At 62.3% G+C, this 115,343-nt stretch carries 95 protein-coding genes, 2 tRNA genes and 1 pseudogene (2 of these 98 cut by a window edge); 51 read left to right on the top strand and 47 right to left on the bottom strand.

Features of this window, described 5'->3' with window-relative positions:
- From BLO80_RS17725 to BLO80_RS30685, 11 genes and pseudogenes are all read left to right on the top strand, one after another.
- A protein-coding gene (locus tag BLO80_RS17725; protein WP_092176170.1) for an N-acetylmuramoyl-L-alanine amidase crosses the window boundary here: on the top strand, positions 1-760 show its 3' portion. 671 nt of this gene lie to the left of the window's left edge; the window shows 760 of its 1,431 coding nt (coding positions 672-1,431); its start codon lies off the left edge, out of view; the stop codon is at positions 758-760.
- Entirely contained in the window at positions 757-2,670 is a 1,914-nt protein-coding gene (mutL, locus tag BLO80_RS17720; protein WP_092333230.1) for a DNA mismatch repair endonuclease MutL, read from the top strand. Before BLO80_RS17725 ends, mutL begins: the two co-directional genes overlap by 4 nt.
- Complete coding sequence (miaA, locus tag BLO80_RS17715) at positions 2,670-3,641, top strand: tRNA (adenosine(37)-N6)-dimethylallyltransferase MiaA (protein ID WP_092333228.1); 972 nt, start codon at positions 2,670-2,672, stop codon at positions 3,639-3,641. The genes mutL and miaA overlap by 1 nt, the downstream gene beginning before the upstream one ends.
- Positions 3,642-3,732: 91 nt before the next feature.
- Positions 3,733-3,993, top strand: coding sequence for an RNA chaperone Hfq (gene hfq, locus BLO80_RS17710; RefSeq protein WP_003186419.1), 261 nt, complete (start codon positions 3,733-3,735; stop codon positions 3,991-3,993).
- 12 nt (positions 3,994-4,005) lie between these two features.
- Complete coding sequence (gene hflX / locus BLO80_RS17705; RefSeq protein WP_092176183.1) at positions 4,006-5,307, top strand: ribosome rescue GTPase HflX; 1,302 nt, start codon at positions 4,006-4,008, stop codon at positions 5,305-5,307.
- Between the two features lie 85 nt (positions 5,308-5,392).
- The gene (gene hflK, locus BLO80_RS17700; RefSeq protein WP_092333226.1) at positions 5,393-6,565 is read left to right on the top strand and encodes an FtsH protease activity modulator HflK; all 1,173 of its coding nucleotides are present in this window, start codon (positions 5,393-5,395) and stop codon (positions 6,563-6,565) included.
- Positions 6,565-7,434 (top strand): protease modulator HflC, encoded by an 870-nt coding sequence (gene hflC, locus BLO80_RS17695; RefSeq protein ID WP_092333224.1) that lies wholly within the window; start codon positions 6,565-6,567, stop codon positions 7,432-7,434. Before hflK ends, hflC begins: the two co-directional genes overlap by 1 nt.
- 313 nt (positions 7,435-7,747) lie before the next feature.
- Complete coding sequence (locus tag BLO80_RS17690) at positions 7,748-8,935, top strand: ATP phosphoribosyltransferase regulatory subunit (RefSeq protein WP_079301645.1); 1,188 nt, start codon at positions 7,748-7,750, stop codon at positions 8,933-8,935.
- A 54-nt stretch (positions 8,936-8,989) separates the two neighbouring features.
- Positions 8,990-10,282, top strand: coding sequence for an adenylosuccinate synthase (locus tag BLO80_RS17685; RefSeq protein ID WP_039592540.1), 1,293 nt, complete (start codon positions 8,990-8,992; stop codon positions 10,280-10,282).
- 486 nt (positions 10,283-10,768) lie between these two features.
- Positions 10,769-11,461, top strand: a pseudogene (locus tag BLO80_RS30690) (methyl-accepting chemotaxis protein); the annotation flags it as partial.
- Positions 11,462-11,482: 21 nt separating this feature from the next.
- Positions 11,483-12,367 carry a methyl-accepting chemotaxis protein gene (locus tag BLO80_RS30685; RefSeq protein ID WP_371914581.1) on the top strand — a complete coding sequence of 295 codons (885 nt, stop codon included), beginning with the start codon at positions 11,483-11,485 and terminating at the stop codon, positions 12,365-12,367.
- A gap of 214 nt (positions 12,368-12,581) precedes the next feature.
- Here the strand turns inward: BLO80_RS30685 and BLO80_RS17675 are convergent.
- Positions 12,582-12,668: transfer RNA gene (locus tag BLO80_RS17675), tRNA-Leu, on the bottom strand.
- Between the two features lie 176 nt (positions 12,669-12,844).
- A tRNA-Leu gene (locus tag BLO80_RS17670) sits at positions 12,845-12,931 on the bottom strand.
- Positions 12,932-13,158: 227 nt separating this feature from the next.
- On the opposite strand from BLO80_RS17670, the gene rnr reads away from it, so the two are divergent.
- The 14 genes from rnr to BLO80_RS17600 all read left to right on the top strand — a co-directional run bounded on the left by rnr (position 13,159) and on the right by BLO80_RS17600 (position 32,296).
- Entirely contained in the window at positions 13,159-15,795 is a 2,637-nt protein-coding gene (gene rnr, locus BLO80_RS17665; protein WP_092333220.1) for a ribonuclease R, read from the top strand.
- Positions 15,792-16,550, top strand: coding sequence for a 23S rRNA (guanosine(2251)-2'-O)-methyltransferase RlmB (rlmB, locus tag BLO80_RS17660; protein WP_077506233.1), 759 nt, complete (start codon positions 15,792-15,794; stop codon positions 16,548-16,550). The genes rnr and rlmB overlap by 4 nt, the downstream gene beginning before the upstream one ends.
- Before the next feature lie 305 nt (positions 16,551-16,855).
- A complete protein-coding gene (rpsF, locus tag BLO80_RS17655) occupies positions 16,856-17,284 on the top strand; it encodes a 30S ribosomal protein S6 (RefSeq protein WP_003186395.1) in 429 nt (142 codons plus the stop codon).
- A 28-nt stretch (positions 17,285-17,312) separates the two neighbouring features.
- Positions 17,313-17,543, top strand: coding sequence for a 30S ribosomal protein S18 (gene rpsR / locus BLO80_RS17650; RefSeq protein ID WP_002551829.1), 231 nt, complete (start codon positions 17,313-17,315; stop codon positions 17,541-17,543).
- Positions 17,544-17,579: 36 nt separating this feature from the next.
- Entirely contained in the window at positions 17,580-18,470 is an 891-nt protein-coding gene (locus BLO80_RS17645; protein ID WP_092333218.1) for a YybS family protein, read from the top strand.
- An 18-nt stretch (positions 18,471-18,488) separates the two neighbouring features.
- A complete protein-coding gene (gene rplI, locus BLO80_RS17640) occupies positions 18,489-18,935 on the top strand; it encodes a 50S ribosomal protein L9 (protein WP_003186385.1) in 447 nt (148 codons plus the stop codon).
- 117 nt (positions 18,936-19,052) lie between these two features.
- Positions 19,053-20,450: a replicative DNA helicase gene (dnaB, locus tag BLO80_RS17635; RefSeq protein ID WP_027911801.1), complete on the top strand. Its 1,398-nt coding sequence runs from the start codon at positions 19,053-19,055 to the stop codon at positions 20,448-20,450.
- A 291-nt stretch (positions 20,451-20,741) separates the two neighbouring features.
- On the top strand, positions 20,742-23,042 hold the full coding sequence (locus BLO80_RS17630) for a YgiQ family radical SAM protein (RefSeq protein ID WP_092333216.1): 2,301 nt from the start codon (positions 20,742-20,744) through the stop codon (positions 23,040-23,042).
- Between the two features lie 313 nt (positions 23,043-23,355).
- Entirely contained in the window at positions 23,356-24,282 is a 927-nt protein-coding gene (locus tag BLO80_RS17625) for an Ssp4 family T6SS effector (protein ID WP_092255573.1), read from the top strand.
- Positions 24,279-24,740 carry a hypothetical protein gene (locus tag BLO80_RS17620; RefSeq protein ID WP_092333214.1) on the top strand — a complete coding sequence of 154 codons (462 nt, stop codon included), beginning with the start codon at positions 24,279-24,281 and terminating at the stop codon, positions 24,738-24,740. The genes BLO80_RS17625 and BLO80_RS17620 overlap by 4 nt, the downstream gene beginning before the upstream one ends.
- A 165-nt stretch (positions 24,741-24,905) precedes the next feature.
- Positions 24,906-28,199: a transglutaminase family protein gene (locus BLO80_RS17615; protein ID WP_092333212.1), complete on the top strand. Its 3,294-nt coding sequence runs from the start codon at positions 24,906-24,908 to the stop codon at positions 28,197-28,199.
- Positions 28,200-28,407: 208 nt separating this feature from the next.
- Positions 28,408-30,894: a circularly permuted type 2 ATP-grasp protein gene (locus BLO80_RS17610; protein ID WP_092333210.1), complete on the top strand. Its 2,487-nt coding sequence runs from the start codon at positions 28,408-28,410 to the stop codon at positions 30,892-30,894.
- On the top strand, positions 30,894-31,787 hold the full coding sequence (locus BLO80_RS17605; protein WP_092333208.1) for a transglutaminase family protein: 894 nt from the start codon (positions 30,894-30,896) through the stop codon (positions 31,785-31,787). Before BLO80_RS17610 ends, BLO80_RS17605 begins: the two co-directional genes overlap by 1 nt.
- Before the next feature lie 131 nt (positions 31,788-31,918).
- Positions 31,919-32,296 (top strand): NUDIX hydrolase, encoded by a 378-nt coding sequence (locus BLO80_RS17600; RefSeq protein ID WP_092333206.1) that lies wholly within the window; start codon positions 31,919-31,921, stop codon positions 32,294-32,296.
- A gap of 73 nt (positions 32,297-32,369) precedes the next feature.
- Here the strand turns inward: BLO80_RS17600 and BLO80_RS17595 are convergent, their stop codons facing one another.
- Positions 32,370-32,558, bottom strand: coding sequence for a hypothetical protein (locus tag BLO80_RS17595; protein ID WP_060739407.1), 189 nt, complete (start codon positions 32,556-32,558; stop codon positions 32,370-32,372).
- Positions 32,559-32,626: 68 nt separating this feature from the next.
- Complete coding sequence (locus tag BLO80_RS17590; protein ID WP_092333204.1) at positions 32,627-33,214, bottom strand: LOG family protein; 588 nt, start codon at positions 33,212-33,214, stop codon at positions 32,627-32,629.
- A 342-nt stretch (positions 33,215-33,556) separates the two neighbouring features.
- Between BLO80_RS17590 and azu the strand changes: the two genes are divergently transcribed.
- Positions 33,557-34,003: an azurin gene (gene azu, locus BLO80_RS17585; RefSeq protein WP_092333202.1), complete on the top strand. Its 447-nt coding sequence runs from the start codon at positions 33,557-33,559 to the stop codon at positions 34,001-34,003.
- Positions 34,004-34,171: 168 nt separating this feature from the next.
- On the opposite strand, the gene nadE is transcribed toward azu, so the two are convergent.
- From nadE to BLO80_RS17570, 3 genes are all read right to left on the bottom strand, one after another.
- Positions 34,172-34,999, bottom strand: coding sequence for an ammonia-dependent NAD(+) synthetase (gene nadE / locus BLO80_RS17580; RefSeq protein WP_092333200.1), 828 nt, complete (start codon positions 34,997-34,999; stop codon positions 34,172-34,174).
- Positions 35,000-35,017: 18 nt separating this feature from the next.
- Positions 35,018-36,223: a nicotinate phosphoribosyltransferase gene (pncB, locus tag BLO80_RS17575; RefSeq protein ID WP_092175865.1), complete on the bottom strand. Its 1,206-nt coding sequence runs from the start codon at positions 36,221-36,223 to the stop codon at positions 35,018-35,020.
- Positions 36,224-36,436: 213 nt separating this feature from the next.
- Positions 36,437-37,345: a LysR family transcriptional regulator gene (locus tag BLO80_RS17570; protein ID WP_092333198.1), complete on the bottom strand. Its 909-nt coding sequence runs from the start codon at positions 37,343-37,345 to the stop codon at positions 36,437-36,439.
- A 180-nt stretch (positions 37,346-37,525) separates the two neighbouring features.
- Between BLO80_RS17570 and BLO80_RS17565 the strand changes: the two genes are divergently transcribed.
- From BLO80_RS17565 to BLO80_RS17525, 8 genes are all read left to right on the top strand, one after another.
- Positions 37,526-39,016, top strand: coding sequence for an L-piperidine-6-carboxylate dehydrogenase (locus BLO80_RS17565; protein ID WP_092333196.1), 1,491 nt, complete (start codon positions 37,526-37,528; stop codon positions 39,014-39,016).
- Between the two features lie 156 nt (positions 39,017-39,172).
- On the top strand, positions 39,173-40,456 hold the full coding sequence (locus BLO80_RS17560) for an L-pipecolate oxidase (protein ID WP_092333194.1): 1,284 nt from the start codon (positions 39,173-39,175) through the stop codon (positions 40,454-40,456).
- Between the two features lie 370 nt (positions 40,457-40,826).
- Positions 40,827-41,960 (top strand): branched-chain amino acid ABC transporter substrate-binding protein, encoded by a 1,134-nt coding sequence (locus tag BLO80_RS17555; protein WP_092175876.1) that lies wholly within the window; start codon positions 40,827-40,829, stop codon positions 41,958-41,960.
- Between the two features lie 224 nt (positions 41,961-42,184).
- Positions 42,185-43,099: an ABC transporter permease subunit gene (locus tag BLO80_RS17550; RefSeq protein WP_092333192.1), complete on the top strand. Its 915-nt coding sequence runs from the start codon at positions 42,185-42,187 to the stop codon at positions 43,097-43,099.
- A gap of 3 nt (positions 43,100-43,102) precedes the next feature.
- Positions 43,103-44,386 (top strand): high-affinity branched-chain amino acid ABC transporter permease LivM, encoded by a 1,284-nt coding sequence (livM, locus tag BLO80_RS17545; RefSeq protein WP_092333190.1) that lies wholly within the window; start codon positions 43,103-43,105, stop codon positions 44,384-44,386.
- Positions 44,383-45,255 carry an ABC transporter ATP-binding protein gene (locus tag BLO80_RS17540; protein WP_092333188.1) on the top strand — a complete coding sequence of 291 codons (873 nt, stop codon included), beginning with the start codon at positions 44,383-44,385 and terminating at the stop codon, positions 45,253-45,255. Before livM ends, BLO80_RS17540 begins: the two co-directional genes overlap by 4 nt.
- Positions 45,252-45,968 (top strand): ABC transporter ATP-binding protein, encoded by a 717-nt coding sequence (locus BLO80_RS17535; RefSeq protein WP_018606262.1) that lies wholly within the window; start codon positions 45,252-45,254, stop codon positions 45,966-45,968. Before BLO80_RS17540 ends, BLO80_RS17535 begins: the two co-directional genes overlap by 4 nt.
- A gap of 850 nt (positions 45,969-46,818) precedes the next feature.
- Positions 46,819-47,583 (top strand): SDR family oxidoreductase, encoded by a 765-nt coding sequence (locus tag BLO80_RS17525; RefSeq protein ID WP_092333186.1) that lies wholly within the window; start codon positions 46,819-46,821, stop codon positions 47,581-47,583.
- A 112-nt stretch (positions 47,584-47,695) separates the two neighbouring features.
- Here BLO80_RS17525 and BLO80_RS17520 read toward each other — a convergent pair whose 3' ends face one another.
- The 7 genes from BLO80_RS17520 to BLO80_RS17490 all read right to left on the bottom strand — a co-directional run bounded on the left by BLO80_RS17520 (position 47,696) and on the right by BLO80_RS17490 (position 52,900).
- Positions 47,696-48,829: an AGE family epimerase/isomerase gene (locus tag BLO80_RS17520; protein WP_092333184.1), complete on the bottom strand. Its 1,134-nt coding sequence runs from the start codon at positions 48,827-48,829 to the stop codon at positions 47,696-47,698.
- Positions 48,830-49,013: 184 nt separating this feature from the next.
- Entirely contained in the window at positions 49,014-49,586 is a 573-nt protein-coding gene (locus BLO80_RS17515) for a HupE/UreJ family protein (RefSeq protein ID WP_092333182.1), read from the bottom strand.
- Between the two features lie 30 nt (positions 49,587-49,616).
- Positions 49,617-50,231 (bottom strand): urease accessory protein UreG, encoded by a 615-nt coding sequence (ureG, locus tag BLO80_RS17510; protein WP_060739393.1) that lies wholly within the window; start codon positions 50,229-50,231, stop codon positions 49,617-49,619.
- A gap of 9 nt (positions 50,232-50,240) precedes the next feature.
- Positions 50,241-50,915, bottom strand: coding sequence for an urease accessory protein UreF (locus tag BLO80_RS17505; protein WP_092205335.1), 675 nt, complete (start codon positions 50,913-50,915; stop codon positions 50,241-50,243).
- Complete coding sequence (ureE, locus tag BLO80_RS17500; RefSeq protein WP_092205336.1) at positions 50,912-51,412, bottom strand: urease accessory protein UreE; 501 nt, start codon at positions 51,410-51,412, stop codon at positions 50,912-50,914. Before ureE ends, BLO80_RS17505 begins: the two co-directional genes overlap by 4 nt.
- A gap of 273 nt (positions 51,413-51,685) precedes the next feature.
- Complete coding sequence (locus BLO80_RS17495; RefSeq protein WP_092333180.1) at positions 51,686-52,318, bottom strand: TetR family transcriptional regulator; 633 nt, start codon at positions 52,316-52,318, stop codon at positions 51,686-51,688.
- A 156-nt stretch (positions 52,319-52,474) separates the two neighbouring features.
- Positions 52,475-52,900 (bottom strand): hypothetical protein, encoded by a 426-nt coding sequence (locus BLO80_RS17490; protein ID WP_092340948.1) that lies wholly within the window; start codon positions 52,898-52,900, stop codon positions 52,475-52,477.
- Positions 52,901-53,278: 378 nt separating this feature from the next.
- On the opposite strand from BLO80_RS17490, the gene BLO80_RS17485 reads away from it, so the two are divergent.
- Complete coding sequence (locus BLO80_RS17485; RefSeq protein ID WP_092330992.1) at positions 53,279-55,354, top strand: AsmA family protein; 2,076 nt, start codon at positions 53,279-53,281, stop codon at positions 55,352-55,354.
- 131 nt (positions 55,355-55,485) lie between these two features.
- On the opposite strand, the gene BLO80_RS17480 is transcribed toward BLO80_RS17485, so the two are convergent.
- Both BLO80_RS17480 and BLO80_RS17475 read right to left on the bottom strand, forming a co-directional pair.
- Positions 55,486-56,016, bottom strand: coding sequence for a ferritin-like domain-containing protein (locus BLO80_RS17480; protein ID WP_092171445.1), 531 nt, complete (start codon positions 56,014-56,016; stop codon positions 55,486-55,488).
- A gap of 143 nt (positions 56,017-56,159) precedes the next feature.
- The gene (locus tag BLO80_RS17475; protein WP_092330995.1) at positions 56,160-57,080 is read right to left on the bottom strand and encodes a LysR substrate-binding domain-containing protein; all 921 of its coding nucleotides are present in this window, start codon (positions 57,078-57,080) and stop codon (positions 56,160-56,162) included.
- 137 nt (positions 57,081-57,217) lie between these two features.
- Between BLO80_RS17475 and BLO80_RS17470 the strand changes: the two genes are divergently transcribed.
- The 4 genes from BLO80_RS17470 (at position 57,218) to BLO80_RS17455 (ending at position 60,591) form a co-directional block, all read left to right on the top strand.
- The gene (locus BLO80_RS17470) at positions 57,218-57,856 is read left to right on the top strand and encodes an FMN-dependent NADH-azoreductase (RefSeq protein ID WP_092330998.1); all 639 of its coding nucleotides are present in this window, start codon (positions 57,218-57,220) and stop codon (positions 57,854-57,856) included.
- A 124-nt stretch (positions 57,857-57,980) separates the two neighbouring features.
- Positions 57,981-58,871, top strand: coding sequence for an esterase/lipase family protein (locus BLO80_RS17465; protein ID WP_092331000.1), 891 nt, complete (start codon positions 57,981-57,983; stop codon positions 58,869-58,871).
- 196 nt (positions 58,872-59,067) lie between these two features.
- Entirely contained in the window at positions 59,068-59,349 is a 282-nt protein-coding gene (locus BLO80_RS17460) for a PsiF family protein (protein ID WP_092331003.1), read from the top strand.
- Positions 59,350-59,577: 228 nt separating this feature from the next.
- Positions 59,578-60,591: an AI-2E family transporter gene (locus BLO80_RS17455; RefSeq protein WP_092204820.1), complete on the top strand. Its 1,014-nt coding sequence runs from the start codon at positions 59,578-59,580 to the stop codon at positions 60,589-60,591.
- Positions 60,592-60,715: 124 nt separating this feature from the next.
- Here BLO80_RS17455 and BLO80_RS17450 read toward each other — a convergent pair whose 3' ends face one another.
- Positions 60,716-61,990: an Hsp70 family protein gene (locus BLO80_RS17450; RefSeq protein ID WP_092331005.1), complete on the bottom strand. Its 1,275-nt coding sequence runs from the start codon at positions 61,988-61,990 to the stop codon at positions 60,716-60,718.
- A 294-nt stretch (positions 61,991-62,284) separates the two neighbouring features.
- On the opposite strand from BLO80_RS17450, the gene BLO80_RS17445 reads away from it, so the two are divergent.
- The 3 genes from BLO80_RS17445 (at position 62,285) to BLO80_RS17435 (ending at position 68,870) form a co-directional block, all read left to right on the top strand.
- Positions 62,285-63,223 (top strand): DnaJ C-terminal domain-containing protein, encoded by a 939-nt coding sequence (locus BLO80_RS17445; protein WP_092331008.1) that lies wholly within the window; start codon positions 62,285-62,287, stop codon positions 63,221-63,223.
- A gap of 210 nt (positions 63,224-63,433) precedes the next feature.
- Complete coding sequence (locus BLO80_RS17440; RefSeq protein WP_092331010.1) at positions 63,434-63,733, top strand: chaperone modulator CbpM; 300 nt, start codon at positions 63,434-63,436, stop codon at positions 63,731-63,733.
- Positions 63,734-63,845: 112 nt separating this feature from the next.
- Positions 63,846-68,870, top strand: coding sequence for an NEL-type E3 ubiquitin ligase domain-containing protein (locus BLO80_RS17435; RefSeq protein WP_092331013.1), 5,025 nt, complete (start codon positions 63,846-63,848; stop codon positions 68,868-68,870).
- 80 nt (positions 68,871-68,950) lie between these two features.
- Here the strand turns inward: BLO80_RS17435 and ureC are convergent, their stop codons facing one another.
- The 22 genes from ureC to BLO80_RS17320 all read right to left on the bottom strand — a co-directional run bounded on the left by ureC (position 68,951) and on the right by BLO80_RS17320 (position 89,820).
- Positions 68,951-70,651 carry an urease subunit alpha gene (gene ureC / locus BLO80_RS17430; RefSeq protein ID WP_060743085.1) on the bottom strand — a complete coding sequence of 567 codons (1,701 nt, stop codon included), beginning with the start codon at positions 70,649-70,651 and terminating at the stop codon, positions 68,951-68,953.
- A gap of 141 nt (positions 70,652-70,792) precedes the next feature.
- Positions 70,793-71,098, bottom strand: a complete 306-nt coding sequence (locus BLO80_RS17425) for an urease subunit beta (RefSeq protein ID WP_014336352.1) — start codon at positions 71,096-71,098, stop codon at positions 70,793-70,795.
- Complete coding sequence (locus BLO80_RS17420) at positions 71,095-71,628, bottom strand: GNAT family N-acetyltransferase (protein WP_060739380.1); 534 nt, start codon at positions 71,626-71,628, stop codon at positions 71,095-71,097. The genes BLO80_RS17425 and BLO80_RS17420 overlap by 4 nt, the downstream gene beginning before the upstream one ends.
- A 7-nt stretch (positions 71,629-71,635) precedes the next feature.
- On the bottom strand, positions 71,636-72,169 hold the full coding sequence (locus tag BLO80_RS17415; protein WP_092331016.1) for a GNAT family N-acetyltransferase: 534 nt from the start codon (positions 72,167-72,169) through the stop codon (positions 71,636-71,638).
- 9 nt (positions 72,170-72,178) lie between these two features.
- Complete coding sequence (gene ureA / locus BLO80_RS17410) at positions 72,179-72,481, bottom strand: urease subunit gamma (protein WP_003197350.1); 303 nt, start codon at positions 72,479-72,481, stop codon at positions 72,179-72,181.
- 150 nt (positions 72,482-72,631) lie between these two features.
- A complete protein-coding gene (locus tag BLO80_RS17405; RefSeq protein WP_092331018.1) occupies positions 72,632-73,483 on the bottom strand; it encodes an urease accessory protein UreD in 852 nt (283 codons plus the stop codon).
- A 30-nt stretch (positions 73,484-73,513) separates the two neighbouring features.
- Positions 73,514-74,212: an urea ABC transporter ATP-binding subunit UrtE gene (gene urtE, locus BLO80_RS17400; RefSeq protein ID WP_092331021.1), complete on the bottom strand. Its 699-nt coding sequence runs from the start codon at positions 74,210-74,212 to the stop codon at positions 73,514-73,516.
- Between the two features lie 133 nt (positions 74,213-74,345).
- Positions 74,346-75,206 (bottom strand): urea ABC transporter ATP-binding protein UrtD, encoded by an 861-nt coding sequence (urtD, locus tag BLO80_RS17390; RefSeq protein ID WP_092204811.1) that lies wholly within the window; start codon positions 75,204-75,206, stop codon positions 74,346-74,348.
- The gene (gene urtC, locus BLO80_RS17385) at positions 75,206-76,282 is read right to left on the bottom strand and encodes an urea ABC transporter permease subunit UrtC (RefSeq protein WP_092204810.1); all 1,077 of its coding nucleotides are present in this window, start codon (positions 76,280-76,282) and stop codon (positions 75,206-75,208) included. The genes urtD and urtC overlap by 1 nt, the downstream gene beginning before the upstream one ends.
- Complete coding sequence (gene urtB / locus BLO80_RS17380; RefSeq protein WP_092171379.1) at positions 76,282-77,784, bottom strand: urea ABC transporter permease subunit UrtB; 1,503 nt, start codon at positions 77,782-77,784, stop codon at positions 76,282-76,284. Before urtB ends, urtC begins: the two co-directional genes overlap by 1 nt.
- A gap of 160 nt (positions 77,785-77,944) precedes the next feature.
- Entirely contained in the window at positions 77,945-79,210 is a 1,266-nt protein-coding gene (gene urtA, locus BLO80_RS17375) for an urea ABC transporter substrate-binding protein (protein WP_025211599.1), read from the bottom strand.
- 380 nt (positions 79,211-79,590) lie between these two features.
- Entirely contained in the window at positions 79,591-80,970 is a 1,380-nt protein-coding gene (locus tag BLO80_RS17370) for a PepSY-associated TM helix domain-containing protein (RefSeq protein ID WP_092331026.1), read from the bottom strand.
- Between the two features lie 191 nt (positions 80,971-81,161).
- Positions 81,162-83,288 (bottom strand): TonB-dependent copper receptor, encoded by a 2,127-nt coding sequence (locus tag BLO80_RS17365; protein ID WP_092331029.1) that lies wholly within the window; start codon positions 83,286-83,288, stop codon positions 81,162-81,164.
- Positions 83,289-83,370: 82 nt separating this feature from the next.
- Entirely contained in the window at positions 83,371-83,766 is a 396-nt protein-coding gene (locus tag BLO80_RS17360) for a DUF2946 domain-containing protein (RefSeq protein WP_092331031.1), read from the bottom strand.
- 57 nt (positions 83,767-83,823) lie between these two features.
- Positions 83,824-84,303, bottom strand: coding sequence for a copper chaperone PCu(A)C (locus BLO80_RS17355; RefSeq protein WP_092331033.1), 480 nt, complete (start codon positions 84,301-84,303; stop codon positions 83,824-83,826).
- 46 nt (positions 84,304-84,349) lie between these two features.
- Complete coding sequence (locus tag BLO80_RS17350; RefSeq protein WP_092331036.1) at positions 84,350-84,748, bottom strand: DUF2946 domain-containing protein; 399 nt, start codon at positions 84,746-84,748, stop codon at positions 84,350-84,352.
- A gap of 171 nt (positions 84,749-84,919) precedes the next feature.
- The gene (locus BLO80_RS17345) at positions 84,920-85,243 is read right to left on the bottom strand and encodes a helix-turn-helix domain-containing transcriptional regulator (RefSeq protein ID WP_055136704.1); all 324 of its coding nucleotides are present in this window, start codon (positions 85,241-85,243) and stop codon (positions 84,920-84,922) included.
- A gap of 4 nt (positions 85,244-85,247) precedes the next feature.
- Positions 85,248-85,583, bottom strand: coding sequence for a type II toxin-antitoxin system RelE/ParE family toxin (locus BLO80_RS17340; protein ID WP_092331039.1), 336 nt, complete (start codon positions 85,581-85,583; stop codon positions 85,248-85,250).
- A 59-nt stretch (positions 85,584-85,642) separates the two neighbouring features.
- Positions 85,643-86,365 (bottom strand): cobalt-precorrin-6A reductase, encoded by a 723-nt coding sequence (locus BLO80_RS17335; RefSeq protein ID WP_092331041.1) that lies wholly within the window; start codon positions 86,363-86,365, stop codon positions 85,643-85,645.
- Entirely contained in the window at positions 86,362-87,459 is a 1,098-nt protein-coding gene (locus tag BLO80_RS17330; RefSeq protein WP_092331044.1) for a cobalt-precorrin-5B (C(1))-methyltransferase, read from the bottom strand. Before BLO80_RS17330 ends, BLO80_RS17335 begins: the two co-directional genes overlap by 4 nt.
- The gene (cbiE, locus tag BLO80_RS17325) at positions 87,452-88,663 is read right to left on the bottom strand and encodes a precorrin-6y C5,15-methyltransferase (decarboxylating) subunit CbiE (RefSeq protein ID WP_092331046.1); all 1,212 of its coding nucleotides are present in this window, start codon (positions 88,661-88,663) and stop codon (positions 87,452-87,454) included. The genes BLO80_RS17330 and cbiE overlap by 8 nt, the downstream gene beginning before the upstream one ends.
- Positions 88,664-88,914: 251 nt before the next feature.
- Positions 88,915-89,820, bottom strand: a complete 906-nt coding sequence (locus BLO80_RS17320; protein ID WP_092331049.1) for a zeta toxin family protein — start codon at positions 89,818-89,820, stop codon at positions 88,915-88,917.
- 336 nt (positions 89,821-90,156) lie between these two features.
- Between BLO80_RS17320 and cobG the strand changes: the two genes are divergently transcribed.
- The 5 genes from cobG to BLO80_RS17295 all read left to right on the top strand — a co-directional run bounded on the left by cobG (position 90,157) and on the right by BLO80_RS17295 (position 101,966).
- A complete protein-coding gene (gene cobG, locus BLO80_RS17315) occupies positions 90,157-91,476 on the top strand; it encodes a precorrin-3B synthase (RefSeq protein ID WP_305882515.1) in 1,320 nt (439 codons plus the stop codon).
- Entirely contained in the window at positions 91,469-92,095 is a 627-nt protein-coding gene (locus tag BLO80_RS17310; RefSeq protein WP_092331054.1) for a precorrin-8X methylmutase, read from the top strand. Before cobG ends, BLO80_RS17310 begins: the two co-directional genes overlap by 8 nt.
- Positions 92,095-92,826, top strand: coding sequence for a precorrin-2 C(20)-methyltransferase (locus BLO80_RS17305; RefSeq protein WP_092331057.1), 732 nt, complete (start codon positions 92,095-92,097; stop codon positions 92,824-92,826). Before BLO80_RS17310 ends, BLO80_RS17305 begins: the two co-directional genes overlap by 1 nt.
- Entirely contained in the window at positions 92,826-94,523 is a 1,698-nt protein-coding gene (gene cobJ, locus BLO80_RS17300) for a precorrin-3B C(17)-methyltransferase (RefSeq protein WP_092331060.1), read from the top strand. The genes BLO80_RS17305 and cobJ overlap by 1 nt, the downstream gene beginning before the upstream one ends.
- Before the next feature lie 387 nt (positions 94,524-94,910).
- Positions 94,911-101,966, top strand: coding sequence for a TcdA/TcdB pore-forming domain-containing protein (locus BLO80_RS17295; RefSeq protein WP_092331062.1), 7,056 nt, complete (start codon positions 94,911-94,913; stop codon positions 101,964-101,966).
- Positions 101,967-101,978: 12 nt separating this feature from the next.
- Here the strand turns inward: BLO80_RS17295 and BLO80_RS17290 are convergent, their stop codons facing one another.
- The gene (locus tag BLO80_RS17290) at positions 101,979-102,575 is read right to left on the bottom strand and encodes a MarC family protein (protein ID WP_060739358.1); all 597 of its coding nucleotides are present in this window, start codon (positions 102,573-102,575) and stop codon (positions 101,979-101,981) included.
- A gap of 242 nt (positions 102,576-102,817) precedes the next feature.
- Here BLO80_RS17290 and BLO80_RS17285 point away from each other — a divergent pair, with 242 nt between their 5' ends.
- The 3 genes from BLO80_RS17285 to BLO80_RS17275 all read left to right on the top strand — a co-directional run bounded on the left by BLO80_RS17285 (position 102,818) and on the right by BLO80_RS17275 (position 105,093).
- Positions 102,818-103,627 (top strand): hypothetical protein, encoded by an 810-nt coding sequence (locus BLO80_RS17285; protein WP_092331065.1) that lies wholly within the window; start codon positions 102,818-102,820, stop codon positions 103,625-103,627.
- Between the two features lie 63 nt (positions 103,628-103,690).
- A complete protein-coding gene (locus BLO80_RS17280; RefSeq protein ID WP_092331066.1) occupies positions 103,691-104,416 on the top strand; it encodes a hypothetical protein in 726 nt (241 codons plus the stop codon).
- Positions 104,413-105,093, top strand: a complete 681-nt coding sequence (locus tag BLO80_RS17275) for a hypothetical protein (RefSeq protein ID WP_256574218.1) — start codon at positions 104,413-104,415, stop codon at positions 105,091-105,093. Before BLO80_RS17280 ends, BLO80_RS17275 begins: the two co-directional genes overlap by 4 nt.
- Before the next feature lie 38 nt (positions 105,094-105,131).
- Here BLO80_RS17275 and BLO80_RS17270 read toward each other — a convergent pair whose 3' ends face one another.
- From BLO80_RS17270 to prmA, 7 genes are all read right to left on the bottom strand, one after another.
- Positions 105,132-107,906, bottom strand: coding sequence for a hybrid sensor histidine kinase/response regulator (locus tag BLO80_RS17270; RefSeq protein ID WP_092331068.1), 2,775 nt, complete (start codon positions 107,904-107,906; stop codon positions 105,132-105,134).
- 99 nt (positions 107,907-108,005) lie between these two features.
- Positions 108,006-109,301, bottom strand: a complete 1,296-nt coding sequence (gene purD, locus BLO80_RS17265) for a phosphoribosylamine--glycine ligase (RefSeq protein ID WP_092331069.1) — start codon at positions 109,299-109,301, stop codon at positions 108,006-108,008.
- Between the two features lie 156 nt (positions 109,302-109,457).
- The gene (gene purH / locus BLO80_RS17260) at positions 109,458-111,065 is read right to left on the bottom strand and encodes a bifunctional phosphoribosylaminoimidazolecarboxamide formyltransferase/IMP cyclohydrolase (protein ID WP_092331073.1); all 1,608 of its coding nucleotides are present in this window, start codon (positions 111,063-111,065) and stop codon (positions 109,458-109,460) included.
- An 83-nt stretch (positions 111,066-111,148) separates the two neighbouring features.
- Positions 111,149-111,469: a DNA-binding transcriptional regulator Fis gene (fis, locus tag BLO80_RS17255; RefSeq protein WP_007921650.1), complete on the bottom strand. Its 321-nt coding sequence runs from the start codon at positions 111,467-111,469 to the stop codon at positions 111,149-111,151.
- Entirely contained in the window at positions 111,466-112,473 is a 1,008-nt protein-coding gene (dusB, locus tag BLO80_RS17250; RefSeq protein WP_053181619.1) for a tRNA dihydrouridine synthase DusB, read from the bottom strand. The genes fis and dusB overlap by 4 nt, the downstream gene beginning before the upstream one ends.
- A 185-nt stretch (positions 112,474-112,658) precedes the next feature.
- A complete protein-coding gene (locus BLO80_RS17245; protein WP_092331075.1) occupies positions 112,659-113,891 on the bottom strand; it encodes a DUF3426 domain-containing protein in 1,233 nt (410 codons plus the stop codon).
- A 30-nt stretch (positions 113,892-113,921) separates the two neighbouring features.
- On the bottom strand, positions 113,922-114,800 hold the full coding sequence (prmA, locus tag BLO80_RS17240) for a 50S ribosomal protein L11 methyltransferase (protein WP_092331078.1): 879 nt from the start codon (positions 114,798-114,800) through the stop codon (positions 113,922-113,924).
- 192 nt (positions 114,801-114,992) lie between these two features.
- Between prmA and BLO80_RS17235 the strand changes: the two genes are divergently transcribed.
- Positions 114,993-115,343, top strand: the start of a protein-coding gene (locus BLO80_RS17235) for a dermonecrotic toxin domain-containing protein (RefSeq protein ID WP_092331081.1). 3,621 nt of this gene lie beyond the right edge of the window; the window shows 351 of its 3,972 coding nt (coding positions 1-351); it begins with the start codon at positions 114,993-114,995; its stop codon lies off the right edge, out of view.

Here is a 115,343-nt window from a genome sequence, read left to right as displayed (position 1 = left end):
ACTGACCCGCACCGGCGACTATTTCATTCCCTTGCGCGGACGCACCGAAATCGCCCGCAAGAAAGGCGCCGACCTGTTCGTCTCCATTCACGCCGACGCCGCACCTTCGGCGGCAGCGTTCGGGGCCTCGGTGTTTGCCCTGTCCGACCGTGGCGCGACGTCCGAGACCGCCCGTTGGCTGGCCGACACTGAAAACCGCTCCGACCTGATCGGCGGTGCCGGCAACGTCAGCCTCGACGACAAGGACCGGATGCTCGCCGGTGTCTTGCTCGACTTGTCGATGACCGCTTCGTTGACCTCCAGCCTGAACGTCGGCCAGAAGGTCTTGAGCAACATCGGTCGCGTCACGCCGCTGCACAAGCAGCGCGTCGAACAGGCCGGGTTCATGGTGCTCAAGTCGCCGGACATCCCGTCGATCCTGGTGGAAACCGGGTTCATTTCCAACGCCAACGAAGCCTCGAAACTGTCGACGTCGAGCCATCAGCAGGCCCTGGCCCGCTCCATCAGCAGCGGCGTACGGCAGTTCTTCCAGCAGAACCCACCGCCGGGCACCTACATCGCCTGGCTGCGGGACTCCGGCAAGATCGCCCAGGGGCCACGGGATCACCGCGTCAATCCGGGCGAAACCCTGGCGATGATTGCCGTGCGCTACCAGGTGTCGCCCGCCACCTTGCGCAGCGCCAACAATCTCAAGAGCGATGAGCTCAAGATTGGCCAGACCCTCACCATTCCGGGCAATGAAGTGGCGGCCAAGCAATGAGTGACGAAGTGATTGGCAACACCGCCCGCATCGAGCTGCTCAGCCCTCGGTTGGCGAACCAGATCGCCGCCGGTGAAGTGGTCGAGCGTCCGGCGTCGGTCATCAAGGAACTGCTGGAAAACAGTCTGGACTCCGGGGCCCGGCGCATCGATGTGGATGTCGAGCAGGGCGGCGTCAAGCTGCTGCGGGTGCGCGATGACGGTGGCGGGATTCCCTCTGACGACCTGCCGCTGGCCCTGGCGCGTCATGCCACCAGCAAGATCCGCGACCTGGAAGACCTCGAACGGGTCATGAGCCTGGGCTTCCGGGGCGAGGCGCTGGCGTCAATCAGTTCGGTGTCGCGCCTGACCCTCACCTCCCGCACCCGCGATGCCGAGCAGGCCTGGCAGGTCGAGACCGAAGGCCGCGACATGGCCTCTCGCGTCCAGCCCGCGGCCCATCCGGTGGGCACCTCGGTGGAAGTGCGCGACTTGTTCTTCAACACCCCGGCCCGACGCAAGTTTCTCAAGGCCGAGAAGACTGAATTCGATCACCTGCAAGAAGTCATCAAGCGCCTGGCCCTGGCGCGTTTTGACGTGGCGTTCCATTTACGCCACAACGGCAAGACCATCCTCAGCCTGCACGAGGCCCACGACGATGCCGCCCGCGCCCGGCGCGTGGGCGCGGTGTGCGGTGCGGGGTTCCTGGAACAGGCCTTGCCCATCGAGGTGGAGCGCAACGGCCTGCACCTGTGGGGGTGGGTCGGCTTGCCAACGTTCTCCCGCAGCCAGGCGGACTTGCAGTACTTCTATGTGAACGGCCGGGCGGTGCGCGACAAGCTGGTGGCCCACGCGGTGCGCCAGGCCTATCGCGATGTGCTGTTCAATGGCCGGCATCCGACTTTCGTGCTGTTTTTCGAGGTCGATCCGGCGGTGGTGGACGTCAACGTGCACCCGACCAAGCATGAGGTGCGTTTCCGTGACGGGCGCATGGTCCACGATTTCCTCTACGGCACCTTGCACCGCGCCTTGGGCGATGTGCGGCCGGAAGACCAACTGGCGGCCCCGGCAGCGGTGGCCGGCATGGTCCGGCCAACGGGCCTGGAAGCCGGCGAATTCGGACCCCAGGGCGAGATGCGCCTGGCGGCCAATGCCTTGCTGGAGCAACCCCAGCCGCAGCCGAGCTACAACACGGCCGGTAGCGGTGCTGGCAGCGGCTATCAGTATCAATACACCCCGCGCCCGCAATCCAACGTGCCGGCCGCCGAGGCCCAGGCGGCGTATCGCGAGTTCTTCAAGCCCTTGCCGGAAGCCGGTGCGGCGGCGCTGCCCGACGGCCAGGGCGATATCCCGCCGCTGGGCTATGCCCTGGCGCAACTCAAAGGCATTTATATCCTCTCGGAAAATGCCCAGGGCCTGGTGCTGGTGGACATGCATGCCGCCCATGAGCGGATCATGTACGAACGGCTGAAAATCGCCATGGCCAGCGAAGGCCTGAGCGGCCAGCCGCTGTTGGTGCCCGAGTCCCTGGCCGTCAGCCAACGCGAAGCCGATTGCGCCGAAGAGCATGTGGCCTGGTTCCAGCGCCTGGGCTTCGAATTGCAGCGCCTGGGCCCGGAAACCCTGGCGATCCGCCAGATCCCGGCCTTGTTGAAGCAGGCCGAGGCCAATCGCCTGGTCAGCGACGTGCTGGCGGACCTGATGGAATACGGCACCAGCGACCGGATCCAGGCGCACCTGAACGAACTGCTCGGCACCATGGCCTGCCACGGCGCGATCCGCGCCAACCGGCGCCTGGCCCTGCCGGAAATGAACGGCCTGCTGCGGGACATGGAAAACACCGAACGCAGCGGTCAATGCAACCATGGCCGGCCGACCTGGACCCAACTGGGCCTGGACGACCTGGACAAACTGTTCCTGCGCGGTCGTTGATGAGCCCGTTGCCACCCGCGATTTTCCTGATGGGGCCGACCGCCGCCGGCAAGACCGACCTGGCCATCGAATTGACCAAGGTCCTGCCCTGCGAGTTGATCAGTGTCGATTCAGCCCTGGTCTATCGGGGCATGGACATCGGCACCGCCAAGCCGTCAAAAGAACTGCTGGCCGAATTTCCCCACCGCCTGATCGACATCCTGGACCCGGCCGAGGCTTATTCGGCGGCCGATTTCCGGCGTGACGCGCTCCAGGCCATGGCCGAAATCACCGCGCGGGGCAAGATCCCGCTGCTGGTGGGCGGAACGATGCTGTATTACAAGGCCTTGGTCGACGGGCTGGCGGACATGCCGGCGGCCGATCCCGAGGTGCGCGCGCAGATCGAAGAAGAGGCCGCGCGCCTGGGCTGGCAGGCCCTGCACGAGCAACTGGCGGTCATCGATCCGGAGTCGGCGGCGCGTATTCACCCCAATGACCCGCAGCGGCTCAGTCGGGCCCTGGAGGTTTATCGGGTCAGCGGCCAGAGCATGACCGCCCTGCGCCAGCGACAATCTGCGCAAAGTACTGAAGCAGCCGCTTCGGGACTGCAACAATTGCCCTATACTGTCGCGAATCTGGCCATCGCTCCGGCGAACCGGCAAGTGCTCCATCGGCGAATTGAACAAAGATTCACACTAATGTTGGAACAGGGGTTCATAGACGAGGTCGTAGCCCTGCGTGCGCGAAGTGACCTGCATGCCGGGTTGCCGTCTATACGTGCGGTAGGTTATCGACAAGTCTGGGATTACCTGGACGGCAAGCTGACGTCAGCCGAGATGCGGGAGCGTGGGATCATTGCCACGCGCCAATTGGCGAAACGCCAGTTCACCTGGCTGCGCAGCTGGACTGACCTGCATTGGCTCGACAGTCTCGATTGCGACAATCTGCCACGCGCCTTGAAATACCTCGGGACCATCTCCATATTGAGCTGAGTCCTTGCAATTGCCGTCTATCCTTGGGGGTGTGACGGCCCAAGCCATCTGATTCCGATTTTTATAATTGATCCTTAAAGGAGTGCGGCACATGTCAAAAGGGCATTCGCTACAAGACCCTTACTTGAACACTTTACGTAAAGAGAAAGTTGGGGTGTCCATCTATCTGGTCAACGGGATCAAACTGCAAGGCACGATCGAGTCTTTCGACCAGTTCGTCATCCTTCTGAAAAACACCGTCAGCCAGATGGTCTACAAGCACGCGATCTCGACAGTGGTGCCAGTTCGTCCAATTCGTCTGCCTAGCGCAACCGAATCCGAAGGCGGTGACGCTGAACCGGGTAACGCCTGATAGGAGCCTCCTTTGTTCTTTGAGCGCCACGGTGGTGGTGAACGGGCCATTCTCGTTCACTTGGATGGACAGGACCCTGAGGCGCGCGAAGATCCGCAGGAGTTTCAGGAATTGGCACTTTCGGCCGGCGCCGAGACCGTCGCGTTTTTCAACGTGCCGCGTCATCGGCCAACCGCCAAGTTCCTGATCGGCAGTGGCAAGGTCGAGGAGTTGCGCGACCTGGTCAAGGCCGAGCAGGTCGATCTGGTGATTTTCAATCACATCCTCACGCCCAGTCAGGAACGTAACCTCGAACGTGTCTTCGAGTGTCGCGTGATCGACCGCACGGGGCTGATCCTCGATATCTTCGCCCAGCGCGCCCGCACCCATGAAGGCAAGCTCCAGGTCGAACTGGCCCAGCTTGAGCACATGAGTACGCGGCTGGTCCGCGGCTGGACTCACCTCGAGCGGCAGAAAGGCGGTATCGGCCTGCGCGGCCCGGGTGAAACCCAGCTGGAAACCGACCGACGTCTGTTGCGGGTTCGCCTGCGCCAGATCAAGGGGCGGCTGGAAAAGGTCCGCAGCCAGCGCGAGCAGTCGCGACGTGGTCGCAAGCGCGCGGATATCCCGACGGTTTCACTGGTGGGCTATACCAACGCCGGCAAATCGACCCTGTTCAACAATGTCACCCAATCCGACGTCTACGCCGCCGACCAGTTGTTTGCCACGCTCGACCCGACCCTGCGCCGGCTCGACCTGGACGACCTCGGGCCGATCGTGCTGGCCGACACCGTGGGCTTTATCCGTCACCTGCCGCATAAACTGGTCGAGGCTTTCCGGGCTACGCTCGAAGAGTCGAGCAACTCCGACCTGCTGCTGCACGTGATCGATGCCGCCGAGCCGGACCGGATGCTGCAGATCGAGCAGGTGATGGTGGTGCTGGGCGAGATCGGGGCCCAGGACTTGCCGATCCTCGAGGTATACAACAAACTCGATTTGCTCGAAGGCGTGGAGCCGCAGATCCAGCGCGATGCCGATGGCAAGCCGCAACGGGTCTGGCTGTCGGCCCGTGATGGCACCGGCCTGGACCTGCTCAAGCAGGCCGTGGCCGAGCTGTTGGGCAGCGATCTGTTTGTCGGCACCCTGAAGTTGCCGCAACGTTTCGCCCGGTTGCGTGCGCAGTTTTTCGAGCTGGGGGCCGTGCAAAAAGAAGAACACGACGAAGAAGGTGTCTGCCTGCTGGCTGTTCGCCTGCCTCGGGCGGAGCTCAACCGACTGGTCAGTCGCGAAGGGCTGCAACCGATGGAATTCATCGAGCAACACACTTTGCAATAAAAGCCTGAGAAAGCGGTGTCAGGCATTCTGTAGCATTGGTCGGCGCGCCGTGGGTGCGTCTTTGCTTTATCAGATGGAGAGCGCTATGGCTTGGAATGAGCCGGGTGGCAACTCGAATAATCAGGATCCTTGGGGTGGCAAGCGTCGTAACAACGGCGACCGCAAGGGGCCGCCGGATCTCGACGAGGCCTTCCGAAAGCTGCAGGAAAGCCTGAACGGTTTGTTCGGTGGTGGTAAAAAACGCGGTGACGAGGGGGGCGGTCGTTCGGGCAAGGGCGGTGGTTTCGGCCTGCTCGGCATCGGTCTCGTCGTGCTGGCGGCTGTCTGGCTGTACAGCGCGGTCTATGTCGTGGACGAGCAGGAGCAAGCCGTGGTGCTGCGCTTCGGCAAGTACTACGAGACGGTGGGTCCGGGCCTGAACATCTATTTCCCGCCGATCGACCAGAAGTTCATGGAGAACGTCACGCGTGAGCGGGCGTACACCAAGCAGGGCCAGATGCTGACCGAAGACGAGAATATCGTCGAGGTGCCGCTGACCGTGCAGTACAAGATCACCAACCTGCAGGACTTCGTGCTGAACGTCGACCAGCCGGAAACCAGCCTGCAGCACGCGACCGAAAGTGCCTTGCGCCATGTGGTGGGTTCCACCGCCATGGACCAGGTGCTGACCGAAGGTCGTGAACTGATGGCCAGCGAAATCAAGGAGCGCCTGCAGCGGTTCCTCGATACCTATCGCACCGGTATCACCGTCACCCAGGTCAACGTCCAGAGCGCAGCGGCACCGCGTGAGGTCCAGGAAGCCTTCGACGACGTGATCCGTGCCCGTGAAGACGAGCAGCGTTCGCGCAACCAGGCTGAAACCTATGCCAACGGCGTCGTGCCGGAAGCGCGTGGCCAGGCCCAGCGCATCATCGAGGATGCCAACGGTTACCGCGATGAGGTGGTCTCCCGCGCCAAGGGTGAGGCCGATCGCTTCACCAAGCTGGTGGCCGAGTATCGCAAGGCCCCTGAAGTCACCCGCGAACGTCTGTACCTGGACACCATGCAGGAAGTCTTCAGCAACACCAGCAAGGTCCTCGTGACCGGCAACAAGAACGGCCAGAGCAATCTGCTGTACCTGCCGCTGGACAAGATGGTCGAGAGCGGTCGCAACACCAGCACGCCACCGGCCAGTTCGGCGGCGGCCAGCAATGAGGTCGGCACCCGCGCGGCGGCGGACCTGCAACAACAGCAAGCACGTACCAGGGAGAGTCGCTGATGAGCAATAAATCGCTGATCGCCCTTATTGTCGGTGTCGTCGTGGCGATCGCTGCCTGGAACTGCTTCTACATCGTGGCTCAGACCGAGCGCGCGGTGTTGCTGCAATTCGGTCGCGTGGTCCAGGCTGATGTCCAGCCGGGGCTGCATGTGAAGGTGCCGTACGTCAACAAGGTGCGCAAGTTCGACGCCCGCCTGATGACGCTGGATGCGCCGACGCAACGCTTCCTGACGCTGGAAAAGAAAGCCGTGATGGTGGATGCCTATGCCAAGTGGCGCGTGAAGGATGCCGAGCGCTTCTACACCGCGACCTCGGGCCTGAAGCAGATCGCCGACGAGCGTCTGTCCCGTCGTCTGGAATCGGGCCTGCGTGACCAGTTCGGTAAGCGCACGTTGCATGAAGTGGTGTCCGGTGAGCGTGATGCGCTCATGGCCGACATCACCCGTTCGCTGAATACGATGGCGGAAAAAGAGCTGGGTATCGAAGTGGTCGATGTCCGGGTCAAGGCCATCGATTTGCCGAAGGAAGTGAACCGCAGCGTGTTCGAGCGGATGAGCACCGAGCGCGAGCGTGAAGCCCGCGAGCACCGCGCCAAGGGTAACGAGCTGGCCGAAGGCATCCGTGCCGACGCCGATCGCCAACGTCGGGTGCTGCTGGCCGAAGCCTATCGTGAATCGGAAGAGGTCCGGGGTGATGGTGATGCCCAGGCCGCTGCGATCTACTCCAAGGCCTATGGCCAGGATCAGGAGTTCTACGCGTTCTACCGTAGCCTGCGTGCCTATCGTGAAAGTTTCGCGAACAAATCCGACGTCATGGTCCTGGACCCAAGCAGTGACTTCTTCCGCTACCTGGAAAAGGCCAAGCCTTGATGCGACGTTGACCTGAAGCATTCCGCCCGGCGGCTAAAGCGTCGGGCGGGGTGATCCTTTGGGAAAACGTGTGTATGATGCGGCAGCCGGGAAATTCCCGGCTTTTTTGCGTCTGCACGTTTGATTGTGGTTTTGGTTGCAGGCGTCGGGTTGAACGACTCGACAGGTTTTTCGAGGAAAGTGCTGGGCGAGGCCGATTGCTGGCCATTCGTCACGTCGCTCATGCGCGTGTTTTGTGCGTAGGCCAAGTATTTTCTGCTTCACTCAAGGCTTGCCCGAGGGCTGGCCGCCCGGACCATAGGGGAATGGCGTAATGGCAACGGTAGACCGCTGGCTGCTGCCAGATGGCATCGAAGAAGTACTGCCACCGGAAGCTGCGCGTATCGAAGTGGCGCGTCGGCAGGTGTTGGATCTGTTCCAGAGCTGGGGTTACGAGTTCGTCGTCACCCCGCATATCGAGTACCTGGAATCCCTGCTCACCGGCGCGGGCCAGGACCTGGATCTGCGCACCTTCAAGGTGATCGACCCGCAGTCGGGCCGGCAGATGGGTTTTCGTGCCGACATCACGCCGCAAGTGGCGCGCATCGACGCCCATACCCTGCGCCGTGAAGGTCCGAGCCGCCTGTGCTACGCCGGCAGCGTGCTGCATGCCCAGCCGCGTGCCTTGTCATCCTCGCGCAGCCCGATCCAGCTGGGCGCCGAGTTGTATGGCGATGCCAGCCCGAGCAGCGACGTGGAAGTCATCAGCCTGATGTTGGCCATGCTGCAACTGGCTGACGTGCCTGATGTCCACATGGACCTGGGGCATGTCGGCATCTATCGCGGCCTGGCCCGTGCGGCCGGTTTGTCTGGCGAAGTGGAGCAACAGCTGTTCGATGCCCTGCAACGCAAGGCCATCGACGAAGTCATCAGCCTGACCGAGGGCCTGCCGGCCGATCTGTCGGGCATGCTGCGGGCACTGGTGGGCCTGTGCGGCGGACGTGAAGTATTGGCCGCTGCCCGTGAACGCCTGGCCCATGCGCCGGCACCGGTGTTGGCCGCGCTGGACGATTTGCTGGCGATTGCCGAGCGTCTGTCGGTGCGCTTCCCCGAGTTGCCGCTGTATTTCGACCTGGGCGAGTTGCGCGGTTATCACTATCACACCGGCGTCGTGTTCGCCGTGTTCGTGCCGGGCGTGGGCCAGTCCATCGCCCAGGGCGGCCGTTATGACGACATCGGTGCCGACTTCGGTCGCGCCCGTCCGGCGACCGGTTTCTCTACCGATTTGAAAACCCTGGTGACCCTGGGGCGTGCTGAAGTCGAGCTACCGTCTGGCGGTATCTGGATGCCTGACAGTACGGATGCGGCACTCTGGCAGGCAGTCTGTCAGTTGCGCAGTGAGGGTCAGCGTGTGGTCCAGGCCTTGCCTGGGCAGCCTTTGGCGGCCGCCCGTGAAGCGGACTGCGACCGGCAATTGATTCAGCAGAACGGGCTTTGGCAAGTATTGCCGCTGGCTTCTTGAGTTTTCCCGCCGGCTGCGGCCGGCACCAAGTTTGCGCGAATGAGGACAAGTGTTATGGGTAAGAATGTCGTAGTCCTGGGCACCCAGTGGGGTGATGAGGGCAAAGGCAAGATCGTTGATCTGCTGACCGAACATGCTGCCGCCGTAGTGCGCTACCAGGGTGGCCACAACGCAGGCCACACCTTGGTGATCGACGGTGAAAAAACCGTCCTGCACCTGATTCCGTCGGGCGTGCTGCGCGAAGGCGTCCAGTGCCTGATCGGCAACGGTGTGGTGGTTGCGCCCGATGCCTTGCTGCGGGAAATCATCAAGCTGGAAGAAAAAGGCGTACCGGTGCGCGAGCGCCTGCGTATCAGCCCGTCCTGCCCGCTGATCCTGTCCTATCACGTGGCGCTGGACCAGGCCCGTGAAAAGGCCCGTGGCGAGCTGAAGATCGGCACCACCGGTCGTGGCATCGGCCCGGCCTACGAAGACAAGGTGGCCCGTCGTGGCCTGCGCATCGGTGACCTGTTCCACCGTGAGCGTTTCGCCGCCAAGCTGGGCGAGTTGCTGGACTACCACAACTTCGTCCTGGTCAATTACTACAAAGAACCGGCCATCGACTTCCAGAAGACCCTGGACGAGTGCATGGAATACGCCGAGCTGCTCAAGCCGATGATGCTCGACGTCACCGCCGAGCTGCACGAGCTGCGTCGCGCCGGCAAGGACATCATGTTCGAAGGTGCCCAGGGTTCGCTGCTGGACATCGACCACGGTACCTACCCGTACGTCACCAGCTCCAACACCACTGCCGGCGGCATCGCCACCGGTTCGGGGTTCGGCCCGATGTACCTGGACTATATCCTGGGCATCACCAAGGCCTACACCACTCGCGTCGGTTCGGGTCCATTCCCGACTGAGCTGTTCGACGACGTCGGTGCCTTCCTGGCCAAGCGTGGCCACGAATTCGGTGCCACCACCGGCCGTGCCCGTCGTTGCGGTTGGTTCGATGCCGTCATCCTGCGTCGCGCCATCGACGTCAACAGCATCTCGGGCCTGTGCCTGACCAAGCTGGACGTGCTGGACGGCCTGGAAACCATCAACATCTGCGTGGGCTACAAGAACCAGGACGGCGCTGTCATCGACGCACCGACCGACGCCGACAGCTACATCGGCCTGGAACCCGTGTACGAGCAGATGCCAGGTTGGACCGAGTCGACCGTCGGCGCCAAGACCCTGGAAGAACTGCCTGTGGCCGCGCGCAACTACATCAAGCGCGTCGAAGAGTTGGTCGGTGCGCCGATTGACATTATTTCGACGGGGCCGGACCGCAACGAAACCATCGTTCTGCGTCATCCGTTCGGCTGATAAGTCTTTGATGTAAAACACAAAGGGCCCTCGCTGGGGCCCTTTGTCGTTTCTGCTTGCCGGACGGCACGACACTTGCTATGCAACTCTATTAAGGCACCGCTTTCCCGAGTGCCATCAAATTAATGGCGTTTGGTAGAGGGATTTCACGTGTCGGCCGTTCTCTCACTGTTACAAAGCCGTTTGCTGCGGCCTGTGTTCGTTACCCTGGGGGTCGCCCTTTTGGTGCAGGTGCTGGTAGCCGTTGCGCTGACCCGAAGCACCGTCACGGCGTTGGAAGCCGATCTGGGCGCGCGGTTGGGGGTGGACAGCCAGAAGCTTTCCGCTGAGCTGGAGCAGGCCGGGCGAGAGGTCACGTCGAGCCTGGACAGCCTGTCCGCCAATACCCGCCAGCGGCTCAATGCCGGCTTGTCTGCTCGCCTGAAGGACGAGCAGACGCAGTTGCGTGGGACCTTGGAGAAGGACTTGAGGGATTCCGCCAATGATATGGCGCAACTCCTGGCTTCCGTTGCACCGCGTGCCATGTGGGATAACGACGTGCCCACCCTCTCTGAATTCGCCCGTCGGGCCCAGCGCAATCCCAACGTGCTGTTCGTCATCTATGACGACGCCGCGGGTGAGCACCTGACGCGCTACCTGAACCGGGAAAACCCGATCAATAAGGCGCTGCTGGAAAAAGGCAAGGGCGAGCGGGCGTTGGATAAGGTGCTGGACGCGGCGAAGAACGATCCGTCGGTGTATTACCTCGAAGCCTCGATCAACCCCAATGGCGTCGAGATCGGCAAGGTCTTGATGGGGGTTTCCACGGCGGCCGTTGAAACCGACCTGAAGGCGCTGGACCAACGCTTCTCGGCCTTGATCGCCAGTAGCGATCAATTGGTCGGCGACAGCCTCAAGGGCGCGGCGGCCGACAGCGCCACTGCCATGCGCGGTCGTCTGGAGTCGGCTCAAGCCACGGCCACGCAGATGCAGACCAACACCGCCAGTACTGTGCAGGACGCTGCGGGCACCTTGCGCTGGCGCATCGGCCTGGGCCTGGCGCTGGTGGGCTTCGGCGTGCTGGTGTTGCTGGCCGTGGTGCTGGGGCGTCGGGTGGTCAATCGCTTGAAACTGCTGATCGCGGCCATGAACGACCTGGCGGCGGGCGAGGGCGACCTGACCAAGCGCGTGCAAATCAACAGCAAGGACGAAATCGGCGACATGGCCTCGGCGGTCAATCGCTTTGTGGATAAGTTGCAGCCCATCGTGCGTGAGGCGGGCGATGTGGCCCAGCGCACCGGTGTGGAAATCGGTGCGATGACCTTGCGCAACTCCGGCGCCGATGCGGCGGCCGGGATGCAGCGTGATGAAGTGGCCGAGAGCCTGCGCGCGCTGTCGCAAATGGCGGACGAGGCTCAATCGGAAAGCCAGGCGATGCAGGCGGCCCTGCAGCAAGTGGTGGAGATCCGCCAGGCCACCGATGAAAACACGCGCACCTCGGCCAAGGTCAGCGGCTTGATCGAAGCCCTGGCCGGCCAGGTCGATACCGGGGCGAAAGTGATCGAGCGGTTGGCGCAGCAGAGCGAGCAGATTGAAGTGGTGCTGACTGTGATTCACGGCATCGCCGAGCAGACCAACTTGCTGGCCTTGAACGCGGCCATCGAGGCGGCGCGGGCCGGGGAAACCGGGCGCGGTTTTGCGGTGGTGGCGGATGAGGTGCGGGCGTTGGCGAGCAAGACCCAGAGTTCCACGGGCGATATCCAGGCGCATATCGTGGCCTTGCAACAGGGGGCTCGCGAGGCGGTGGCCGCCATCGGCCAGGCCGGGCGCCAGGCCAGCGAAGGCTTGCTGGTGCTGCGTGACAGCGCGCGGTTGCAGCAGTCGGTGCAGGCGTCCGTCGAGCAGGTGCATGCGGCCATCGGCCTGGCGACCCAGGCGGCGGCTCATCAGGCCCAGGGCGCGCAAGCGGTGCGTGGGCGAGTGGAAACCATCCATGCCCAGGCTGAGAAAGCGGCCCAGGCCGTGGTCGAGACCACCGCCAGCGGCAAGGTGCTGGACAGCCTGGCGGCGCAACTGAAGGCAAGTCTGGGGCAGTTCAGGGCCTGATCGGGTGGTTGGGCTGGACCCATCACGAGCAAGCTCGCTCCCACATGGATTGCAGTGAACACAAAATCTGTGTGCGCTTGAGATCCACTGTGGGAGCGAGCTTGCTCGCGATAGCGATTTCAGCGACTCAGATATATTTCCAGAACCCAGAAATGCAAAAACCCGCTTTCGCGGGTTTCTGTGAGGTTCAAGGCCGTGACCTTGAAGCTTGAATTGGTGCCCAGAAGAAGACTCGAACTTCCACGACCTTGCGGTCACCAGCACCTGAAGCTGGCGTGTCTACCAATTTCACCATCTGGGCAGCATCTTCAGCGTTGCCGCTGTTGATGTGGCGCACTATACGGAGCGCGTTTTGATCTGTAAACCCCTGTTTTTGTTTTAGTAATTGCCCAGTGCAATTCCAGGGGGCGGAAATGCAAAAACCCGCTTTCGCGGGTTTTTGTTGAGCTGCCAGGTCATTGACCTGCTGCTCGAAATTGGTGCCCAGAAGAAGACTCGAACTTCCACGACCTTGCGGTCACCAGCACCTGAAGCTGGCGTGTCTACCAATTTCACCATCTGGGCAGTATCGGCAACGTGTGTACGTCGTCGATGGCGCGCACTATACGGAGCGTGTTTTTAACTGTAAACCCCTGTGGAGAAAAAAACCGCTAAATTTCACGAGCGGTGCTTTCCGGGGGCTTCGAAGGCAGGTCAAATGATCCTGGAAACGCTATCGGATGCTTGAAATTTCCCGTTTCATTAAGCCTATGCCAAACTAACCCGCATATAGACAAGGTGAAAACTCTCTAATGGCCGATTGGCAGTCCCTCGATCCCGAGGCCGCTCGTGAAGCGGAAAAATATGAAAACCCTATTCCTAGCCGTGAACTGATCCTGGCGCATCTCGCCGATCGGGGTTCGCCTGCTAGCCGCGAGCAGTTGGTCGAAGAGTTCGGTCTGACCACCGAGGACCAGCTCGAAGCCCTGCGCCGCCGTCTGCGCGCCATGGAGCGCGACGCTCAACTGATCTACACCCGGCGCGGCACCTATGCACCGGTGGATAAGCTCGACCTGATCCTGGGCCGCATCGCCGGTCACCGTGACGGCTTCGGTTTCCTGATCCCGGACGACGGCAGCGACGATCTGTTCATGAGCCCGGCGCAAATGCGTCTGGTGTTCGACGGTGACCGGGCCCTGGCCCGCGTGTCCGGCCTGGATCGTCGTGGCCGCCGTGAAGGCGTGATCGTCGAAGTGGTGTCCCGTGCCCATGAAAGCATCGTCGGTCGTTACTTCGAAGAAGGCGGTATCGGTTTTGTCGTGCCGGATAACCCGAAGGTTCAGCAGGAAGTGCTGATTACCCCGGGCCGTAATGGCGCCGCCAAGGTGGGGCAGTTCGTCGAGGTGAGGATCACCCATTGGCCAACCGCGCGCTTCCAGCCACAGGGCGATATCGTTGAAGTGGTCGGCAACTACATGGCGCCGGGCATGGAAATCGACGTTGCGCTGCGCACCTACGACATTCCTCACGTCTGGCCCGACGCTGTGCTCAAGGAAGCCGCCAAGCTCAAGCCGGAAGTCGAAGAGAAAGATAAAGAAAAACGCATCGACCTGCGCCATCTGCCGTTCGTTACCATCGACGGTGAAGATGCCCGCGACTTCGACGATGCGGTCTATTGCGAAGCCAAGCCCGGCAAGCTGCGCCTGTTCTCCGGCGGCTGGAAGTTGTTCGTCGCGATCGCCGACGTGTCCAGCTACGTGAAGATCGGTTCGGCCCTGGATAACGAAGCCCAGGTGCGCGGCAACTCCGTGTATTTCCCTGAGCGCGTGATTCCGATGCTGCCTGAGCAGTTGTCCAACGGCCTGTGCTCGCTGAACCCGAAAGTCGACCGTTTGGCCATGGTGTGCGAGATGACCATCTCCAAAACCGGCGAAATGACCGACTACCAGTTCTACGAAGCGGTGATCCACTCCCAGGCGCGCCTGACCTACAACAAGGTCAGCACCATCCTGGAAACGCCGAAGAGCAGTGAAGCCAAGGCCCTGCGTACCGAATACGCTGGCGTGGTGCCGCACCTCAAGCAGCTGTACTCGCTGTACAAGGTGTTGCTGGGTGCCCGTCACGTGCGTGGCGCGATCGATTTCGAGACCCAGGAAACTCGGATTGTCTTCGGTTCCGAGCGCAAGATCGCCGCGATCACCCCGACGACCCGTAACGATGCGCACAAGCTGATCGAAGAGTGCATGCTGGCGGCCAACGTGGCCACCGCCGAGTTCCTCAAGAAGCACGAGATCCCTGCGTTGTACCGCGTGCACGACGGCCCGCCGCCGGAGCGTCTGGAAAAACTGCGCGCCTTCCTCGGCGAGCTCGGCCTGTCCCTGCACAAAGGCAAGGACGGCCCGACGCCGAAGGACTATCAGGCACTGCTGGCGAGCATCAAGGACCGCCCGGATTACCATGTGATCCAGACAGTGATGCTGCGCTCCCTGAGCCAGGCGGTGTACAGCGCTGACAACCAGGGCCACTTCGGTCTGAATTACGAGGCGTACACCCACTTCACCTCGCCGATCCGCCGTTACCCGGACCTGCTCACGCATCGCGCGATCCGCAGCGTGATCCATTCCAAGCAGAACACCCCGCATGTCAAGCGCGCCGGTGCCATGACCATTCCGAAGGCACGGATCTATCCGTACGACGAAGCGGCCCTGGAACAGTTGGGCGAGCAGTGCTCCATGAGCGAACGCCGCGCCGACGAAGCGACTCGCGACGTGGTGAACTGGCTCAAGTGCGAGTTCATGAAAGATCGCGTGGGCGAGTCGTTCCCAGGCGTGATCACGGCAGTGACCGGCTTTGGTTTGTTTGTCGAACTGACCGACATCTACGTCGAGGGCTTGGTGCACGTCACCGCCTTGCCGGGTGATTACTACCACTTCGATCCTGTGCACCACCGCCTGGCGGGCGAGCGCACCGGTCGCAGCTTCCGCCTGGGCGACACCGTGGAAGTGCAGGTCATGCGCGTCGACCTCGATGAGCGCAAGATCGACTTCGGAATGCCTGACAAGCCCGCCGAAGCACCGACTGGCCGTAAAAAGCGTGGCAGCGAGACCGCAGCGCCTGCGACCAGGGGGAAAGGTAAAGGTGCTCCTGCAAAAAACGCAGAGCCTGAGCCAGCCAAGGCCGGTCGCCGTTCGTCTGTCAAGGACAAGGCTCCTGAAGCCTACCGCCCCAGCGACGCGGCGGCGAAAAATGCCGAGCTGCGCAAGAGCCGCGAATTGAAGCAGCAGTTGCTCAACGAAGCCAAAAGCGGTGGTAAAGCGGCGTCTGGGGGAAAGTCCCACGGGGCGGAAAAGCCGTCGAGCAAGCCGAGTAAACACCGTAAAGGCCCGCCAAAGGCGGGGTCGGCTCCCGCGAAAAGCGGCGGGTCGCGCAAACCTAAGGCCAAGTCATGAGTCTGGAAAAAATCTACGGCGTGCATGCCGTAGAGGCACTGCTGCGTCACCACCCCAAACGTGTCAAGCAAGTGTGGTTGGCGGAAGGTCGCAGCGAGCCGCGTGTGCAAGCGCTGGTCGAACTGGCCACCCAGAACAAGGTTGCCATCGGCCAGGCCGAGCGGCGCGAAATGGACGTGTGGGTCGAAGGCGTCCACCAGGGTGTGGTGGCGGACGTAAGCCCGAGCCAGGTCTGGGGCGAGGCGATGCTCGACGAACTGCTCGATCGCACCGAAGGCGCCCCCCTGCTGCTGGTGCTGGACGGCGTGACCGACCCGCATAACCTCGGCGCCTGTCTGCGTTCGGCGGATGCCGCCGGTGCGTTGGCGGTGATCGTGCCCAAGGACAAGTCGGCCACCCTGACGCCAGTGGTGCGCAAGGTGGCCTGCGGCGCGGCGGAAGTGATCCCGTTGGTGGCGGTGACCAACCTGGCGCGCACCCTGGAAAAACTCCAGCAGCGCGGCCTGTGGGTGGTCGGCACGGCGGGCGAGGCCGAGGTCAGTATCTATGACCAGGACCTGACGGGTCCGACGATCCTGATCATGGGCGCCGAAGGCAAGGGCATGCGTCGTCTGACCCGCGAGCATTGCGACTACCTGGTCAAGCTGCCGATGGCGGGCAGCGTCAGCAGCCTCAACGTCTCGGTGGCCACCGGCGTATGCCTGTTCGAGGCGCTGCGCCAGCGTAGCGTCAAGGCTGTCGCCAAAAAGCCCTGATCCAGACGCTTATCGAATGTGGGAGCGAGCTTGCTCGCGATGACGGTGCCGCCGTGACGCAAAAGTCGACTGGCACGCCGCTATCGCGAGCAAGCTCGCTCCCACAGTGTTTTGTGCAAGGTGAGGATCGGCGGTTGTTCAAATAATCGCCAATTGCCTTGCGCCGCCCTCGGCCCTTCTCTACAATTGCGCCCCTTGCTGTGATGGCAGGCACTTATGTGTCTAGCGTCCACAAGTCCATAAGTGTCATTCACTCCTTGTCTGACCGTTTTTGAGCGGCAGGCTACAACCCGTAAGGAGCATTCATGCGTCATTACGAAATCATCTTTTTGGTCCACCCGGATCAAAGCGAGCAAGTCGGCGGCATGGTTGAGCGTTACACCAAGCTGATCGAAGAAGACGGCGGCAAAATCCACCGTCTGGAAGATTGGGGCCGTCGTCAACTGGCCTACGCAATCAACAATGTTCACAAGGCTCACTACGTGATGCTGAACGTTGAGTGCACTGGCAAGGCCCTGGCCGAGCTGGAAGACAACTTCCGCTACAACGATGCAGTGATCCGTAACCTGGTCATCCGTCGCGAAGAAGCCGTCACCGGCCAATCCGAGATGCTCAAGGCTGAAGAAAACCGCAGTGAGCGCCGTGAGCGTCGCGACCGTCCTGAGCACTCTGACAGCGCCGATGGCGATGACAGCGATAGCGACAGCGACAACAGCGATAACGCTGACGAGTAATCCACGGACCTTTTAAGGAGCCAATCACATGGCACGTTTCTTCCGTCGTCGTAAATTCTGCCGCTTCACCGCTGAAGACGTGAAAGAGATCGATTACAAAGATCTCAACACTCTGAAAGCCTACGTATCCGAGACCGGCAAAATCGTTCCAAGCCGTATCACCGGTACCAAAGCTCGTTATCAGCGTCAGCTGGCCACCGCTATCAAGCGCGCCCGCTTCCTGGCCCTGCTGGCCTACACCGACAGCCACGGCCGCTGAGACCGGGCAGTCGACGAGTAGTAAGGGATTGAATGCATGCGCGCCTTAGCTGACTTCATCATGCGGGGACGTGTGCAGGCCACGTTGGTTGTGGCCGGATCCGCGGCATTGCCGCTGTTGTTCTGGTTGAGTGCCGCCGCTGGGTGCCTTGTGCTCCTGCGGCGCGGTTCGGACGCCTTGAGTGTCCTGGGTATCGGGTTGCTGTCAGCGTTGGTGAGCTGGTACTTCCTGAGGGACCCGACAACACTTCTGGTGTTGCTCGGGGCTGGTGGCCTGGCGTTGGTTTTGCGCGCCGGCCATACCTGGAACCGCGTGCTGCTGTGCAGCGTGGCCGTGGGGTTGTTGTGTGCGGTGAGCCTGGGAACTGTATTCAGTTCCTTCATCGAGTCACTGGCGCAGACGTTCGAACACGTCCTGCCGCTGGCGATGGGTGAGGTCTACGAGACATTCTCGGCAGATCAGAAGGCATTTCTCACCGCCCTGAGCGCTCCGCTGATGATCATTTCGATAGCGTCTTCGCTGCAGATCTTTAGCGTGCTGTGCCTGATTCTTGGGCGCTATTGGCAGGCGTCGTTGTATAACCCCGGTGGTTTCGGTCGCGAGTTTCGCGCCATCCGATTCCCCAAGAGCGTGGCGCTGTCACTGCTGGCCGTCATGTGTGTCGCTCCGTTTTTCGGGCTGCATGCACTGATCCTGTTGCCGTTGTGCAGTGTTGCGCTGGTCTTCGCCGGCCTGGCCCTGATTCACGGGCTGGTGGCGCAGAAGCGACTGGCCACGTTCTGGCTGGTGGGGATATACGTGACGTTGTTGCCTTTCATGCACTTGCTCGGTCCGTTGCTCGTGGTCTTGGCCATCGTTGACAGCCTGATTGATTTTCGCGGTCGTATGGCGCCGAAAGACGCCGACAACGCGAACGGTGAAGGTTAAAAGTTAGAGGATTTTCACATGCAACTGATCCTTCTGGAAAAAATCGCCAACCTGGGCAACCTGGGCGACAAAGTAAACGTTAAGGCCGGCTACGGTCGTAACTACCTGCTGCCTTTCGGCAAAGCCACCGCTGCGACCGCTGCCAACCTGGCTGCGTTCGAAGAGCGTCGTGCCGAGCTGGAAAAAGCCGCCGCAGACCGTAAGGCATCGGCTGAAAGCCGTGCTGCCCAACTGGCCGAGCTGGAAGTGACCATCACTGCCACCGCTGGCGACGAAGGCAAGCTGTTCGGTTCTATCGGTACTCACGACATCGCTGACGCACTGACCGCCTCCGGCGTTGAAGTGGCGAAAAGCGAAGTTCGTCTGCCGAACGGCACCATCCGCAACGTAGGCGAATTCGACGTAGCCGTGCACCTGCACGCCGAAGTTGAAGCCACCGTACGCGTTGTCGTGGTAGCAGCCTAAGCAACACCTGTCGGTTGGCACCCTCGGGTGCTAGCCGGTAACATCGGGCACGATCCTGTTTACAGGTCGTGCCCTTTGTCTTTCTGCAATTGCTGAATTTCATAACCAGACGTGGCCATGAACGAAATCACCGCTCCCGAGCAATATGATCTGCAAACCGCTGCCCTGAAGGTGCCTCCGCATTCCATCGAGGCCGAACAGGCCGTACTCGGTGGCCTGATGCTGGACAACAACGCCTGGGAACGCGTGCTCGATCAAGTCTCCGACGGCGATTTCTACCGGCATGACCACCGCCTGATTTTCCGTGCGATCGCCCGTCTGGCCGATCAGAACATGCCGATCGACGTCGTCACCCTGGCCGAGCAATTGGACAAGGAAGGGCAGACGTCCCAGGTTGGCGGCCTCGGTTACCTGGGCGAACTGGCGAAAAACACGCCGTCGGTCGCCAACATCAAGGCCTATGCGCAGATCGTCCGCGAGCGGGCGACCTTGCGTCAGTTGATCGGCATCAGCACCGAGATCGCCGACAGCGCTTTCAACCCGGAAGGTCGCACCGCCGCCGAGATCCTCGACGAAGCCGAACGGCAGATCTTCCAGATTGCCGAGGCTCGGCCGAAAACCGGCGGCCCGGTGAGCGTCAATGACCTGTTGACCAAGGCCATCGACCGCATCGACACCTTGTTCAACACCGATAACGCCATCACCGGCCTGTCCACCGGTTACACCGACCTCGACGAGAAGACCAGCGGCCTGCAACCGTCCGACCTGATCATCGTCGCCGGCCGTCCGTCCATGGGTAAGACCACCTTTGCGATGAACCTGGTGGAAAACGCCGTGCTGCGCAGCGACAAGGCGGTGCTGGTGTATTCCCTCGAGATGCCAGGCGAATCGCTGATCATGCGTATGCTGTCGTCCCTGGGGCGCATCGACCAGACCAAGGTCCGTTCCGGCCAGCTGGAAGACGACGACTGGCCGCGCCTCACCTCGGCGGTCAACCTGCTCAACGACCGCAAGCTGTTCATCGACGATACGGCCGGTATCAGCCCGTCGGAAATGCGCGCCCGGACCCGGCGCCTGGTGCGTGAGCACGGTGATATCGCGCTGATCATGATCGACTACCTGCAGTTGATGCAGATCCCCGGTTCCAGCGGCGACAACCGGACCAACGAGATTTCCGAAATCTCCCGTTCTCTCAAGGCCCTGGCCAAGGAATTCAACTGCCCGGTGGTGGCGCTTTCCCAGCTGAACCGTTCCCTGGAACAGCGCCCGAACAAGCGCCCGGTGAACTCCGACTTGCGGGAATCCGGAGCGATCGAGCAGGACGCCGACGTCATCATGTTCGTGTACCGCGACGAGGTGTATCACCCCGAGACGGAGCACAAGGGCATCGCCGAAATCATCATCGGCAAGCAGCGGAACGGCCCGATCGGCTTCATCCGCCTGGCGTTTATCGGCAAGTACACGCGCTTCGAAAACCTGGCGCCGGGTAGCTACAATTTCGATGACGATGAGTAAGCCGTTCGCTCAGTCGGATATTGCCTTTGTGGCGAGGGAGCTTGCTCCCGCTCGACTGCGCAGCAGTCGCAAAGCCAGCGAATGCGGTCTGCCAGGGTAAAAGTGGATACAGCTGTGGGGCTGCTGCGCAGCCCAGCGGGAGCAAGCTCCCTCGCCACAATTGATGTCTGTCTGGCTTTAATTCTGGGGGCGAGCCACAAAATCGATTTCCGACCATAGCCGTCGGAATTGGTCAAAATTTGTGCTATATTCCGCGCCCGCGATTTTTCATCCTTTATACCGGTCATCGACATGCAAGCAGCCAAGCCGTTATTTGACTATCCCAAGTACTGGGCCGAATGTTTCGGCCCGGCGCCGTTCCTGCCCATGAGCAGGGAGGAGATGGATCAGCTTGGCTGGGATTCGTGCGACATCATCATCGTGACCGGTGATGCCTATGTCGATCACCCGTCGTTCGGCATGGCGATCATTGGCCGTTTGCTGGAAGCCCAGGGCTTTCGTGTCGGGATCATTGCCCAGCCGAACTGGCAGTCCAAAGACGACTTCATGAAGCTTGGCGAGCCCAACCTGTTTTTCGGTGTCGCGGCCGGCAACATGGACTCGATGATCAACCGCTACACCGCCGACAAGAAAATCCGCTCCGATGACGCCTACACCCCAGGTGGCCTGGCGGGCAAACGGCCGGATCGCGCGAGCCTGGTCTACAGCCAGCGCTGCAAGGAGGCCTACAAGCACGTGCCGATCGTGCTGGGTGGTATCGAAGCGTCGCTGCGCCGCATCGCCCATTACGATTACTGGCAGGACCGGGTGCGCAACTCGATCCTGATCGACGCCTGCGCCGACATCCTGCTCTACGGCAACGCCGAGCGGGCGATTGTCGAAGTCGCCCAGCGCCTGTCCTATGGTCACAAGATCGAAGACATCACCGACGTGCGCGGCACCGCATTCATCCGTCGTGATACGCCGCAAGGCTGGTACGAAGTCGACTCCACGCGCATCGACCGTCCGGGCAAGATCGACAAGATCATCAACCCGTATGTAAACACCCAGGACACGGCCGCCTGCGCCATCGAGCAGGAGAAGGGGCCGGTTGAAGACCCGAGCGAAGCCAAGGTCGTGCAAATCCTGGCGAGCCCGAAAATGACCCGGGACAAGACCGTGATTCGCCTGCCGTCGGTGGAAAAGGTCCGTGGCGACGCGGTGCTTTATGCCCACGCCAACCGCGTGCTTCACCTGGAAACCAACCCGGGTAACGCCCGCGCCCTGGTGCAGAAGCACGGCGAAGTCGACGTCTGGTTCAACCCGCCACCCATTCCGATGACCACCGAAGAAATGGACTACGTGTTTGGCATGCCTTACGCGCGTGTTCCCCATCCGGCGTACGGCAAGGAGAAGATCCCGGCCTACGAGATGATCCGTTTCTCGGTGAACATCATGCGTGGCTGCTTTGGTGGCTGCACCTTCTGCTCGATCACCGAGCATGAAGGCCGGATCATCCAGAACCGCTCCGAAGAGTCGATCATCCGCGAGATCGAAGAGATCCGCGACAAGGTCCCGGGCTTCACCGGGGTGATTTCCGACCTCGGCGGCCCGACCGCGAACATGTACCGCATTGCCTGCAAGAGCCCGGAAATCGAATCCGCGTGCCGCAAGCCGTCCTGCGTGTTCCCTGGCATCTGCCCGAACCTGAACACCGACCATTCTTCGCTGATCCAGCTGTACCGCAGCGCCCGGGCCTTGCCAGGGGTGAAGAAGATTTTGATTGCCTCCGGCCTGCGTTACGACCTGGCGGTCGAGTCGCCGGAATACGTCAAGGAGCTGGTGACCCACCACGTCGGCGGTTACCTGAAGATCGCGCCGGAGCACACCGAGGAAGGCCCGCTCAACCAGATGATGAAGCCGGGCATTGGCAGCTATGACAAATTCAAGCGGATGTTCGAGAAGTACACCAAGGAAGCCGGGAAAGAGCAGTACCTGATTCCCTACTTCATCGCCGCCCACCCGGGCACCACCGACGAAGACATGATGAACCTGGCGCTGTGGCTCAAGGGCAACGGTTTCCGCGCCGACCAGGTGCAGGCGTTCTATCCGTCGCCGATGGCCACGGCCACCGCCATGTACCACTCGGGCAAGAACCCGCTGCGCAAGGTCACCTACAAGAGCGATGCGGTGACCATCGTCAAGAGCGAGGAGCAGCGCCGCCTGCACAAGGCCTTCCTGCGGTATCACGACCCCAAGGGCTGGCCGATGCTGCGTGAAGCGTTGACCCGCATGGGCCGCGCCGACCTGATCGGGCCGGGCAAGCACCAATTGATCCCGCTGCACCAGCCGGCCACCGACAGCTACCAGAGCGCTCGTCGCAAGAACTCGACGCCAGCCGGCAGCCACAAGGTGGGCAAGGAAACCACCAAGATCCTGACCCAGCACACCGGCCTGCCGCCGCGGGCCAGCGATGGCGGCAACCCGTGGGACAAACGCGAGCAGGCCAAGGCCGCGGCTTTCGCCCGTAACCAGCAGGCGGCCAAGGAGCGCAAGGATGCGGCCAAGGGCAAGGGACCGAAACCGGCGCGCAAGCCTGTCGTGCCACGCTAACGGGCCAATCCACGATGTAAAACGCCAGCCTCAGTGCTGGCGTTTTGCTTTCTAGCGACGGTGCTGCCCATTTGCTATCGTTGCCGCCGCCGGTGCCAGCCTACCCAATGCAATAACGCCGAGCGCTGCCCTTGTGGCGAGGGAGCTTGCTCCCGCCCGGGGGCAAAGCCGTCGTAAACCGGCCGGTACGGTCTGCCTGGGAACATGGCATGGGATTGTTTGGGGCCGCTTCGCAGCCCAGCGGGAGCAAGCTCCCTCGCCACAGTATTGTGTGTGGATAAAGACTCACTTCCGATTCTCAAGGACGATTCATATGAGCAGCGCTACAACGGGCATCGGCATGGACCTGAGCTTCTCCCAGTTCATGGCCCGCAAACGCATCGAAAGCCAGATCAACCTGCCGCGCCTGTTTGCTGCCATCGACGCCGATCCTGGCATTGCCGGGGCGGGTGTGGTGTATGTCGATTCCGAATACAACGTCGTGACCTTGCGCGAGTTCAAGCCGATTTGCAGCATCGCGCCCAAGCGCATCATTCTGCGCGAGGCAAAAAAATACATCGCGCCGCAGCAGTTCATCGATCAGGTCAAAAGCAGCCCCCGCGAGTCCAAGCTCGGGCTTGAAGCGACCAATGCCGGCTTGTCCTGTGTCGCCGCGGTGATCGGTTGGGTGGTGGTGTTCAGTGGCAGCGTCGCGGTGCCCTTTACGGCGGGGGCAAGTGCCTTTGTCGTTGCCCTGGGCGCCGCTGCCGCGACGGCCAGTACCGCGCAATGCGTCATTGGCGGGATGCGGGTGGCCAATGAGCTGACCAATCCGACCGGCAACGATGAGATGAACGACGCCGACTGGTACAACATCGTGTCGCCGATCCTTGACGGGGTTTCCCTGGTGGGTGTCGGAGGCTCGGCCCTGACGACTGTCCGGCTGCTCAAGGCCAACAAGGCGGCCGCCACCGGAAAGAGTTGGTATCAGTTGCTCAAGGGGCTGAATCGGCAAGAGCGCAGCAAACTGACCAAGGAACTGTTGACGCTGAAGGACCCGAGCCTGACCGCGAAGCTGCTCAAGCTGCAGCAACGCGCGGGAGCCCTGCCCAAACGTTATTCGTCTGCCGAGATCAGGCACGCGACGCTGACGCAGATAAAGGACTCCCTCGGAGGCGCGCTGGGGGTCATTGGCAGTTATACCGGCGATGGCGCCGTGAAGACGGTTGCCGTCGGCCTGTACGAGGAGTTCACGGAATGATCGGGGGCGGATCGCTGAAGCCATTCCTCGCCCGTTATTTTCCGGTGTTCATGGGGACGATCCTGCTGGGCTGCTTTTCCGGGTCCACGCTGCTGGTGTTGGCCGGGACCACTTATTGGCGTGCCCTGGAGCCGTCAGCCAGGACCGACTATGTCGGGCTCGGCACGTTGGCTCTGGTGCTCGTACTGGTCCTGGGCAACCTCTTGATCGCTCGCGGGCGCGCCTGGGCGGTCTGGTGGGTGGCGGGGTATTTCCTGGCCTGTCTGGCGGCGGTGCTGCCGACGTTCGCTTATGGAGCGCATCAGGGCGTGTACCTCTTCGCCGTGCTGTTGCCACTGCTGGGGCTGTTATTGCTCAACAGCAAGCGTCATCGGGAAATGCGCAGCAAACTCGTCGATATCCGCCGCCAACGCGCGCTGATCATCCAGGCCGCCAAGGCCTCACGCCCGCGTCGCTGAGTCGATTCGCGCCGCATTTATGTGCATTCCTTTACAGATGAATACGGGCATCGCGCGTTTTTAGTGCTCTACTGCCTTGAGTAGACAAAGAAAGTGTCGGGCCTGCCTGCATGGCATAAGTCTTGCGCCGCTTTCGATACCGCCCAGGCTCGCAGGAGGCACGTCGTGTCGATCCATGTCGCATTGCATCACGTCACGCATTACCGCTACGACCGCGCCGTCGAACTCGGCCCGCAGATCGTTCGCCTGCGTCCGGCCGCCCACAGCCGCACGCGGATTCTGTCTTATGCGCTGAAGGTTTCGCCCGAGCAGCATTTCATCAACTGGCAGCAAGACCCCCAGGGCAATTACCTGGCGCGGCTGGTGTTTCCCGAGAAAACCCGGGAGTTGCGGATCGAAGTCGATCTGCTGGCGGAAATGGCGGTGTTCAATCCGTTCGACTTCTTTCTCGAGCCCTACGCCGAGAAAATTCCGTTTGCCTACGCGGCTGACGAACGCAAGGAGCTGGCGCCTTACCTGGAAACCCTGCCGCTGACGCCGAGGTTCCAGGCCTATCTGGACGGCATCGACCGTACGCCGTTGCCGGCGGTGGATTTCCTGGTGGCGCTCAACCAGCGCCTGAGCGAAGACATCAATTACCTGATCCGCATGGAGCCCGGTGTCCAGACGCCGGAGCATACCCTTGAGCACGCGTCCGGCTCGTGCCGCGACTCGGCGTGGCTGTTGGTGCAACTGTTGCGCAACCTTGGCCTGGCCGCGCGGTTTGTTTCCGGTTACCTGATCCAGTTGACCGCCGATGTGAAGAGCCTCGATGGCCCGTCCGGCACCGACGTCGACTTCACCGACTTGCATGCCTGGTGCGAGGTCTACCTGCCCGGTGCCGGCTGGATCGGCCTGGATGCGACGTCCGGGCTGTTCGCCGGTGAAGGCCATATCCCGCTGGCCTGTAGTCCCGATCCGTCCTCGGCGGCACCGATCAGTGGCCTGGTGGAGCCCTGCGAGTGTGAGTTCAGCCACGAAATGTCCGTCGAGCGGGTCTGGGAAGCGCCGCGGGTGACCAAGCCTTACACCGACGCGCAATGGCTGGCGATCCAGGCCCTGGGACGGCAGATCGATGCCGATCTGCTGGAGGGCGACGTGCGCCTGACCATGGGCGGCGAACCGACCTTTGTCTCCATCGATGACCCGGACGGCGCCGAGTGGAACACCGCGGCGCTCGGGCCGGACAAGCGCCGGCTCTCCGCCGAGCTGTTCCAGCGCATGCGCAATCACTATGCGCCCAAGGGGCTGGTGCATTTCGGCCAGGGCAAGTGGTACCCCGGCGAGCAACTGCCGCGCTGGTCACTCAACTGCTATTGGCGGCGCGACGGGGTGCCGATCTGGCACAACAGCGCGTTGATCGCCGACGAGCAGGAGGATTACGGCGCCGATGGCGAACTGGCCGGACGCTTCCTGGCGAGCGTCGCCGAGCGTTTGAAGATTCCTGCGCGGTTCGTGTTTCCGGCCTACGAAGACAACTTCTATTATCTTTGGCGCGAAGGGGCGCTGCCTTCGAACGTCACGGCCGAGGACCCACGCCTGGAGGACGCTCTGGAGCGTGCACGGTTGCGCAAGGTCTTCAGCCAGGGCCTGGACAAGGTCATCGGCCAGGTCCTGCCGTTGGCTCGCACCGCCAAGGGGGATCAATGGCAAAGTGGTCGCTGGTACCTGCGGGACAATCACTGCCGCCTGGTGCCGGGGGATTCGCCCCTGGGGTATCGTTTGCCGCTGGCGTCCCAGCCCTGGGTGACGGCGGCCGAGTACCCGTTCATCCACCCCACCGACCCGAACCAGGACTTGCCCGAACTGCCCGGTACCGAACAACTGGCGCGGCACGGCGAGGCGGCGGCCGAGCAGGAGCGTGTCCCGGAGATCGACAAGTCCGCCGACTGGCTGACCCGCACCGCTTTCTGTGCCGAGGCCCGCGAAGGTCGGTTGTACCTGTTCATGCCGCCGCTGGAGCGGGTCGAGGATTACCTGGAACTGGTCAGTGCCATCGAAGCGACGGCTGAGGAGCTGCGGTGTCCGGTGCTGTTGGAAGGCTACGAGCCGCCGAGCGACCCACGCCTGAGCAATTTCCGCATCACCCCCGACCCCGGTGTGATCGAGGTCAACGTACAACCTTCGGCGACCTGGGATGAGTTGGTCGAGCGCACTGAATTTTTATACGAAGAAGCGCGACAGACCCGACTGACCACCGAGAAATTCATGATCGATGGCCGGCACACCGGCACGGGCGGCGGCAACCATTTCGTACTGGGTGGCGCGACACCGGCCGACTCACCGTTCCTGCGACGTCCCGACCTGCTGCGCAGCCTGATCAGTTATTGGCATAACCATCCGTCGTTGTCCTACCTGTTTTCCGGGTTGTTCATCGGCCCGACCTCCCAGGCACCACGGGTGGACGAGGCGCGCAACGACGCCTTGTACGAGCTGGAAATCGCTTTCGCGCAAATGCCACAGCCCGGCGAAGCGTGTCCGCCGTGGTTGGTCGATCGCTTGTTGCGCAACCTGTTGATCGACGTGACCGGCAATACGCACCGCGCCGAATTCTGCATCGACAAGCTCTATTCACCGGACGGCGCCACGGGGCGTCTCGGCCTGTTGGAGCTGCGTGCGTTCGAGATGCCGCCCCACGCCCGCATGAGCCTGGCCCAGCAATTGCTGCTGCGGGCGCTGGTGGCTCGATTCTGGCGCGAGCCTTATGCACCGGCGAAACTGGCGCGCTGGGGCACCGAGCTGCATGACCGTTTCCTGCTGCCGCACTTTATCGAGCAGGATTTTGCCGACGTCATCCATGAGCTGAACGCCGCCGGCTACCCGTTGCGGGCCGAGTGGTTCGCCGCGCATCTGGAGTTCCGCTTTCCCAAGGTGGGCGACTACGCGGTCAGCGGTATCGAGTTGCAATTGCGCCAAGCCCTCGAGCCTTGGCATGTATTGGGGGAGGAGGGCGCGGTGGGCGGCACCGTGCGTTATGTGGATTCCTCCCTGGAGCGTTTGCAGGTCAAGCTCAGCGGCCTGGCGCCGCAACGCTACCTGCTGACCTGCAATGGCGTGCCGGTGCCGTTGCAACCGACTGGTCGGGTCGGCGAATTTGTCGCTGGGGTACGTTTCCGAGCGTGGCAACCGGCCAACTGCCTGCAACCGACCATCCCGGTGCATGCGCCGCTGGTTTTCGACTTGCTCGATACCTGGATGCAACGTTCCGTGGGCGGTTGCCAGTATCATGTGGCCCATCCGGGTGGGCGCAACTATGACAGCCTGCCGGTGAATGCCAACGAGGCCGAGAGCCGGCGCATGGCGCGCTTCTTCCGTCTCGGACACACGCCGGGGAAACTGCCGATACCCAGCCTGGCGGTGGATGACGAGTTTCCACTCACGCTCGACCTGCGACGTTTTCAGGGGGCGCCCAAGGTGTAAGTGAACCCCGTGGCGAGGGCGCTTGCTCCCGCTCGGTTGCGCAGCGACCGTAAAATTCTCGGGCTGCTGCGCAGCCCAGCGGGAGCAAGCGCCCTCGCCACGATGATTGCAGTCCGAAAGCCGGGCCGGATCCAACATAAGACACACCTATCCGGGCGTCATGCGCTTGCGCTAGTCTCACCTTTCATTGCCGTCTGCCGAGCTTTCCATGCCTGACCTGCTTGACCGTTACCCGCTGACGACGGGCACCTATCACGAATTAATGGACGACAGCGGTGCGGTACGTGCGCACTGGCGGCGGCTGTTCGACCAGTTGCAGCGCAGCACGCCGGCCCAGTTGCTCCAGCGCCAGGCCTTGCTGGCCCGGCAGATCCAGGAAAACGGCGTGACCTACAACGTCTACGCCGATCCGAAAGGCGCCGACCGGCCGTGGGAACTGGACCTGCTGCCCCATGTGATCGACCCGCAGGAATGGCAGCATCTGTCAGCCGGGATCGCCCAGCGTGCGCGATTGCTCAATGCGGTGCTGGCCGACCTGTACGGGCCGCAGCGGCTGATCAGCGAAGGGCTGTTGCCGGCGGAGCTGGTGTTCGGGCACAACAATTTCCTCTGGCCCTGCCAGGGCATCACGCCGCCGGACGGCAGTTTCCTGCACTTGTATGCGGTGGATCTGGCGCGCACGCCCGACGGCCGCTGGTGGGTCACGGCGGACCGGACCCAGGCGCCTTCGGGGGCCGGGTACGCGCTGGAAAATCGTATGATCGTTTCCCGCGCCTTCCCCGACTTGTATCGCGACTTGAAGGTGCGGCACCTGTCCGGATTTTTCCGCACCTTGCAGGAAACCCTGGCGCGACAGGCACCCAGCGACGGCGAGTCGCCGCTGGTGGTGCTGTTGACGCCGGGGCGGTTCAACGAAAGCTATTTCGAACACCTTTACCTGGCGCGCCAGCTGGGCTATCCGCTGGTGGAGGGCGGCGACCTGACTGTTCGCGATGCTACGGTCTACCTCAAGACCCTCAGCGGCCTGCGCCGGGTCCACGCCATCATGCGCCGGCTCGACGACGATTTCTGCGACCCCCTGGAGCTGCGCACCGATTCGGCCCTCGGCGTGCCGGGGTTGCTGGAAGCCGTGCGCCAGGGCCGGGTGCTGGTGGCCAATGCCTTGGGCAGTGGCGTGCTGGAGTCGCCGGGCCTCCTGGGCTTTCTGCCGAAGATCAACCAGTACCTGTTCGGCGAAGAACTGCTGCTGCCGTCCATCGCCACCTGGTGGTGCGGTGAGCCGCCGGTGTTGGCCCAGGCCCTGGAAAAATTGCCGCAACTGTTGATCAAGCCGGCATTTCCTTCCCAGAGTTTCAGCCCGGTGTTCGGTCGCGACCTGAGCGAGGCGCAGCGCGGCCAACTGGCGGCGCGTATGCAGGCACGGCCTTATGCCTATGTCGCCCAGGAACTGGCGCAACTGTCCCAGGCACCGGTCTGGCAGGCCGAAGATGGGCAAATCCAGCCCCGGGCGATCGGCATGCGCATGTATGCCGTGTCCGGCAAGGATGATTATCGGGTGCTGCCGGGTGGCCTGACCCGGGTGGCCGCCGAGGCCGATGCCGAGGTGGTGTCGATGCAGCGCGGTGGCGCCAGCAAGGACACCTGGGTCTTGGGAGAGCAGGCGCCCGGCGGTGAACAATGGAAGGCCCAGCGAACCGTGGGGGTCCATGACCTGGTTCGACGGGATCCGTACCTGCCTTCGCGGGTGGTGGAAAATCTGTTCTGGTTCGGCCGCTACTGCGAGCGTTGTGATGACAGCGCGCGGTTGTTGCGGATCATGCTGGCGCGTTATGTCGATGGCGACGACCCGCAGGCCCTGCAATCGGCGGTGGCGCTGGGCGAGAGCCTGATGCTGCTGCCCGAAGAGGGCGAACTGCCCGAGCGTTTGCTGGCGGCACTGCTGGGGGACGACTGGTCGTTCAGCCTGCGCTCCAACCTGCAGCGCTTGCAATGGGCCGCCTCGCAAGTGCGCGGCAAGCTGTCCCGGGAGAACTGGCAGGCGCTGGTGGAACTGCAGCGCGAGGCCATGGAACTGGAAACCGAGGAAGCGGACTTCGGCGAGTTGCTGGATTTCCTCAATCGGCTGGTGATGTCCCTCGCGGCGTTGTCCGGATTCGCCCTGGACGACATGACCCGCGACGAAGGCTGGCGCTTCCTGATGATCGGCCGGCGCCTGGAGCGCCTGCAGTTTCTCAGCAGCAGCCTGGCGGCGTTCCTGCGCAGCGATGCGGTATTCGATCAGGCCGGGCTTGAGTGGTTGCTGGAACTGGGCAACAGCAGCATCACCTACCGCTCGCGTTATTTGGCGGTGGCCCAGTTGATCCCGGTGCTGGACTTGCTGCTGCTGGACGAACAGAACCCCCACGCGGTGCTGTTCCAGTTGAAGCTGGTGACCCGCACGCTCAAGCGCTTGAACGATGATTTTGCCGCCCCCAGGGAAACCGCCTTGCCAGACCTGGTCGCACGCCTGTCACGCTTTGACCTGCGTTGCCTGGAAAACCCATTGTTCGGTGAAGCCAGCCTGCGCGCCGCACTCGATGGGCTGGCCGACCTGTTGCAGGAAATGGCCGATGCCAGCGGCCAGGTGTCCGATCGCCTGGCCTTGCGTCATTTCGCCCACGTCGACGACGTCAGCCAACGCACGGTGTCCGTCTGATGAGCGCTCGTTACCAGATCCTCCACGACACTCATTACCACTACGACAGCCCGGTGTCCCTGGCCCAGCAGCTCGCTCATTTGTGGCCGCGGGCCTGTGACTGGCAGCGTTGCACCGAACGGCAACTGTTGATCAGCCCGGAACCGACGACCCGGCGCGACGAACAGGATGTGTTCGGCAACCCGCTGACCCGGCTGGCCTTTGAACGGCCCCATGACGAGCTGTTGGTCAATGCCCGCCTGAGCGTCGAGGTGCTGGCCCGCCCCGAGCTGGATTTCAACCTGTCCCCGGCCTGGGAGTCGACCCGCAACGCGCTGACCTACAGTGGCCGGCCACTGGCGGCGCCGTTGTTGGAAGCGTGCCGCTATCGTTTCGAGTCACCGTATGTGCACCTCAAGCGCAGCTTCGTCGAGTTTTCCGAAAGCTGCTTCCCGTCGGGGCGACCGTTGATGATCGGTGTTCGAGCGCTGATGGAGAAGATTTTCGAGGAGTTCACCTTCGATGCCGAGGCGACCCAAGTGGCAACGCCGCTGGTGGAGGTGCTGGAACGGCGGCGGGGCGTATGCCAGGACTTCGCCCACCTGATGCTGGCTTGCGTGCGCTCTCGCGGCTTGGCGGCGCGTTACGTCAGCGGCTACCTGCTGACCCAGCCGCCGCCCGGCCAGCCCCGGCTGATTGGCGCTGATGCGTCCCATGCCTGGGTCTCGGTGTATTGCCCGGTGCTGGGGTGGGTGGACTTCGACCCGACCAACAACGTCCAACCGGCCCTGGAACACATCACCCTGGCCTGGGGCCGGGATTTTTCCGATGTATCGCCGTTGCGAGGGGTGATCCTGGGCGGCGGTGCCCATGACCCTGAAGTGCGGGTGACGGTGATGCCGTTGGAATCGTAAGGAGATCCCTTTGTGGGAGCGGGCTTGCTCGCGAAGGGGCCTGCCATTCAACATAGATTTCGACTGAACCACCGCTTTCGCGAGCAAGCCCGCTCCCACAGGGTATGTATTGAATTGGCGAGGTAGGTTTCATGTTCCCGGTGTCCATCAAAGGTGTGCTGCAATCCCCCGAAGGCCTGGTCGTGCTGATGCTCAACGAACGCGATGAATGGGAGCTGCCTGGCGGACGGATCGAGCTGGGCGAAACGGCGCCGCAATGCCTGGCGCGGGAAATCGGCGAGGAGCTGGCGGTTGAGGTGAGCGTGGAGGCGCCGCTGGATTCGTACCTGTTCGAGGTCATTCCCGGCAAGCACGTCTTCATCTCCACGTACCGCTGCCAGTTACTGGGCGGTTTCGTGCCGACCATCAGTCATGAGCACAAGGAGATCGGGCTGTTCGCGCCGGACCAATTACCGGTGAACCTGCCTGCGGGTTATCGCCAGTCGATTATCAAGGCGCTGGGATTGTAAGGGTCGGCAGCGGGGCTGCCGGCCCTGGACACAGAACCGGGGGGCCGGATCGGATCATCGGGCCCTGGGGGAATCAGGCGTCGGGAGCCTGATCTTTCGGTGCATCGACATCGTCTTCTGCTGCTACTTCGCCTTCGGTATCCGGGCTCAGTGCGGCTTCTTCTTCAGCTGTGGCTTTCTTGCGCTGCAGCTTTTCCTCTTTCTTCTGCTCCTTGGCCAAGTCTCTCTGACGTTTGGCGAAGGAATAATTGGGTTTGGCCATGGGCGATCCTCTGGGGTCGAAGGTGAGGTTGAGCGGCGCATATTCTGCCCTGTATCGGGGCCGAGCCGTTAGCTGGGTTTTTGTTCGGCCCATTTTGGCTGTACGGACGGTTGCCATTCGTCCAGGGCATCGAGCAGGTTTTGCGTGGATTCGCTCACTTGCAGCATGTCACGATGGGGCGCGCGGACGAAGCCTTCGGCGACGATATGATCGAGAAAAGCGGTGAGCTTGCTGTAGAAGCCGTTCACTTCCAACAGCCCCAGCGGTTTGCCGTGGTAGCCGAGCTGGCCCCAGGTCCAGACTTCGAACAACTCCTCCAGCGTGCCGAGGCCGCCGGGCAGGGCGATGAAGGCATCGCTGAGTTCAGCCATGCGTGCCTTGCGAGCATGCATGCCGTCCACCACTTCCAGGCGGGTCAGGCCGCTGTGGCCGATTTCCTTGTCCTTCAGGCTTTGCGGGATGATGCCGATGACTTCGCCCCCAGCCGCCAGGGCCGCGTCGGCGACAATGCCCATCAGGCCGACGGCCCCGCCACCGTAGACCAGGGTCAATTTTCGTTCCGCCAACGCCCGCCCGAGGGCCTGCGCCGCTTCACGATACGCTGGGTCGGTGCCAGTGCTGGCGCCGCAAAATACACAAACAGACGCGATGGACATGCTTTACTCCGTTGTCAGTCACCCCGCCAGAGTAAAGCCTGGCCTATGCTGCGCAAAGGACTTAAACCTCGCGCAGGGGTTTTTCATAGGTGCCACTGGCGCCACAGGCGTAGGCGGCGAGCAAGCTGCATAACAGGCTATTGAAGTTCATGGCGATCGCTCCAGAGGTTGATGGGGCTGATCATAGGGGGCGCGTCATACTTCTGGCTGGTTGATTATGTCCATCAGGCTGATAGCCTTAAGTTGTATACAATCTTTGACTCAGGTCATAGGAACTTGCCGGAAAATCAGGCAGTCTTTCCCTTTGACGGATTTTTGTTAACCATGCCTTGGAGATTCACGATGTTTGCCAAACTTGTTGCAGTATCCCTGTTGACGCTGGCCAGCAGCCAACTGATGGCAGCGGAGTGCAAGACCACCATCGACTCGACCGACCAGATGTCCTTCAACACCAAGGCCATCGAGATCGACAAGAGCTGCAAAACCTTCACCGTTGAGCTGACGCACTCGGGCAGCTTGCCGAAAAACGTCATGGGCCATAACTGGGTGCTGAGCAAAGAGGCTGACATGCAGCCGATCGCCACCGATGGCCTCTCTGCTGGTATTGACAAGAACTACCTCAAGGAAGGTGATGCCCGCATCATCGCCCACACCAAACTCATCGGGGCCAAGGAAACCGACTCGGTGACCTTCGACGTGTCGAAACTCGATGCCGCTGAAAAATACGGCTTCTTCTGCTCGTTCCCGGGCCACATCTCGATGATGAAAGGCACCGTTACGCTGAAGTGATCAATTTCAGGTACAAAAAAGCGCCCCATGCAGGGCGCTTTTTTTATTCCTGGCAAACACCCCTTGTGGGAGCGAGCTTGCTCGCGATGACGGCAGCACATCCAACATCAATGCAAACTGACCCACCGCTATCGCGAGCAAGAAGCTCGCTCCCACAGAGATTGCCGATCAGGGGGCGTAAGGCATCACCCGCTTGTGCTCGGTCTTGCGATAGGTGTCGCAAATGATCCTGGCCGCTTCTTCGCGAATCGGTTGGCCATGCAGGAACGCATCGATCTCGGCGTAGGTCACGCCGTGGGAGGCTTCATCCGGCTTGCCTGGCGACAGGTCTTCAAGGTCGGCGGTGGGGACTTTTTCCACCAGCGATTCCGGCGCGCCAAAGTCCCGGGCGATGGCCCGGACCTGGTTTTTCACCAGGCCGCTCAACGGCGCCAAGTCGCAGGCGCCGTCACCGAACTTGGTGAAGAACCCCATGACCGCTTCGGCCGCATGGTCAGTGCCGATCACCAGACCCTGCTCGGCGCCGGCGATCGTGTATTGCGCCACCATGCGCATCCGCGCCTTGGTATTGCCCAGCACGAAGTCCCGCGAGACCGCCGCCTTGCCTTCGAACGCGGCGACTTGCTCGGCCAAGGCCTTGACCGCCGGGCCGATATTGACGGTATGGCGCTCGTCGGGATCGATGAAGTCCACACTGGCCTGTGCTTCATGCTCGTCGAACTGGGTGTCGTACGGCAGGCGCACGGCGATGAACTTATAGGCCGCGTCGCCGGTTTTCTCCCGCAGTTCGCGCACGGCACGTTGGGCCAGCAGCCCGGCGGTCAGCGAGTCGACGCCACCGCTGATGCCCAGCACGAGGGACTTGAGCCCGGAATTGACCAGGCAATCCTGGATAAAGCTCACTCGCCGGGCGATTTCGGCCTTGAGGTCGGCGTCATGGGCGAACGGTGGCTGGACCTTGAGCTGTTCAGCAATCTCACGCTGTACGGCTTGCATGAATTCACTCCTTGCGTATCAAAGGGCGGCAGGTACTTGGAAAACGTGTCGCATGTAGGCGACGAAATTCGGGTCCTTGCAGTGGGTCTTGCCGGGCTCGTCTGAAATCTTGGCCACGGGTTGCCCGTCACAGCTGATCATTTTAAGCACGATGCTCATGGGCTCTACACCCGGAATGTCACAGGTCAGGTTGGTGCCGATACCGAAGCTGACATTAATGCGACCACGCAACGCGCGAAAAATCTCCAGGCATTTGGGCAGTGTCAGGCTATCGGAGAACACCAGGGTCTTGCTCATCGGGTCGATACCGAGCTTGTGGTAGTGGGCGATGGCTTTTTCGCCCCAGATCACCGGGTCGCCGGAGTCATGGCGCAAACCGTCGAACAGCTTGGCGAAGAACAGATCGAAATCCTTGAGGAACGCATCCATGGTGATGCAGTCGGTGAGGGCGATCCCCAGCAGGCCCCGGTACTCGCGGACCCAGCAATCGAGGGCGGCGATCTGGCTGTCGATCAGCCGCGGGCCCAGTTGCTGGTGGGCCATGATCCACTCATGGGCCATGGTGCCCAGGGGCTTCATATCCAGCTCCCGGGACAGGTGTACGTTACTGGTGCCGACGAAACGCCCAGGGAAATCATGCTTGAGCACGTTGACCACTTCTTCCTGGACGCGGAAGGAAAACCGCCGACGGGTGCCGAAATCCGCAACCTGCAGTTCGGACAGCTCGTCGGCGCTGGCGTTGGCGCTCAGCCAGTCGAACTTGCGATACAGCTGCTCGCGGGCCTGCTCCAGGACGATTTCACGGTAGCGATAGCGATTGCGCACTTCGCTGACAATGGCCAGCAGCGGCACTTCGAACAGAATCACGTGCAGCCAGGGGCCGCGCAGGCGGATGAACAGCTCGCCGTTGTCGATGCCGGTGTGGACGTAGCGCAGGTTGAAACGAAACAGTCCCAGGAACCGCAGGAAGTCCGGCTTGAGAAAGCTGATACGTTCCAGGAAACCCAACTGGTCGGCACTCAGGCTCAGCTCCGCCAGACGCTCGATCTGGAAGCGGATCTCCGCCAGGTACGGACGCAGGTCTTCGCTGTTGCGGCAACGAAACTCCCACTCGACTTCGACGTTGGGGTAGTTGTGCAGCACCGCCTGCATCATCGTCAGTTTGTAGAAGTCGGTGTCGAGCAGGTTCTGCACGATACGATCGGCAAATACGCTCTCGCTCATAGGGTTCTCCAGACAGGCCGCTGCGGCGGGTTGGGATGAGGGGTTAGTGGCGCATAACCTGGGTGGGTATTGCCAGTGATTTTTAGTATCCGTTGGCCTTTGTGGCGAGGGAGCTTGCTCCCGCTCGGGTGCGCGGCGCCCGCATGGAAAGGGGCCGCTTCGCGCCCCAGCGGGAGCAAGCTCCCTCGCCACAGGGTTTGGTGCTGGTTGCGGCTATTGCGGCGTACCCGGACTATCGAGCTGTTCGAGCATCCACTCCACAAAAAGCCGCACCTTGGGCACCTCCGCCGAATGTTCGGGGTAGGCCAGGTAGTAAGCATCGGTGCTCGGCATCGCATGCTGCCAGGGAATGACCAGTTTGCCGTCGGCCAGTTCTTCTTCCACCAGAAACCGCGGCAGCAGGGCGACGCCGCAGCCGACCTGGGCGGCCCGGATGCACATGTAGAAGGTTTCGAAACGCGGCCCGTGGTAGCTGTGTTCGGTGTGGTAGCCCTGGCTGTCGAACCAGTCGTGCCAGGCCTGGGGGCGCGAGGCGTTTTGCAGCAGCACCAGCTCGGCCAGTTGGGTCGGGTCGGTGAAGGCCTGGGCAGGCAGGCTGCCGGGCGCGCAGACCGGCACCAGCTCTTCGTCGAACAGTCTCCGGGACTCGGTGCCAGGGCGTGAACCCTGGCCGAAGTAGAACGCCAGGTCGCTGCGCCCCTGCTGCAAGTCGTCGGCTTCCTGCTCGCTGCACAGGTCCAGATGAATTTTCGGATGACGCAACCGCCAACCCTTCAGGCGGGGGACCAGCCAGCGGGCACCGAAGGTCGGAGGCGTGGAAACACGCAGCACTTCGGTATCGCCGCCGTAGGAGCGTAGGTAGTGGGTGGACATCTCCACCTGGGTAAGGATTTTTCGCACTTCCCCCAAGTACAGCTCCCCGGCCGGTGTCAGTTGCAAGCGGCGGCGCACACGCCGAAACAGCAGGTGCTGTAACAGTTCCTCGAGTTGGGCGACCTGTTTGCTGACGGCGCTCTGGGTCAGATGGAGTTCTTCGGCGGCACGGGTAAAGCTCAGGTGGCGAGTCACGGCTTCGAAGCACTGGAGTGCGGTAATCGACGGTAAATAGCGCTTGTTGAGCATGACGAGGGCCTTTTTTCTTGTTGCTCTTTAAATCGAGTCAGGGGCAGCATGAATAAACGGAATGATATCTCGCTTAATGGTCGTTTGTTGGCAAGACTCGGGCCAGCTAAAACTAGAGGCCTGAGCGTACGGTGATTATCCGTCCGCCAATCTTTATCGCTCGTTTAGAGGAGTTACTCCATGGTTGCTGCATTGCTTGATCGTCTGGGCGTCAATCCGGCCTTGTACCAGGGCGGCGCACAGCCGGTGCATTCGCCTATCGATGGCAGCCGCATCGGCGCCGTGAACTGGGAAGGCGCCGCTGAAGTCGAGCAGCAGGTCAGCCGTGCCGAACACGCCTTCGACCTGTGGCGCCAGGTGCCGGCCCCGCGTCGCGGCGAGCTGGTGCGTCAATTCGGCGACCTGTTGCGTGAATACAAGGCCGACCTCGGCGAGCTGGTGTCGTGGGAAGCCGGCAAGATCACTCAGGAAGGCCTGGGTGAAGTGCAGGAGATGATCGACATCTGCGACTTCGCCGTCGGCCTGTCCCGCCAGTTGTACGGCCTGACCATCGCCTCCGAGCGTCCGGGCCACCACATGCGCGAATCCTGGCATCCGCTGGGCGTGGTCGGGGTGATCAGTGCCTTCAACTTCCCTGTGGCGGTCTGGGCCTGGAACACCACGCTGGCCCTGGTCTGCGGCAACTCGGTGATCTGGAAACCCTCGGAAAAGACCCCGCTCACCGCCCTGGCGTGCCAGGCACTGTTCGAACGCGTGCTGAAGAATTTCAGCGACGCACCACCGTACCTGAGCCAGGTGATCATCGGCGGTCGCGATGCCGGTGAAGCCCTGGTGGATGACCCGCGCGTGGCCTTGATCAGCGCCACCGGCAGCACCCGCATGGGCCGAGAAGTGGCGCCGAAAGTCGCCGCCCGTTTCGCCCGCAGCATCCTCGAACTGGGCGGTAACAACGCCATGATCCTGGCACCGAGCGCCGACCTGGACATGGCCGTGCGCGCCATCCTGTTCAGCGCCGTCGGCACCGCCGGCCAGCGTTGCACCACCCTGCGCCGGTTGATCGCCCACGAATCGGTGAAGGAAGAGATCGTCACCCGCCTCAAGGCTGCCTACTCGAAAGTGCGCATCGGTCATCCGCTGGAAGGCAATCTGGTCGGGCCACTGATCGACAAGCACAGCTTCGACGGCATGCAGGACGCGCTGGAGCAGGCCCTGAGCGAAGGCGGGCGCGTGTTTGGTGGCGAGCGCCAGCTCGAAGACCAGTTCCCGAATGCCTATTACGTCTCGCCGGCCATCGTCGAGATGCCCGAGCAGAGTGACGTGGTGCGCCACGAAACCTTCGCACCGATCCTGTACGTGGTCGGCTACAAGGACTTCGCCGAAGCCCTGCACCTGAACAATGCCGTGCCCCAGGGCCTGTCGTCCTGCATCTTCACCACCGACGTGCGTGAAGCCGAGCAGTTCATGTCGGCCGTGGGCAGCGACTGCGGCATCGCCAACGTCAACATCGGCCCGAGCGGCGCGGAAATCGGCGGCGCCTTCGGTGGCGAAAAAGAAACCGGTGGCGGTCGCGAATCCGGCTCCGATGCGTGGCGCGGCTACATGCGCCGCCAGACCAACACCGTGAACTACTCGCTGGAGTTGCCGTTGGCCCAGGGGATTACCTTCGACTGAGGCTTGAGCCAAGCGGTGATCCCATGTGGGAGCGGGCTTGCTCGCGAAGGCGGTGTATCAGTCGACATCGATGTTGTATGAACGTCCGCTTTCGCGAGCAAGCCCGCTCCCACAATTGAATGTGTGGTGGTTGGGTTTCTTTTTCGGAGTCTGGCAATGCCGTTACGCGAAGAATGTCTGTGGGAAAAACTGACGCCGCAAAGACCTGAAAATGCTCCGCTCACCGGCGAGGTCACGGTGGATGTCTGTGTGATCGGCGCAGGGTTCACCGGGCTGTCGGCGGCGGTGCACTTGCTCGAACAAGGCAAGCGGGTGGCCGTGCTGGAAGCCCATCGGGCCGGGCATGGCGGATCGGGGCGTAACGTCGGTCTGGTGAACGCCGGGCTGTGGATCCCGCCGGATGACATCGAGGCCGGATTCGGCGAGGCGGTGGGCAGCCAGCTCAACCGCATGTTGGGAGCCGCGCCGGCCCTGGTGTTCAGCCTCATCGATAAATACAACATCGATTGCCAGTTGCGCCGCGAAGGCACCCTGCACATGGCCCATAACGCCCGGGGCGAAGCCGACCTGCGCAGTCGTGAAGCGCAATGGAAGCGCCGTGGCGCCCCGGTGGAATTGCTCACCGGCCAGGCCTGTGCCGAGGCGACAGGCACCTCGAAAATCGCCACGGCCTTGCTCGACCGCCGCGCCGGCACGCTCAATCCGATGGCCTACACCAGCGGGCTGGCCAAGGCCGCCACGGACCTTGGAGGCCAGTTGTTCGACCATTCGCCGGTAATGCGCCTGGAGCGTCAAGGCCAGCGCTGGTCGGTGCAGACCGCCCAGGGTTCGGTACTGGCCGAGCAGGTGGTGATTGCCTCCAATGCCTATACCGAGGGTGACTGGACCGAGCTGCGGCGCAATTTCTTCCCGGGTTATTACTATCAGGTCGCGTCCGTCCCGCTGACCGACGCCGCCGCCCAACGCATTCTGCCGGGCGGGCAGGGTTCGTGGGATACCCGCCAGGTGCTGAGCAGCATCCGCCGGGACAAGGACGGTCGTTTGCTGCTGGGCAGCCTGGGCAACGGCAACCGCAAGCCGACCTGGTTCCTCAAGGCTTGGGCCGACCGGGTGCAGCAGCACTACTTCCCCTACCTCAAGCCGGTGGAATGGGAGTGCACCTGGACCGGTTGCATCGCCTTCACCCCCGATCACTTGATGCGCCTGTTCGAACCCGCTCCCGGGCTGGTGGCCGTGACCGGCTACAACGGCCGGGGCGTGACCACCGGTACGGTGGTCGGCAAAGCGTTCGCCGATTACTTGTGTCATGGCAATGCCCAGGCCCTGCCAATCCCGTTCGCCCCCATGCAGCCGCTGGCCGGGGTGGGATTGCGCAGTTGCCTGTATGAGGCGGGCTTTTCGCTGTATCACGCGGGCCAGTGCCTGCGGATCGTCATTTGAGTGTTGAAAATTGTTGCTGGACGCCGCGTTTTCCGGCGTAGCGTCTAGCCTGTTATGGTGCGGGTTGTAGCAGTCGCGCACCGACAGTGTGCAGTTCGGTGACGTGGGTTGTTACACAGTGGTTGCACACCGTTTCGCGCGATGGTTGCAATGATGGCTCATGGAGGGTTTTACCCGATCGGACAAAAGGTTGCACCTTGTGCGGTTTAGACGGTTGCACGCCCCATGAAAAAGGGCCCGAAACAGTCGAAATAACAATAAAGCAGCGACTTTTTTCAGAATAAAAAACCGATGGCACGGCCCTTGCTCTTAGCTTTTCAGTGAAATGAAGTCGCAGTGCCAACTAAAAAAAACCTTGGAGCACCACCTCATGTCCCAGACGTTTTACAAGAAAGGTTTCCTGGCCCTCGCAGTGGCAGCTGCGCTGGGTGTTTCTGCGTTTGCTCAGGCCGACATCAAGATCGGCGTAGCGGGTCCCATGACAGGCGCCAACGCGGCATTTGGCGAACAGTACATGAAGGGTGCACAGGCCGCGGCAGACGAGATCAATGCCAAGGGCGGCGTGAACGGGGAAAAAATCCTGCTGGTCAAGGGCGACGACGCCTGTGAACCGAAACAGGCCGTTACGGTAGCCAAGGACCTGACCAACCAGAAAGTGGCGGGCGTAGTCGGTCACTTCTGCTCCTCGTCGACCATCCCGGCCTCCGAGATCTACGACGAAGCAGGCATCATTGCGATCACTCCGGGTTCTACCAACCCTGCCGTGACCGAGCGCGGCTTGAGCGCCATGTTCCGTATGTGCGGTCGTGACGACCAGCAAGGCATCGTCGCCGGCGACTACATCGTCGATGTGCTCAAAGGTAAAAAAGTCGTCGTGCTGCACGACAAGGACACCTATGGCCAGGGCCTGGCGGATGCGACCAAAGCCCAGCTCGAGAAGCGTGGCGTGAAGCCGGTGCTGTACGAAGGCCTGACCCGTGGTGAAAAAGACTTCAGCACCATTGTCACCAAGATCCGCGGCGCTGGCGCCGATGTCGTCTACTTTGGTGGTCTGCACCCGGAAGCCGGTCCCCTGGTTCGTCAACTGCGTGAGCAAGGCCTCAAAGACGTCAAGTTCATGTCCGACGATGGCATCGTGACCGACGAGCTGGTCACCACCGCTGGCGGCCCACAATTTGTCGACGGCGTGTTGATGACCTTCGGCGCCGACCCGCGCCTGCTGCCAGACAGCAAGGCTGTAGTGGATGCGTTCCGCGCCAAGGGCACCGAGCCGGAAGGCTACACCCTGTATGCCTACGCTTCGGTCCAGACCCTCGCGGCGGCGTTCAATGGCGCCAAGAAGAATGATGGCGAAGCAGCGGCGAAATGGCTGAAGGCCAACTCGGTCCAGACCGTGATGGGCAAGAAAGAGTGGGACGCCAAGGGCGACCTGAAGGTCTCTGACTACGTGGTTTACCAGTGGGACAAGGACGGCAAATACCACCAGTTGGAAAAACAGAAGTAAACGCGATCGGCTAGATCCCCCGATTCCATGTGGGAGCGAGCTTGCTCGCGATGGCGGACTGACAGGCGACATCTTTGTTGAATGTCTGTGCGCTATCGCTGCCAGGCCAGCTCCCACAAGGGATGTAGTGTTCTGACTGACATTGCTCCGACGTAAATCTGTATTTTCCTTAGAAGAACCGCACACTCAAGGGTGTGCAGGTTCTCACTGCGTGAGATTGCGTTATGGATGGTATTTTCCTGCAGCAACTGGTCAACGGCCTGACCCTCGGGTCGGTCTATGGCCTGATCGCCATCGGCTACACAATGGTCTATGGCATCATCGGCATGATCAACTTCGCCCATGGCGAGGTTTACATGATCTCCGCGTACCTCGCGGCGATCAGTCTGGCTCTGCTGGCATACTTCGGTATTGAATCCTTCCCTCTGCTGATGCTGGGTACCCTGGTCTTCACCATCATTGTCACGGCGGTGTATGGCTGGGTCATCGAGCGTGTCGCCTATAAACCTCTGCGTAACTCCACCCGACTGGCACCGCTGATCAGCGCCATCGGTATTTCGCTGATCCTGCAAAACTATGCACAGATCGCCCAGGGCGCGAAGCAACAAGGGGTTCCAACCTTGCTGACGGGAGCCTGGCGTGTCGAAGTCGGCACCGGGTTCGTGCAACTGACTTACACCAAGGTCTTCATCCTCATCGCTGCGTTTGCCGGGATGGCCTTGCTGACCTACGTCATCAAGTACACCAAGCTCGGCCGCATGTGCCGCGCGACCCAGCAAGACCGCAAGATGGCCTCTATCCTGGGGATCAACACCGACCGTGTGATTTCCTACGTATTCATCATTGGTGCAGCGATGGCGGCCCTGGCCGGCGTGCTGATCACCATGAACTACGGCACGTTCGACTTCTATGCCGGCTTCATCATCGGCATCAAGGCGTTCACCGCCGCGGTACTCGGCGGGATCGGCTCACTGCCTGGCGCGATGCTCGGCGGGATCATTCTCGGGATCTCCGAGTCGCTGTTCTCCGGCCTGGTCAATTCGGACTACAAGGACGTCTTCAGCTTCTCGCTGCTCGTTCTCGTTCTGGTCTTTCGGCCCCAAGGCCTGCTTGGCCGTCCTCTTGTGTCGAAGGTGTAAGCGATGTCTTCAACCACTCATAAAACCATTGATATCAAAAGAAGCCTGGTTGACGCGATTCTTGCCGGTCTGGTTGCCCTCATTGTGTTCGGTCCGATTGTTGGCGTGGTCCTCGACGGCTACGGTTTCAATCTGGAAACGACCCGAGTGGCGTGGATTGTTGCCATCGTCATGGCTGGCCGCTTTGCCCTGAGCCTGTTCCTGCAAACGCCCAAGGGCCTGAAAATTCTTGAAGGCTTTGAAAGCAGCGGTTCCGGGGTTCATGTTCTGCCGCCCGACTACAAGACCCGGCTGCGCTGGATCATTCCGCTGGTGATCGTCATCGCTGTGGTGTTCCCGTTTTTCTCCAACTCCTATCTGCTGGGCGTGGTCATCCTCGGGCTGATCTACGTGCTGCTGGGCCTGGGCTTGAACATCGTGGTCGGTCTGGCCGGCCTGCTCGACCTGGGTTACGTAGCGTTCTACGCCATCGGTGCCTATGGGCTGGCGCTCGGTTATCAATACCTGGGGCTGGGGTTCTGGACGGTACTACCACTGGCGGCGATCACGGCGGGGTTGGCCGGCTGCATCCTCGGCTTCCCGGTGCTGCGCCTGCACGGTGACTACCTGGCGATCGTGACCCTGGGCTTTGGTGAAATCATCCGGCTGGTCCTCAATAACTGGCTATCCCTGACCGGCGGCCCGAATGGCATGGCGGCGCCGTTGCCCACTTTCTTCGGTCTGGAGTTCGGTAAAAGGGCGAAGGATGGCGGCGTACCTTTCCATGAGTTTTTCGGCATCGCCTACAACCCGGACGTGAAGTACTACTTCATCTACGCGGTGTTGTTCCTCGTCGTGCTGGCCGTGCTGTACATCAAGCATCGCCTGACCCGCATGCCGGTCGGTCGCGCCTGGGAAGCCTTGCGCGAAGATGAAATCGCCTGCCGCTCGATGGGCCTGAACCACGTATTGGTCAAGCTCTCGGCGTTCACCATCGGGGCCTCGACGGCCGGCCTGGCCGGTGTGTTCTTCGCCACTTACCAAGGCTTCGTCAATCCGACATCGTTCACCTTCTTCGAATCGGCCCTGATCCTCGCCATCGTGGTGCTGGGCGGCATGGGCTCGACCATCGGCGTGGTAATCGCGGCCTTCGTGCTGACCGTGGCGCCGGAGCTGCTGCGGGGGTTTGCGGAATACCGGGTGCTGCTGTTCGGCATACTGATGGTGTTGATGATGATCTGGCGCCCCCGCGGCCTGATTCGCATCAGCCGTACCGGTGTGACGCCGCGTAAAGGAGTAGCGCCATGAGCGAAGTCGTACTCTCAGTCGAAAACCTGATGATGCAATTCGGTGGGATCAAGGCCCTCAGTGACGTCAGCCTACAGGTCAAGCGCAATTCGATCTTCGCCCTGATCGGCCCCAATGGCGCGGGCAAGACCACGGTGTTCAACTGCCTGACCGGTTTCTACAAGGCCACGGGCGGCAAGATCGAGCTCAACGTGCGCGGCGAGCAAACCAACGTCATCAAGCTGTTGGGAGAAGCGTTTCGCCCGACGGACTTCGTCTCGCCGAAGTCCTTGGCCAGCCGGCTGTACTACAAGATGTTCGGCGGCACCCACCTGGTGAACCGCGCCGGTTTGGCACGCACCTTCCAGAACATTCGCCTGTTCAAGGAAATGTCGGTGCTGGAAAACCTGCTGGTGGCCCAGCATATGTGGGTCAACCGCAGCCTGCTGGCGGGCATCCTCAACACCAAGGGTTACCGCAAGGCCGAAAGCGATGCGCTGGACCATGCCTTCTATTGGCTGGAGGTGGTGGACCTGGTGGACTGCGCCAACCGCCTCGCTGGGGAGCTTTCCTACGGTCAGCAACGGCGCCTGGAAATCGCCCGGGCCATGTGCACGCGCCCGCAGATCATCTGCCTCGACGAACCGGCTGCCGGCCTCAACCCTCAGGAAACCGAAGCGCTGAGCGCGATGATCCGGCTGCTGCGCGACGAGCATGATCTGACCGTGGTGCTGATCGAACACGACATGGGCATGGTAATGAGCATTTCCGATCACATCGTGGTGCTGGACCACGGCAACGTGATCGCCGAGGGCGGTCCCGAGGCGATTCGCAACGATCCGAAGGTGATCGCGGCCTACCTGGGTGCCGACGAAGAGGAACTGGTATGAGTGGGCCTATCCTCGAACTCAAGGAGCTGGACGTGTTCTACGGGCCGATCCAGGCCCTGAAAAAAGTCTCGATGCACATTGGCGAAGGTGAAACCGTGAGCCTGATCGGCTCCAACGGCGCCGGCAAGTCCACGCTGCTGATGTCTATCTTCGGCCAGCCCCGTGCGGCGGGCGGACAGATTATCTACCAGGGCGTGGACATCACCCACAAGTCGTCGCACTACATCGCCTCCAATGGCATCGCGCAGTCGCCGGAAGGGCGACGGGTATTCCCGGACATGACCGTCGAGGAAAACCTGCTGATGGGCACCATTCCCATCGGTGACAAATACGCCAGCGAAGACATGCAGCGCATGTTCGAGCTGTTTCCGCGGCTCAAAGAACGGCGTAACCAGCGGGCCATGACCATGTCCGGTGGCGAGCAGCAAATGCTCGCCATCGCCCGGGCATTGATGAGCCGGCCCAAGTTGTTGCTGCTCGATGAGCCGAGCCTGGGGCTGGCGCCGATCGTGGTGAAACAGATTTTCGCCACCCTGCGTGAACTGGCGTCCACCGGGATGACCATCTTCCTGGTGGAACAGAACGCCAACCACGCCCTGAGGTTGTCGGACCGGGCCTATGTGATGGTCAACGGTGAAATCCGCCTGACCGGCACCGGCAAGGAACTGCTCGCCAACGAGGAAGTGCGCAACGCGTACCTGGGCGGGCATTGAGGCGACTGATGTAATGAAAAAAACCGGCGAGAGATCGCCGGTTTTTTTATCCCTCCAAACCACCACCCGCCCTTGTGGGAGCGAGCTTGCTCGCGATAGCGGCAGGTCAGCCGACATCGATGTTGATTGAGCCAAACCTATCGCGAGCAAGCTCGCTCCCACAGGGGGCTTTGTATGTTTTTCAGAATTGTGGACAACAATCCTGAGCCCCTGCGAAACCGCGACATAAAGTCGCCGCAAACAGTTGTTTTGTCACGGTTTTGACTTGTCCCCGTTTGCTGTGGAGCTGGCTGTGGGTAACGTGGGAGTAGCTGGCTGCAAGCCTTTGAATACGTGGCTTGCAGGGCTATGATCATTTTTTGATCAGGCGTTTTTGGTCAAGCGGGAGCGGCTGTTGTCAACACTTTTATGAGCACGGCAATGGACTCGAAAGCGTGTGGGCAAGCCTGTGGATAAGTCTGTGACTAAACTCTGGAAAGACCGCGCTGAGGGCCGTCGTTACTGGCTTGGAGCCATCGCCTATTTTGCGCTGGCTTATAGCAGATAACGTGCGCTGCACAACCTCTCTTGCAGGGTCAAGCGAAAAAATTTTCCAAATACCCCGAAAAGCCTTATGCACAGCGGCCTGCGGGATTTTCACTTGCCCCCGATTACTGTGGACGTGCCTGTGGATAAGGTGCGGGCAACCGGCTGCGGGCCTTGTTGGGAAAGGCTTGGCGTGGATTGGTTGTTTTATGAGCAGCCGTGGCCAAAAGCTCATGCGCAAGCCTTGCCCCTGGCGTGCCAGGCCGGGCATGCTGTGGGCCGATTTCCATTCAATGGCTTTTGCAGTTCAAACAAGGAGAACACGATGTCTGACACCCTGTTTATCACTGGCGCGACGTCCGGTTTTGGTGAAGCCTGTGCCCGTCGGTTTGCCGAGGCCGGTTGGAAACTGGTGCTGACCGGTCGTCGTGAAGAACGCCTCAATGCCCTGTGTGCCGAGTTGTCGAAGCAGACCGAAGTCCATGGCCTGGTCCTGGATGTGCGTGATCGCAAGGCCATGGAAGAGGCCATCGCCAACCTGCCACCATCCTTCGTCAAGTTGCGTGGGCTGATCAACAATGCCGGCCTGGCCCTGGGCGTCGACCCGGCCCCCAAGTGCGACCTCGATGATTGGGACACCATGGTCGACACCAATGTCAAAGGGCTGATCTACAGCACACGCCTGCTATTGCCGCGGCTGATCGCCCACGGCCGTGGAGCCGGGATCGTCAACCTGGGTTCCATCGCCGGCAACTACCCGTATCCGGGCAGCCACGTGTATGGCGCGAGCAAGGCGTTCGTCAAACAGTTCTCCCTGAACCTGCGTTGCGACCTGCAAGGCACCGGCGTGCGGGTGAGCAACATCGAGCCGGGCCTGTGCGAGAGCGAGTTCTCCCTGGTGCGCTTCGGTGGCGACCAGGAGCGCTACAACGCGACTTATGCCGGCGCCGAGCCGATCCAGCCACAGGACATCGCCGATACGATTTTCTGGGTGCTCAACACACCGGCGCATATCAACATCAACAGCCTGGAGCTGATGCCGGTGAGCCAGACCTGGGCCGGGTTTGCCATCGAGCGCAACAAGGCTTGATAGGGTGGACATCTGTGGCGAGGGAGCTTGCTCCCGTTCGGCTGCGAAGCAGTCGTCAGCTTTGGGGCTGCTACGCAGCCCAGCGGGAGCAAGCTCCCTCGCCACAGGAGCGTTACACCAAGTAATCGGCCAGCCCGCGATAGCAGGTCAGCAGGTGATACGGCGTGGTGGACGGCATGTCCCGGCGGCTGACCATGCCGTCGGCGTCCAGGCATTCGTTCCAGCCCCTGGCATGCAGGAAGTGTTGCTGCAAAGCCTGCAATTGACGCAGTAACACCCCCTGGTTGCCAGGGCGTAATGTCAGTGCCCGCAGGTACTCGGCCTGAGCCCAGATGCGTTGGGTGGCATCGCGCGGGCTTGCTTGTGGTTCCGGGTCCAGCATCGCGCACACGGCGCCGGATTCCGGATCGACGCCGCGTTGTTGGGTATGGTCGAAGCTGCGCTCCAGGGCGGTGTGCAGCTTGCCGTTGCGCAACAGCGGCGATGAAGCCAGCAAGTAATACCATTCGAACTGGTGGCCCGGCTCGAACCAGTTATCCACAGCCTTGAGCGGTTTTTCCATCATGACCCGTTGCTGCGGCTCGATGAAATGCTTGGCCATCCCGTCGCACAAGCTCAGCAATGCTTGACGGACGGTGGCCTCCTCGCGGACCGAGAGCGTGGCGAGGAAAGCTTCGGCCAGGTGCATCAAGGGGTTTTGCAACGGGCCGGAGCCGGTCGTTGACCAATCGCGCTTGAGGCTGGCTTCGTAAAGCCCGTCTGCGCTGGCAAAGCGTTGGGCGATGACTTCCAGGCTGGCGTTGAGCACCGACTCCACCAGCGGTTCGCGGACCTTGTCCCAGTAATGGGCGCAGGCGAACAGGATAAAGGCGTGGGTGTAGAGGTCTTTGCCGGTGTCCAGCGGCGCGCCTTGGGGGTCGATGCTGTAGAACCAGCCGCCATGTTCGGCATCGTGGAAATGCCGTTGCAGCGAGCGGAACAGGGCACTGGCCCGCTCCTCGGCCTCGGGGACTTCGCCAATCAGGCTGGCGAACACATACAACTGTCGCGCACAGGCCATTGCGCGGTAGCGCTGGGGCGGCAGCGGCGCATGTCCGGCATCCAGGGATTCATAGGGCAGCGCCAGTTCGGCATTCCAACCCGGGCCTTGCCACATCGGCACGATCACGTCGTGAAAATGCTGACGCACTGTTGCGAACAGGGCGATCAATTCAGGCTGGGGGGCGGGGCGGGAAGCATCAGGCATCGGCGGAGGTCGTCACGGCTGGGGGCGATTGCGCGACATGGTAGCAGAGTGACCGACTCCAGAGAGGTGGCACCTGTAAGTCCGTCATCGCGAGCAAGCTCGCTCCCACAGGGGCCAGTGCACACCGCGAACAAACTGTGGGAGCGAGCTTGCTCGCGATGGCGGCCAGGCAGGCGCTAAAGAATCAGCTGGCCAACAACCACACCCCGGCCCCCGCCGAAGCCGCCCCGGCCAACCTGACCAATGGCGCCGCCGCTTGCGGCAACACCCGCACCAGCGCAAAACCTGCGCCATGCAGCGCCGCCGTGGCCGCGACGAAGCCTGCCGCATAGGCCCACGGGCTCGACATGTCCGGCAGTTCCAAGCCATGGGCCACGCCATGGAACAGCGCAAACAGGGCGGTTGCACCGACCGCCAGGCTCAACGGCGGACGCACCGCCAGTGCCACCGCCAGGCCCAGGGCGAGCACCGAGGCGGCGATCCCGCTTTCCAGCGCCGGCAGGTCCAGGCCTTCAAAGCCCAGCAGGCCGCCAAGCAGCATCGTACCGACGAAGGTGCATGGCAGTGCCCAGCGCGCGGCGCCTTGTTGTTGCGCAGCCCACAAACCGACCGCCAGCATCGCCAGCAAATGGTCGAGCCCGCCGATGGGGTGGCCGAGGCCGGCGATCAGGCCGTTGTCGCCGTGGCCGGGGTGAGCGAAGGCCAGGGCCGGGGTCAGCAGCAGGGCGAAGGCGCCGAGAATGCGTTTGAACGTCATGGATAAGCTTCCTTGTTGTCAGTCGAAAAATCAGGCGGCGCTCAGCAGGCCCTGGCGCTCGATGAAGGCGATGATGTCGTCCAGGCCTTGGCCGGTCTTCTGGTTGCTGAACACGAAAGGCTTGCCGTTGCGCATCCGTCGGGTGTCGCTGTCCATCATCTCCAGGGATGCGCCCACCAGGGGTGCCAGGTCGATTTTGTTGATGACCAGCAGGTCGGATTTGCAAATGCCCGGCCCGCCCTTGCGCGGCAGCTTGTCGCCGGCCGAGACGTCGATCACATAGATCGTCAGGTCCGACAGCTCCGGGCTGAAGGTCGCCGACAGGTTGTCGCCGCCCGATTCCACCAGGATCAGGTCCAGGCCCGGGAAGCGCCGGTTCAACTGGTCCACCGCTTCAAGGTTGATCGACGCATCTTCGCGAATCGCCGTGTGCGGGCAGCCGCCGGTTTCCACGCCAATGATCCGCTCCGGCGCCAAGGCCTCGTTGCGCACCAGGAAGTCGGCGTCTTCGCGGGTGTAGATGTCATTGGTGACCACCGCCAGGTTGTAGCGTTCACGTAGAGCCAGGCACAGGGCCAGGGTCAGGGCGGTCTTGCCGGAGCCCACCGGGCCGCCGATACCGACGCGCAGAGGTTGTGTATTCATGTGTGTCTCCTAGGAACGGAACAGACGGCTGTACTGGCGCTCATGGGCCATGCACGCCAGGGACAGGCCAAACGCGGCGCTGCCGTAATGATCGGGGTCGATGTTCGAGGCGTCGTGCTGGGCCTGTTGCAACAGCGGCAGCAGTTCGCTGGTCAGGCGCTGGGCCGCTTGCTGGCCCAGGGGCAGGGTTTTCATCAGCACCGCCAGTTGGTTTTCCAGCCAACTCCACAGCCAGGCGGCGAGGGCGTCCTGGGGGGCGATCTGCCAGGCGCGGGCGGCCAGGGCCCAGCCCAGCGCCAGATGCGGCTCGCTGCGCTGTTCGAGAAAGCCTCGCGCGGCGTGGTCGAGTTCCGGCAGGCCTGCGAGCAATTGCTGCAACGAGTAGCCCATCTGCCGGCTCTCCTGATACAGCTCGCGGGTCTCCCGGCTGGCACGGTGCTCTTCGCAACGTCGCAGCAGCGCATCCCAATCGTCAGCGGCGGCTGCGGTGCAGTGCGCCAGCAGCAAGGGCGCTTCGAAGCGTGCCAGGTTCAGCAGCAATTGATCGCTGATCCAGCGCCGCGCATCGTCGGGGTTTTTTACCTGGCCATTGTCCACCGCCATCTCCAGCCCCTGGGAATAGCTGTAGCCGCCAATCGGCAGCTGCGGGCTGGCCAGACGCAGCAGCGCCCAGGCCGGATTCATGTGCGCACGCCAAACTGATGCAGGCGCGGCGCGTAGTTGAAGTCTTCGTCGCCGTGCCGGGAATGATGATGGCCGCCGCCATAGGCACCGTGTTCTGGCTGGAACGGGGCTTCGATGGATTCGACGCTGGCGCCCAGTTGCTCGAGCATCGCCTTGAGCACGTAGTCGTCCAGCAGGCGCAGCCAGCCATCGCCCACTTGCAGGGCCACGTGGCGATTGCCCAGGTGATAGGCGGCGCGGGTCAGTTCGAAGGCGTTGGCGCAGGTGACGTGCAGCAATTGTTCGGCGCGGGCGCGGACGCGCACGATGCGCCCGTCTTCGGCCTGCAGGCATTCGCCGTCGTACAGCGGCGGCTGGCCTCGTTCCAGGAACAACCCCACGTCTTCACCTTCGGCACTGAAACAGCGCAGGCGGCTTTTGCTGCGGGCGTCGAAGGTCAGCTGCAGCTCGGCGTCCCAGCGCGGTTGAGTGTCGATTCTGCGGTGGATCACCAGCATCGGAGTGCTTCCAGCAATGAACGGTGCTGTGTTTAGAGCAAGGGGCTTGCCAATCGAAGAAGGTGTAGGAAATAGCTGGGATGGCGTTTCAGGATGGGGCGGATTGCGTGCCATATTGGTGCGCGACGGGGTGTTGTGCACCATTTCACGGCATGCACAAAAAGAACCTGTGGGAGCGAGCTGGCTCGCGATTGCGGTCTATCAGTGGCATCAATGCTGACTGACCCAACGCTATCGCGAGCCAGCTCGTTCCCACAGTGGGTACATCCGGGTCTATTCGGTACTGCCCAACCCTTGCCAATGCTTGAGGCCAATGAAGATGAACCGCAGTTGCTGGGTAATCTTCGCCTGGGGTGTGAGGTGTTCGGGGAGGGCTTGGGCCGGTGGGTCGATGATGTCCGGCAGGGTGGCGAACACGCTCTTGACGATGAGGTCGGCCATCACGCTCAGGGCGGCCAGGTCCAGGTGCTGCAGCTTGGGCATCAAGGCCAGGTCGGCGGCCAGGTCCGAGCTGATGCCTTCGCGCAATTGGGCGATGGCCTGGCGCACCGGCAGGGAGCCGCCGTATTGCTCGCGGGCCAGGAACAGGAATTGGGATCGATTGGCTTGTACCACATCGAGAAAGATCCGCACCGACGCATCGATAATGCCGCCCATGACGAACTCGTTGTGGCGTACCAGGCGGATGGTCTCGCGGAAGGTCTGGCCGACTTCGCTGACCAACGCCAGGCCCAGTTGGTCCATGTCCTTGAAGTGCCGGTAGAACCCGGTGGGCACGATACCTGCCGTCCTGGCGACTTCCCGCAGGCTCAGGCTACCGAAGCCCCGGCCGCACTCCATCAAATGACGGGCTGCGTCCATCAGGGCAATTCGGGTCTGTTGTTTCTGTTCGGCGCGGGGCAGCATCGCAGGGCTGGCTTCTGGTCACGGGAGCGATGCACTCTAGCAAATCGGCTTTGTCGACGTCGAACGGTAGAGAGGGATCGGGCGAGGAAAACGAGGGGTTTGAAAAGTCAAAAGCCCGATTGCAGGAATCGGGCTTTTTTCAAGGCCGCCATGGGCTTAGCTCACGGAGCCGTTGCGTTCGATCACACGGTCACCACCGTCAGCTGCCAAGGCTTCGCCCAGTGGTGTGCGGTCGGAGCCACCTTCGGCCAGGGATTCGCCCAGCGGAGTGCGGTCGGAGCCACCTTCGGCCAGGGATTCGCCCAGCGGAGTGCGGTCGGAGCCACCTTCGGCCAGGGATTCGCCCAGCGGAGTGCGGTCAGAACCACCTTCAGCCAAGGTTTGGCCTTGTGGCGTGCGGTCAGAACCACCCTCGACCAGGCCTTTTTGTTCCAGACGTTCACGTCCGCCTTCAGCAACAGTCTGGCTGTAGACAGAATGGCTGTCCTTGACCTGTGGCGTGGCTTGTTCGGAGGCTGGCAGCGCGAAGGCGGTAGAGGCCAGCAGTGAAAGTGAAAGACTCATCAGTAATTGGCGTTTCATGATCGTTGCTCCTTGGAGGGGCGATAAAGTGGGTACGAGGGCAATGCTACTCTCGATAAGTCGATATAAAAGTTCAAAAACGCAATGGTAATAATCAACGGAATTGATTGTTCCGGGCGAAGGCTCTAGAACGGGCGTTTCCGGGGTGCGGTTTTGCACTGTGATGGGTATTTTGTACCCATTTGTGACTCGTAAATGTGCGGGCGCGGTAACAGTTTGTTGGCTGATCGGTCAGGATCCCGGCATTTTTTTTGTGCCGTTCATCGGCACCTGTTGGTCGTTTCATCAGTCCAACCTTTCATGACAAACCCACTGCAGGTTCGTCTTTCCAACAGCGCCGTGGTTGCGGACGCTGACTTGTCATCAGGAGCCTTGTGCATGACGCGCACCTCGAAAATCCTCGCCTGGAGCTTTGCCAGCCTTGTTGTCCTGCTGGCGGTGCTGGTCCTGGTCATCGCGTTCTTCGACTGGAATCGCATCAAGCCCCCGCTCAATGCCAAGGTTTCCGAGGAGTTGCATCGCCCCTTCGCCATCAACGGCAACCTGGCGGTGGTCTGGCAGCGCGAACCGGGGGAAGGTGGCTGGCGCGCGTGGTTGCCGTGGCCCCATGTGGTGGCCGAAGACTTGAGCCTGGGGAACCCGGACTGGTCGAAAACCCCGCAAATGGTCACGCTCAAGCGTGTCGAGCTACGCGTTTCGCCCTTGGCCTTGCTGGCCCGGCGAGTGGTGATTCCGCGCATCGACCTGACGGAGCCCGATGCCAACCTGCAGCGCCTGGCGGACGGTCGCGCCAACTGGACCTTCCAGTTCGACCCGAAGGATCCGGACGCCGAACCGTCCAGCTGGGTGGTGGACATTGGCGCCATCGGCTTCGACAAGGGCCACGTCACCCTCGACGACCAGACACTCAAGACCCGCCTGGACCTGTTGATCGACCCGTTGGGCAAACCCATTCCGTTCAGCGACATCGTTGGCGACAAGGCCGCCAAAAAAGCCCAGGACCAAGGCGCGACGCCGCAGGACTACGCGTTCGCCTTCAAGGTCAACGGGCAGTATCACGGGCAAAACCTGAGCGGCTCCGGCAAGGTCGGTGGCTTGCTGGCCTTGCAGGATGCGTCACAACCCTTTCCGCTCCAGGCCCAGGCGAAGATCGGCGACACCCGCATCGAACTGGCTGGCACCCTCACCGACCCGCTGAATCTCGGGGCCCTGGACTTGCGCCTGAAACTGGCCGGCAAAAGCCTCGCTCATCTCTACCCACTGACCGGCGTGACCTTGCCGGATTCGCCGCCTTACGCCACCGATGGCCGCTTGATTGCCAAGCTGCATGAGCCGGGTGGGGCGCTGTTCCGCTACGAGGCGTTCAACGGCAAGATCGGCGACAGCGATATCCATGGCGACCTGGCCTATGTCGCCAGCCAGCCGCGGCCGAAACTCAGTGGTGCGCTGGTCTCCAATCAACTGCTGTTCAGCGACCTGGCGCCGCTGATCGGTGCGGACTCCAATGCCGAGCAAAAGGCCCGGGGCGGCGCCAGCAAACAGCCGACCGACAAGGTCTTGCCCGTGGAAGAGTTCCGCACCGAGCGCTGGAGCGTGATGGACGCCGATGTGGAGTTCACCGGCAAACGCATCGTTCACAGCGAACAATTGCCGTTCAACGACCTTTATACCCACCTGGTGCTCAATGATGGGCAGTTGAGCCTGGAGCCCCTGCGTTTCGGCGTAGCCGGTGGCCGCCTCGATGCGCAGATCCGCCTCAACGGGCACACCCAGCCCCTTGAAGGCCAGGCGAAGCTGACGGCGCGAGGGTTCAAGCTCAAGCAGCTGTTCCCGGGTTTTGAACCGATGAAAACCAGTTTCGGCGAATTGAACGGCGATGCCGACATCACCGGGCGCGGCAATTCGGTGGCGGCGCTGCTGGGCACGGCCAATGGCACGCTGAAAATGCTCATCAACGATGGCGCCATCAGTCGGGAATTGATGGAGCTGGCGGGACTGAACGTCGGCAACTACGTGGTGGGAAAAATCTTTGGCGACAAAGAAGTGAAGATCAACTGCGCGGCGGCGGACTTCGACATCAAGACGGGCCTGGCGACCACGCGCCTGTTCGTGTTCGACACGGAGAACGCGATCATCTACATCGACGGCACGGCGAACATGGCGAGCGAACAACTGGACCTGACCGTCACCCCCGAGTCCAAGGGCTGGCGTCTGATTTCCCTGCGCTCGCCGTTGTACGTGCGCGGCCCGTTCGCCAAGCCCGCCGCTGGCGTCAAGGCCGTGCCCCTGATGCTGCGCGGTGCCGGGATGGTGGCATTGGGGGTGATCGCCGCGCCGGCGGCCGGGTTGCTGGCGCTGGTGGCGCCCAGTGGCGGAGAGCCGAACCAGTGCGCGCCGCTACTGGAGCAGATGAAGGCGGGCAAGGCGCCGGTGACGGTCAAGCCTACCCGGTAGCCCGGTTGTACGGTAAGGCGGCTGGCCTCATCGCGAGCAAGCTCGGCTCCCACAGGTTGACCGCATTCTTTCAGACAGAATGCAGTCCCCTGTGGGAGCCGAGCTTGCTCGCGATTGGGGCCTGAAGGCTCTTACAGATCGGCCAGGATGTCGGCCATGTCATCGGCATGCTCTTCTTCCTGGGCCAGGATGTCCTCGAAGATGCGCCGGGTGGTCGGGTCTTTTTCGCCGATGTACTGGATGATTTCCCGGTAACTGTCGATGGCGATCCGTTCGGCCACCAGGTCCTCGTACACCATTTCCTTGAGGGTGTTGCCCGCGACGTATTGGGCGTGGGAATTGCGGGTCAACAGGTCGGGGTTGAACTCCGGCTCGCCGCCCAGCTGCACGATGCGCTCGGCGAGTTTGTCGGCGTGTTCGGCTTCCTGGTTCGCGTGCTCGAGAAACTCACTGGCCGCCACGCTGGCCTTGAGGCCGGTGGCCATGAAGTAGTGACGCTTGTAGCGCAGCACGCAGACCAGTTCGGTGGCCAGCGCTTCGTTGAGCAGGCGGATGACTTCCTGCCGGTCGGCGCCATAGCCTTCGGTCACTGCGCCGTTCTGCACGTTCTGCCGTGCACGTTCGCGAAGGGTGGTTACATCGGATAAGTGCATGTCGCTCATCTCGTTCTCCTGGAGGCTGATCCGGTTGGAGCGTCACGCTCTGCTGGCGCGATCACTTCTTAGGTGGAGTGAGGAACGAGGCAAAAAGTTTAATGAAATGTGTCAATGCAATTCCCATGGGGAGGCGCAGCTTTCGGCAGTTCCTAGGCCTGCGACATCGCAAGCACCGGAGGAAATCCTGACAGCCGCGCTTCCTCTCCCAGCCACTGGAAAAATGCCCGCACCGGCGGATGGCGTTCACGGCCCGGGACGCACAGGGCGCTGTAGCCGGCGCCATCGATCTGGACGTCCGGGCGATAGCCCACCAGCAAGCCGCTGGCGATGCTTTCCGACGCCAGGATATTGCTCGCCAGCACCAGGCCCTGCCCGGCAATCGCCGCTTGCAAGGCGTAATGCTCCTCGTCGTACTCGCGCATGCATGGCTGCCGGGTGAGCCAGGTTTCCCCAGCCTGGGCGCACCAGGCATCCCAACCATGGGCGTACAGTTTGGAGTTGTGCCAGCGCACGCTGATCAGCGTCGGCGGCTGCCGGGCTGCCAGGGCCACTTGTTCAGGCGAGCCGTAGACCCCGAAGCTTTCATCGAACAGGCACATGCCGTACAGGTTCGGATAGGCCTCCAGGCTGTAGCGCACCACCAGGTCGACGCTGGCGTCCTGGTGCAGGTCGATCACTTCGCAATGGGTGTCCAGGCGCACATTGATGTTCGGGTGACGCGCATAAAAGCGCCCCAGGCGAGGCACCAGCCACAGGGCGGCAAACGCGGCGGTGGTGGACAGGGTCAGGTGGGTGGTGCTGCGTTGCGGGCGCAGGATGTCGACGCTTTGCGCCACCTCCAGCAAGGCCCCGTGCAGGCTGTGGAACAAGCGTTGCCCACCTTCGGTGAGGCGTACCTGGCGTGGCAGGCGGTCGAACAGCATCAGCCCCAGCCAGCTCTCCAGCGCTCGAATCTGATGGGAAACCGCCGTCGGCGTGACCGACAACTCCGCCGCGGCCGCCTTGAAACTGAGCAGCCGCGCGGCGGATTCGAAGGCACGCAATGCGTTGAGCGGCAGGTTGGCGAACATTTGAATTCTCCTGAGGTGCGATGGATGAAATTAACTCATCCAGATGAACTAACGCTCATTTGTCTGAAGCTCGCTCTGAGCTTCAAGCTGTAAGGCACAAGCAATGTTTGATGGTAGCCGCAGGAAAGGAGATTCAGATGAGCAAGATTCTTGTAGTGCATGGCAGCCCTCGTGGCGAGCGTTCTCATTCCCGGCGCCTGGCCGAGACTTTTGTCTCGGCATGGCAGGCCGCCCATCCGCAGCCCCACGTGACCCGTCGTGAAGTCGGACGCACCGTGATTGCGCCGGTCAACGAAGCCTTTATCGCCGCGGCGTTCTACCCCGAGCCCCAGGCTCGACCGTTGATCATGCAAGCGGACCTGGCTCTGAGCGATGCCTTGGTCGAGGAGCTGCAAGCCCATGACCGACTGGTGATCTCCGCGCCCATGCACAACTTCAGCGTGCCCAGCGGCGTGAAGGCCTGGATCGACCAGATCGTGCGCATCGGGCTGACGTTCAACCACCGCTTGGACAACGGCGTGTCGCACTACGAGCCGCTGGTGCTGGGCAAGAAGGCGCTGATCGTGACCAGCCGCGGCGATTTCGGTTTTGGCCCCGGCGGCCCACTGGAGAGCATGAACCACGCCGACACGCTGTTGCGCACCGTGCTGGGGTTTATCGGTATCACCGATGTAACGATGGTGGCGGCCGAAGGCGAAGAGTCGGCCGAGCGCAGTTTCGCGTTGTCTTGTGCCGAGGCCGAGGAGCGTCTGCTCGCGCTGGCGCGGACCTTTTGAAGCGGCCCAACGGGCGCAAGCGCGCTCGCCATGGACGCCTGCACGTACATGAAGTGACACGGGTGTCATAGACGGGTCATCATCGGTACGGATGCTGATCCCTCTTGATCACAAGGATGTCGCCATGTCGCAACGTTGCGCTACTCGTTACCCGCTGGTATTGGTCCCGGGCATGCTCGGGTTCATACGCCTGGTGTTGTATCCGTACTGGTATGGGATCGTCTCGGCGTTGCGTCGCGGTGGGGCCGTGGTGGTGGCGGTGAAGGTTTCGCCGTTGCACTCGTCCGAGGTGCGTGGCGAGCAGTTGCTGGCATTGATCGACGACATCCTGCGGCAAACCGGTGCGCAGAAGGTCAACCTGATCGGCCACAGCCAGGGCAGCCTCACCGCCCGTTATGCCGCCGCCAAACGCCCGGACCTGGTGGCGTCGGTCACGTCGGTGGCTGGCCCCAACCATGGCTCCGAACTGGCCGATTACCTGCAGGCCCACTACCCGGCCGACAGTGCCAAGGGGCGTGTGCTCAGTGCCGTGTTGCGCCTGATCAACGCCCTGATGAGCCTGCTGGACACCGGCTATCGCGGGCCGAAGCTGCCAGTGGATATCCAAGCTTCCCACGCCTCCCTGACCACCGCCGGGGTGGCGCTGTTCAATCAAGATTATCCACAGGGCCTGCCGGTTACCTGGGGCGGGCAGGGGCCGGAAGAGGTCAATGGCGTGCGCTATTACTCGTGGTCCGGCACCTTGCAGCCGGGCAAGACCGATAAGGGGCGCAATCTGTTCGACGGCACCAACCGCACTTGCCGTTTATTTGCCCGCACCTTTGTCAGGGAGGCGGGACAGTGCGACGGCATGGTCGGCCGCTGCAGCTCACACCTGGGCACGGTCATCGGCGATGATTATCCGCTGGACCACTTCGACATCGTCAACCAGTCGCTGGGGCTGGTGGGCAAGGGGGCCGAGCCGGTCCGGTTGTTTGTCGAGCATGCGCAGCGGTTGAAGGCGGCCGGGGTGTAGGGGGGCGGATCGAGTTGTCTGCCATCGCGAGCAAGCTCCCACAGGGGATTTGCAGCGCTCGGCCCATTGTGGGAGCGAGCTTGCTCGCGATGGGCGATAGACCAGGCACAGCGGATCCAACAGATGAAGGTGTAACAGGCTTTGTCTACACTGCACCTCATCGCCGTACCCTCGTGCGGCAGCCAGGAGAAACACCATGAAGATGCTGCGTGTGCCTTTGTTGATGATCGGTTTGCTGCTGTGTTCCCAAGGCTTCGCCGCGACGGCGCAGCAGACCAAGATGACCACCTGCAACGCCGACGCCACCGCCAAGGCGCTCAAGGGCGACGAGCGCAAGGCGTTCATGAGTACCTGCCTCAAGGCTGCACCGAGCACCCCGCAGGAACGCATGAAGACCTGTAACGCCACGGCCACCACCCAGGCCCTGAAGGGTGATGCCCGCAAGGCGTTCATGAGTGAGTGCCTGAAGAAAAAATAAGGGCTGGGTTTTTCTAGCCTGTGAGGGCCTTATCGCGAGCAAGCTCGCTCCCACCATGGACCGGACACTACAAATCCATGGTGGGGCGAGCTTGCTCGCGATGGGGACGGCACGCACTGCAAAAAAACAGCTGAACCCTGTCCAGGATCGGTCGATACAATGTCTAGTGCTGTTGGTGGATCGCTGGCAGACTGCCGATCCTTTCACGCCGTTTTGTCCTGAGGCTGTATGCCAACGTTTTCTCAGCGTCATGTATTGTTGGTGATCAGTTGGGTGATCATTTTTGGTGGGTTGTTGCTGGTGCTGCCACTGCGCCTGTTGCCGAGCCTGCTGGCCGGGTTGTTGGTGTTCGAGCTGGTCAACATGCTCACCCCACAGCTGCAGCGCCTGATCGAAGGTCGCCGTGCCCGCTGGCTGGCCGTGGCGTTGCTGGGCACGCTGGTGGTCAGTGTGCTGACGCTGATCTTCGCCGGAGCCATCAGTTTCCTGCTCCATGAGGCCGAAAACCCCGGAGCCTCCCTGGACAAGTTCATGACGGTGGTCGACCGCGCCCGAGGGCAATTGCCGCCATTCATCGACGCCTACCTGCCGGCCAGCGCCGCCGAGTTCCGAGTGGCCATTGGCGACTGGGTGAGCAAGCACCTGAGCGACCTGCAACTGGTGGGCAAGGACGCGGCCCATATGTTCGTGACGTTGCTGATCGGCATGGTACTGGGGGCCATCGTCGCCTTGCAGCGCATCCCCGACCTGACCAAGCGCAAGCCCCTGGCCGCGGCGCTGTTCGATCGCCTGAACCTGCTGGTCAAGGCGTTTCGCAACATCGTATTCGCCCAGATCAAGATCTCCCTGCTCAACACCTTCTTCACCGGGATTTTCCTGGCGGTGGTGCTGCCGCTGTTCGGGATAAAACTGCCGCTGACCAAGACCCTGATCGTGATGACCTTCCTGCTGGGGCTGCTGCCGGTCATCGGCAACCTGATGTCCAATACGCTGATCACCATTGTCGGCCTGTCGCTGTCGATCTGGGTCGCGGTGGCGGCGCTGGGTTACCTGATCGTGATCCACAAGCTCGAATACTTCCTCAACGCCCGCATCGTCGGTGGGCAGATCAGCGCCAAGTCCTGGGAATTGCTCATGGCGATGCTGGTGTTCGAAGCCGCGTTCGGGTTGCCGGGGGTGGTGGCGGGGCCGATTTACTATGCGTATATCAAGAGTGAGCTGAAACAGATCGGGATGGTTTGATCCGGTAGGGATGGTGCCAGATCTGGCGCCATCGCGAGCAAGCTCGCTCCCACAGGAGATATCAGTGCCTATGCGATCCCTGTGGGAGCGAGCTTGCTCGCGATGCAGGCGCCTCGGTCCTGGATCAGACCTGCGTGCCGTAGCGCTTCATCGCCTCGATCGCCAGCCCGCTGCCAATACTGCCGAAGATATTGCCTTCCACGTGCCGCGCCTGGGGCAGCATCGCCGAGACGCTGTTGCGCAGCGCCGGGATGCCGCTGGAGCCGCCGGTGAAGAACACCGTGTCGACCTGATCGACCCGCACGTCGGCATCGCCCAGCAACTGCGTGACGCTGCCGCGCACCCGCTCCAGCAAGCCGTCGATGGCCGTCTCGAACAGCACGCGGCTCAGGTCCACGCTCAGGCCCGGCTCGATCCGGTCCAGGAGCAAATGACGCTGGTCGGTGTGGGTCAGCTCGATCTTGGTTTCTTCCACTTCCATCGCCAGCCAATGCCCGGCACGCTGTTCGATCAGCTTGAACAGCCGGTCGATGCCGCCGGTGTCTTCGATGTCGTAGCGCATGCTGCCCAGGGCCAGGGTGGACTTTTGCGAGTACACCGCGTTGATGGTGTGCCAGGTCGCCAGGTTCATGTGGTGGCTGGTGGGCATGTAGGCGCCGCTTTTCATGCGGCTGCCGTAGCCGAACAGTGGCATCAGGCCGGCCAGGGAGAGTTGCTTGTCGAAATCGGTCCCGCCGATGTGCACGCCACCGGTGGCGAGGATGTCGGCGTGGCGGTTGTCGTGGGTGCGGCGCTCGGGGGAGAGGCGCACCAGGGAGAAGTCCGAAGTACCGCCGCCGATGTCGACGATCAGCACCAGCTCTTCTTTCTCGATGGTCGATTCATAATCGAAGGCCGCCGCGATGGGCTCGTACTGGAACGAAACCTCCTTGAAGCCGATGGCGCGGGCGACGTCCACCAGGGTGTTTTCCGCTTCCTGGTCGGCCATTTCATCGTCGTCGACGAAAAACACCGGGCGCCCCAGTACCACTTCTTCGAATTCCCGACCGGCGGTGGCTTCGGCGCGTTTCTTCAACTGGCCGATGAACAACCCCAGCAGATCCTTGAAGGGCATGGCCGTGCCCAACACGCTGGTGTCGTGCTTGATCAGCTTGGAGCCCAGCAGGCTCTTGAGCGAGCGCATCAGCCGGCCTTCGTAGCCTTCCAGGTATTCGTGCAGGGCCAGGCGGCCATACACCGGGCGGCGTTCCTCGAGATTGAAAAAGACCACCGAAGGCAGGGTGATCTTGTCGTCCTCCAGCGCGATCAACGTTTCCATGCCGGGGCGCAGCCAGCCGACAGTGGAGTTGGACGTGCCAAAGTCGATGCCGCAGGCACGGGCCGGGGATGCGTTTTTCATGTCTTTCGGGTTCCAGTTGAAAAAACGGCCGCGCAGTGTATGTCAGTGGGGCGCGGATTCGAAGGCCGGTTATCTGCTAATTCTCGACCGCAGGACTTGAAAGACTCTCTTATACCCCCAAACTTGCTGGCATGAGCCTGGTAGCGCAAGGCGGGTGCAAGAACCGCCGCCAGCTGCCGATAAACTTCTGACGTGCCGCCCGGTCCCAATCTTGAGGTCGGTCAACCCGCTGTCCGGTCATCCGGGCATGCTGTGCGTGGCGGTGCGACATCGATAACGGATGGTGATGCTTAGATGGATTTCAAAGACTATTACAAGATCCTGGGTGTCGAGCCCACGGCGGACGACAGCACGATCAAGGCTGCCTACCGCAAGCTGGCGCGCAAGTACCACCCGGATGTGAGCAAGGAAAAAGACGCCGAGACCAAGTTCAAGGACGTCTCCGAAGCCTATGAAGCGCTGAAAAGTGCCGACAAACGCGCCGAATACGACGACCTGCGCCGCTACGGCCAGCACGGCCAGCCGTTCCAGGGCCCGCCGGGTTGGCAGAGCCGTGGTGGTTTCGGCGGCCAGGACACCGGGGATTTCTCGGACTTCTTCAGTTCGATCTTCGGTAACCGTGGGTCGGGTTTCGGTGGCGGACAGGCAGGTCGCAGCGCCGGCCGTCGAGGGCAAGACGTGGAAATGGAATTACCGATTTTCCTGGAAGAAACCCTGTCGAACGAGTCGAAGAAGGTCTCGTTCCAGGTGCCGCAATACAACGCGGCCGGCCAACACGTGAGCAACACCAGCAAGAGCCTGAACGTGAAGATCCCGCTGGGCGTGACCGACGGCGAGCGCATCCGCCTCAAGGGCCAGGGCGCGCCGGGTGTCGGTGGTGGTGCCAACGGCGACTTGTACCTGACCATTCGTTTCGCTCCGCACCCCAAGTTCGACGTCGAAGGCCAGGATCTGATCATCACCTTGCCCCTGGCCCCGTGGGAATTGGCGCTGGGCACCGAAGTGGCGGTGCCGACCCTCACCGGCAAGATCAACCTCAAGGTCCCGGCCGGCAGCCAGAACGGCCAGCGCATGCGCGCCAAGGGCCATGGCCTGCGCAACAAGGCCGGCGAGCGCGGTTATCTGTTCGTGCAGCTCAAGGCCGTGATGCCCAAGGCCAGCGACGAAGCGGTCAAGGCGCTGTGGGCCGAACTGGCGAAGAAAGCGGCGTTCGATCCGCGGGAGAATTTCTGACCTGTGGTGGATGACCCACTGAACACAAAACCTGTGGCGAGGGAGCTTGCTCCCGCAGGGCTGCGAAGCAGCCCCAAAACCATTGGACGCGCAGTGCCAGGAAAAAACAGTTGGCAGGTTTTTACGACTGCTACGCAGCCGAGCGGGAGCAAGCTCCCTCGCCACGGTCATGGCTAGACTCGACAGTTAACGCATTGGGAGAAGCAGACCATGAACAACCCGATCATTGAACTGACCCTGACGGAATTCTGCGAGGCTGCCGCGTTGGCCGACGCCCATGTGATCGAGATCGTCGCCCACGGCATCCTCGAACCCCACGGCGCGGCTCCTGCGGATTGGCGTTTTACCGACTATGAACTGGTCCTGGCCCGCCGTGCGGCCAAATTGCGCCGCGAGCTGGAACTGGAATGGGAAGGCGTCGCCCTGGCGCTGGACCTGCTGGAGGAAGTCCAGCAACTGCGTGCCGAGAATCGTCGGCTGCGCCAGCAATTGGGCCGTTGGGTGGAATGACCGTGGCGGTTCGTATCCGTCATGTCTTGTCGAAAAAGCAATAAATAGTTACCGCACGCCTCGGCGGCACATTGGTTAGGCTCGGGTTTTCCATCGTCAAGGATGACCCGATATGCCAGGCTTCACCCCTCGTCTTGCCATTCCCCAAGGCGAGCATTTGGATCTGCTCAAAGCCCGTATCCCCGGCTGGTACAGCGGGGCCATCGTGCAACGCCAGCAGGAACTGAGCGACCATGAACTGACGCTTCCGGACTGGTACGCGAAAGCCTCCCCCGACCTCTGGAACAGCCTCAAGGACAGTCATTCCCGCTACCGTGAACGCCTGAACCAGGTCGACAACCGGCTGGGCAATATCCAGGACATCCGCGCCTTTGCCGAACCCTTGCTCGAGCAGGCGCTCCTGGATGAGTTCAATCTCACGCTGAACGTCAACGAGGTGTATTTCGTCCGCAAGTACGGGCGCAAGACCCGCGACGATTTTTTTGGAGCGCTGGTCCTGGACAGCGAGGGCGGCCATTTTGATCGCTACGAATACCGTGGCACTTCATTGCTGGAGGCGGCGCTGGCCAATTTCGCGCCAGAGGAAGCGCGCAAGCCCGCCTGCGCCGATTGCAGCCTCATTACCACGGTGCGTCCGTCCGAGGGGGGCGCAGTGGTGCCTTCCATCGACGCCGTTCGCGCAGGGGCATTGCCGATTGCCCCGCAAGCCTTCGCCACGTTGTGCCGTACCCTGGACCTGGGGCGCCAGTATCAGGCGCACATCAACGCTGTCCTGCGGCCCGACGACAGCAAGACGTACAACCCGCTGGATCATTCACTGGAGGAGCATCACAGGCAGGGCCTGGCGCTGAACATCGAGATCGCCCGGGCCAAGGCCGATATCAGCCCGGCGGTCCACTCGATGTTGCAGCGGGTGATCGACGGGGCCAGAGACGTCACCCTCGATGGCCAGGCCGTGACTTTCACCTCCCTGAAAGTATTCGACATCGACCTGGTCGGCCCGCTGTTGATCGGCCCCGACCTCGAAAACAGCCGCCGGGTGGTGCCGGTCGTGGCCTACCTTCCGGGGGACCCCGAGCATCCCCTGAAAGCCTATGCCTCCAGCGCCGACTTCATGGTCGAACTGCGGCGACGCCTGCACGGTAGCGCCTACCGCCGCTTCTTCAGCCGTTTCGTGCCGCTGCGTCAGCAAGGGGTGTTTTTCCGGCAGTTCAAGCACTTCTACCCAATCTCCCCGACGGTCGATGACCAGGCCGATTACCCACTCAAATCGTCGTTGCGCAATCTGCCCATGGCCACGGCGCCGATTCCCGGCGACTTGTGGGGCTCGCTACGCCTGCGGCAGATCGAGAAGATCCAGGCTGACGCACGCGCAGTGGCGGTGCCTACCGGTGATGAAGACCAGAAAGCCCGCCTGGCGCGCCTGGACAGTTATCTGGACGCGGTGGTCGACGTGTTCAACCTGGCGGCGTTCGTCGTGCCAGGATTGGGGCCGCTGATGTTGACGGTCGGGGCGGTGCAGATGTTCAACGAGGCCTTCGAAGGCATCGAAGCGTTCGAACGTGGCGAGATCCGGGAAATGTGGGCGCATTTTTCCAGCGTGGCCCTCAACACGGCCTTCGTCGCCACCGGTGCGGCGGTGCTGCCGCACATTCGATGGTCGGGCGCGGTGGATCAGTTGGAGCCGGTGCAATTGGTCAACGGCGAATCGCGCCTGTGGCGTCCCGACCTGAGCGTTTATCAAAGTGAACTGGCGCCTCCCGCGGCGTCGAGTCCGGATAGCCAGGGCCTGTATCGGGTCGGCGACCGGCAGGTTCTGCCGCTGGGTGACCAACATTATGAAGTGCGACAGGACCCGCAGACCCTTCGCTATCGCATTCGTCATCCTTCCCGTCCGCAGGCCTACCAGCCCGAGCTGACGGGCAACGGCAACGGTGCCTGGCACCACGAACTGGAACAACCGCGCAGCTGGGAAGGCCCGACACTGATGAGGCGCCTGGGCCACGGCGTCAAGAACTTCAGCGATGCCGAACTGGAGCAGATCCGCCTCGCCAGCGCGACCCCGCAGGACGTGCTGCGACGGATGCATGTCGAGGGCGAGCCGGTGCCGGCATTGCTGGCCGACACTTTGGATCGTTTCGACCTCTGCCGACAAATCGACACGTTCATCGGGCAACTGCAAAGCGAGGAGCCGCTGGGTCATGACTTGGCCGAGCCGATGTTGCACCTGCTGAGCCAATACGGCCCGTGGCCAAGAGGGCTGAAGCTGAAGGTTGTCGACGGCGCCGGGCGGACGCGCTGGGAATACATCCGGCCCTCGGAGGGCGAGACCTCGTTTCGTGAAGCCAGCCTGACCGAGGCCAAGGTCCGCACACCTTCGCTGTTGAAGAACCTGATCGAAGCGGTGGATGCCGCAGGCGCCGATCTGTTGGCCACGGCGAGCCCGCCGATTGCGAAAACCAACATGGATGCTCGCGTCCGGCACCTGCGCCAGGCACTCGCCGAAGCGGCCGTAAATGAAAAGGTGCAGTTGCTCAACGATTACTACGCCATGGACGAGACGAGAGGTGACCCCCATGTCACGCTGATCAAGTCCCGCTTTCCCTCGGTCCCGGCAAAGGCGATCGAGCAGATCATCACCCTGGCCGGTACCGAAGAGTTGCAGCAAATGGCCGCCTGGGATTTCGACGAGGCCAGCCAGACCAAGCCCATCCCGCTGCGCATCGCCGAAGAGCTGCGTCATTATCAGCGCAGGGTGCGTTTGAACCGAGCCTACGAAGGCCTGTATCAGGACGCCTTGGCCACGGCGGACACGCCTCGATTGGTGTTGGCGACCCTGGAAACCTTGCCTGGCTGGAGCGACACGGTGCGCATCGAATTGCGCGAGGCCGATGTGTCCGGCGCCTTGATCGACAGCATCGGGCCGCAAAATGCGACGCAGACCAAGGTCGTGGTCAAGGACGATGATGTCTACCAGGCCTTTGACGACAGCGGCAATGAGTTGAGCCATTGGGGCAGTGTCTTCGATGCCTTGCAGCATGCCCTGCCGGATGCCGAACGCCGGGCCATGGCTCGACCCTCGATCCATCACGGCGACCAGTTGAGAGAGGCCATCGGCGCTTCGCCAGTGGATCGGGATACGCTGGCGAGTCGCTTGAAGATGCCTGCGCTCAAGCCCGCCTTCCAATCGCCGATGCGCCTGGCTTCGGGCAACGTCGGCTACCCCCTGGGTGGGCTGCGGGATTGGTTGCGCCTGGGCCGCTCGCCGGAGAGTCGGGTGCAGGAGCTGTACCCGAGCTACACGGCGGAGCAGACCGAGGCGCTGTTGCGATCGCTGGGCAATGGCGCGGTGAGGGAGCTCAAACGACGTAAAGTCGAGTTGAAAATGCTGCGTCGGGATCTGGACCGCTGGGTCGCTACCTTTGGATGGCGTTACGAGGGTCATCACCGTCGGCAAGTACCGACGGGGGTCAGAGAGATAGCGGCCGAACACATCGAGCGCTGTTGGAGGCGTCAGACCCGGGTCGTTGCAGGGGCCGATGGCCGCAGGCTCGGGTATGAGCTTGATTTGAGCGGATTGAACATCGGGGCATTGCCGGAGCTGACGGCCGACTTCAGCCATGTGGGTGTGCTCATGATGTCTGACATGGGCTTGACGCTGGACTACTGCGACGGCTTCCTCAGCGGGTTCTCCTCCCTCAAGCGCTTGGAGATGTCCAGGAACAGGCTGATGGATATTCCCGGAACCCTGGAGGGGATGCGAAATCTGGAGACGCTTCGGCTGGCGAATAACCAGATCGGCCTGACACGTCGTAGCGTTGAAATCCTGCAAAGCCTTGGCCGGCTGAAAAACCTCGACCTGGATAACAACTTGCTGCTGCGCCTGCCGGACTTCAGCAGGCTACCTGAGCTGGAACGACTGCACCTGAAGAACACCGGGATCACTGCCTGGCCCTCTGGCCTGCGCGATCAACCGCTGGAGCTGATCGACCTGCGCGACAACGGCTTGACCCAGGTCCCGGATCACCTGCTCGACCCGCCGGCCGAGCGTGCCCATGCCACGGCACGTCTGAATCGCGTGACGCTGTTGCAGGGCAACCCGTTGAGCGAGGGGGTCCAACAGCGCATGCGTGATTATTGGGTGACGGTCTTGCAGACGCGTCCTGAATGGGCCGTCCTGCGTTTGCCCGAGGCGTTTGGGTTTTCTGTGCCGGTCGGGCCGGCGAATATGCAGCAATGGCTGCGCGACCTGCCTGCGGGCCAACTGGCGGAAAAAAGAGCCTTGTGGCAAAGCCTGGCGGATGAGCAGCACTCGGGAGAGTTTTTTGAGTTGTTGCATCGGTTGGCCGACTCCTATCAGGGTCTGGAGGATTATCCGAACCTCCAGGCCCGCGTCTGGCAGATGCTCGAGGCGATGGGCAACGCCACCGACTTGCGTCATGAACTGTTCGACTTGGCCGGTCGACCGGCCTGTGAAGATCGCGCAGCCTTGTCCTTCAGCTACCTGGAGATCCGCTTGATGATCCACAACGCCAGGGCCTTGGCGCTTGGAAAGGATGAGGCGGCGACGCTGGTCCATCTGGCCAAGGGGCTGTTTCGCCTCGATGAGGTAGAGCGTATTGCCCTGCGGGATATCCAGCGGCGCCGCGATGCGATCAATGCCCGCACCGATCTGACCAACGATGAAAAGCGCGAAAACCTGGCGCTGATAGAAGAAGTCGAGGTCCGTCTGGCTTACCGTGTGGGGCTCAAGGATCGACTGGGGCTACCGGGGCAACCCGCGGGCGGGGCTTTTCTCACGCTGGGAGATGTCACCCCTGGAATGCTCGATGCCGCTGCCAATGAGGTGTTGGCGCTGGACGATTCCCCCCAGCAGTTTCAGTCGCTGGTGGGCCGGGATTTCTGGATCGATTATTTGAAGCAGGCCCATGGGGCCTCCTTCCAGGCGCTGAATGACACCCTTATCGCCAAGCAGATCGAGCTGGATGAAGCGAAGGCCTCCGGGACCCTGGAGGAAGCCGACTACATCAGCCAGTCCGAGGCGTTGGGCCTGCAACACAAAATCAAGGAAGCGGAGCTGGTCCAGTCGTTGACGCGAAGCGAGCTGGAGCAGTTGCCGGGAAGTACCGACCTGTAGGCTGGCCCCGCCCGGTCATTCCAGGCAATGAAAACCTGCGGTGAGGGAGCAAACGCCCTCGCCACAGGAACTGCGTCGGTTCAAAACAGGAAATAACGCTGCGCCATCGGCAGCACTTCAGCCGGTTCGCACCACAGCAACACGCCGTCGGCCTTGACCTGGTAAGTCTGCGGATCGACGTCGATGCTCGGCAGGTAGTCGTTGTGGATCAGGTCGGTCTTCTGCACGTCGCGGCAGCCTTTGACCACGGCGATTCTTTTCTTCAGCCCCAGTTGTTCCGGCAACCCGGCCTCGGCGGCGGCCTGGCTGATGAAGGTCAGGCTGGTGGCATGCCGTGAGCCGCCGTAACTGGCGAACATCGGTCGGTAGTGCACCGGTTGTGGCGTCGGGATCGAGGCGTTGGCGTCGCCCATCAGGCTGGCGGCAATCGCTCCGCCCTTGAGGATCAGCGTCGGCTTGACGCCGAAGAACGCCGGGCGCCACAGCACCAGGTCGGCCCACTTGCCCACTTCGATGGAGCCCACTTCATGGCTGATGCCGTGGGTGATCGCCGGGTTGATGGTGTACTTGGCGATGTAGCGCTTGATGCGGAAATTGTCGTTGCCTTCGCCGTCGCCGGGCAGGGCGCCGCGTTGCTTTTTCATCTTGTCGGCGGTCTGCCAGGTGCGCGTGATGACTTCGCCGACGCGGCCCATGGCCTGGCTGTCGGAGCTGATCATCGAAAAGGCGCCGAGGTCGTGGAGAATGTCTTCGGCGGCGATGGTCTCGCGGCGGATGCGGCTTTCGGCGAAGGCCACGTCTTCGGCAATGCTCGGGTCCAGGTGATGGCAGACCATCAACATGTCCAGGTGCTCGTCGATGGTGTTGCGGGTGAACGGCCGGGTCGGGTTGGTGGAGCTGGGCAATACGTTGGGAAAACCGCAGGCCTTGATGATGTCCGGCGCATGCCCGCCACCGGCACCTTCGGTGTGGTAGGTGTGGATGGTGCGGCCTTTGAACGCGGCGAGGGTGGTTTCCACGAAGCCCGACTCGTTGAGGGTGTCGGTGTGGATCGCCACCTGCACATCGTACTGGTCGGCCACGCTCAGGCAGTTGTCGATGGCCGCGGGCGTGGTGCCCCAGTCTTCGTGCAGCTTCAGGCCGATGGCCCCGGCCTTGACTTGCTCGATCAACGGCTCCGGCAGGCTGGCGTTGCCCTTGCCGGTGAAGCCGATGTTCATCGGGAAGGCATCGGCGGCCTGGAGCATGCGCGCCAGGTGCCACGGCCCGGAGGTGCAAGTGGTGGCGTTGGTCCCGGTGGCCGGGCCTGTGCCGCCGCCGATCATGGTGGTGACGCCGCTCATCAGCGCTTCTTCGATCTGCTGGGGGCAAATGAAGTGGATGTGGGTGTCGATACCGCCGGCGGTGAGGATCATGCCTTCGCCGGCGATCACTTCGGTGCTGGCGCCGATGGCGATGGTCACGTCGGGCTGGATGTCCGGGTTGCCGGCCTTGCCGATGGCCGCGATGCGCCCGTCCTTGAGGCCGACATCGGCCTTGACGATGCCCCAGTGGTCGATGATCAGCGCGTTGGTGATCAAGGTGTCGACGACCTCGGCGGCCAACAGTTGGCTCTGGCCCATGCCGTCGCGAATCACCTTGCCGCCGCCGAATTTCACTTCTTCGCCATAGGTGGTGAAGTCTTTTTCCACTTCGATCCACAACTCGGTGTCGGCCAGGCGGACCTTGTCGCCGACGGTGGGGCCGAACATGTCGGCGTAGGCTTGTCTCGAAATCTTCATGTGCTTGCCTTGGAATTCAATTGAATGTTGAAACCGTTCGCTGCGCTCACTCATCGCGAGCAAGCTCGCTCCCACATCTGATCGCGTTTCCCTGTGGGAGCGAGCTTGCGCGCGATGAGGCCAGTGCAGGCACCCTATGACTTACAGGTCGCCCATGACCCGCCCGGCAAACCCGAACACCCGGCGATGCCCGGCCAGGTCCACCAGCTCCACCTCGCGGCTCTGGCCCGGTTCGAAACGCACCGCGGTGCCGGCCGGGATGTTCAGGCGCATGCCACGGCTGGCGGCGCGGTCGAAGGTCAAGGCGTCGTTGGTCTCGAAAAAGTGATAGTGCGAGCCGACCTGGATCGGTCGGTCACCGCTGTTGGCGACGTTCAGCGTGAGCGTGCGGCGACCGACGTTGAGTTCGATGTCGCCGGGCTGGACCTGGTATTGCCCTGGAATCATTGCGGTTGCCCCAAAATCTTGTAGTAAATGGCGGTCGGGGTGTAGGTCCCGTCCGGGCTCTGGCAGTAGTCGGGCAGTTCACCGACGCGGGTGTAGCCCATGGCGCGGTAGAACGCCTCGGCCTCGGAACCGGCCTCGGTGTCGAGGTACAACAGGCCACGCTTGTGCTGGCGGGCGCCAAGTTCCAGGGCGCTCATCAATTGCTGGCCCAGCCCGCGGCGGCGAGCCTCTCCGCGGACCAGCAGCTTCTGCACTTCGGCGCGGTTGAGGCCGTTGGGCTTCTGGCACAGGGCAAGCTGGACGCTGGCCTGTACCTGTTCATCCTTGACCACCACCCACAGCAGCAGGTGGCCCTGGTTGAGGCTGGCCTGGACCTCGTCGAAATAGGCGCGGGCCTGGACGGCATCGAGATCGGCCATGAACCCCACGCTGGCCCCGTAGCCGACGGCGTCGAGCAACAGATCGATCAGGCCCTGGCGATAATGCGCAAAGCTCTCGGCGTGGACCCGACGCAACTGGGCGGCGTTCATTGGCTTTTCACTCCTTGTTGATGGCAGGCGGTAGCGCCCCGGGGTTGAGGTTCAACTGCATGAAGGTCAGGTCCAGCCAGCGGCCGAACTTGGTCCCCACCTCGGGCATCTGCCCGGTGATCACGAACCCGGCCCGCTCGTGCAGGCGAATCGAGGCCGCGTTGCCGCTTTCGATGGCCGCGACCATGACGTGTTTATCGCAGGCCCTGGCACGTTCGATCAGCGCGGCCATCAGCAGCGGGCCAAGGCCATTGCCACGTTGATCGCTGCGCACGTACACCGAATGCTCCACGGTGTGGCGAAAGCCGTCGAACGGCCGCCAGTCGCCGAACGAAGCGTAGCCGAGTACGTTGTCTTCGGCGTCGACGGCCACCAGCACCGGGTAGCCCTGGGTCTGCCGGGCGCTGAACCAGGCCTGGCGATTGCTCAGGTCCACGGCTTGTTCGTTCCAGATCGCCGTGGTGTTGAGGACAGCGTCGTTGTAGATCTCGCGGATCGCCGGCAGGTCTGCGGCATGGGCGTCACGAACATGGGCAGTCATGACGTGGCCTCAGGCGATGGGTTGGTGGACGGTGACCAGTTTGGTGCCGTCGGGAAACGTCGCTTCGACCTGGATCTCCGGGATCATTTCCGGGATGCCTTCCATCACCTGCTCGCGGCTCAACAGCGTGGTGCCGTAGTGCATCAGCTCGGCGACGGTCTGGCCGTCACGGGCGCCTTCCAGCAGCGCGGCGGAAATGTAGGCCATGGCCTCCGGGTAGTTGAGCTTCAGGCCCCGGGCCAACCGTCGTTCGGCGACGAGGCCGGCGGTGAAGATCAGCAGCTTGTCTTTTTCGCGTGGGGTCAGGTCCATGTGCAATCCATAAAGGCAGATAAATAAATTCGCTGTAAACCCATTCCACTGTGGGAGCGAGCTTGCTCGCGATAGCTATCGAACATTCAACATAACCGTTGGCTGGTACACCGCTATCGCGAGCAAGCTCGCTCCCACAGAAAAGCCAATTCAAGTACTCCAGATTCTCGGGGGCATGGCCTCCCGACCGAGCAGCGCCGGGCGCAGATGCCGCCACAATTCAATCAACCACCCCCGCGCCAGCAACGCCTCGCTCGCCAGGCACCGCGCCACGACCAGGCCGGGCAATTGGGTCAGGTCGCCGCGCACGGCATGGCCCAGGGATCGACAGTGTTCCAGCAACTCGCTGTCGATCTCGCCGGTCACCAGCAACGTGGCAAACACCGGATCGCCGCCCAGCCCGATGGGTGAGTCCAGCAGCCCATCACCGCCCACAATGCGCTGACGCTCATGCCACAGCAACTGGCCGTCGCGGCGAATGTCCAGTCGCGATTGAAAGTGCCCCAGGTCGAACCGCTCGCCGCTGGCCGGTCGGCCGAGGGCGACCATGTCCCAGTAGAACAGGCGTGCGTCGCCCTGCAGGTCGATATTCGTGCCGAGTTCGGCCTGGGCCGCGCTGAAGACGATGGTCTCCTGAGGCAGCCATTCCAGGGTCGCGCCGGGGGCCACGCTCAGTGTCAATTGTTGGTACGCCGGGCCGGCAGCGCGGTACCACTTGGCCGCGCCGGGGCTGGTCAGTTGCGCCCAGGCGCCAGGGCCGACATGGGCCGAGATGTCCAGCCGGTCACCGCCGGCAATCCCACCGGGCGGGTGGACGATGATGTGCTGGCACACCTCGGGACCTTCGGCGTACAAGTGTTTTTGCACCCGCAGCGGACCTTTGTGGCGGCGCTGTACCGGGCGTGTGCAATCGCCGAAACGGGCGTAGCCCAATTCCAGCTCGGCGTGCCAGCTAGGGGTGAACAGGGCCGAAGGCGCCAATGAACAGACAGGTAGATTCATGATTTCTGATTATCGTCAGGACGCTACAGACTAGATCGTAACCAGTCCGCGCACACCCTCGGCTTCCATATTTTCTCCGCGCCCCTGCTGCACGATCTCGCCCCGGGACATCACCAGGTACTGATCGGCCAGCTCGGCGGCGAAGTCGTAGAACTGCTCCACCAGCAAAATCGCCATGTCGCCCCGGGCCGCCAGCTTCTTGATCACCATGCCGATCTCCTTGATCACCGAGGGCTGGATGCCTTCGGTGGGCTCGTCGAGAATCAGCAGTCGCGGGCGACTGGCCAGGGCCCGGCCAATGGCGAGCTGCTGTTGCTGGCCGCCGGACAGGTCACCGCCACGGCGTTGCTTCATCTGCAGCAGCACCGGGAACAATTCGTAGATGAATGCCGGCACTTCCTTGGCTTCGGCGCCGGGAAAGCGCGACAGGCCCATCAGCAGGTTTTCTTCCACCGTCAGCCGTCCGAAAATTTCCCGGCCCTGGGGCACGTAGGCAATGCCGGCATGCACCCGTTGGTGCGGCTTGAACGTGGTGATGGCCTTGCCTTCCCAACTCACCGAGCCTTCCTTGGCCGGCAACAAGCCCATCAGACATTTGAGCAGGGTGGTCTTGCCCACGCCGTTGCGCCCCAGCAGGCACGTCACCTCGCCGATCTTGGCGTCGAACGACAGGCCGCGCAGGATGTGGCTACCGCCGTAGTACTGGTGCAGCTTGTCGACTTGCAGCATGTTCCAGATTCTCCTCAAGTTCCCTGTGGGAGCGAGCTTGCTCGCGATAGCGGTGGGTCAGCTTGCTTAGGTGCTGAATGTGTCGCCGCCATCGCGAGCAAGCTCGCTCCCACAGGGAGTAGCATTTGCCGCTCTAGCGACCGAGATACACCTCGATCACCCGCTCATTGTCCTGCACCTGTTCCAGCGACCCTTCGGCCAGCACACTGCCCTGGTGCAGCACGGTGACGTGGTCGGCGATCGCGCCGACGAAGCCCATGTCATGTTCCACCACCATCAGCGAATGCTTGCCCGCCAGGGACTTGAACAGTTCGGCGGTGAACTCGGTCTCGGCGTCGGTCATGCCTGCCACCGGTTCGTCGAGCAACAGTAATTGCGGGTCTTGCACCAGCAGCATGCCGATCTCCAGGAACTGCTTCTGCCCGTGGGACAGCAACCCGGCGGCGCGGTTGACCGACGTGGCAAGGCGGATGGTCTCGAGCACTTCGTCGATACGATCGTGCTGCTCGCCGGTGAGCCTTGCCCGCAGGCTGGCCCATACCGATTTGTCGGTCTTGAGCGCCAGCTCCAGGTTCTCGAACACGCTCAGGGCTTCGAACACCGTGGGCTTCTGGAACTTGCGCCCGATGCCGGCCTGGGCGATCTGCACCTCGCTCATGCTCGTCAGGTCCAGGGTCTCGCCGAACCAAGCCTTGCCGTGGCTGGGGCGGGTCTTGCCGGTGATCACGTCCATCAGGGTGGTCTTGCCGGCGCCGTTGGGGCCGATGATGCAGCGCAATTCGCCGACGCCGATGTACAGGTTCAAATCGTTCAAGGCCTTGAAACCATCGAAACTGACGCTGATGTCTTCCAGGGTCAGGATGGTGCCGTGGCGGGTGTTCAGGCCCACGCCGGCTGCCTGGCCGAGGCCGATGGCGTCGCGGCTGCTGCCTTGGTCCTTGTTGGGCTCCAGGATGGGTTCGAGCATGAAATCCGCCGTAGGTGTGATTCGCATCATTCGCTCCTTTTCTTCAACAACCCGATCACACCCTTGGGCAGATACAGGGTCACGACGATGAACAGGGCGCCGAGGAAGAACAGCCAGTATTCAGGAAACGCCACGGTGAACCAGCTCTTCATGCCGTTCACGACCCCGGCGCCCAGCAACGGCCCGATCAACGTGCCGCGCCCGCCAAGGGCGACCCACACGGCGGCCTCGATGGAGTTGGTCGGCGACATTTCGCTGGGGTTGATGATGCCCACTTGCGGCACATACAACGCCCCGGCCAGGCCGCACAACACCGCACTCAACACCCAGACGAACAGCTTGAAACCACGGGGATCGTAGCCGCAGAACATCAGGCGGTTTTCCGCGTCCCGCAGGGCGGTCAGTACCCGGCCGAACTTGCTGCGGGCCAGGCGCCAGCCGATGAACAGGCTCGCCACCAGCAGCAACACCGTGGCGAAAAACAGCACCGCCCGGGTGCCGGGCTCGGTGATGCCGAAGCCCAGGATCGAGCGGAAATTGGTGAAGCCGTTGTTGCCGCCAAACCCGGTTTCGTTGCGGAAAAACAGGAGCATCCCGGCGAAGGTCAGGGCCTGGGTCATGATCGAGAAATACACGCCCTTGATCCGCGAGCGGAAGGCGAAGAAGCCGAACACCAGGGCCAGCAACCCCGGCGCCAGCACCACCAGGCACATCGCCCAGAGGAAACTGTCGGTGCCGGCCCAGTACCAAGGCAACTCGGTCCACGACAAGAAGGTCATGAACGCCGGCAAGCCATCCCCGGCGGCCTGGCGCATCAAGTACATGCCCATGGCATAGCCGCCCAGGGCGAAGAACAGGCCGTGGCCCAGGGAGAGCAAGCCGGCGTAGCCCCAGACCAGGTCCAGTGCCAGGGCGACGATGGCGTAGCAGAGAATCTTGCCCACCAGGGTCAGGGTGTAGGCCGAGACATGCAGCGGATTGTCCGCCGCCAGCAGCGACAGCAAGGGCAGGCTCAGCAGCACGGCCAGGATCAGCGCGCCGACGGCGAGGGTGACTTTGGGACCGGCCTTTTGCGTGGCCGTGAGCATCAGGGGCTGGTTCATCAGTCGATTACCCGTCCTTTGAGCGCGAAGAGGCCTTGCGGACGCTTCTGGATGAACAGAATGATCAGCGCGAGGATCAGGATCTTGCCGAGCACGGCGCCGATCTGCGGTTCGAGGATCTTGTTGGCGATGCCCAGGCCGAACGCGGCGAACACACTGCCGGCCAACTGACCGACACCCCCGAGCACCACCACCAGGAACGAGTCGATGATGTAACTCTGGCCCAGGTCCGGGCCGACGTTGCCGATCTGGCTCAGGGCCACGCCACCGAGCCCGGCGATGCCCGAGCCGAGGCCGAAGGCGAGCATGTCGACCCGGCCGGTGGGCACGCCGCAGCAGGCGGCCATGTTGCGGTTCTGCGTTACGGCGCGCACGTTCAGGCCCAGGCGCGTCTTGTTCAGCAGCAGCCAGGTCAGCACCACCACGAACAAGGCGAAGGCGATGATCACGATGCGGTTGTACGGCAGCACCAGGTTCGGCAACACCTGGATCCCGCCCGAGAGCCAGGCCGGGTTGGCGACTTCGACGTTCTGCGCACCGAACACCAGGCGCACCAGTTGGATCAGCATCAGGCTGATGCCCCAGGTGGCGAGCAGGGTTTCCAGCGGCCGCCCGTAGAGGTGGCGAATCACCGTGCGCTCCAGGGCCATGCCGATGGCCGCGGTAATGAAAAATGCCACCGGCAAGGCGATCAGCGGATAGAACTCGATGGCGTTCGGGGCGAAGCGCTGGAACAGCAGCTGCACCACATAAGTGGAATAGGCCCCCAGCATGAGCATCTCGCCGTGGGCCATGTTGATCACCCCCAGCAGGCCGAAGGTAATCGCCAGGCCGAGGGCGGCGAGCAGCAGGATCGAGCCCAGGGACATGCCGCTGAAGGCCTGGCCCAGCAATTCTCCCACCAGGAGCTTGCGCTTGACCTGGCCCAGGCTGGTTTCAGCGGCGGTGCGCACGGCGGCATCGGTTTCGACGCCGGGTTCGAGCAGGCCTTCCAGGCGGGTGCGGGCCAGTGGGTCGCCGGTTTCCCCCAACAGGCGGACAGCAGCCAGGCGCACGTTCGGGTTGGTGTCCACCAGCTGCAGGTTCGCCAGGGCCAGGCTCAGGGCGGCGTGTACGTTTTCGTCCTGCTCACCGGCCAGTTGCCGGTCGAGAAACGCCAGTTGCGCCGGGCGGGCACTTTTTTGCAATTGCTGCGCGGCGGCCAGGCGTACGCGGGCATCGACGGCGAGCAGTTGATGGCTGGCCAGGGCGGTTTCGATCAGCCCGCGCAAGCGGTTGTTCAGGCGCAGGGTTTTTGGCTGGCCGTCGACGATCAACTGGCCTTGTTGCAGGGCGTTGATCAGTTCGACACGTTCAGGCTCCGGCTGCGCCGCCCAGGTTTCCAGGAGTCTGGCCTGCTGGGTCGGGTTGGCGGCGACGAAGTCTTCGGCGTCGCCGGCATGGGCCTCCAGTGGCAACAGCAGCACCAGGGCGAGAATGAGGCGGTAGAGGGCGGTGGGCATATGCTAGGCCTTGCGCAAACTTTCTTTTGTGGGAGCGGGCTTGCTCGCGAATGCGGTGTGTCAGGCGACTCAAATGTTGAACATGAGTTCGCATTCGCGAGCAAGCCCGCTCCCACAGGGGTTGTGTGTCGGCCCGGGATTGGGGCCGACACCCATGGGCTCAGTTGCTCTTCACCGCATAGTCAGGCTTCTTGTCGTTGCCGGCGATGAACGGGCTCCACGGTTGCGCGCGGATCGGGCCTTCGGTCTGCCAGACCACGTTGAACTGACCGTCGGCCTGGATCTCGCCGATCATCACCGGCTTGTGCAGGTGGTGGTTGGTCTTGTCCATGGTCAGGGTGTAGCCCGACGGTGCGGCGAAGGTCTGGCCGGCCAGGGCTTCGCGGACTTTGTCGACGTCGGTGGACTTGGCTTTCTCCACCGCTTGCGCCCACATGTGGATACCGACATAGGTGGCTTCCATCGGGTCGTTGGTCACCGCTTTGTCGGCACCTGGCAGGTTCTTGGCCTTGGCGTAGGCTTTCCAGGAATCGACGAATTTCTTGTTCGCCGGGTTATCCACGGATTCGAAGTAGTTCCACGCCGCCAGGTTGCCCACCAGCGGCTTGGTGTCGATGCCGCGCAGTTCCTCTTCGCCCACCGAGAACGCCACGACCGGTACGTCGGTGGCCTTCAGGCCCTGGTTGGCCAGTTCTTTATAGAACGGCACGTTGGAGTCGCCATTGACCGTGGAGATGACCGCGGTCTTGCCACCGGCCGAGAACTTCTTGATGTTGGCGACGATGGTCTGGTAATCGCTGTGGCCGAACGGGGTGTAGACCTCTTCGATGTCCTTGTCCGCCACCCCTTTGGAGTGCAGGAACGAGCGCAGGATCTTGTTGGTGGTGCGCGGGTAGACGTAGTCGGTGCCCAGCAGGAAGTAGCGCTTGGCACTGCCGCCTTCTTCGCTCATCAGGTATTCCACCGCCGGAATCGCCTGCTGGTTCGGCGCGGCGCCGGTGTAGAACACGTTCGGCGACATCTCTTCGCCTTCGTATTGCACCGGGTAGAACAGCAGGCCGTTGAGTTCTTCGAACACCGGCAACACGGATTTACGCGACACCGATGTCCAGCAGCCGAACACCACGGCGACCTTGTCCTGGGTCAGCAACTGCCGGCCCTTTTCGGCGAACAGCGGCCAGTTCGACGCCGGGTCCACGACCACTGCTTCAAGCTTCTTGCCGTTCACACCACCCTTGGCGTTGATCTCGTCGATGGTCATCAGCGCCATGTCCTTGAGGGACGTCTCGGAGATCGCCATGGTGCCGGACAACGAATGCAAGATGCCGACCTTGATGGTTTCGGCGGCCTGGACGGTCCAGGCCATGCCCATCGCGGCAATGCTTGCCGAGAGTGTAAAAGCCTTGATCAAGCTACGACGCTTCATTGTGCGATCTCCATGGACTTATGAGTTTTTTCGAGGGCAGATGCAAACGCTGAAGGCGCTTTTGCAAGGGGTGTGCCCGGTCGGAAAAAAGCCCGGAAACAGGGAAGTGGCGAGGAGGGGAGGAAGGGCGGTGCACCATGAGTGATCGCGATTCGGCGCTGGTGCGATGGGGTGCGCCGCATTGGGGCACCGATGTCACGGGTCGTCAACGATCAACCGTGGGAGCGAGCTTGCTCGCGATAGCTGTTTGTCTGCCACATCAATGCTGGATGGGCTGACGCCATCGCGAGCAAGCTTGCTCCCACAGGGGGCTGGGGTCTGCGTTTAGATGGCGGGCGCGATAGTAGAGCGTTCGCGCCGCCTTCCGTTAGTGCACTGTCTCAGCTTGAAGATGAGGCCACTTCAGGCTCGCGATTGAAGCGGATCAGCAGCCGATCCAACAGCCACACCACCACCAGCGAAGCCCCCACCAACGGGAACACCAGCGCCAGGGCCAGCATGATGAAGACCCCGGTCTTCCACGTCGGCAAGTCGTGACGCAGCGGCGGCACGCCGAACTTGCCCTGGGGCCGGCGCTTCCACCAGATCACCAGGCCACTCACGGCGCTGAGCAGGATCATCAGGCAAACCAGCAGCACGAGGATCTGGTTCACCGGGCCGAACATCTTGCCTTCGTGCAGCATCACCCCGGTTTCGGTGGCGCGGGCCACGATGCTGTAGTGCTCCCAGCGCACGTCGGCCAGGACCTTGCCGGTGTACTGGTCCACGTGCAGGGTGGCGTCGTGGCGTGGGTCATCGGCGAACACGGCGACGGTGAACACGCCGCTGGCCGTGGTGGGCAACGTGATGCTGTAGCCGGGCGTGACCTGGCGTTCGGTGGCGATATCCTGCACCGCTTGCAGGCTGACGGTCGGGGCGGCGGGGCCTTCGTGCATGCCACCGTGGCCCATGTGCTCGGCATGGTCGCCGGACATCGGCATCGGCGTATTTTCCATGGCCCAGGGCACGGTCTGGCGGTGGGCGTTGTTGAGGCTGCCGGCCTCGACGTCGGACTTGGGCACGTCATTCCACATCGCCGCCGGGAAGCGGTTCCAGAGGTCTGCGTATTGCTTGCCCCAGAAGCCGGTCCAGGTCATGCCACTGAGCAGCATCACCAGCAGGAATGCCGCGCCCCAGAAACCGACGACGACATGCAGGTCACGCCAGAACAATCGCCCGCGGGCGCTCCAGCGCGGCCACAGCACGCCGGCCGTTGATTGCCCGCGTGGCCACCACAGGTACAGCCCGGAGACCACCAGCACCACGCCCCAGCCGGCGGCCATTTCCACCAATCGGTCACCGACCGTACCGATCAGCAACTCGCCGTGGATCGCCCGGGCCATGGCTTGCAAATTGTTCTTCGCATCCTGTTCGCCGAGAACGTCGCCGTGGTACGGGTCGATGAACACATTCAGTTCCCGGCCCTGGTCGATCACCACGAATTGTGCGCTGCGCTCGGCGTTGACCGGTGGCAGGTACTGTTTGACCTGGCCTTCGGGGTAGGCCTGGCGGACCTTATTGAGCAAGTCGTCCGCCGTCAGGGTGTGATGCCCGGCCGGCACGTTCAACAGGCTGCCGTACATCAGTGGATCGAGTTGCGGCTTGAACAGATAGATGATGCCGGTCAGGGCCAGCATCACCATGAACGGCGCCACGAACAGCCCGGCATAAAAATGCCAGCGCCAGGCCAGGTTGTAGAAATTCGGTTTCGGTTGGCTCATTGCAAAGCGCTCCGCAGGGCAAATTGGGTTGTTATGGTGTGCCGTCAGTCAAGGTGGAAACGAACCCTGTGGGAGCGAGCTTGCTCGCGATAGCAATGGTTCAGCTTGCATCGATGTTGAATGGGCCTTCGCCATCGCGAGCAAGCTCGCTCCCACAGTTTGTATCCTGGCTGACAGATCTCCGGTGCCGGTTAGAAACTCATGTCCACCTTGGTCCAGAGCGTGCGCCCCGGTTCGTTGATGGCCTGCGGGTCGCTCGCCGGGTAGCCGAACCCGGCGTTGCCGGCCAGGTTCAAGTGTTCGGCGTAGGCTTTGCCGAACAGGTTGTCGACACCGCTGCTGACCTTCCAGTGTTGATTGATGCGATAGGCACCGTTGAGCGAGAACACGCCGAAGCCCGAGCTTTTGCCGTAGTCCTTGCCCACCACGTTGCCCTTGTTTTCATCGACACGGTGTTGCGCCGCCACCACCCGCCACAGGGCGCCGGCACTCCAGCGGTCTTCGCTGTAGGTCAGGCCCAGTCGTGCGTCCAGCGGCGGCATTTGCGCCAGGGCGCTGCCGTCGCTGCTGTTCTTGCCCCAGGCGTAGGCCAGGGTGGCGTCGGCTTTCCAGCGCTCGCTCAGCTTGTAGGCCGCACCCAATTCACCGCCCATGATCCGCGCATCGATGTTCTCGGCCCGGGAGGTGCTGCCCATCACGCCGGGGGTGTAGTCGAAGAGGATGTAGTCGCGGACCTGGCCGACATAACCCGATGCCCAGGCTTCGAGGGTTTCGGTCTTGTACTGCAGGCCGAAGTCGAGCTGGGTGGTTTTCTCCGGCTTGATCGAATCGAAGGCATTCAGCGACCCGCTGGGGCCGGCGTCCGGCGAGAACAGCTCCCAGTAATCCGGGAAGCGTTGCGCGTGACCAACGCCTGCGTAGAGGGTGGTGGGGCTGTCGTCCAGGTCGTGCTCGTAGCGGACGAAACCGCTGGGCAGTGTGTCGGCGCGAGTGTCGTCGGCGGTGGGATTGGGGCGGGCCGACATGCCGGAACCGATGCTTTGGCGATAGTCCTTGGCCGAGGCCCGGTCGAGCCGGGCGCCGGTGATCACTCGGTCGCGATCGGCGGCATACCAGGTCAATTCGCTGAAGACGCCGTAATTGTGGAAGTCGGCGTCCTTGGTGTACGGCAGGTCCTTGTAGGTGTCGACGCCCATGCTGCTGCGCTGGCGATGCTCGTTGGTCTGGGCGTCCAGGCCGCCGATCAATTGCACATCGGCCCAGCGCCAGGTGGCCTTGATGCGCGCGCCCAGGGTGCGGCGATCGACGTTGGAAGCCATGGGGCCGGCCATCATCCCGGTGCCGGACGGCGTGCGCAGGGTGTAGTTGTCCATCACGTGGTCGGCATAGTTGTAGTAGACCTGGGCCTCGATCTTGTCCAGCACCTCGCCGATGTTCGAGCGCTCGAAACGCAGCCCGAGGCTTTCGCGCTTGAACTGTGAGCCGTCCATGCCGCGTCCGGCGTAGCGCGCTTCACCGTCGCCCTTGCCGGCCGTCAACTCCAGCAAAGTGTCGGTGTCCGGCGTCCAGCCAAGGGTGACGTCGCCATTCCACTTGTCATAGCGCGACGGCACGGTGTCGTTGTTGCCGTCGCGGTAATCGTCCGAGTGGGCGGTGTTGCCGATCACCCGTACATAGCCCAGCGGGCCACCGGCGGCGGCATCCACCACTTTGTCGAAACGGCCGTTGGAGCCGGCCAGCACACTGGCGTTGACCCGGGTGCCCAGCTCGCCGAACTGTTCCGGCTCGCGCTCGAACAGCACGGTCCCAGCCGAGGCGCCGGGGCCCCAGAGCACGGTTTGCGGGCCTTTGATGACGGTGAGCTTGTCGTAGGTTTCCGGCGAGATATAGGAGGTCGGCGCGTCCATCCGGCCTGGGCAAGCACCCAGCAGCATGCTGCCGTTGGTGAGGATGTTCAGCCGTGAGCCGAACATGCCACGCAGCACCGGGTCGCCATTGGTGCCTCCGTTGCGCACCAGGGCAAAGCCCGGAATGGTCTTGAGGTAGTCGCCGCCATCACTGGCCGGCACCGGTTGGCGCGGGTCCTTGGGGTTGGTGACGACGGTCAGCGGCGAGCTGGGGGCGATAGCGGTGATGACCGTCGGGCTCAGTTCGTCGACCTGATGGTCGTGATGCTCGTGCTCGTCGGCCAGCGCGAGAGGTGTGAGCAGCAGGCCGCACAGCGCGGCGATGGTTTGGCGTAAACGAACCGGTGGCTCGTTCAGGGGGCAGCGAACCTGGGCAGAGCCCAACGCGATGCCAGCAGAAAACCTGGACATGATGATTCCATCGAACAAACGTAGACGACACGGTCGGGCAGCCTGGGGCTGTCTTGTACGACCGGGTGAATGGGGTGTCGGCTTACGCGTCGAGGGGCGGTGCGCGGGTGCGGGCACCCGGGAAGAACGCGGGTCGGGCGTGGCCCAGGCGTGGGGACGGGCTGGTGTAGGTGTTGGTATGGGGGGTGTTGAAGACGGCGAAGGTGTGGCCGCCAGGCAGCGCGGGGCAATTGAACAGCAGGCTGCAATAACCGCACTTTTCCCATAACGCATGGTGCTCGCTCTGGGGCGGGCAATGTTCGGCTGCCGGCGCTTCGTGCGCCGTCATGTCCATGCCCATCTCCATGTTCATGCTCATGGACACAGGCATGGACGAAGACATGCGCGGATCCATCGGCATCGACTGGGAAATCAGCGGACCGATAAAGATCATCAGCATGGCGAACAGGCTGATCCAACTGCCGCGTGTCAGGCTCATGGGCTGACGGCGGGGCATGGATGGCCTGGCGCGAAGGGCGTGCACGGGCGGCTACGTCTACTGGGCGTGCATGTGTGTCTTGGTGCCGTCGGGCGCTTTTTTCTGCACCGCGACGTCGACCGTGACATCCCCGGCTTTTTCGAAATGCAGGGTCATGGGGAAGCGCTTGCCGTCGCTGAGCAGGCTGCGGTCCCTCAGCTCCAGCAACATTACGTGATAGGCCATTGGCGCGAAAGTGACAGTCGCACCCGGGGCGATATCGACATCGGATACCGGTTGCATTTTCATCAGGTCGCTTTGCATCACATGCTCATGGAGCTCGGCCTTGCCGGCGATGGGCGAGTCGACGCTGAGCAGTTTGTCGGCGCTGGTGCCGCCGTTGTGGATGACGAAATACGCGGCCACGGTCGGCGCGTTGGGCGGCAACTCTTGAGACCACGGGTGGGCGATTTCAAGATCGCCCGCCTTGTACTGGTGAGCTTGGGCAAAGCCGACGGGAAGCAGCAGGGCAGCCAGCAGGATAAGTCTGTTCAACATGGCGATTCTCCGGAACGATTCAGGGCGCAGATGTGTGCGGAAAGAATCAGACCAGGGGCGAAGCGCGGGGATTGAGGCTTGGCCATTGCTGGCGGGGCGTGGGGTTATCGAGTTTCGATTGGGCGATGCCGCGATGATCGAGCCGGGCATCCAGGTACAGTTGCGGGGCATGGCCAGTGAGTGCCACCAGCGACGCGGTGCCGGCGCAGCACCAGCAATGCTGCATCGTCGAGTGATTGTCTTTCTGTGGTGCGCCCTGTTCGAGCTTGCCCAGGGAAATCGCGACCATTTTCGTGCCGCTGGACGAGCAGAAACTGCCCCACAGCAGTTGCTCGGCTGGCGAACTGGCAGTCGCGCTACCGCTGTTGGAAAGCGGCATGGCAAGCATGTTGAACAGCACTGCGAAGCAGGCGATCCAGGCAAATGCAAGCCGTTGTCGGGACATGGGGCAATCCGCTCGGTTGGGCGATCAGGTGGCGGTATTTAGCCTGATCGGGGTTGAGAAGTAAAAAAGGCGTGTGCGGTATAGGGTCGCAGGGTTTGCATTAACAATAGCAACGGTTTTTGTAAGTGGATGCTTTTGTGGCGAGGGGACTAGCCGATATTAAGGCGTACCTCAATGTGCAGGTACAGCATGCACCTGCATATCTACTCCTAACGTGGTGCGAATAACCGCAAATATCGCCGCCAAATTATCCATGCTTGGATTGCCCTTGGCTGAGAGCATTCGATGCAAGCTCTTGCTCGGCTTGGAGGTTTCCTTGGCCAGCTCTTCGAAACCGACAGTGGCATTCACGAGATCGCGGAGAATCATCCTCGCCATCTCCGGTTCTCCGTTTAAAAATAGGGTAGCGGCTTCATCCAGCAAGATCTGAGCGAACTCAGGATCACGCTTGGCGCGTTCGGCAATCGTATGTTTGTAGCTGCGTGTGAGAGCCATTGCGTTACCTCATGTTCCTTTCTGCTTTTTTCCGGGCTCGGAATTCGGCAACAAGCATTTTTGCCTGTTTGATGTCTTTTTTCTGAGTGGACTTGTCACCCCCACCAAACAAGATGATCAGGCGCTTGCCTTCTTGGGTCAGGTACACCCGATAACCTGGGCCCCAGTTGATACGATACTCGCCCAAACCGTCGAACCATTTGATATTTGAGGTGTTGCCCAACTCCAAACGCATCAGTGCGTTGGACACCTTGAAAGCCGCTTGGGCATCCAGAGTGGAAAACCAACGCTTGAATGGGCTTGTATCGTTGTCCTGTAGATATTCTTCGAGTGTGATCACGTGCGGCCTTGAAGGTAACAAATAGGTTACTGTTCACGCAAGGCAGTGATCTTGCCTCATCAGCTCAGAAGCGCCAACGCCTCAAGTGTTTCTTCAAGCTTCTCGAACTCCCGATCCACCCTTGGCAACACCGGCCGCCGCAAAACCAACACCGGCACCCCCCGCTCCCGCGCGACCTCCAGCTTCGGCTCAGTGGCCGTGCTCCCGCTGTTCTTGCTGATCAGCACATCGATCCGCCGACGCTCGAACAGCTCGCGCTCGCCTTCGATGTGAAACGGCCCGCGGGCGCCGATGACTTCGCAGCGTTCATTGCCGGGGTAAACGTCCAGGGCGCGCAGGGTCCAGAATTGCTCTGGCGGAATTTCGTGCAGGTGTTGCAGCGGTTCCCGGCCGAGGGTGAACAGCGGGCGGTGGAAGGGTTGCAGGGCTTGGATCAGTTCAGCCCAATCGGCCACTTCGCGCCAGTCATCCCCGGCCTGGGGCTGCCAGGCCGGACGGCGCAGGGCCCAGCAGGGAATGCCGCAGGCGCGCGTTGCGTGGGCGGCGTTGTGGCTGATTTGCGCGGCGTAGGGGTGGGTGGCGTCCAGCAGCAGGTCGATGCCTTGGTCGCGAATGAATTGCGCCAGGCCTTCGGCACCGCCGTAGCCGCCGACGCGTACCTGGCAGGTGAGGTCGGTGGGGACGCGACCGATGCCAGCCAGGCTGTAGATGTGATCGGGGCCCAGGGTGCGGGCGATGGCCAGGGCTTCGGTGACACCACCGAGTAGCAGGATGCGTTTCATTGGAAGCCTCCGGCGTGACCGACGATCCCACCCTGGCGGTCGATGGCGAAGACTTCGACCTGGACCTGGGCCGGCACCACACTGCGAGCGAAGGCCAACGCGTGCTCGCACACCGCATCGCCGAGGGCGACGCCGGCGGCGCTGGCCATCGCCAGGGCCTGTTGGCTGGTGTTGGCATCTCGGATGCCCTGCTGCAAAACCTCATCGGCACCGATGGCGGCCGCCCATTCGGCCAGTTGCGGCAGGTCGATGCTCGAGTGGCGGCTGTGCAGGTCCATGTGGCCAGCGGCGAGTTTGCTGATCTTGCCAAAGCCGCCGCAGAGGCTGAGTTTTTCCACCGGCACCTTGCGCACATGCTTGAGCACGGCGCCGACGAAGTCGCCCATTTCGATCAGGGCGATTTCCGGCAGGTTATAGACCCGGCGCATGGTGTCTTCGCTGGCATTGCCGGTGCAGGCGGCGATGTGCAGGTAACCGTTGGTCTTCGCCACGTCGATGCCCTGGTGGATCGAGGCGATGTAGGCCGCGCAGGAGAATGGCCGGACGATGCCGCTGGTGCCGAGGATCGACAGGCCGCCGAGGATGCCCAGTCGCGGGTTCATGGTTTTCAGCGCCAGGGCTTCGCCGTCCTCGACATTGACCGTGACTTCGAAACCACCGGCATAACCGCTTTCCTCGGCCAGGCGACCCAGGTGATCGTTGATCATTTTGCGTGGCACCGGGTTGATCGCCGGCTCACCGACACCCAGCACCAACCCCGGTCGTGTCACCGTGCCTACACCGCGACCGGCGACGAAACGCACGCCGGGTTCGGCGATCAGGCGCACCTGGGAAAACAGCAGGGCACCATGGGTCACGTCCGGGTCATCGCCCGCGTCCTTGATCGTCCCGGCCTCGGCACCTTGTTCGGTCAGGCGGCAGAACTCCAGGCGCATCCGCACCTGCTTGCCCTTGGGCAGTACGATTTCCACGGCGTCGGCTTCGGTGCCGCGCAGCAGCAAGCGGGCCGCCGCCAGGCTGGTGGCCGTGGCGCAACTGCCGGTGGTCAGGCCGCTGCGCAGGGGGGCGGGTTGTTCGGCGGTTTCGTCACGCATCGAGAGGTTTCGTCAGGTCCAGCAAGGTAATCGGCAAGGCTTGGCGCCAGGTGTCGAATTCGCCCAACGGCTGGGCCTGGGCGATGTGGATGCGGGTCAGCTCACCGCCGTGACGTTCGCGCCAGTGCATCAGGGTCATTTCGCTTTGCAGGGTCACGGCGTTGGCGACCAGCCGACCGCCGGGCTTGAGTTGGGCCCAGCAGGCCTCGAGCACGCCTTCGCGGGTGACGCCGCCACCGATGAACACTGCGTCCGGACGCTCCAGCTTGTCCAGCGCCTGCGGGGCGCTGCCACGAATCAATTGCAGGCCGGGCACGCCGAGGGTGTCGCGGTTGCGTTCGATCAAGCCTTGCCGGCCTTCGTCGGCTTCGATGGCCAGGGCGCGGCAACTGGGGTGGGTGCGCATCCATTCGATGCCGATGGAGCCGCTGCCGGCGCCGACGTCCCAGAGCAGCTCGCCGGGAGTCGGGGCGAGGCGGGCGAGGGTGATGGCGCGCACGTCGCGTTTGGTCAACTGGCCGTCATGCTCGAACGCGCTGTCCGGCAAACCGGCCAAGCGTGACAGTCGCGGTGTCGACGGTTCGGCCCGGCATTCGACGGCGATCAGGTTCAGGTCGGCGACGGTGTCATCGGACCATTGCGCGGCGCTACCGTCGACCCGTCGTTCCGCCGCACCGCCCAAATGTTCCAGCACAGTCATTGTGCTCGGCCCGAACCCCCGCTCGCGCAGCGACGTCGCCACGGCGGCAGGGCTGTGACGGTCATTGCTCAGCAGCAACAGCCTGACGCCTGTGGATAAATGCCCATTGAGCGCCGCCAGGGGCCGCGCCACCAGCGACAGCGTGACCACGTCCTGCAACGGCCAGCCCATGCGCGCCGCGGCCAGCGAACAAGAGGAGGGCGCGGGGATGACCAGCATCTGATCGCCCGGCAGCTGTTTCGCCAGGCTGGCGCCCACGCCGTAGAACATCGGATCGCCGCTGGCCAGTACACACACCGACTCGCCCCGCCGCGCCAGCAGCGGTTCCAGGGAAAACGGGCTGGGCCACAGCTCCCGCTCGCCGCGGATGCACACTGGCAGCAGCGCCAACTGGCGAGCGCTGCCAACAATACGCGATGCCCGCAGCAAGGCATGACGAGCCGTTCGGCCCAGGCCCTTGAAGCCGTCTTCGCCGATGCCCACTACGGTCAGCCAGGGGGTCATCTTGGTTCCTCGATCTAGATGGGTACGTCCGGCGGGCCTATGGCACCTGCGAACCGGGCCGCCATCATACCGCGACACGGTTGGAAACGCGGATCCGCGATGGCGGCGATACGTTCGATATCACCGCTCCGGCCCCACCGCTATCGCAAGCAGACAGATGCCTGAGTGCTCATCAGTGCTCTTCTCGATAGCGCAAGTGATGTGAGACTGACCTCCTGCGCCGACAGGCCCGGCGCATAGCCGATGAGAGGTCATCGGTATACGTATTTAAGGATGTAGGCATATAAATCGCTGTAGACGGCGTCGGGCACCTGATCTACGTGAGCCTGGGTCTTGAGCAGCGCCAGGTGGCATTCCTTCACCATTTCTTCACGCTCGCTCAGTAGGTACAGACGGTTATTGACGATTGTCTCGAATGCACTGGAATAAGCCAGCGCGGGGCCCATGATGACCAGGGCGTCGTTCGAGTCCCTGGTATAGGTGCTTTGGACGCGCAGGATCCGCTCTTTCAACGGGCCAAACCCGCGTTCGTACAAGAAGATCCGCGAGCCGCTGATTGCTTTGGCGGCCGTCTCGAAAGCGAGGATCGTTGCCTGTGCATTTCCCAGGCTGGCGTTCAGCGCCGATAGCGAGACAAACCTCTCCATTTCTTGTCGATCGAGGCTTTTGAGCGCCCGCTTGATGCTCGACAGGTGAGCGAACTCTTTCTTGCAGGCGATGATGTGCGTTTCGAACTGATAGCCGGCTGCGGTCGCCGTCGGTGGAAACGCAGCGAAATCGATGCTGTCGAACGCGCACTCCATGATGATGTTGTACTTGCAGTTGAACGCTTTCTCGAAGATCTTCGCGCCAATTTCCCGAACAAAGGCTTCTGTATGCTCATAAGCATGTAAGACACCGTGTTTGATCATTTCTGCGTATTGGGGGTGTTTTTGCCGGTACTCGGGTAGGTACAGGCGAACATAATTGCTATAGCGCTTTGAGGGCAGGAGGTTTTTTTCCAGCAGATAGGTCTTGCCCGATCCTTGCGAGCCGGCAGTGATCAGCATTTTGGGAATGGCCTCGGCGGTGATGCCATTGAATAGCGTGGCGCTGATTTCAGTGACCGCGGCTGTGACCTGCTCAGGAGTGTGAGCGTAACTCGGTGCTTGTGGCATATCTTGATTTCCTTATCGAAGATGCGCGTGGAATGGTGGGTCGCCCTTTGAGAAAAGCGCTGTTTTGCCGCTTTTTCAATTGCAGGTTTATTTCAACTCATGTCTCTGTTTTTTAAGGTAAAAAAACTTACGGAAGAAAAGGCGACTGCTCACACATCCGTGTGCATCCCTGCCCCAGCGGTAGCAAGCGTGCTCGCGAGGGCCGCGTTACATTCAACTTCGCATTTGTAATGGCGATGCCCTCAATCCGACCAGCAAGCTTTTCATGACCCCCGGCAAAGCAGGCATAATGGCGCTCCTTCGCCAATGTGGCGTTTCTTATTTGCCGGTCTTCCCTTGAACGAACGCCCATCCTCCCTCGTCGTACGCCCCTCCGGTTGCCCGGGGTTGCTGCGTGTCGTCCAGGCGCTGGACGGGGGGATCTGTCGGATCAAGCTCGATGGCGGTTTCATCCAGGCGGATCAGGCCGAAGCCGTGGCGGCGGTGGCCGAGCGGTTCGCCAGCGGTGTGATCGAGGCGACCAACCGCGGTAACCTGCAAATCCGCGGGATCGGCCCCGGCCATGACGCGCTGATCGAGCCATTGCTGGCCGCCGGGCTTGGCCCGCGCAAGCCGGCGGGTGATGACGTGCGCAACCTGATGCTCAGCCCCGCGGCCGGGATCGACCGGCAGATGCTGTTCGACACCCGCCCGTTGGCCGAGCGGATCCTCGTCACCCTGCAAACCCATGAACGCTTCCATGAACTGTCGGCCAAGTTCGCCGTGCAACTGGACGGTGGAGAAGCGTTGGCGATGCTCGAACATCACCACGACTTGTGGCTCTCGGCCCTTGTCCGTCACGGCGAGCCCTGGCTGGCCTTCGGCTTGGCCGGCACCCCGTTGGATACACCGGTGGGCAGGGTGCCCCTGGCCCAGGGGCATGCCTTGGTGGTGGCGGTGCTGGAGTTGTTCCTCGACTTGGCCCGCCCGGACCAGAACCGCATGCGCCACTTGCTGGCTGACGTCTCCGTGGATGAATTCATGGCCCGGCTGGCCCGCCGCGTGCCCCTGCAAGCGTGCCTGGATTGGCAGCGGGATGGGTCCAGCGATGGACTGCACCTCGGCGTCCATCCCCAGCACGACGACCGCGTCTACGTCGGCGCGGCGGCGCCCCTGGGGCGGCTCGATGCGGTCATGCTGCGAGGGGCCGCGCAACTGGCGCGGGAGAAGGGCGATGCGAGCCTGCGTTTCAGCCCTTGGCAAAGCCTGTTGTTGCCCAACGTGTGCCGCGCGGATGCCGACGAAGTGCTGGCGCGGCTTGAGGGGTTGGGGTTGTTAGGTTCGAACGATCAACCCCTGGCGCAACTCATCGCCTGCACCGGCTCCAGCGGCTGCGGCAAAGCCTTGGCCGACACCAAGACCGACGCCCGCCAACTGGCCGAGCTGCTGCAACGCCAGGGCCAAACCCTGAAGGTTCATCTGTCGGGCTGCCCGCGTTCCTGCGCGGCGGCCCACGTCGCGCCTGCCACCTTGCTGGCGGTCGCCCCCGGTCGTTACGACCTGTATTTTCGCGATGCCACGTTGCCGGGTTTCGGCGCGTTGCAGGCACACAATCTGACTATTGAAGCGCTCGGCCACTGGCTCGACGCTCGCCCCCGGAGCCCCCTTGATGCTTGATTACATCCGCGACGGTCAGGAGATCTATCGCAACTCCTTCGCGATCATCCGCGCCGAAGCCAACCTGGCGTGCATTCCGGCCGACCTGGAGAAACTCGCCGTGCGGGTGATCCACGCCTGCGGCATGGTCGAGGCCATCGATGGCCTGCAGTTTTCCGAGGGCGCGGGCACGGCCGGGCGCCAGGCGCTGGCCGCCGGTGCGCCGATCCTGTGCGATGCGCGGATGGTCTCCGAAGGCGTGACCCGGGCTCGCCTGCCAGCCAACAATCCGGTGATCTGCACCTTGCGCGACGAGCGCGTACCGGCATTGGCCCAGGAACTGGGCAACACCCGTTCGGCGGCAGCGCTGGAGTTGTGGCGCCCGCACCTGGAAGGCAGTGTCGTGGTCATCGGCAACGCACCGACCGCGCTGTTCTACCTGCTGGAAATGCTCGATGCCGGCGCACCGAAACCGGCCTTGATCCTCGGTTTTCCGGTGGGCTTCGTCGGCGCCGCCGAGTCCAAGGCGATGCTGGCGGCCAACAGCCGTGGCGTGCCATTCGTGATCATGCAAGGCCGCCTGGGCGGCAGCGCCATGGCCGCCGCCGCCGTCAACGCCCTCGCCACGGAGATTGAATGATGCAGCAGCCTGGACGTCTGATCGGCCTCGGCGTGGGCCCCGGTGACCCGGAACTGATCACGGTCAAGGCCCTGCGCCTGCTGCGCGAATCGCCCGTGGTGGCGTATTTCGTCGCCAAGGGCAAGAAGGGCAACGCCTTCGGCATCATCGAGGGCCATTTGCAGGACGCGCAGACATTGCTGCCATTGGTCTACCCGGTCACCACCGAGGTGCTGCCTGCGCCGCTGTCCTATGAACAGGTGATCGCCGATTTCTACGACACCGCCGCCGAGCAGTTGGCCGTGCACCTGGATGCCGGTCGCGACGTGGCGGTGATCTGTGAGGGCGACCCGTTCTTCTACGGTTCCTACATGTACCTGCACGATCGCCTGGCCGAGCGTTATGAGGCCCAAGTCATTCCCGGCGTGTGCTCGATGCTGGGCGGCGCTTCGGTGCTCGGCGCGCCGCTGGTCTATCGCAACCAGAGCCTGTCGGTGCTCTCCGGTGTCTTGCCCCACGACGATCTCAAACGTCGCCTGGCCGATGCCGATGCGGCGGTGATCATGAAGCTGGGACGCAATTTCCCCAAGGTCCGCCAGGTGCTTCAGGAACTGGGCATGGACGGGCGAGCGCTGTACGTCGAGCGAGCGACCATGGCCAACCAGAAAGTCGTGCCGTTGGATGACGTCGAGCCGATGTCTTCGCCGTACTTCTCGCTGATCATCGTGCCGGGCGAACGGTGGCAGGGTTGATGGCCGCCAAGACGCCGGCCATCGTCATCCTCGGCCCCGGCAGCCTGGCAACAGCCCGACGGATCCAGCAGCGTTACCCTGGCGCCCTGATCCACGGCCTGACCGGGCGGGTCGAGGGTGATCGGCAATACCTCGAGTTTGGCGCGACATTGCGTGAACTCTACCAACAGGACACGCCAATCATCGCCCTGTGCGCGGCGGGCATTGTCATCCGTACCCTGGCGCCGCTGTTGCTGGAAAAAGGCGCCGAGCCGCCCGTGTTGGCAGTGGCCGAGGATGGCAGTGCCGTGGTGCCGCTGCTGGGCGGCCTGGGCGGGGTGAATGGCATGGCCCGGGACATCGCGGCCACGCTGCAAGTCGCACCGGCGATCACCACCAGCGGCGAATTGCGTTTCGGCACGTGCCTGCTCAATCCACCCAGCGGTTACAGCCTCGGCGACCTGGAGCAAGGCAAGCGCTTCGTCTCCGACCTGTTGGCCGGCGAGCCGGTGCGCATCGAAGGCGAAGCTCCATGGCTGGATCAGGCGCAGTTGCCGCAAGACCCGCAAGCCCGGCGCACGATCCACGTTAGCCATGCCGAGCGTGAGGCCAGTGCCCATGAGCTGCTGATTTATCCGCGCAGTGTCGCGGTGGTGGTGAGCGCCGAGGTGGCTGATCTGCCAAGCGCCGTTCGTGCAGCTTTGCAGCAAGCCAACGTGGCGATTGCGAGCCTGGCGTGCCTGGTGGCGGCGGATACGCTGATGGCCAGCACGGCCTTGCGTGAAGCCGCGCAGGAACTCGGGGTGGCGCTGCGCTTTGTGGCGGCGACAGGCGATGCCGCCACCTTGGCCCGCAGCTCGGTGCCGGCGGCGACCCTCGTTTCGGCAACGGCCAATCTGGTCATCTCCGTCGCCGCGCAGCCCTTGGATGTGGCCCGAATCGGTCGTCCGCGCGGCCGCCTGGCGGTGATCGGCCTGGGGCCGGGCGCTGCCGAGCTGATGGTGCCGGCGGTGAAAGCCGAACTGGCGCGGGCCACCGATGTGCTCGGTTACGAAACCTATGTGCGCATGGCCGGCCCGTTTCGCGACGATCAAGTGCTGCACTGCACCGACAACCGCGAAGAAATGCAGCGCGCTCGTCACGCCTTTGAACTGGCGGCCCTGGGGCGTTCGGTGATCGTGGTGTCGTCCGGCGATCCGGGCGTCTTCGCCATGGCGGCGGCGGTGCTCGAAGCGTTGCACGAATCCAGCGACCCGGCCTGGCATCAGGTGGACCTGGAAATCCTGCCCGGGGTGTCCGCCTCCCTCGCGACCGCCGCCCAAGCCGGTGCGCCGTTGGGGCATGACTTCTGCGTGATGTCGCTGTCGGACAATCTCAAGCCCTGGTCGATCATCGAAAAGCGTTTGGACCTGGCTGCCGAAGCGGATCTGTCATTGGCCTTCTACAATCCGATCTCCCGGGCGCGACCGTGGCAATTGGGGCGTGCGCTGGAAATCGTCGCCCGGCACCGCACGCCGGAGACGCCGGTGGTGTTGGGGCGTGACATCGGTCGTCCGGGCCAGACCCTGCGTGTCACCACGTTGGGACAGCTCACGGCCGAGCAGGTGGACATGCGCACCATGGTCCTGATCGGTTCCTCCACCACCTGCGTGTTCCCGCGCGCGTCCGGTGGAAACTGGGTCTACACGCCTCGCTGGTATGGGGCCAAACCTGCCTGAACCGCGACACCGTTCATTCATGGATGGCACTTGAGACTGTGGCGAGGGAGCTTACTCCCTCGCCACAGAAGAGAAACATCGCCTTCAGAACCGTACATTCGATTCTTTCGCTGTATTTGTTTCTCATATAAATAAAAGCGCAAGTTGCAGTCTTGACCCTTCGTTGAAATGCATTGAAAGCCTTCCCGTTTGAGTTGTTGGTTTTTAAACGTTAGTTTGCGTGCCTGATAAGTTGTCGGTGTGCGCTTGTCGGTGTTTGGCAGACGTGTCAGGTGCCGCCAAGTTGCAAGATATTAAATTGAATCAATAGGTCGTCAGAATACGTGCTGACGACGGCGTTGTTATAGGCCTGTTTTTTAACTGGACAGGCCAAGGAGTGTCTTTTTTATGCAGGAAGCGAACATCAAGACGGGCGACAGTGCGCTCGGCTTCATCAGCCTTTTCAAACTGGCCGATCTCGAACGGGCACTGTTGCCCTACAAGAACACTGAGCACTACGAGGCGGTCATCCGTTATTACTTTGCCTGTATCGGCATGCCGGATTCGCACCGGTTGCTCGAACCTTTGGGGCTCTTGAAGCAGAAGCTCGCCAAACTGCTGGGCCAGCGCAGGGTCAAGCGCAGTCAGGATGCGCATATCTCCAGCCCGGCCGGTGCCGGGATTGACCTGCCGCAGATATACGACAAAGTCGAACAGCACGAAGCGCGCCTCCTGTTCAGTGCCGAGCAGATGAAAAAGTTGCCCACGGAATTGCCCAAGACGTTGCACTTCGTCTGGCTCGGCGGCGGCCTTGGCGACATTCAGCGCGATTATCTCAATCTATGGCGACAGGTGTTGGGCCGGCAGGGTTATACCCTGAATCTTTGGTATGACAGCGATGCACTGCTGGCCTGGCAAACCAATAAGTTTATTGTCGAGGCCGCCAAGGCCAATGTTTTTCTACACGACGTGGATGAGCGTATTACTGAAGTCGAGTTGGGGGCCCTGTACAACGAACATGCCCTTGTTCTGAAACAACAGATGCAGGCCCATATCAATGCCGCTGTGGTGAATGGCGGTTCAGCCGATGAGGCCCGGATCGATTTACTGACCCGCGCCTACGGTCAGGATGCGCAAGTGCTGCGCCAACAGTTGGAACGCAACCGGCGCAGTGTCCTGGACATGGAAGGCTTCGAGTTGCGCGACCTTGCCGCCGGCGCGGTTTCGCTGCAGTTGCAGGAGGTCTATGACCGGGAGATGCGCTTGCTTGGCAATATGGCGGCGGCTGCGGATGTGGTGCGCATGGAAGTCCTGTTCACCGAAGGTGGCGGATATGCCGATATCGACTACCTTCCGCCGTTATCGGCCACCCTGGGCGACGTCGATATCAGCGGTTTTGACTATGATGCCCGTCTGGGCACCCTGCAATTGCTGCTGAACGAGAACCCCGAGTGGCTGCCGGGTCGCCAGGCCTCCTCCCGTTATCGTGGGCATATTCCTGCCGAGCATCTGCCGGCACTGGAAGCGTTCGCGCGGAGCCGGCCAAGCTTGAGCGAGGTCTTCACACTGCCGGCGGAGTGGCTGGCCCGACCTTTCGCGCTGCGGGCCTTGAGCGTGGAGCTGTCGTTAACCAATGCCTTTCTGATGGCTCATCCGGGGGCCGAGATTCTCAAGAGCGTGATCGACCGTCAGCGCTCCAACTACGAGTTGATTGAAGCATCGGTCCAACTGGCCGCCCAGCGCAATGTTGCATTGAGCGACGTTGCCGGCATGTTGGTGCTGGTGGAAGAAGTCTTCGAAAAAAAACATGGATCGCTGAGCCGCCTGCCGATGGGCGAGGTGCTCAGGGCGATCGCGCGGATATCGGGCGTAGCCACCCACTTTGGCGACGGCATCCGCTTCGAGAGTGAAGGCACCATCCATCTGACGGGCCCCGGCGCCATGCGCGACGGCATGGCCGACTACGCGAACGCGCACTTGAGTGTGGCAGTCGCCAAGACCCTGCGCGAGGAGGCGGGCATTGCCCCCCACCTAACGGTTAACGGCGCTACCGAAGAGGAGCAGGATCACTCCTGGAAAGAACATGGCAGCCAACCGGAAAAATGGCTGGCCAACGAGCAGGCACGCTGGCGTGAAGGTCAGTACCGCACGCGCTACAGCGGCGACATCGCGCAGTTGCTCAAGCATTCGACCGTTGAATTCCAACAGGGCTGGCCGCTGATCGAAGGCCGAGCCGTGCTGTTGACCGATGTCCTGGAGCGCTTGGTCGAGGGACTCGGCGAGCCGTTCATCGAGGCGATGAGCCAGGGGCATGACGGTGAAATCCGTTTCGAGAAGCCGCTGCCGCTGAGTTTCGATGATCGCCAGCGTATCCGGCGCCAGGCGCCCGATACGCTGGTTCCGGTGTTCCTGAGCGATGCAAAGATGCAAAGCCTGGGGATCGATGACGTGCTGGGCGAGATCGCCAGCGGCGCCCGACGGGTCATTGAGGTCAGCCCTGTGCAAAGGCTGTCACTGGGTGTGTTGCTCGGTTTGGACAGCTTGGATAACCCGCGCTTCGACGCCTTCACCAGTGAACTTGAAAACCTGGCCAACAGCGTCGCCGAACAGGCGGTGGCCGGCCGTTACGCGGTCATCGAGCGGCAATTGTTCAAGCGCAGGGCGGCAGGGTTCATGAACGGCCTGGTGGGCGATCCGGCGGATGCATCGCTGCCGTCTGACAGCGCGCTGGAATTGAAGAAAACCGCTTTGAAACAGGCGCGGACGCTGTTCCAGTGGGGCCGCCATGTCGCGCGGATCCAGAAAGTGGCGACCCTGGAACACCGTCTCCAGATCGTCGAACGCTCCGCGCAGGTGCTGGACGGATTCGGCAGCAACGGTGTGCAAATGGTCCCCCAGGATTTGCTGCTCAACGGCGATGGCGAGGCGATTGGCGGACGCTGCTATCCCTTGGCGTTGGTGATGAGTGCGGCGCTTGCCCAGGGCGATGCGTCCTCCGGGCACTTGCGCGAGCGTTTCTTCCTCGCGGTGCTCGAACCCGGGCAAGCCGATTCCCAGGCCTTTGTGCAGACATTGGAGGCGCTGCGGGACGTACCGATGACGGAGGTCGGGACGCGTCTGGGACAGGCGAACCTGGATCAGGTCAGGGCCCGGCTCGAGAAGCACACCGGGCCCCGTACGCTGATGCTCAACTCTGACAACCATTCCATGCTGGTGGCCAAGACCGTCAATGGAGAACGTACCGCCTACCATTTTTTCGACCCCAACTTCGGCCTGTGCAAGTTCGACCAGCCGGAAGGGCTGCAACGGGCACTGGAGACGTTTTTCCGAACAGAGGGCATGGCCCGCTATTACGCCGCCTATGGCCCCGACGCGCGACCGGAATTCGATCTGGTCGAGCTGCACAGTAAAAAAGTTGCCGCCCTGGAGCTGGCTGACGGCTTCACCGTGGAACACCTGCTCAAGCCCGATCCGTTGCCCGGAAAACCGGCGCTTGCGATTCGCCAGCGCCTGAACAACGCCCACGGCAGGTCCCTGGCGGACAACTCGCACCTGGGCAGCAGTTTGCTGGAGCTGGACAGCCATTGGTGGGGCCAGCAGATCGCCCAGGCAACGGTCGGTTTGCAGGATTTGCATGACTCGGCGACGCCGCTGGTGCCCTTGTTCGAAACGCTGGAAATCACCCCCGAGGGCAAGTACCGGGTGAGCCTGATCGATCCCGCGCGACCGCAACAGTCGGTTCAGGTGCTCAGCGACGATCAGCGCCTGTTGCGGATCAAGAACTGGCTGTCGGAACAGTTTTCGACCCTGGCGCGCAAACCCGCGCAGACGGGTAACGTCCTGGACCCGACCGAGGCCGCCAGTGTCCATACCCTCAACGCCGGTTTCACCATCCAGGCCTTGATGAATGCCTTGCGTGGTCGGGAAGGGGATGACCGAACGTTGACCACCGCCGTGCGCCTGCACGCGTACGTCAATTATGCGCAGCTGGTGCACGGCAATGTCGTGGATGTGGCGGGCCTGGTGCAATTGGCGCGCACCGCGCTGGCGGAAGAGCGGCTCATCGCCCGTACATGCGCGCCGATTGTCGGCCAAGCGCTGGGGCATGCGGCCAACGAGGGCGTCGGCGCGGTGTTGGGGCTGGCCAATGTCGGCTTCGATATCTATCAGTTGAAGACCGCGCAAACCGGCGTCGAGACCGCGCAATTCGGCACCCAACTGACCTTCGACTCTGCCAGCCTGGCCTTGACGGCGGGCGGTGTCGGGGCGGGGTTGGCCGGGGCGTCGACCGCGGCAGCGGTACTCGGCGGTGCGGGGGTGATTCTCGGCGGATTGGCCGTCGGCGTCGCCGCCCTGGCCCAGGGGTTTGCCACCATCGCCCGCGAGGCACGGCAAGTCGGTCAGTTTTTCGACGACCTGGAGCAGGCCTACCGGGGTGACGGCTACCACTACGACCACACGCTGGCCGCGTGGGTGGCACGGCCGTCACTGCTGGTCAAAAGCATCGATCTGAACGAGGGAACGGTGCTGCTCGACAGCCCGAAGCTGTATCCGCTGCGTGATCATTTTGGTGTGCCGGGCTTCGATCCCGATAACGCGCGAGCCATCGACATTCGCCGGGAGCTGGGGCTGCCCGGGCAGGTCGGGTTCGCGCCGCCCGCCGGGCAACCCATCGTGCTGCCCTGCACGCCACACACCACATACGGTTATGAATACAAGGCGCTGCCCTTCGCCCGTTGGCGCCATGACCGCGGCTTCGACACGGCCCGGCGCCTGGAAAAAAAGCAAGCGGACGGCACCTGGCTGTTTTTGTTCTCGTTCTATTCGTTTCCTTCCGACTACATCCTCAATCGCCTGAACCCGGTGTATGGCGAGACGGTTATCCGGGTGAATCTGGATGCGCTGGAGCGGACACTGGTGGTTCCCGTGCTGCCAGATGCCTGGCAAGGAAAGTTGGCCTATTGGCTCAGGGGCGCGGGCGGGCGCTGTACCGTGACGCTCAACCCCGGGGCCGACATCAGGTTGATCGCACCGAACCAGACGTATTGCCGCTGGGTATTGCAGGCGACTTGGGCCAAGGACAGTGACATCCGGGTCGAACCTTCCGGCGACCTGTACATCGGCACAGTCCATGTGACCCGGGTCGGTCGCCAGGAAGTGCTGATCCGCACGGCCGATCAGTTGTTCAGCGTTACCCAGGGTAAACAGCAGCTGGACCTGGTCGAGCAGACGGCGCCCGAGGGGCTCGACGAGCAGGCGCTGCTTGACCACTACAAGGGCCTGGCGCGGGAGCACCGATTGGCACTGCCATATACGCTGGTCCAGCGTTTCCTGATCCCGTTCGAGGATCCCCGGCAACCGCGCTACACCACCGCCTGGTATGACGCCCACGAAGACCGTTTCCTCTACATCCGCGACGACCTGGAAGTGCTCGGCGAGCCGCAGTTGTCGGTGGTCCTGGAGGGCTCCGCGTATTTCCATGACCCCGAGCAATTGCAGATCTGGCAAACGGATTGCGCCACGGGCCTGCTCAAACGCCGTTACCTGTTACTTATCCAGGACGGTCAAAGCACCATTCGCAGCGTCGAGGCCGATGCCCAGGGCGTGATTCATGTGGTGCAGGAATACGTTGTCGATAAGAAAACCGTCCGGCAATACCGCTACCTGATTCATGACGGGCAACTGCTGTTGAGTTCCGTCACCTACGACACGGTGCCGCAGCTGCAAGCGCTGCTGTTGGCCAACGATACCCTGGCTGAATGGTCGTCCTTGCTCGGCAACTTCCTGCGGCTGGCCTCCGGGCCTTCGAGCAATGGGCTTGTCACCGTCGATTGGCAGCCGGCGCCGTATGTTTCGATCTGCTGGGCGATTGCGCCCGACGTCCGAGACATGGCGTGGGTACGCGGCAGTGATCGACAGCTGATCCTTGCACAGCCGGCCAAGCATCATGCCCGTGGCTGGGACGATTCGATCAAGCACCTGGACGGCCTGATGCTCTTGCCGATGGCCGATGACAGCGATGTGTTCTTCGTCTACCAGCGAGTCACCCCCAACCAAACGCTCTGCCGGCTGCAACGCAGCGTGAAGGACGGTAAGGCGCAATGGACGCACCGCTGGGTGCAGCCCGACGGACTCAAGCAGATCCTGGCTGTCGAAGGGGGCTACGTGGCGCTCGATGACAATGGACTGTTTTTCAACCTGGCCGCGCAAGGCGCGTTGCAGTTTGCCGGTGTGAGCGAGCACTGGCTCAAGGGCCGTGCCCACTGGTGGCAGGCGCTGGAGCCATTGGCCAAGCGCTACCCGGACAAGGATTTCGCCATTGCCGGCCTGCGCAATACCGCGGGCGACGGCAACCTGTGTGCCTGGTACGTGACGCACCGATTGTTGTTGTGCGATCCGGGACTCGACAAAGAAGTGCGCTTGCTCGGCGTGATGCCGGACAATCAGTCGGCCTGGCTGTTCGACCGGTCGAGCGGTGAAGTCGTGAGCCAGGCATTCTTCGACCCGCGGCAGCTCGATCAAGCATTCGGCGCCGGCTCGCAACTGCTGCCGGGCGCCAGCCTGCCGGCTTATCGACGCGAGTGGACCGGCTGGCGGTTCGCCGACGTCACGCCCGAAGGCAGCGGATTGCGCGGGACCAGCGTGGACGGTGTGTCGCTGGCGCTGCGTCATCAGGAGGCGGCGACCATCACCGGGGTCAACCACGCCTGGGTGAGGGCCCAGGGCGAGCACCTGGTCGAAGCCCTGCAGCGATTGCTGGACGCGGCGCAGCATGCCGAGTTCGTCTCGGTGGAGTCCGAACCTGGGAGCCTGCAATGGTATGACGTGCAAAGTGCCCGACTGTTGCGGGTCACTGGCAAGAACCTGCCCAGGGACTTCACCCTGCTGGGTACTCAAGCACCGGTGAATGTGCTGCTGCACGCGCACCAGGATGGGCGGGTGCTGATCTATCCGGACAAGCGCAGCATCGGGCCGTTCGATTACGTCCAGCGTAACGCCCAGGTGCTGGTGGTCGAAGGGGAGAAGGTCGGTCGCGATCTTTTGCCGCTGATTCCCGATGAGGTCAACCGGTTGATCCTGCGTATGGGCCAGGGCGCGGTGACTTGCCATTTGACGAAGCCGGTATGGCTGAAGCTGGAGTCGGTCATCGTCGACTGTCGCCATGCCTTGGGTGAAACACCCGTCACGGCCAGCACGTTGATCTGGGCATTCGATGAGCCTGGAAAACTCGTGTTCGAGATCGTCCAGGCGCACCTGGTCATTGTCGATCCGGACAGTGAACGCTGCCTGATCTTGCGTGACGTGTGTTCTGCCGATCCGGCCTTGCGCGGTGAAATATGCCTGGGCTTCAACGCCGCGCAATCTCGCCCGGTGTCGACGTTCGTGGCGCAGTTAAGGGGCCTGGGGGCGACTGGCAGTGCCACCCTGAAGGCGCTGCTGGCGACAGCGCCGGTCGCAGAATGAACCGTCCGGTTTTTACGGCACCAGGTAGCCCTTCACCCCGGTAAAAATGATCTGCGCCGCCAAGGCGCAGACAAATAGCCCCATCAGGCGACTGACGATCTGCAGGCCCTGGTCGCCGAGGATCCGTTCGATGCGGCTGGACAGGTAGAGCACGACGCCGACGGTGAAGCTTGCCAGGGCGATGCTGATGATGGCCATGAGTTTGTCGTCCCAGTGCGGCTGGCTCACGCCCATCACCAGCAGGGCGCCGATGGTGCCGGGGCCGACGGTCAACGGAATGGTCAGCGGGACGATGGTCACGTCCTGTTGCACGTTGTCGGTCTGCACGGCCGACTTGCCCTGGGCCATGCCCAGGGCCGAAATGAACAGCACGCTGCCGGCGCCGATCCGGAACGCATCCACGGTGATGCCGAACACGCTGAAAATCACTCGTCCGAACAAATACAGCAACACGCTGGAGATCAGCGTCGCCGTCGCGACTTTCCAAGCCAGGCGGCGTTGTTCCTTGCGGGAATAGCCGCGCGTCAGGCCGATGAAGCAGGACAGGACGAAGAAGGGGCTGTAGAGCACCAGCATCTTCAGGTAAACGCTGAACAACACATGGAGCATGGTCGAGGCTCGCGACGAATGAGTTTGGCGTGGAGTCTATCAGGCGTCGGGATGTCTGTCGGCTGGCCGTGGGCTTGAGGGTTTTAATGTAGTGAAATCTTGGTTTGTTTTTTCTGTTAGTTGTTGGTTGTTGTCCTGGGATTAAGTGCGGTTACAGTTCTGTGCTTGTTACCCTTAAGGTGGATAGGTAAGTATGGCGCTCGGGCCCATGGAGGGCTTTAATTAAATAAGGGACATATTCAATGAATGCTAAATTTGATTCGGTTATCACCTTGGCGGACCGCCTGGAACGCCTGAATGCCTACGATATATCGCCGGACGATGTAATTGTTTCCCCTCGGATTGCCAGATATAAAGCGGCAGGGTTTGACAACGAAATCGAAAAGCCGGACCGCGCTTCGATTGTCGGAGACGCTATCATGTCGTTCGTTTCAGGTATGACGGCGCAAAATCAAGCGGATATCCAGCATTCCTATCTATTTGCATCGCTGGTTGCCAGTAAGAAGTATCCACGGGATGACGAAGGCGAGGAATGGTATAAAACCTTCCTTGACGTCATGCAGAGTTGTGGCTGGACCATTCTGCGGCATTACCACGATAAGGTTGCCGCGTCCGGCAAGAGTTTCAAGATGGATCAACTGGTGTTGAAAATCCTCGGTTCGGCGGTGGCGGCTGCTGCCGTTCCTGGTCCAACTTCGTTGTTGATGCTTAAAGTGGCCGGTGATGCGATCGCCGCATTGCAAACCAATGACAAGTCGCTGCGGCTCTTTGACCAGAATATCCAGGAGTCCGGCACCGGTGGCTTTGGTGTGGCGAGCTGTCACGAAACCCCGCACGGTGAAATCCTCATGGCATTAGGCGCCGTGCGTTTCATCAAGCGGACGAACCAGACCAAGGTCCTGTTCGTGGATTGGGACAGCAGTTCGGTAGACTTGTATCGCGGTGAATGTCATATGACCATGGTGCCGACAATTATCAGTGCAACTCGAGAGATGATTGTTGCAAAGCTGGGTGAACGCGCGAAACAAAAAATCGACGAGTACGAGATCTGATTGATTGATCTCCTGGCGACTACCGAGGTAGTCGCCATCCGTTAATGGAATAAGGTAATTGTCATGAAAGATCATTGTTCGATTTTTATTGATGCCGGTGCTGTTGTCCTGCTGCCCACTGACCTGATTGGGCAGGACCGGCTCGATATATTGAATTCGATATTGTTTGCCCAGCTGGTAGCCAGTAAAAAATACCCCGCTCTTGCCCGGTCCAGTGACTGGTACTCAGCGTACCGGGAAGTACTGAATAATGGCTGGATGCAAAAGGCCGTGAGTTGGGACAGCTTTACACTCGCTGCCTCATCGAAAACCAACCTGATGGGATGTGTCGAAGAGCGGCTGGGAGAATATGTTGAGCGAACTTTGATTACGCAGGTAACTGATGTATTGAAGCGCGTCGCCCAGTTGTCCAGCACGTTGCCCGCTATCGAATTGCTGCGTGAACATGCCCATCGGCCGAAAAGCCCGGATTCGTCCGAGGCGCCCCATAAAGCACCCGACAGAATCAGGCTGCAAGTCATCCTGGCCCAACAGGGCCCTGCATTGAGTAGCGTCTGCCTGGAGTTCGAGCCCGAGCACGTGACGTCCAACCCTCTTGGACAACTCTTCTCCACCGATCCTGTGGTGGGCAATATTCAATTGCGTTGCTTCAAGGCGAATTTGTCCCAGGCGCTCTATGCGCCCTTCCGTGATGCGATTGTCCACAAGCTGGGGGATAAGGCCGCCAGAAACATCATCGATATTTCCGATGCGGTCGAGCAAGCGCAACCGGAAGCGGGGGCGTTATGACGGATCAAGGGTTTCGATCGGCCGACGGGCAGCGGTTGCGCCTGGATGAGGCATCGAGGGCAGCGGTGGTGGGCGGGAGTATCGTGTCCTTCGACGAGGGTTTGTCCCTCCAAGATCGCGAGGATATCTACCTGAGCAACTTGTACGCGCAGTTGGCAACCCGTTCGGCGTACAAGGACGGTCTGGTCGGTAACTGGTTCGACTATTACAAGAACAAGCTCAGGTACCTGGGGTGGGACTCGGCGCGTCCTGTCAGTGCGGGGCAGGCCGGGCAAGGATTGATGGCCGATAGCGTTTCGCAGCAGATCGCCCGTTCCTTTGGCGCAGGCTATTCGCGGCAGGCCAGCCAGGCGATAGCAACGCTTGGACGAAGCCCTGCTGCGCTCGAGCTGTTTGAACGAACGAGCCTACAGCGCAATACGGGATTCTTCCAGGTGATCCCCTGCGTGGCCAAATCCCGCGGGAAAGTGGAAATCGCGTTGTATCACAAGCAGTTCCGCACCCGCAGGACGGGCTCGGGATTTCTGTTCTGGCCAATGGAGGAAGTGGTGGAAAGCAGCGTGGAGGAAATGGCCGTCGTGACATTCAGCACGCTGCATTACGCAACGTTCAGGCAAAAAGTCGCGGCCGCGGTGATCGCCGAAACGACTCGTCACCTGCATGAGCTGGAAATCTGAACGACGCTACGGGTAGTCGCTGAATGCTCTTCGCGGGTTCAGGGCGTATGCACGGCCTTGTTCTGCTGGTCGCGCTGGGCCACCCAGTGTTCGATCAGCTCGCGCAGTTGCGACAGTTCCACCGGCTTGGCCATGTGCCCGTCCATCCCGGCCTGGCGGGCGCGTTCCTTGTGCTCGGCCAGGATGTGCGCGGTGAGCGCCACCACTGGCGTGCGGGTGCGCTGGTTACCCATTTCCCAGGCACGCAGTTGCTGGGTGGCGGAAAACCCGTCGAGGATCGGCATTTCGCAGTCCATCAGGACCAGGTCGTAGCGCTGCTCCTTCATGGCCTTGAGGGCTTCCTCGCCGTTGCTGGCGGTGTCGGGTTGCAGGTTGAGCTTGCCGAGCATGCCACGGATGACCTTGGTGGAAATGCTGTTGTCCTCGGCCACCAGGATGCGGAAATCGCTCGGCACCTTCACCGGGGGGGGAGGACTGGCGTTCACCTGCACGTTCGTAGCCTGGCCCCGGTTGCGCTGGTTCAGCTCGTCCGCCAGGGTGGTCTTGAGGGTATAGCCGGCCACCGGTTTGGCGAGGATGCGCTTGACCCCGCTGTTGCGCGCCACGATCTTGCTCGGCGCATTGCTGATACCGGTGAGCATGATCAACAGGATGTCATGGTTCAGGCTCGGGTCTTCCTTGATCTTGGCCGCCAATTGCATGCCGGTCATGCCCGGCATGTTCTGGTCCAGCAGCACCACGTCGAAATAATCCCGCAGGTGTGCCTTGGTGCGCAGCAGCGCCAGGGCTTCCTTGCCCGAGGGCACCGCGCTGACGTTCAGGCCCCAGGCGCTGCACTGCTGTACCAGCACCTTGCGGCAGGTGTCGTTGTCGTCGACGATCAACACCCGTGCCCCTTGCAGCGGGCCATCGAGGTCGGAGGTCGGGTGTTCGAGGCGATCCGGGTCCAGGGGCAAGGTCAGCCACAAGGTACTGCCCTGGTTGCTGCCGCTCTTGATGCCGAACTCCCCGTGCATCAGCATGATCAGCTGGCGGGCGATAACCAGCCCCAGGTTGCCCCCCAGGCGCGTGGCGGAAAGGAAGTTCTTGCTGTGCAGCTCGGCGTGCATCAGCGTGTCGCGCTCTTCAGCGTCCATCGGCGTCCCGCTGTCCTGCACGGCGATGCGCAGGCGCGGCTGATGGCTGCGCTCGTCCAGGGCGACGACGATCAGCACTTCGCCCTCGTCGGTCTTCTTCAGGGCGTTTTCCAGCAGGCTCAGCAGCGCCTGGCGCAGCCGCGTCGGGTCGCCGCTGATCACCCGCGGCACCTGGGGCTGGATGAAGCTGATCAGCTCGACGTTCTGCTGTTCGGCCTTGGCGCGGAAGATGCTCAGGCAATCCTCGATCAACGCATTGAGGTCGAACTGCACATCGTCCAGTTCGATCTGCCCGGATTCGAGCCGGGAAATGTCGAGGATCTCGTTGATCAGGGTCAGCAGTTCATTGCCGGCGCTGTGGATCGTTTGCACGTAGTCGCGTTGCTTGACCGACAGTGGCGTGCCCAGCAGCAGCTCGGTCATGCCCAGCACGCCGTTCATCGGGGTGCGGATCTCATGGCTGATCTTGGCCAGGAACTCGGCCTTGGCATTGATCTCGGCATTGCTCGCCGCCAGGTCGCGGCTGATGCTGAAGCGGCTTTCGTTGATCGAGCGCTGGCGCTCGCCCAGGGCGACACTCATCAGCAGGCCGCTGATGCAGATGAAGATCAGCAGGGTGATGATCAAGCCTTGGGGGGGGACTTCCGTGAGCCCTTGCAGGGCCGGAAGAATGATCAGCGTGCCCAGGTTGAAGACCACCATGGCCGCGACGAACAGCCGGGCCGGGCGGTAGCCCTTTTGCCAGTGCCAGGCGCTGACGAACAGCATGCTCAGGCCTGCGAGGGCCACCAGGGCATAGGTCATGATATTGAGTGGCAGCGTGTTGACGAACAACAGCAGCAGGCTGCACAGCATGACGAACACAATGTCCCCCAGCAGTAACCGGTTCAACGGGTGCGGCCCCAGGGGCGCGAAGAAGCGGTAGGCGAACATCAGGCCGCAGGGCGCCGTCAGCAGCAACGCTAGGTAAGCGCCGGGCGTCTGCACCGCCGGCCAGTCGGGCAGCCAGGGCCCGGCCAAGTTCAGCAACAGCGCCAGGCTGAGCATCAGCAGCCCTTCACAGGCGGCCAGCCACAGGCAACTGCGGGAACGGGTGTAGGCGTAGCGAGTGAGGTTGTGCAGGATCAGCATGGCGATGCAGCCGAACAGCAGCCCATAGATCAGCGTCTGGTTCTGATCGGCCGCCGCCACGACGGCCGATTGCAACGTGATGTAGGGGCGCAGTTCGTGACGCGAGGCCAGTCGCAGGTAAACGTCCAATGATTTGTCGCTGCGCGGCAGTGGCAACATGAGTTCGCTGCTGGGCACCGCCGGTTCCGTATGCGGCGTGGCATTGCCGCCGACCTGTTGCTCGACCAGAGCGTCACCGTCCAGCACATAGAGGTTCAGGCGTGACAGGTCGGGGGCGAAGATGCGCAGGATTTGTTCATGCCTGTCCGGGGCCAGGCGAAAGCGCAGCCACAATGCTCCGCCGGGCTCGGCGGCCCTGAGGCGGTCCAGGTCGATGGGGCTGAATTGATTGGTGTAGCGAGCGGAGCGGATGTCGCTCAGCGTCAGGTCGCCCTGTTCATCGAGCAATACCGCCCAGCCACTGCCTGGCGCGGCCTGGGCCGGGAGCATGCAGAGCAGCGTCAGCAGGGTGACGGTAAAGCCTATGGCAATCCTGAGCCAGCGCACGGCGAAATCCCTTCGTAGGTTGATGCCAGATTATAACTATGCGCGGCGCCGGAACAGTCAGGCAAGGGCCGCAGACCCTTGCCTGACTGAATGGCCGGGTTATTCCAGATTTTCGCCACGCTCACGGGCAATGGCGCGGTAGCCAATGTCCTTGCGGTAGAAACAACCTTCCCAGTCGATCTCGGCGGCAAGCTTGTAGGCCTGCTGCTGAGCGTCGTCGACACTGGCGCCCAGGGCGGTGGCGCAAAGCACACGACCGCCGGCGGTGACCACTTGCCCATCCTTCAATGCCGTGCCTGCATGGAAGACTTTGCCTTCCAGCCGGGCCGCGGCGTCCAGGCCCCGGATTGCGCTACCTTTGGCGTAGTCGCCCGGGTAACCGCCGGCCGCCAATACGACACCGACGCTTGGGCGCGGATCCCATTGGGCTTCGACCTTGTCCAGGGCCTGGGCCAGTGCGGCCTCGACCAGCAGGACCAGGCTCGATTGCAAGCGCAGCATGACCGGCTGGGTCTCAGGATCGCCGAAACGGCAGTTGAATTCGATGACTTTTGGGTTACCAGCCTTGTCGATCATCAGGCCTGCGTAGAGGAAACCAGTGTAGACGTTGCCTTCTTCGGCCATGCCGCGCACGGTCGGCCAGATCACCTGGTCCATGACGCGCTGGTGCACCTGGGCGGTCACCACTGGGGCAGGGGAGTAGGCGCCCATGCCGCCGGTATTCGGGCCGCTGTCGCCATCGCCGACACGCTTGTGGTCCTGGCTGGTGGCCATTGGCAGTACGTTCTTGCCATCGACCATGACGATGAAGCTGGCTTCCTCGCCGTCGAGGAACTCTTCGATCACCACGCGGGAACCGGCGTCACCGAAGGCATTGCCAGCGAGCATGTCGCGCACGGCGTCTTCGGCTTCGGCCAGGGTCATGGCAACGATCACGCCCTTGCCGGCGGCCAGGCCGTCGGCCTTGATCACGATCGGTGCGCCTTTCTCGCGCAGGTACGCCAGGGCCGGTTCGATTTCGGTGAAGTTCTGGTAGTCGGCGGTCGGGATCTTGTGGCGCGCCAGGAAATCCTTGGTGAACGCTTTCGAGCCTTCCAGCTGCGCGGCGCCAGCGGTCGGGCCGAAGCAGTCCAGGCCACGGGAGCGGAACAGGTCGACCACGCCGGCGACCAGCGGCACTTCCGGGCCGACGATGGTCAGCGAGACGTTCTTCTCGGCGAAGTCGGCCAGTTGCTCCAGGGCCAGCACGTCGATGGCGACGTTTTCGCACTTGGCTTCGATGGCGGTGCCGGCATTGCCCGGCGCCACGAAAACCTTCTGCACACGGGGATCCTGGGCCACTTTCCAGGCCAGGGCGTGTTCGCGGCCACCGCTGCCAATGATCAAAACATTCATTTCAAAAACCTCGGATGACGCTGATTCTGTATGCAGCACTGAAGCTGCTTTTGTGTGGGAGCGAGCTTGCTCGCGATGGCGGTGTGTCAGCGGACTTCAATGCTGACTGATCCGACGCTATCGCGAGCAAGCTGGCTCCCACAGTCGATCGGTGTATCAGTGGCGGAAGTGGCGCATGCCGGTGAACACCATCGCAATCCCTGCTTCATCAGCAGCCGCAATCACTTCGTTGTCACGCATCGAGCCACCCGGCTGGATCACGGCGGTGATGCCGACCTTGGCCGCGTTGTCGATGCCGTCGCGGAACGGGAAGAACGCATCGGAGGCCATGACCGCGCCCTGTACCTGCAAGCCGGCGTGTTCAGCCTTGATGGCGGCGATGCGGGCCGAGTTCACGCGGCTCATCTGGCCGGCACCGACACCGATGGTCTGGCGGTTCTTGGCGTAGACGATGGCATTGGACTTGACGTACTTGGCGACTTTCCAGGCGAAGATCAGGTCGTTGATTTCCTGCTCGCTCGGGGCGCGCCGGGTCACCACTTTCAGGTCTTCGCTGCCGATCATGCCGATGTCACGGCTCTGGACCAGCAGGCCGCCATTGACACGCTTGTAGTCCCAGGCCGGCGCGCGATCGGCCGACCATTGGCCGCAGGCCAGCAGGCGCACGTTGGCCTTGGCGGCAACGATGGCGCGGGCTTCTTCACTGACGGAAGGGGCGATGATCACTTCGACGAACTGACGCTCGACGATGGCCTTGGCGGTCTCGGCGTCCAGTTCACGGTTGAAGGCGATGATGCCGCCGAAGGCCGACTCGGTGTCGGTGGCGTAGGCCAGTTCGTAGGCCTGGCGGATGCCGCCCTCGGCGTCCGGGCTCACGGCCACGCCGCACGGGTTGGCGTGCTTGACGATCACGCAGGCTGGCTTGACGAAGCTCTTCACGCACTCCAGCGCGGCGTCGGTGTCGGCCACGTTGTTGAACGACAGTTCCTTGCCTTGCAGTTGGGTGGCGGTGGCAATGCCGACTTCGGCAGGCTTGGCTTCCACGTAGAACGCCGCGCTCTGGTGCGGGTTCTCGCCGTAGCGCATTTCCTGGGCCTTGACGAATTGGGTGTTGAAGGTGCGCGGGAATTCGCTGCGGCCTTCGGTCGACAGGGTTTCAGCGGCCTGGTTCACGGTGCCCATGTAGTTGGCGATCATGCCGTCGTAGGCGGCGGTGTGTTCGAAGGCCTTGAGCATCAGGTCGAAACGCTGGGCGTAGGTCAGGCCACCGGCCTTGAGGTTCTCTAGCACGCTGGCGTAGTCGCTGGCGTTGACCACGATGGCCACGTCTTTATGGTTCTTGGCCGCCGAGCGGACCATGGTCGGGCCGCCGATGTCGATGTTCTCGATGGCGGTCGGCAGGTCGCAGCCAGGCTTGCTGATGGTGGCTTCGAACGGGTAGAGGTTGACCGCCACCAGGTCGATCGGCTTGATGCCGTGTTCGTTCATGATGGCGTCGTCGATGCCGCGACGGCCCAGGATCCCGCCGTGGATTTTCGGGTGCAGGGTCTTGACCCGACCGTCCATCATTTCCGCAAAACCGGTGTAGTCCGCGACTTCCACTGCGGCAACGCCATTGTCCTGCAGCAGCTTGAAGGTCCCGCCGGTGGAGAGAATCTCGACGCCCAGCTGTTGCAGCTCGCGGGCGAATTCGAGGATCCCGGTCTTGTCGGAAACGCTGATCAAGGCGCGGCGGATCGGCAGGCGGGTGGTCTGGTCGGTCATTTCAATTTCCATCAAAAGCAAGGGAAGTCAGCAAAAAAGGCGACCGTTTTTTATGCGGGCGCCTTTCTGGTTTGATTGAATGCTTACAGCAGATCGTACTGCTTGAGTTTCTTGCGCAGGGTGCCGCGGTTCAGGCCCAGCAGTTCACTGGCCTTGGTCTGGTTGCCCTTGACGTAATTCATCACGCTTTCGAGCAGCGGTGCCTCGACTTCGGAAAGCACCAGGTTGTACACATCCGTGACGGCAGCGCCCTCAAGGTGGGCGAAATAATTGTGCAGCGCCTTCTCGACACTCCCGCGAAGGGTCTGACCTTCTTCGCTGGGCGTGTTGAGGTGCTGTTTCAAATTCACGTTGTCGCTCACGGGTGCTGTTCCACTCACTAAAGTCTCGGTCATCATCGTCATGCGGCCACCCCTTCGTCCCCTGTCAGGCTCTTGTAACGCTCAGCGAAGAACGCCTGAACGTCGGCGCATTGTGCTTGCGTACCATCCAAACGATTGAAACGGGCGCGAAACTCCCTGGCGCCCGGCAGGGTTGCGAGATACCAGCCCACATGCTTGCGAGCGATGCGTACGCCCATGACTTCTCCGTAGAAGGCATGTAGCGCGGCCAGATGCTCTAGCAGAATACGTTCCACCTCGGACAACTGCGGCGCCGCCAGCTTTTCGCCAGTGCGCAGGTAGTGTTCGATCTCACGAAAAATCCATGGCCGCCCCTGGGCGGCCCGGCCGATCAACAGGCCATCGGCACCGGTCGCGTCCAGCACGTACCGGGCCTTCTCGGGCGAATCGATGTCGCCGTTGGCAAAGACCGGAATCGACACCGCCTGCTTGATCGCGGCGATGGTGTCGTACTCGGCTTCGCCGGTGTACAGGTCGGCACGGGTGCGGCCATGGACCGCCAACGCCGTGATGCCCGCCTGTTCGGCGATCTTCGCCACCACCAGGCCATTCTTGTTCTCCCGGTCCCACCCGGTGCGGATCTTCAGGGTCACCGGCACATCGACCGCGGCCACTACGGCCTGCAGGATCTCGGTGACCAGCGCTTCATCTTTCAACAGTGCCGAGCCTGCGGCCTTGTTGCAGACCTTTTTCGCCGGGCAACCCATGTTGATGTCGATGATCTGCGCCCCCAACTCGACGTTCGCCCGGGCCGCCTCCGCCAGCATCTGTGCGTCGCCACCGGCGATCTGTACCGAGCGTGGCTCGGGATCGCCTTCGTGGATCATGCGCAGACGCGATTTGCGGGTGTTCCACAAACTCATGTCGCTGGTGACCATTTCCGACACCACCAGTCCTGCGCCCAAGCGTTTGCACAACTGACGAAAGGGCTGGTCGGTGACGCCCGCCATAGGGGCGAGAACCAGGCCGTTCTGCAATGTATATGGGCCGATGCGTACCGCCGACATAGGACTTCCCTGAAGTGGGGCCGGATCATGAGACTTCGAAAAAGGGTTGGCATGATACCCGCTCTCGATGACTGGATAAAGATCGAATTGGATAAAATCTGAACAGCTATTTTGTTATCGCCAGCGGTTTGGTCTGGGCGGGGTCAGTCAGAAAGCCGCCGTCAATGGGCCGACCCTGGCCGGTTTCATTCGGGGGAATGAAAGCTCAAGCTGTAGTTCACCGCCTTGGGACCCGGATCCAGGATATCCAGCGCGATGTGGATGGGCGTTTGCGGCGGCATTTCGCCGCGGCCCTCGAGATCGCCGCCCAGGTACTCCCCGGGCTTGAAGCGACGGCTGGCGATCAGGTGCCCGTTGAGGTCGGCAAAGCGCAGCTCCAGCAACGGAAAAGGTTGGGAGAAGGGCGCACGGTTGTAGATGATCGCGTCCACCACCAGGGCACCGCTGAACTCCGGATGGCTGCGCACCACCAGGTTGCTGCTTTTGATCTTGGCGATGTCGACCTTGGACGGTACGTCGCAACCGATGGTCGGACAGATTTGCAGGAACCACGGCCGGTATTGGTCCTGGCGGGCCAGTTCTTCGAAATGGTAGGCGATGTACTGGCCACCCAGGGCCGCGGCGGCGAGCAGGATCAGCAGGGCCCACAACAGGCGGCGGCCCCAGGGCGAACGGCGTTTGCGCCAGTCCAGTTGCAGCGGGTCGTCGTCCAGGTCCTGGAGGGCCTCGGCGCGTATCCCCGGCTCCTGGCGCTCCCGTGACTTGCGCAGTGGCAGCGGTCGCTCGGGCTCATCGTCGTGGTCGTGGTCATCGGTGGCGGACAGGCGCTCGAGGTGTTCGTCGGGCTCGTCGTCCGGCGCGAGGTGGAGCGGGGCGACCGGTTCGTCGTCCGGTTCCAGTGGTTCGAGGGCCAGGGACAGGGACGGCTCGGTACGGGGTGGTCGCGCCGGTTCGTGGGGTTCGAACGGCTCGAAGGGGGTATCGAGGACGGTTTCGACGCGCTCGCCCGAGGTGTCGCTGTACAGGCTGTCGGGCCAGGTTTGCTGTTCGCTGGAGAGCGAATCGCGTTGCGCGCTCAGGTTGTCTTCCCGGCGCCGGCCGGCATTGCCCGGGGCGCGATTGTCGCGGCGCTCCAGGCGCGCCAGTTCCTTGTCCAGGTCATCCAGATCCAGCTCGGCGGCGCTCCATTGTTTCTGGCTGATCGCCCGGGGCGGGGCGTCGGTGGCCGGCTTGGCGGCTGGCGCGACGGCAGGCACCGCTTGCTTGGCTGTGCGTTGTTCCAGCAACTGTTGTGCGGCATTGAATACCTGCAGGCACGAGCCGCAACGAACCACCCCGCGGGCCACGCTCAATTGAGCATGGCTGACGCGAAAACGGGTGTGGCAATGCGGGCACTGGGTGACGAAGCTGTCAGTCATGCGGCAATCCGGTGGATACAGGCGCTCATTCTAGCGCCGACGTCCGGTGATGCGCACCCAGCCATCGCGATTGGCGATCGGGTCCAGGTCAAAGTCCGCGGCATAAGCGGCGGCGACTTCTTCGCCCTGTTCGGCGAGGATGCCCGACAGCGCCAGGCGTCCGCCCGGCTTGACCAGGCTCGACAGTTGCGGCGCCAGGGCTACCAGCGGGCCGGCCAGGATGTTGGCCACCAGCACGTCGGCCTGGACCTGTGGCAAGTCCTGGGGCAAATACAGCGGGAACAGGGCTTCGGCGATGTTGTTGCGCCCGGCGTTGTCGCGGGAGGCTTCCAGGGCCTGGACGTCGATGTCGGTGCCGACCGCTTCCCGGGCGCCCAGCAGGAGCGCGGCAATCGCGAGGATCCCCGAGCCACAGCCAAAGTCCAGTACGTTGCAGCCCTTCAGGTCCTGGCTGTCGAGCCATTCCAGGCACAGCGCGGTGGTCGGGTGGGTGCCGGTGCCGAACGCCAGGCCCGGGTCCAGCAGCAGGTTGACCGCGTCCGGCTCTGGCGCGGCATGCCAGCTCGGGACGATCCACAGGCGCTGGCCGAAACGCATCGGCTGGAAGTTGTCCATCCAGCTGCGTTCCCAATCCTGATCCTCGATCACTTCACTGTGATGCTCGGGCAGCGGGCTGCCGGTCAGCAGCTCGAGATGGGCCAGCACGCTGGCGGCCTCGGTGCCGCCTTCGAACAGGGCCAGCAGGTGGGTGTGGGACCACAGCGGGGTGGTATTGAGCTCCGGCTCGAAGATCGGCTGGTCTTCGGCGTCCATGAAGGTTACCGATACAGCGCCTACTTCAAGAAACGCGTCTTCGTAGGTTTCGGCTTGTTCCGGGCTGATGGCCAGGCGTACTTGCAGCCAAGGCATGGCGGGCACCTTTGAAAATATCCACAGGGGGGCAGCGCAGGGCTGCAAAGGCGCGCAGTGTACGCCAGGTCGCCGCCAAAGTGGATAAGCGAGTCTCGCGCCGTCGGGGCGGTGTTTCGATATATATATGTATGCCATGGGCCTGTCCCAGGGCGGATAAGGTGCCGGTCCACACAGCAGGGAGGATTGTGTATGGACATCATTGCCGGACGGCAAGGCAACATGGAGCGCACGGGGCCGGTCGATTCCCCGCCAGTGTCGACCGCACAGGCGACCCTGGAAAAACTGACACGTTGGCAGGCGGCGATCGACGCGCGACTGCACACCCAGATGAGCCTGCTGGAGGTGCTGGAAGAATACTTGCTGGTCGAGCTGCGCACCTACCATTACCAAGGCAACATCGATCCACACTTCCTGGGCACCCTGCTCGATACCGTGCTGCAGCGCATGATCGACCAGGCGCCTTTGGTGTATGACGAGGAGCAGGACGCACCCTACCGTTGGCCCGACGGGCCAGACTTGGGTTTTGCGGCCGAGCGCCGG

The organism is Pseudomonas sp. NFACC56-3 (genome assembly GCF_900100025.1).
GTDB lineage: Bacteria > Pseudomonadota > Gammaproteobacteria > Pseudomonadales > Pseudomonadaceae > Aquipseudomonas > Aquipseudomonas fluorescens_AA.
The sequence above is the reverse complement of the archived record's forward strand: the minus strand, read 5'-3'. Positions and strand labels throughout refer to the sequence as shown.

Excerpts from the sequence above, each read along its gene's own strand:
- mutL (WP_092333230.1), top strand. The coding sequence starts at position 757 with ATGAGTGACGAAGTGATTGGCAACACCGCCCGCATCGAGCTGCTCAGC.
- miaA (WP_092333228.1), top strand. The coding sequence starts at position 2,670 with ATGAGCCCGTTGCCACCCGCGATTTTCCTGATGGGGCCGACCGCCGCC.
- hfq (WP_003186419.1), top strand. The coding sequence starts at position 3,733 with ATGTCAAAAGGGCATTCGCTACAAGACCCTTACTTGAACACTTTACGT.
- hflK (WP_092333226.1), top strand. The coding sequence starts at position 5,393 with ATGGCTTGGAATGAGCCGGGTGGCAACTCGAATAATCAGGATCCTTGG.
- hflC (WP_092333224.1), top strand. The coding sequence starts at position 6,565 with ATGAGCAATAAATCGCTGATCGCCCTTATTGTCGGTGTCGTCGTGGCG.
- BLO80_RS17690 (WP_079301645.1), top strand. The coding sequence starts at position 7,748 with ATGGCAACGGTAGACCGCTGGCTGCTGCCAGATGGCATCGAAGAAGTA.
- BLO80_RS17685 (WP_039592540.1), top strand. The coding sequence starts at position 8,990 with ATGGGTAAGAATGTCGTAGTCCTGGGCACCCAGTGGGGTGATGAGGGC.
- BLO80_RS30685 (WP_371914581.1), top strand. The coding sequence starts at position 11,483 with ATGGCCTCGGCGGTCAATCGCTTTGTGGATAAGTTGCAGCCCATCGTG.
- rnr (WP_092333220.1), top strand. The coding sequence starts at position 13,159 with ATGGCCGATTGGCAGTCCCTCGATCCCGAGGCCGCTCGTGAAGCGGAA.
- rlmB (WP_077506233.1), top strand. The coding sequence starts at position 15,792 with ATGAGTCTGGAAAAAATCTACGGCGTGCATGCCGTAGAGGCACTGCTG.
- rpsF (WP_003186395.1), top strand. The coding sequence starts at position 16,856 with ATGCGTCATTACGAAATCATCTTTTTGGTCCACCCGGATCAAAGCGAG.
- rpsR (WP_002551829.1), top strand. The coding sequence starts at position 17,313 with ATGGCACGTTTCTTCCGTCGTCGTAAATTCTGCCGCTTCACCGCTGAA.
- BLO80_RS17645 (WP_092333218.1), top strand. The coding sequence starts at position 17,580 with ATGCGCGCCTTAGCTGACTTCATCATGCGGGGACGTGTGCAGGCCACG.
- rplI (WP_003186385.1), top strand. The coding sequence starts at position 18,489 with ATGCAACTGATCCTTCTGGAAAAAATCGCCAACCTGGGCAACCTGGGC.
- dnaB (WP_027911801.1), top strand. The coding sequence starts at position 19,053 with ATGAACGAAATCACCGCTCCCGAGCAATATGATCTGCAAACCGCTGCC.
- BLO80_RS17630 (WP_092333216.1), top strand. The coding sequence starts at position 20,742 with ATGCAAGCAGCCAAGCCGTTATTTGACTATCCCAAGTACTGGGCCGAA.
- BLO80_RS17625 (WP_092255573.1), top strand. The coding sequence starts at position 23,356 with ATGAGCAGCGCTACAACGGGCATCGGCATGGACCTGAGCTTCTCCCAG.
- BLO80_RS17620 (WP_092333214.1), top strand. The coding sequence starts at position 24,279 with ATGATCGGGGGCGGATCGCTGAAGCCATTCCTCGCCCGTTATTTTCCG.
- BLO80_RS17610 (WP_092333210.1), top strand. The coding sequence starts at position 28,408 with ATGCCTGACCTGCTTGACCGTTACCCGCTGACGACGGGCACCTATCAC.
- BLO80_RS17605 (WP_092333208.1), top strand. The coding sequence starts at position 30,894 with ATGAGCGCTCGTTACCAGATCCTCCACGACACTCATTACCACTACGAC.
- BLO80_RS17600 (WP_092333206.1), top strand. The coding sequence starts at position 31,919 with ATGTTCCCGGTGTCCATCAAAGGTGTGCTGCAATCCCCCGAAGGCCTG.
- BLO80_RS17595 (WP_060739407.1), bottom strand. The coding sequence starts at position 32,558 with ATGGCCAAACCCAATTATTCCTTCGCCAAACGTCAGAGAGACTTGGCC.
- BLO80_RS17590 (WP_092333204.1), bottom strand. The coding sequence starts at position 33,214 with ATGTCCATCGCGTCTGTTTGTGTATTTTGCGGCGCCAGCACTGGCACC.
- azu (WP_092333202.1), top strand. The coding sequence starts at position 33,557 with ATGTTTGCCAAACTTGTTGCAGTATCCCTGTTGACGCTGGCCAGCAGC.
- nadE (WP_092333200.1), bottom strand. The coding sequence starts at position 34,999 with ATGCAAGCCGTACAGCGTGAGATTGCTGAACAGCTCAAGGTCCAGCCA.
- pncB (WP_092175865.1), bottom strand. The coding sequence starts at position 36,223 with ATGAGCGAGAGCGTATTTGCCGATCGTATCGTGCAGAACCTGCTCGAC.
- BLO80_RS17570 (WP_092333198.1), bottom strand. The coding sequence starts at position 37,345 with ATGCTCAACAAGCGCTATTTACCGTCGATTACCGCACTCCAGTGCTTC.
- BLO80_RS17565 (WP_092333196.1), top strand. The coding sequence starts at position 37,526 with ATGGTTGCTGCATTGCTTGATCGTCTGGGCGTCAATCCGGCCTTGTAC.
- BLO80_RS17560 (WP_092333194.1), top strand. The coding sequence starts at position 39,173 with ATGCCGTTACGCGAAGAATGTCTGTGGGAAAAACTGACGCCGCAAAGA.
- BLO80_RS17555 (WP_092175876.1), top strand. The coding sequence starts at position 40,827 with ATGTCCCAGACGTTTTACAAGAAAGGTTTCCTGGCCCTCGCAGTGGCA.
- BLO80_RS17550 (WP_092333192.1), top strand. The coding sequence starts at position 42,185 with ATGGATGGTATTTTCCTGCAGCAACTGGTCAACGGCCTGACCCTCGGG.
- livM (WP_092333190.1), top strand. The coding sequence starts at position 43,103 with ATGTCTTCAACCACTCATAAAACCATTGATATCAAAAGAAGCCTGGTT.
- BLO80_RS17540 (WP_092333188.1), top strand. The coding sequence starts at position 44,383 with ATGAGCGAAGTCGTACTCTCAGTCGAAAACCTGATGATGCAATTCGGT.
- BLO80_RS17535 (WP_018606262.1), top strand. The coding sequence starts at position 45,252 with ATGAGTGGGCCTATCCTCGAACTCAAGGAGCTGGACGTGTTCTACGGG.
- BLO80_RS17525 (WP_092333186.1), top strand. The coding sequence starts at position 46,819 with ATGTCTGACACCCTGTTTATCACTGGCGCGACGTCCGGTTTTGGTGAA.
- BLO80_RS17520 (WP_092333184.1), bottom strand. The coding sequence starts at position 48,829 with ATGCCTGATGCTTCCCGCCCCGCCCCCCAGCCTGAATTGATCGCCCTG.
- BLO80_RS17515 (WP_092333182.1), bottom strand. The coding sequence starts at position 49,586 with ATGACGTTCAAACGCATTCTCGGCGCCTTCGCCCTGCTGCTGACCCCG.
- ureG (WP_060739393.1), bottom strand. The coding sequence starts at position 50,231 with ATGAATACACAACCTCTGCGCGTCGGTATCGGCGGCCCGGTGGGCTCC.
- BLO80_RS17505 (WP_092205335.1), bottom strand. The coding sequence starts at position 50,915 with ATGAATCCGGCCTGGGCGCTGCTGCGTCTGGCCAGCCCGCAGCTGCCG.
- ureE (WP_092205336.1), bottom strand. The coding sequence starts at position 51,412 with ATGCTGGTGATCCACCGCAGAATCGACACTCAACCGCGCTGGGACGCC.
- BLO80_RS17495 (WP_092333180.1), bottom strand. The coding sequence starts at position 52,318 with ATGCTGCCCCGCGCCGAACAGAAACAACAGACCCGAATTGCCCTGATG.
- BLO80_RS17490 (WP_092340948.1), bottom strand. The coding sequence starts at position 52,900 with ATGAAACGCCAATTACTGATGAGTCTTTCACTTTCACTGCTGGCCTCT.
- BLO80_RS17485 (WP_092330992.1), top strand. The coding sequence starts at position 53,279 with ATGACGCGCACCTCGAAAATCCTCGCCTGGAGCTTTGCCAGCCTTGTT.
- BLO80_RS17480 (WP_092171445.1), bottom strand. The coding sequence starts at position 56,016 with ATGAGCGACATGCACTTATCCGATGTAACCACCCTTCGCGAACGTGCA.
- BLO80_RS17475 (WP_092330995.1), bottom strand. The coding sequence starts at position 57,080 with ATGTTCGCCAACCTGCCGCTCAACGCATTGCGTGCCTTCGAATCCGCC.
- BLO80_RS17470 (WP_092330998.1), top strand. The coding sequence starts at position 57,218 with ATGAGCAAGATTCTTGTAGTGCATGGCAGCCCTCGTGGCGAGCGTTCT.
- BLO80_RS17465 (WP_092331000.1), top strand. The coding sequence starts at position 57,981 with ATGTCGCAACGTTGCGCTACTCGTTACCCGCTGGTATTGGTCCCGGGC.
- BLO80_RS17460 (WP_092331003.1), top strand. The coding sequence starts at position 59,068 with ATGAAGATGCTGCGTGTGCCTTTGTTGATGATCGGTTTGCTGCTGTGT.
- BLO80_RS17455 (WP_092204820.1), top strand. The coding sequence starts at position 59,578 with ATGCCAACGTTTTCTCAGCGTCATGTATTGTTGGTGATCAGTTGGGTG.
- BLO80_RS17450 (WP_092331005.1), bottom strand. The coding sequence starts at position 61,990 with ATGAAAAACGCATCCCCGGCCCGTGCCTGCGGCATCGACTTTGGCACG.
- BLO80_RS17445 (WP_092331008.1), top strand. The coding sequence starts at position 62,285 with ATGGATTTCAAAGACTATTACAAGATCCTGGGTGTCGAGCCCACGGCG.
- BLO80_RS17440 (WP_092331010.1), top strand. The coding sequence starts at position 63,434 with ATGAACAACCCGATCATTGAACTGACCCTGACGGAATTCTGCGAGGCT.
- BLO80_RS17435 (WP_092331013.1), top strand. The coding sequence starts at position 63,846 with ATGCCAGGCTTCACCCCTCGTCTTGCCATTCCCCAAGGCGAGCATTTG.
- ureC (WP_060743085.1), bottom strand. The coding sequence starts at position 70,651 with ATGAAGATTTCGAGACAAGCCTACGCCGACATGTTCGGCCCCACCGTC.
- BLO80_RS17425 (WP_014336352.1), bottom strand. The coding sequence starts at position 71,098 with ATGATTCCAGGGCAATACCAGGTCCAGCCCGGCGACATCGAACTCAAC.
- BLO80_RS17420 (WP_060739380.1), bottom strand. The coding sequence starts at position 71,628 with ATGAACGCCGCCCAGTTGCGTCGGGTCCACGCCGAGAGCTTTGCGCAT.
- BLO80_RS17415 (WP_092331016.1), bottom strand. The coding sequence starts at position 72,169 with ATGACTGCCCATGTTCGTGACGCCCATGCCGCAGACCTGCCGGCGATC.
- ureA (WP_003197350.1), bottom strand. The coding sequence starts at position 72,481 with ATGGACCTGACCCCACGCGAAAAAGACAAGCTGCTGATCTTCACCGCC.
- BLO80_RS17405 (WP_092331018.1), bottom strand. The coding sequence starts at position 73,483 with ATGAATCTACCTGTCTGTTCATTGGCGCCTTCGGCCCTGTTCACCCCT.
- urtE (WP_092331021.1), bottom strand. The coding sequence starts at position 74,212 with ATGCTGCAAGTCGACAAGCTGCACCAGTACTACGGCGGTAGCCACATC.
- urtD (WP_092204811.1), bottom strand. The coding sequence starts at position 75,206 with ATGCGAATCACACCTACGGCGGATTTCATGCTCGAACCCATCCTGGAG.
- urtC (WP_092204810.1), bottom strand. The coding sequence starts at position 76,282 with ATGAACCAGCCCCTGATGCTCACGGCCACGCAAAAGGCCGGTCCCAAA.
- urtB (WP_092171379.1), bottom strand. The coding sequence starts at position 77,784 with ATGCCCACCGCCCTCTACCGCCTCATTCTCGCCCTGGTGCTGCTGTTG.
- urtA (WP_025211599.1), bottom strand. The coding sequence starts at position 79,210 with ATGAAGCGTCGTAGCTTGATCAAGGCTTTTACACTCTCGGCAAGCATT.
- BLO80_RS17370 (WP_092331026.1), bottom strand. The coding sequence starts at position 80,970 with ATGAGCCAACCGAAACCGAATTTCTACAACCTGGCCTGGCGCTGGCAT.
- BLO80_RS17365 (WP_092331029.1), bottom strand. The coding sequence starts at position 83,288 with ATGTCCAGGTTTTCTGCTGGCATCGCGTTGGGCTCTGCCCAGGTTCGC.
- BLO80_RS17360 (WP_092331031.1), bottom strand. The coding sequence starts at position 83,766 with ATGAGCCTGACACGCGGCAGTTGGATCAGCCTGTTCGCCATGCTGATG.
- BLO80_RS17355 (WP_092331033.1), bottom strand. The coding sequence starts at position 84,303 with ATGTTGAACAGACTTATCCTGCTGGCTGCCCTGCTGCTTCCCGTCGGC.
- BLO80_RS17350 (WP_092331036.1), bottom strand. The coding sequence starts at position 84,748 with ATGTCCCGACAACGGCTTGCATTTGCCTGGATCGCCTGCTTCGCAGTG.
- BLO80_RS17345 (WP_055136704.1), bottom strand. The coding sequence starts at position 85,243 with ATGGCTCTCACACGCAGCTACAAACATACGATTGCCGAACGCGCCAAG.
- BLO80_RS17335 (WP_092331041.1), bottom strand. The coding sequence starts at position 86,365 with ATGAAACGCATCCTGCTACTCGGTGGTGTCACCGAAGCCCTGGCCATC.
- BLO80_RS17330 (WP_092331044.1), bottom strand. The coding sequence starts at position 87,459 with ATGCGTGACGAAACCGCCGAACAACCCGCCCCCCTGCGCAGCGGCCTG.
- cbiE (WP_092331046.1), bottom strand. The coding sequence starts at position 88,663 with ATGACCCCCTGGCTGACCGTAGTGGGCATCGGCGAAGACGGCTTCAAG.
- BLO80_RS17320 (WP_092331049.1), bottom strand. The coding sequence starts at position 89,820 with ATGCCACAAGCACCGAGTTACGCTCACACTCCTGAGCAGGTCACAGCC.
- BLO80_RS17310 (WP_092331054.1), top strand. The coding sequence starts at position 91,469 with ATGCTTGATTACATCCGCGACGGTCAGGAGATCTATCGCAACTCCTTC.
- BLO80_RS17305 (WP_092331057.1), top strand. The coding sequence starts at position 92,095 with ATGCAGCAGCCTGGACGTCTGATCGGCCTCGGCGTGGGCCCCGGTGAC.
- cobJ (WP_092331060.1), top strand. The coding sequence starts at position 92,826 with ATGGCCGCCAAGACGCCGGCCATCGTCATCCTCGGCCCCGGCAGCCTG.
- BLO80_RS17295 (WP_092331062.1), top strand. The coding sequence starts at position 94,911 with ATGCAGGAAGCGAACATCAAGACGGGCGACAGTGCGCTCGGCTTCATC.
- BLO80_RS17290 (WP_060739358.1), bottom strand. The coding sequence starts at position 102,575 with ATGCTCCATGTGTTGTTCAGCGTTTACCTGAAGATGCTGGTGCTCTAC.
- BLO80_RS17285 (WP_092331065.1), top strand. The coding sequence starts at position 102,818 with ATGAATGCTAAATTTGATTCGGTTATCACCTTGGCGGACCGCCTGGAA.
- BLO80_RS17280 (WP_092331066.1), top strand. The coding sequence starts at position 103,691 with ATGAAAGATCATTGTTCGATTTTTATTGATGCCGGTGCTGTTGTCCTG.
- BLO80_RS17275 (WP_256574218.1), top strand. The coding sequence starts at position 104,413 with ATGACGGATCAAGGGTTTCGATCGGCCGACGGGCAGCGGTTGCGCCTG.
- purD (WP_092331069.1), bottom strand. The coding sequence starts at position 109,301 with ATGAATGTTTTGATCATTGGCAGCGGTGGCCGCGAACACGCCCTGGCC.
- purH (WP_092331073.1), bottom strand. The coding sequence starts at position 111,065 with ATGACCGACCAGACCACCCGCCTGCCGATCCGCCGCGCCTTGATCAGC.
- fis (WP_007921650.1), bottom strand. The coding sequence starts at position 111,469 with ATGACGATGATGACCGAGACTTTAGTGAGTGGAACAGCACCCGTGAGC.
- dusB (WP_053181619.1), bottom strand. The coding sequence starts at position 112,473 with ATGTCGGCGGTACGCATCGGCCCATATACATTGCAGAACGGCCTGGTT.
- BLO80_RS17245 (WP_092331075.1), bottom strand. The coding sequence starts at position 113,891 with ATGACTGACAGCTTCGTCACCCAGTGCCCGCATTGCCACACCCGTTTT.
- prmA (WP_092331078.1), bottom strand. The coding sequence starts at position 114,800 with ATGCCTTGGCTGCAAGTACGCCTGGCCATCAGCCCGGAACAAGCCGAA.